The following is a 114,376-nucleotide window of genomic DNA, read 5'->3' on the forward strand; positions in this document are numbered from 1 at the left end:
ATGCGCGCCTACCTGCAGGCGCAGCCGTACGAGGTGATCACTTGCAGCGATCCGCAGGAGGCGCTTGAGTGCGTCGAGCGCGCGCCACCAGACCTGATCCTGTTGGACCTGATGATGCCGGTGCTCGACGGATTTGCCGTTCTCGATCGCCTCAAGGTGCTGGTGCCGCAAGTCCCCGTTTTGGTTGTCACAGGGGTGGATGATCGCGTCGACCGGTTGCGGGCGCTGGAATCCGGCGCGCGCGATTATCTGACCAAGCCCGTGGATCGGTCAGAAATTCTGATCCGGGTCCGAAACCTGGTCGCCCTCAAGCAGGCGGGCGATGCGCTGGCGCGAGCGCTGGCTCAGCTCGAGGCGGCGAACCACGGCCTCAACGCATTCGCGGGCGCGCTAGCACACGACCTGCAGCAGCCGATCACCAGCATAGGCGCGTTCGCGCAGGTCATTCAGCGCAACAGCGCGGAAGTGCTTTCGCCTGCTGACGCATCGCATCTGCAACGGATCGTCGCCGCTGCGGGGGACGCACATCGCATGATTCGCGGACTCCTGGAATTTGCCCGCCTGGGCGAGAGACAGATCGAGATGGTTCCTGTCGACCTGAGCGTGATTGTGCAATACGCGCGCTTCGCCCTGGGTCACGAAACCGGGAAGCCGGCGGTGTCCTGGACCGTAGCTGCGCTACCCATGGTGCGCGGGGACCCGGCTCTGCTCCAGTTGGCCTTCGTCAACCTGCTGTCCAACGCCTTGAAGTACAGCCGCACGCGAGAGCAACCGTCGATCACGATCGACAGCCAGATCGACCCGTCGACCGGCCCGATGATCCGGATCCGCGACAACGGCGTGGGGTTCGACATGGCGCATGCGCAACGCCTGTTCCATCCTTTCGAGCGATTGCACAGCAACACGCAGTTCGAGGGAACTGGCATGGGACTGGCGAACGTGCGCCGCATCATGGAGCGGCACGGCGGCAGCGTGCGGGCTGAATCGGTGGAGGGTGAGGGGGCGACCTTCACATTGATGTTTCGAGCATGAAGGTGCGGAGCGCCACACGGTGGGAGGGGAGGAAACGAAGCGCCGCGAGCGTATAACGGGCTCGCCCGTCTCGGGCCGTGTCACGAATCCTCGCTTGGCGCTCGTTAGAAACGTCCGGCAATTACCAAAGCGCTGAGTCGCGCATCTCCTCGAGCTTGTACCGCTTACGCCTGAGAATCACGGCTCGGCCTTTCGCAATGAGCGCTATGAATGCAAGCGTGCCCACCACCAGCTCGATGGCATTGAGCTCCCGCCCTAGGGCGGATCGACCAACAACGAAGACTGCCGCAGTTGCGGCTGCAAAGCAAACGAGATAGATGAGGAATTTCACGGGGTGCCAAGTTGCTAGTTACTGTGAGCTTAGCGGGAGCGACAGGCTTTTGCCAGAGCAGGGAGCAAGGTCCTCCCGCATGGAGCGTCAACTAAGGCCGATGGTGCGCAGTCCAGCCCGCAGACGGGTCACTACGTCAGCCAGGGCGACGGATTCCAAGCGGTTTTTTCTCAGGAACGCTTTCCATTGGGCATCTTTGGCGGCGTCCTTCACGAAGGCGTCGCTCAAACCTGTGGGCAGTTCCTTCGGAAGATTCGTGTTCCGGCGCGCGAAAGTTGCTTCGATCGCGCGTCTCAGTTCTGACGGATCCAGGGTGCCTTCGCCTAGCAGCACCCACAGGTCGAAGTAGTCCTTCAGCCGGGTGTTGGCCATGCCCAGCAGACTGATCGCATGGAACTTCTCCGCCACAACGGTGTATTTCGGATAAGCCCGCAGCTGTGCGGCGGGCATGTCGCCCAGAAGCAGTGGGTAGCTGATCGCTTCAGGCGCCGGCGTCACCGCGTCGCCAAAGCCGATGTCGACCTGCAGCGCGATGCGGGCGCCGTCGAGCTTGGCTTGGATGTCTATTCGCACACCGCCATAGCCGGCTTCTTTACGGATCTCTGCACCCTTCACCGAGTCAACGTCAAAAACGATCGCGTCTTCAACCGCGATCTGGCAAATTTCCCGGAAGGCCTTGATGGCGCTGTCGATATCTGGCGGTCCGAAGCCTAGGAGATCCACATCACGTGTGGGTCGGTGCGGATGGGCGTACCACAGCGAAAACAGCAGGGCACCCTTGAGCAGGAAATTCGGCGCGTGCGAGGAGACCGACAGCCGGTACAACAGCCGCTCGAGCCCATAGTACGTGAGTATGAGATTGAAATCCTGCTTCGAGGCGTCCGCGTGTTGCTTCAGGCGGGCCCGCACCGAGGCGGCCCGGGTTTAGGTTCATGCGTTGACGTTGTCGAGGTAGGGGCGCATCACGTTCGCCACCCGGTCGATGGTGGCATAACGCCACAGCGCATCCATGTCCACCTTGCGCTTAGACCAGCCATCGCGCAGCGCCTCTAGGGCGACGTCCAGTCCGATCTTGTTTCGATACTTGAAGCAGTCGGCCACAGTTTTGGAGGCGTTGAACACCGGGACCGTGACGCCATCGATCGACACCTGCTCGAGCCCTTCCGAAAGCGAGGGGCCGGACATGCGCACGGCTCGCAGCGCCGGCTGGTCCACTCGCGGCGTGGGCCAGTGATGGGGGATGGCGATCCAGACCTCGAACGGCGCTTGGGTGCCGATGCCGTGGACGCGCAGCGCCGACAGCAGGCAGATGACGCCCTGCGGGACTTGCAGCGCCGCCTCCGCCAGCGAACGATGCTCGTTGATGCGGCGCCTCGGCAGGCTGTAGATGCCGCGGCCGACGCGTTCGAGCTTGCCCGCATTGACCAGCCGGCTCAGCACTGCCGTGGGCAGGGATTGCTCGGCCACGTCGCGCGCGCGCAGAAGCGGGCGATGCTTCGCCAGCGCGAGCAGGGCTTGCTCTTGCGTGGGATGCGCGGTGGTCGTCATAGGGAGAGTGTGTTGCAATCTCTAGGCACTTGTCAATAAATGCCTAGAGATTGCAATACGCCGGACGAGGCCGTCAGGGAGCGCTGACCGTCGAGTTGTTACCCGGGGCCAACCATCGCCAACCCCGTCATTATACTGTATGCTCATACAGCATCGTTGAATTGGAGATGCGTATGGACAACAACTTCCCACTGCCGAACTTGGATTGGCAGAGCTGGATCAATGCACCCTATTTCGTGGAGCTTCTGGGCTGGCCCGGCCTGCCCGCCAAGGCGCGGGGAGAGGCGGAGATGCGTTTCGCGGCCGAGCTCGATCGCAACCTCGGTGGCCCTGCCGCCGTTGTTGAAATGTTCTGGCGCGACTACACCGTCAGGAAAGACAAAGAGGAGAGGGCGGTGCCGGACGTTCCGCCGGCCGCCGAATCCGACTGGGACCAGGCTTTGAAGAACGCGACGGCGGCCGCCTTTCACGGCATGTCGCCGCCGCCTTCAGCGATCATCTGGTGTTCCATGTGCGAAAGCGTCTACGAGCGCCCGGACGGCGCCTAGCCCGTGCAACTACTGCCTTTCCAGCCCGCGCCGTTCCCGCCGCGGCCGCTACTGCTGCCCTTGATGGGCGACACGGTGTGCGCGGGTTTTCCGTCGCCGGCCGAGGACATCCATGCGAAACGCATCGACCTCAACGAACAGCTGGTGAAGCATCCGCAGGCGACTTTCCTGCTGCGCGTGGCGGGCGACTCGATGCGCGAGGCGGGGATTTTCGATGGTGATGTCCTGGTCGTGGATCGCGCCGTTCGCCCCAGGCACCGGCACATCGTCGTGGCCACCATCGACAACGATTTCACCGTCAAGTACCTCCACAAGCGCCAGGGCCAGCTGCGCCTGGTGGCGGCGAACCCGACCTATCCCGACATCGTTCCGCGCGAGGGTCAGGTCATGCAGGTTTGGGGCGTCGTCACCGCCTGCATCAAGCAGTTCCCGGTGTAGCCATGTACGCGCTGGTCGACGGCAACAACTTCTACGTCTCATGCGAGCGCGTGTTCCGACCGAGCCTGATGGGACGGCCGGTGGTTGTCCTGAGCAACAACGACGGCTGCGCGATCGCCCGCAGCAACGAAGCCAAGGCCCTGGGCATCCGGATGGGAACGCCCTGGTTCGAGGTCCGCGACAAGCTGGCGCCCGGCTCCGTAGTCGCGCTCAGCGCCAACTTCGGCCTGTACGGCGACATGAGCAACAGGATGATGAGCCTTGCCGCGGGCTTGGGCCCCGAGCAGGAGATTTACAGCATCGACGAAAGCTTCATCGGTGTTGCCGGCGTGCGCGACGTGACGGCGCGAGCCTTCCAGGTTCGCGAGCGCATCCTGCAGTGGATTGGGATTCCCTGTGGCATCGGCATTGCCCCGACAAAAACACTCGCGAAGCTGGCGAACCACATTGCAAAAACAGCCGATCGCAGCCCGGGCACGTACGCGCCGGACCTGGGGCGCGTGTGCAATCTCGCTGCCCTGCCGGCGTCAGATCTGGACACCGTGCTGGCCGCAACTGCAGTCGACAAGGTCTGGGGCATCGGGCCCCGATTGTCCCAACAGCTCAATGGCGCGGGCATTGTGAACACTCTGCAATTGGCGCAGATGGATCCGGCCGTCGCGCGCCGCGGTTGGAGCGTGACGGTGGAGCGAACCGTGCGGGAATTGCAAGGCACATCCTGCGCGGCCTTAGAGGAGGTTGCACCGCGCAAGAAGGAAATCGCCAGCACGCGCAGTTTCGGGCGGCCGGTCACCTCGTTGGACGATCTCCTCGAGGCTGTCACCGAATTCGCCAGCCGCGCCGCCGTGAAGCTGCGCAGCCAGGACAGCCACGCCGGCCAGGTGCTTACGTTTGTCCATACCAGCCCGTTCAGGCGCCAGGACAAGCAGTACAGCCGCAGCATAGTGGTTCCGCTTCGGCGCCCGACGGCCGACACCAGCCTGATCGTGCGGGCTGCCGTCATGGGCATGCGGGACATCTTCCGTCAGGGATACAACATGTCCAAGGCAGGTGTGATGCTGCTCGACCTGCAGGACGCGAGCATCGAGCAGCACGAACTGGACCTTGGTGTCGCTCAGGAAAATCGCACCAAGCTCATGGCGGCCATGGACACCATCAACGACAAGCACGGCCGGGGCACTGTCGCCGTGGCGAGTGCCGGGACAGCGGGGCCGCGCCGCCGCTGGGTCATGAAGCAGCAGTGGAAAACACCGGACTACACGACGTCCTGGGAACAGCTGCCGTTGGCGCGGGCCTAGGGCCGTGCACATCGAGGTCGGTGCAGATTTTTCGTTGCCCTCCGCTGGTAGGTATTGCTCGAAATATGCCCGGCTTCGGGTTGAAAGTAGCCTTCTACCGGCCAGATATTCCGAAATTGAGAATGCCTGGTCGCGCCAATTCAGGCATTCTTGTGCGTTCTGCCCGAATCTCGGGCCCATGTCTTGACGGTGTAATCACAAGAGAATAAAAAGCCGCGTACATCAACATGGGGGAGGGTCCAAATGCGCTTCAAGTCTGCAAAGAAGGATGGCTTTCAAGTATTCGCTGTTGCCGGCGTCAACACCATATCTTTCGGCATCGTGGCCTCCGCCGCAGCGAGGAAGGGGCTTCTAGGGTTCGCCGTGGAGCGGGTTGATCCCAAGAGCGGGGAGAAGTACTTCGTCTATGGCATGAAGGTCTTTCCCTCGGTTATTCCCAACCCCGACGAATCGACGCGCGTTTCGACTTTCGATCATCCGATTCAGAGCTTTGTTTGGGATGATTTCACCGCCAAGGACGGTCGGGACTACGTCTATAACTTCTATCCGGTCAGGGGCAAGCCCAAGAATCTCGACCACTCGGCCGAGCCGGTGACGATCGATGTGAAGACCGAGAAGCTGTTCACGAAGGGCAAGCACGACATCTTCTTCAACCGCGGCGTGGCGAGCAGCCAAGCGTACGTGCGCGAGTTCCACAACCGCAAGCCCGACCAGATCGCGAATCCGAAGGAGCGCGCCCGCGCCCTTGAGTGGCTCAGTCGCAGCCTCGACGAGGCGCTGCTCGCCTTCATCGAGCAGGCCCGGCCCGGCGACGAGCTGTTTGGCTGTTTCTACGAATTCCGTTATGAGCCGGCTGCCCAAGCACTAGCCAAGGCCGCAAAAAACGGGGTAAAGGTGCGCCTGATCGTCGACGCCAAGGACAACTCGTACACGGACAAGAAGGGCACCTTTCACGAGGCGTTTCCTCGCAAGGAAAACCTCGCGATGCTCAAGACCATCAAGCTGCCCAAGAAGCACTATGTCCTGCGCGAGATGCGGGCGAACGACATCCAGCACAACAAGTTCATGGTGTTGCGCAGGAAAGGCGAGGCACTGGCCGCGGAGGTTTGGACCGGGTCGACCAACCTGTCCACCGGGGGTGTCCACGGCCAAACCAACGTAGGTCACTGGGTGCGCGACAAGGACGTCGCCGAGGCCTTCTGCGCCTATTGGACGATCCTGCAGGCCGATCCCGGTGCGGAAGACGGACAGACGTCCGACGGTCGAGCGGCCAACAAAGCGTTCACCAAGGCGGTCGAGGAGCTGAGTCCCACGCTCGCTGATGACGATGAAATTGCCGAAGGCATCACGCCGATTTTCAGCCCGCGAGCTGGCATCAAGATGCTGGACCGCTACGTCGGGATGTTGTCCGACGCAGATTCTCACGCCTGCATCACTTTGGCCTTTGGTGTCGGAGCGCAGTTCCGTGAATCGCTCCTGAAAAATGACAACAAGAGTGCCCTGACATTCCTGCTTCTCGAGAAGGAAGACAAGCCCAATCCAAACAGTAAAAAGAAAGACGAATGGCTGCCGATCAACTCGAAGAACAACGTCTATAAGGCTTTCGGCGCCTATCTGCAGGACGCGGCTTACCAGTTCGCGCGCGAAACGAATGCCCGAATGCTCGAATTCAACAGCCATGTGGCCTACATCCACTCAAAATTTATGCTGGTGGATCCTTTGGGCACTGACCCCGTGGTGGTGACGGGATCGGCCAACTTCTCAGAGCCGTCCACCCGTAGCAATGACGAAAACATGATCATTGTTCGGGGCGACCGACGCGTGGCCGACATTTACTTCACCGAGTTCAACCGGCTGTTTTTTCATTACTACTATCGATCGGTCGTGGAACTCACCTCCCGGATGCGCGATGACAAGCCAAGCACGCCGAAAGATGCACCGCAGTTCCTCAAAGAGGAACCAAAAGAGTGGCTGGCTAGTTACGCGCCGGGGAAATTCAAGGACAAGCGTGTCGTGATGTACGCCGGGATGACACTCTAGGCCGTTCCTCGAAGGTGAAAGGCATAGCCATTTGAGAATTTTCAAGAGACGGCTCACAAGCGGGTGGACGGACCCAGTTTTCCAATAGCACGTTGAGCTAGCATCGCGCCATTGGCGGCGGGGATGGGCCCTCCGCCAATGGCGATGACTTCTTGTCGACCTAGAGGGACTTCGCGGACGGCGCCATGAGGAAAAAGACGAGACACAAACAGCAGCGAGATCGCAAAGGGCAAGCCTCGCAACGAGGGCCTTTTCTCGCCCGTCACCCCCTCAACGACGTGCCGTTTGCGCAGCGCCGCGAGTACACACAGGAAGTTGCGTCGAACGCCCGGAAGACGTTCGACGTTGTGTTGCCTCGGGTCTTGTCGCTCGTGAAGAAGGTTGATCCACTTCACGCACTTGCCCTGATCGCTACGCATGGACTGATGGCGTCCTTCGACACGAGAGCCGAGGACAAGGCGAAAGGATGGAAGCCGCGAATTCAGCAAAGCCACGTCGAATACCTTCAGAGCTTGTTTCTGAGGGGTCCTTGGCTTCGGGGCATGACGTTCCCGGAGCCGGGCGAGATTCAAAACCTACTGGATTGGCTTCCCGACTTGTTCAACGCCTCGCAGCAAATGCGTCACATCGTTCAGGAGGTCGCTGCGAATCAAGAGGCCGAGGGCGCGTCGAAGATCGCGGGAGTGCAGGAGCTTCTGCGCTCGCACACGTCGGCTGTCCGGAACTGGGGATACTTTGGGACGGTCACACGTATTTCGAAAGAGCTGTTCAAGCGCGTCAATGAACCGTTCAAACAGATTTACGGAATCTCGCTGACGAGCCTGATCACCGTGTTCGAGGGTCTGGTTCGGCGCCACGAAGAGAAGGTCAACGAGCACCGGAAACGATTGTTCGACATCTCGCGTGAGCCGACAGTGGACAGCATGGTCACGAGATTCTTCGCTGAGTTTGAACCCAAGGGCGAACTCGCAGACTTCCGGCGCGAGCTGACGGCGCCCGGTGTTGGGCGCCGAGAGGCAGCCATGAGGATCTGGATGGTGGCTGACCGGTTTCTAGCCAGCGGGCTCATCGTGAACATTGAGCAGCTTGCGTTGGAAACTGAGACGGAGGCCACGGCCCTGTGGATCATCTTCAATCAATTGAGTGTGGGGTTCGGTGATCTTTCCGATCTTAATCCCGAAGGGCTACTGCTAGAAAATCCGGTCTGGCTGAGGCCGATGATCTATCTGGATCGATCACAGTACTTCTGCCCCTTGCCGCAGACACTGCTGAGCTTCATCTTCCCGATCGTGGACGAACTGGTCGCCCCGCACTCCAAGCTCCAGCAAAAGTTGAGCCAGGCACGGGCAAACTTCCTGGAAGACGAGGTCAGCGAATTGTTCGCCAAGGCGCTGCCGGGCGCGACGATGCATCGGGGGTTCAAGTGGCGTGAGGTGGATCGTCAGTACGAGAACGATCTGGCCGTCCGATTCGATACGACTTTGCTGTTGATCGAGTGCAAGTCAGGCCGCGTTTCCTGGCCCGCGCTACGTGGCGCGCCGGTCCGGCTGGTGGAGCACGTGAAGACGCTGATCGTGGAACCGTCGGATCAGTCCGGTCGCCTCGCGGAGCGCCTGAAAGCCGACGTTGCACTGGTGGATGGGGGTCAGGTGCCCACGCTGGGGTTCCCGCTGGCGCTGGAAGGCATCACCTGTGTCCTAAGGCTGTCGGTGACGCTCCACGACTTTGCAACGCTGCAAAGCGTCCCGGTGTTGCTGGAGGGTGCCGGCGCGTTGCAGAACAAGTACCCGCTGGCGCCGTGCTTGTCGCTTGCGGATTTGGAGGTCATGCTCGACCTGTTGGATACCGCGTGCTTGCGGGTGCACTACTTGCGGCGCCGCGCTGAGATGCTGATGCGGTTGAACGCCATCGGCGATGAACTGGACATGCTCGGGCTGTACTTGGACACCTCGTTGAACCTGGGTTTCATCGACTTAGAGTCCAGCCAGCTTCTCACGGTGGGCTATTCAAAGAAGATCGATCGCTACTACACGGCACGGGACGAAGGGCTGATCATTCCCAAGCCCAGGCCGGCGGCTTCCGAGTGGATTCTCCGACTCTGCCGGCAGCTTCAAGAGCGTGGAAAGGAGGGATGGAGCGAGATCGCTTGTGGCCTCTTGTCCGTTCAACCCAAAGACCAGACGAACATGGAGCGCCAGCTGCGGGCGCTGGCCAAGAGGTTGCAGGAGGACAAGCCACTCAAAGGAGGTTTAGACTCCATCGCATTGATCCCCCCTGAGTGGATGAATCAGGCGGTTGCTTTCCAAGTCAAGAGGCGGGACCAGGCAGGATCCTATGGCCGCGATTCCGTGAATGTCGCGCAACAGGCCATGCAAATGGATCACGTCACTCGCTGTGTCGTCTTCGTCGTGGACGCCCTCGACCCGGAATTGAAGTACCTGAGCGCAGGCCTTCTCTATGCGCAGGAGCGACAGCCCGGGAAAGCCGTATTCTACTGACCACGATGGTACCGATCCAGACGAGGCTGATCGGCACCGGTACGCTGGCAAACGCCAAGCCGTACCCGGTGCATCGACCGGATTCATGCGATGGCCTCCCAGCAGTTTGACGTTGTCCTGACCCTCGAAGCTAGAAGCAACGTCTTCCTGGAGGTTGTGACCGACCACTTCGGGCTTGACGACGAGCAGGTGTTTGGGGTCATCCAGTCGTCGGTACGCGAGCTCAGGGCATTGCTTCGGACAAAAGGCGTCGAGTACCTCGATCTCAAGCCGGCGCTCGTTCCCAGTACGGATCGCCATGAGCGGGCGTTCCTGTTCGACTGGAAGGGCTTTCAAGACTCCTGGTACGGCGGCGTTGTCATCCATCAGCTCCTGACCGTGCTGGATACGCGCTCCAGCCGCAGCGTGCTCGTTGGCGACTGGACCAGCAACATCCATCCAAGGGCAATCTTGCGCGAATCCGATCTGCCGCTTATGCCACCGGCTGGCGGCATGCGCGGAGATGGGGTGCCGGCCACGCTCTATGTGGTCTACCTCAACAACCTCACGCCCTCGATGGTCGCGGCAATTGACGCCGCCTTCAGCCGCCTGCCGGCGTATGCGGGTTCAGTGGACATGACCTACACCTCGCTGTTCAAGGCCTTGCTTTCGACCATGCTGGTTCGGGACTTCATTCAGCACAGAAAAGTTGTCGTGACCTCAAATGCCGATGGTGACGACGATGCTGAAGATCAGCCGCTTGCGATGTACGACTTTGCGGGGCACGGGTTCCTCGCGCGAAGCATGCCGTCGACGATGTACGGAATGCTACTGTCGTACAAGATCGAGCGGCCGGTGCTCGAATTCGACGAACGTGATTCCAGATTCTCGTTAACCGCGATGACGACGACACCGCATGCGCTATCAAATTTCCGCGTGGTGCTGGAAGAGTCGAAACTCGGCTATCTGCGTAGGGACAAGTCCGGCTCGCTCAAGCGAGCCGACATGGTTCACTTGGACGCCGCACAGATCGCCGATCGCCTGCAGCAGAAACTGTCGGCGAACTACATCTACAACCTGGCTCGCTCAGCGCAAGGCACGTTGAAGTTCAATATGATTCTCGAAAGCGGCCGGTCAGCCCGCCATCTCCTGGCGTTGGAATACCAACTTGAGAGGCGTGAGCTGCGCGTGATTACGTTTTACTGACACCTGGTGTCACCAGATCGCGAAGTGAAAGCTCGACATCGGCCGTTCTGCCAGGAAACGGCACCGGGGTCTTGTCCTTCAGTTCGTCAAAGGCGAAAAAACCCTTCAAGTAGATCTTCAGCACCGAGCCGTTGCGGACTGGTCCTTCGGGTGTAGGCTCCTGCGTGGCCACTTCTGCCAGTTGGACCTTCGATTCGTCGTGTCTCTTTGATGCGGTCGAGAGGACGTTTCTCACGCAGTCCTCCACAATCAAGGCGAACTCATAGGACTCGAAGCGATCGACCCTGAACGGCTTCTGGTCAATGCGAATGCCCAGGTCGTAAGTGAGCTCGTGAATGAGCAAGGCGCCGGCTGGCTGCGGCAGCATGATGGGCACTTGCGGCTTGATCACGACAGGTGCCAGCGCATAGGTCGTGCATTCCACCCCGCCATTGATCGTGAAGCCCTCCTTCGTGGCAGCGTTTAGCGATCGCGCGGCCGTTAGTTCGATGAGCTGCTCGAGCGAGAGGCCTGGTTGCCGGGTTGTGGTGTCGAACGTCGGTGTGACGCTCTGCTGCGGACCGCCCCCCAGGTTCAGGTTGAGTTGGGCTGAGGCGGCCCCGAGTCGTGACGCCTTGATCACTTTCAAGTTTCCGATGGATGCCTGGTAGAACTGCAGGTAGAACTCGACGACCTGCCCCGGCGCACCCCAATCCGCATCGGTGAGATCCCGGACCTTGAACAGTTCGATGTGCTCCTGCGCTGCGGCCTTGACAGCCCCTTCCTGGAATCCGGACGCCGAAAAGATCACGCCGCGAGAGGCGCCAAGGTCGCGAACCGCGGTCGCCAGGGCATCGACGTGGAGCCGTGAAACGTTCTCCTTCCAATACTTGCACTCGACAATGATCAGGTGCTGGTACAGCCCCTCCGTGTGCCGTACCACGACATCAATTTGCCGCGGGGTGCCGGAATTTCCGGTGAGCGTGACGTTGTGTTCGACGGTGACTGCACCTGTGTCATGAAGCCTGGCCACGAGCCGTTCGAAGCCGCCCCAGTCGGTTACGAGTTGCGAAAGCAGTTGTGGCACGGTGATACGGCAGCTTTAAAGCTTGCCCCAGTGCTGTTCGTAGTCAGGGCCGCGAGATACGGGCTCGTGCAGTGGCCGGCGCACCAGCACGGGAAGCGGCATGGGCGACTCGACGCCGATCAGGATGGCTTCTCCCTGGCCCAAGGTCGGCAGAAAGGAAGCTGCGGAGGCGTCGAGGTTGCCGCAAGCCTTTTCGACAACGGCCCGATCCCGTTCGTTGATGAGCCGATGCACGATGAACATCCCCATCTGGCTCAGGACGTCTTCGGGAATGTCGCGCGGGCGCTGGGTCGCGAGCACGCACGTCAGGCCGTACTTGCGCCCCTCCTTGGCGATGAGACCAAAGGAGTCCAGCGACGCGCGGTTGTTCTCGTCGCCGATGGTCTTGTCCAAGAACTGATGAGCTTCATCCAACAGGACAACCAGAGGCATCTTCTTGAATCGACCGAGCCGCGCGCGTCCCAGCAGGTACCGGCCCACCGCGTTCGAGACCAGCTCGCGGGTGTTGTGCTCGAATGGCAGGTGTTCAAGGCTCACGCGGAGCAGATGGGAGTCATCGTTCAAGAAAAACTCATCACAGATTTCCGGCAGGGTGCGCAGCGTTCCCGGCTGAAAGACACAGGCCATGGACTCCGAATTGATTTCCGCCTCAATGCGCGAGATGAGGGAGGTGCAGTACGCTTGGTCGCCGGGGTGGGCACCGCCCCAATGGGTCGCGGCGCGCGCGTCGAATCCCGTCGGATAGACGCACTCCTCCCAGATTTGCTGCGGCAGCCGGGCAATGTCATACCTTGTGCCGAACCTCAGGAGAGCGGCCTCGTGCAACCTCATCGCCGCTTCGAAGTTCTGGCGTGCCGCCCCGGCCTTCTTCACCGCGCCCGCGGTGGCGATCGTGGGCGCCAAGGCGGCGAGTTTGAGACTGCGCAGCGCTTCCTTGAGCTTCGGCGCCTGTGCGCCCATGCTGGGACGGAACAGTACGAACAGGTCGGTTTCGGTGAGGTAGTAATAGGGGAACGAGATGAACTCGCGGACGTCGTCGGGGCCGGTGGCCTTGCCGCCCAGGTGCACGTGCTTGACCGGCCCGGTCTGCGAATGGAATTCCCCCGTCGCATCCAGAAGGATGGCCTTTCCTTCGAGCCGGATGATTTCCTCCATCAGCTTGGCCAGCGTCCAGCTCTTGCCACCCCCCGTGGCACCCAGCACGGCGCAGTGGCGGCCGAAGACACTGCTTGGACTCAACGACACCGACGTGTTTTGTGCATGTGGGAAGACGGCAAGCTGAATTTTCAGCGCCTCCGCACCGCCACCGGCTTCGACAGCCTGTTTGACCACCAAGGGATGCGCGGAATAGACGTGCTGGCCGATGCGAGGGTGCGCGGGCACCCCGTTCAAGGCCCGCCCGGTGGTCAGATCAATCGCCGTCAAAATCTGAACAACGCCTATGGGACTGGGCTCCCCGTCCGAGGCCGAAGTGGGCTCGACGGTCAAGCGGTCGCGCTCTGGCAGGCGGACTTCCATCAGCCGGCCCAGGACGGCGTGGTCCTCGCCCTCCACCACGACAAACTCGCCGACCTGGCCCGCTGGGACCGAGTAGCCGGCATAGTGACCACCCCCGGTTGCAGCGGCTTTGGGAAGGTTGACCTCCAGCGTCGTGGGCCGGACATGGCAGACGGACCCGATGTATCTGCTGAAGTCGAAGGGCGCGACCGCCATCCCGCTCATGACTTCTCCAGGTTGCGAACGCGTTCCAGATGCTTTTCCAGATCGGATTCGGCGACGATGTCGGGCATCAGCGCGACCGCATCCTCGAAAGTGCCATTGAGCAGGGAAAGCCTGGCGTCGCCCGCCGATATCAATGACTTGATGGTCACGAGGTGCGTGTTGGTGCTGGCCTCGCCGGCATAGTCCGTGCCGTCATCGCGCTTGCCTGGCGCCAGCAGCGGGCTGACGATGCACGCCTTCAGGGCGAGGTTCGTGCGGATGGCCGACAGGATGGGGCCGGCCAGGTGGTTGTCATTGAATCCGAAGCCGACTACGAGCAGCCCCGTGTTCGGGTCCCGCAACGCGGCCTGAAGCGCCGACATCATCTCGAGATAGGGTTGCGCGAACGCCAGTTCGTACTTGGTGCTGCGCGGATAGATCAGCAACGGGTTCACCGGTTTTGCGACTTTCCTGATCTCCGCGGACGATGCGTCCTGCTCCCAGTCAATGGAGCCGTGTAGCTTGTACAGGTGGAAGACACTCTGGATGAAGTCGCTCGAGTCGGTTTCACGGTCGCGCCTGACGATGTCGTAGCTGAAGTAAACGGCATCGAAGGTGGGAGGCTGGGTCTGGGAAAATCCATCGACGATCACGTATCGCCCCTGCCGGCCCGCTTCCTCGAAGCACCTGTCGTAGTTGGTCGTGAACAGCTTTGTCCGCGAGCGGCGGTTGGAGCGTCTGGCCGCGCGGCGCAGAAATTCCAAGTGAGCGGGAACCGTTTGGCCGGGCTTGATGAAATCCACGGCGGCATAGATCAAGGTCTCGGCTGATTGGACAAAGCCCGTCACCAGATCCTTGTCCGCCCCATCCAGGAAGTCCTGGGCGATCTTGCAACGCGAAAGCAGTGCTTCAAGGTTCGTGTCGTTGTCTGGCTGCCGTACCAGACCCAGCAAGCGGACAAAAGTGCCGGCCCCGACGTAAGGCGCGCTGACACGCTGCCAGAGTTCCCACATCGTCGGGGCTAGGGTCTTTCCCGCGGCATCCTTGAGGCAGAGCGAGGTGCCGAGTCCTGCTAGGACTACCAGGTTGTTGCAGCGAAAAACGTCAGACAGCACGTGGCGTGCTTCCGCATCCGCCGGGTCGGGTTTATCGCCAGCCGGTGGCGCGGCCTTGAGCCATTTGGTGCCCGTCGCGGACGTCAGTATCTGCATAGCCCCCTCCTTGCTCATCATTGTGCATCCGGCGGCGCCCGGGGCATTTCAACTCGTCAGGTTCGTCGCGAACCCGCCCACACCTGGGTGCCGGTGTAGGTGTACAAAACCACAGGTGACGTAGGATGTGCGGCATTCACTTCAAACGTTGCATCGCGCCGCACGCACGTCTCCATGTCCAATACGTACTTGGTAGTTCCATACTCCGAGAAAGACCGGGTGAAAGCCCTGGGCGCGCGTTGGGACACCGGCGCCCGGCAGTGGTATGTACCAGCCGGCCTCGAAATCTCGATCTTTAGGGATTGGCTGCCCGCAGCCGATGATCGCGCGCAAAACTCGATGGATCTGACTCCCGCATATGGCAGCCAGGCGATCGGCCAACCGCGAGGCGTCAGCCTGTCGCAGCTGCTGGCGGGCGTTTCGAAAGCTGTCGCGGATTCGTTTGACCAAGGCGTGTGGACTCGCGCAGAAGTTCTTCGAGTGCAGGCCAGGGACGGCAATGTATACCTCGAGTTGAGCGAACGGGATTCGGAAGGCCGGGTGCTCGCGAAAGCGCCTGCCGCGATATGGGCCCGCACGGCGGGCAGAATCCTTCCTGACTTCGAGCGCGCGACCGGCGCTCACTTGGCGGCCGGAATCAAGCTGCTCGTCCTAGCCAAGCCGGTCTTCCGTGCCCAGTTCGGTTTCTCGTTGGAAGTGACGGGAGTTGACCCTTCATACACCGTCGGCGATCTCGAAGCCCAAAAGCGCAGGATCAGGGAACGGTTGCAAGGCGAGGGGCTGTTCGATCGAAACAAGCGCCTCCCGGCTCCATGGGACTTTACTTCTGTCCTCGTGGTGTCGCCCGAAGCCGCAGCAGGCCTCGGCGACTTCGCGAAAGAGGCGGGCCGGCTGCAAGAGGCGGGTGTTTGCGCGTTTACCTACGTCCACAGCCGCTTTCAGGGTCCAGGCGCGGTGAGCGAGATTTTGGCTGCCCTGAGGGAGGCAACGGACGCGGCGGGGGCCGAAGCCTTCGATGCCGTGATCATCATTCGCGGCGGTGGGCCCGTGAACGACCTTGCCTGGCTGAACGACTATGCACTCGCGAAGTTCGTGTGTGCCTGCCGCGTGCCGGTGCTAACCGGCATCGGGCACGAGCGTGACAGCACGCTGCTCGACGAGGTCGCGCACAAGAGCTTCGACACGCCCAGCAAGGTGATCGCTGGCATTGAGGCGCACATTGCGGGACGGGTTCGACAGGCCGGGGAAGCATTTGACCGGGTGCTGGCGGAATCGTTGCGCGTGATTGAGAAAGTTCGGATGCGCACCGGTAAGCTGGATTCGGAAGTCCGCGAGTCAGCACGGAACACCGTCGATGTGGCTCGGCGAACGTCGGAACGGGACGTCGGAGACCTGCGCGTGGAAGCCATGCGGCAGCTCCACGAGGCTTCCATGGCGAATCGGGAACTGATTCGTGAGGTGCAGGTGTCGGCACGTCAGCATGTCCGGCAGGCGAGGCAGCAGACACCGGCTGCCATGAGCAGCGTTCGTGAGCTCGCGATGGCGCGCGTCCGTGCTGTCCGGTCCCTGGTGGAATCTGGCTTCCCGGCGCTGCTGGCCCAAGTGAACGGAGCAGTCCATCGCGGCAGTCAAGAGTTCCGTCACGTGACGCGGGTGTTGATGGAGCGCGCCGAGCAAGCCATTGCAAGGGCGCAAGCAGGTACAAGGTCGTTGATGCGTGAGATTGCCTCTCAAGGACCGGAAAAAACCTTGTCGCGCGGCTTCGCGATCGTATCGACTTTGGACGGCAAGACGGTGACCAGCGCAGGAGCGACTGGGCGGACTGGCGACGTCAAGGTGCGGTTCGGCGATGGAACGGTGCCGATGACCGTGAAACAGAGTAATCCAAGGGAGAAAATCAATGGCGGAGAATAAGTCGTTTCGCGAGGCATTCGCCGTGCTGCAGGGGCATGCCGAAACCTTGCGCCAGCAAACTGAACCCAATATCGATGATCTACTGGAGATCGTGGTCGAGTCCGTTGAAGCGTACAAGGTGTGCAAGACGCGTATCGATGCGGTCGAAAAAGCGCTTCAACAGGCGCTGACGGACGTCGGCGTGGAGGGAGGCGCTCGTCAAGCGGAGGAGCCGCAGGAGCGAAACCCCGCCGCGACGGGGAGCTCCGCCCCGGAGCGTTCTGCGCGGAGCGCGCCGGCGCAGAGGCCCCCAAAGACCGGGTTCGACGACATGGATGACGACATACCGTTCTAATACACTCCGGTGCCGGTTCACGGTTCGGGTAAGACTACGGATACATCCCCCGATACGGTCAAGACTCGAGAGAGTAGGGGCCGCGAGTCCCGCATTGCGTCGACGATGGCTTGTGAATTAGCCCCTAAAAGTCGGCTGGAATATGCAGACGCCAGTTGGCGTCGTAGCGCGTGTCACCCATGTTGTGCGCGATGTAGAAGTCGTACTCCCGCGGCAACATGCGGATCGAGTCCAGCAGTGAGCTCTCGATTTCTGCGCGTTGCAGGTAGAGACCGATGGCCTGGTGGTAGGGATAGGCAAAGCCCAATCGGTCCAGCGTCGTGAGCAGCTTGTCGATCGACAGGCGATCCTTCGCAAGTTCGTAGGCCCGGGCGACCTTCAGCGGACCGCCGGCATATTCAGGCTTGACGGTGATGTCGATGAGCGTGCGCTCCAGGTTTGTCGCGCGCACCTGTGCTTCCGGCCCGCTCGCACCGGGGATCGTTGTAGTCTCGACACCCAGGTGTCCGGTAGCCGCGCCGTTGAGCAGGTAGACCTGCAGGCCTTCATGGGCGACCCAGTTGTTGGAGGTTCGGGCGGGCTTGCGAAATGCACCGTCAATGGCCTCCTGAGTGAAGGGCCCGGCTGTCATGGAGCCCGTAATGCGTTCTTCCGTGAGGTAGATGGCCTCTGGCCGGCTGCCAGCCAGGCCGTGGAGCTGCATCGCCGTGTGATGGCTGAAATGGAGATCTTTTTTCAGGCCCATCAGCACGGCTAGTAGCGGCACATCACCCCAGCCGTAGCACCAAGCCGTTCGCTGGGGAAAGGGGAAGTCGTAGACCCTGAGTTTTGAATGCTTAGCCAGAAATTCAACGAACTGATCAATCGCTGTGTTTTTGGCGAGGCGCCAGGAGCCGCGTTGCTCCGTAAGGATGTCCTGGATATCCTTCGTGCTGAAGACGTGACGTGGCAGCGCGTCGAAGTGGCGGACGATGTCTGCCTTGGCGATGTGCAACCGGGAGCGATTCATTTCACGCTTGGCTTGACTCTGCAGTTGTGCGTACTGGCCGAGTCGGCGGCCGCAACTATTGTGGTACGCGGCACATGTGCCGCGTACCATAGCACATCGAACTGACGCTCAGGCGCAACAAAAAGGTCAATCTTTAGTTGTAATTTAGGTCCTTGCCTGCTAAGCTGAAGCATATATGCTTCAGCTTAGCAGGCAAGGAGCCGACTTTGCGACAGTTAAGGCAATCTATTAGACTGCGAAGCGCATGCGCTTCGCAGTGATTTTATTTTGACCTCGAGGGCCTCTCGTGAGAACGCCAATCCTGGTATTTGCGCCATGGCTGGTTTGGCGCTAAAATGACCGCAAGACGAATCCGATAGCGAGTGAAACACGGACGTGCTGCCCTAACGGGTCTTGCGGACAGCAAGGGTAACAGAGGCTCGCGAGGTTGCTGTGAGGCAACCGAGAAAAGGCGCTAAGGCGCCTTTTTCTTTTGGGGCTTTGGTTTCTTTTGCTTTGGCGCGAACAGGCCGGTGATCTGGCCGGCCAGCGACCCAAAGCGCCAGGATTGGGAATTCGTCCCCACCACCAGAGGCGTCAAGTACGCGCTCTGCACAAACATCCGCAGCGCGGGTGCTTCCGGCGTACCGTCCCGCTTCAGGTCAAAGAACACCGAATACGGCTCGTGTTGCTCGGCGACCGCGATGTGGGCGACGTAGGTGTAGTTGTTGTTCTTGGCACGGTAGATCTTCCCCTTTAGCAGAGCGGCCATCACAGCCGGCAATTGCAGGCTGCATTGGAATCGGGTGACATCGAACGCCCGAAGCTCGCCCGCGTGGGTGTAGCGGTGGTGGTCCAGGTGCTTCGCGTCGTCAAAGGCCTCTGTGAAGCAATGGCTGCTGTAGCTGCCATGTAGGGGAACCGTCACGGTGCCGGCCGCGTTCAGGCTGGCCAGCAATGAAAAGGGCGCCAGGTGGCCGAAGGTGTAGACGACGCCTTCAAAATGTTTTTGCGCAAAACTCACACGCAATCATCGCAGACCGTGTGAAGGTTCCGCGGCCGCCTCAGTCATCCATGTCCCTTGATGGCCTGAAGCTGGCTGGTCGCGATGCCCGGGGCAGCCGAATGCCGTAGCACTCAAACTACGATTGGCAAAAGGGCGCACCGGGCCATCACGCGACGGCAGGAAGGTATGCTTGCACCGCATGGAGCACGAAGATCAACAGGTAAGAGTTCATCTCGTTCACGGAACATGGGCCACCGGACTGCTCAAGCCCCGGAATGCTTGGTTTGAGCAGGGCTCGGAAACCTACGAACGCCTTCGACGTCAACTACCGCAAAGCGCTCAGATCGAGTCGTTCTTGTGGTCTGGCCGAAACACAGTTGCTTCTCGGGCTGAGGCAGGGCAGGCATTTAGCAGACATTTGCAGCAGTCAGTGGCACGACATCCTGATAGCACGCACGTTGTCGTGGCCCATAGCCATGGCGGCACTGTCGCCGTTGAGGCTCTTTCGAATCTCGATGACCAACAGTGGCCGCGCACCAACGTGAAGGCGCTTGTCTGTCTCGCCACTCCCTTTGTCTACTTGACTAGACCCTCGCTGACCCAACATCAAACCGCCTTCCTGGCGATGACTTCATTGCTGTACGCGGTCTATTGGTCCGCATTGCTAGCAGCTTTTCCATTTATCCCTGCGGCTCTCTCACCGGCTGGCTTTGCCGCAGTATTGGCCATCAAAGGATTGATCGCATACATGGCTGTGGTTGTATTGGCTCTCGCTGTCAGCATGAGAAGTGCCTCTCAGGTTATGCAGATGCCGCCGACCAGCGTTCCCATCTACTTGTTGCGCGCGACGCGAGACGAAGCATCTTTGTCGCTTGGCCTCATGCAGGCTTTCGGTTGGCTCTCGGCCGCGTTTGCCCGTTACAACGATGTGTCACAAGGCACCGTGCGCAGGCCACTAACGTGGGTCGCATACGCTCTTGTCTACTCGGCATGTCTTGCCGTCGGTCTGTGGTTTTCTCAACTTGTCGGCGTTCGGATGCATGCGAATTGGCCGGGCGATGTCTTGGCTGTTTTGGGCTTATTCATCTATGCTCCGGCGGCAGCTGGCCTCGTGTACTTCGCCGGATACGGGCTGCTCGCATTGGCTGTCGGCCACACGAGAATTCACACGTGGTTGACGACCGCTATGGAGGTTGACGCGGCTCCACCCAACGTGTTTTGTCAAATGAAGATTTATGCGGCATTCAATGTCTCACCAAAGGGAGGTCTTCGCCACGGCCTCTATGAACGCGAAGATGTAGTCGAAGACATTGGGAAGATTGTGTTGAGTGTCGCGGGCTCGCACGGAACTTCGCCTGAGCCGCTCACTGCTACTTCGCATCCAGCGCCCCGCGTCTGATTGTCTTGATTGGCGCGTGACAGCCGTACACCTAACGCATCGCCCCGTCTTGCCACAACCTGGAGCTCGTTGAACCTAGCGTAAATTCGCGGACATCGCGTTGGCACGAATACTTGACGTTCTGCTGCAGGTTGCGTGCCACGGGTAGGGACGCTTAACGCTCGGTCACTTTTTGAGGGCAGATTAGGACTGCGTACTCTGTGACTGCTTTTGCCTTGTGGCGGCCCTGCGCCTTGTAGACATGATCCATAGCGAATAGCTCGACGCCAGGCGCCGGGGATTGAAGACGCCCGATCACTTGGCTAATGCTAGCTACGCCTGTGTTTGAGTAGCTCCAAAGGCATGACCATCCCAGGCTGAGGCATTGGTCAATCACGCGAGCGAGCAGAGATTCCACTTGATCAACGCTCCTCGTGCAAAAAGGCGACATGAATCGCCCAGCGTCACCCGGCTTGGGAATCGACGCTTTGCCGGACACCAGAGGATACTGATAGCGTACGAGTGTCTCCAACACGTGGTAGTAACGGCTGTATTCGTCTCGTGTATACGGCGGGTCAAAATACACGCAAACTGGCCTGCCGAGAAGGCGAATCGCCGCTTCTTGGAGCGCAATTTCCCAAGGCCCTTCGATCGCCTCGATCGCATTTGCGGCCTTTGAACTCTCTGCTCCAAGATTAGTCAATCGAACGAAAAATTCATGGGACACCGAGAGCCCCCGCTGGACCAGCATCTCGTTGGCGTGCTCGCCCAACTTACTCGGGTTTTTTGGATCGAGCTTGGGCTGAGCGAAATGACCTCCATAGGTAAACGCACAGCTACTAACGGCGCAGATCAAAGCGCCGAGCGCCCACGCTCGGTCAGTTTCGTTTTCCAGCTGATCGATCGAATATCGGAGGCTATCGATCTCGGCTGCCTGCCGAACGCCAATGAACAGGTTGCCGTAGTAGGCCGTGAACAGCAAATACGGCGCGAGACTCGGCGACTCCCTCCTGAAGGTTAGAAGACTGTCGAAAGGATTGCCGCTAACGGCCCCATCACCGGCGCGAGGGTATCCCGCAATCCAGGTAGAAAGGCTCTGCAAAGTGTCCGGAGTCAATTCGGCCGCGAGGAATCCTTGCTCCTTCTTAATCTCGGTGTGGACAAAATCCGGAAGCGACTCATAGTGCGACCTGGCCCGCACTAGTACCTCTTGCGCCGTTTCCCGGGCCCGTTCGTGCGTCATCCCACCGCCTTGTACTACCGCAAGCCGCTGCGAAAAGCTTTGGGCGTCGGACGCGACGGTTGACCAATATCTGCTGAACGCCCCCGCTGCGGCCCCAGACCCGCACATCAAATCGACCACAGCACTTTCAGGGGGCAAGTACGCATGCAAAATTTCATTCAAGAACGGCGCGAGAGACACCTTGGAGCCCATGTAATGTGCGGAGCGTGAGAACTGGCTCACATGCGACCCTGCCAGATTTTCCACACGCGTCTGCGCCGTGCGTATCTGATCAAGCAAAGCTGGCGACGAGCCAACGAGATCCAGATTTCCTAGCGACATGTAGTCGGATGGTTCTGCTTTCGAGTGCCCTGGTCCTCGCGACAGGGTTTCGGACCATTTAGGCAAGAGCTGTGCAAAAACGCTCGTGGCAGCCTCTTCCTCGATTGGGCTCCTCGGGCTTGAACTAACGGTCGTGACATCGTCAAGCGCAACTATGGTTTCCGGAGCAAACAGGCTCGTAGGATGGCTGAATTGACTGACAGGCGGCAGCGCCTTCGAAAGTAGTTGGAGACGCGCGTGTTGTCGCGCAGACACGTACAAGTCGTCGCCATCCGCAAGTGTGCAAAGCAACCCTAACGCCAACCACTTCGGCAGGTCCTCGTCATCCAGTTCGCTTATGCGGCGAATGGGTGGGCGCCCTTCATTCGCGGTCAAGCCAGTCTCCTAGCGAATACCAACTGGCCGTAAGGTGACGGGGCCCAGTCCAGTTGCCAATGACAGGCGCACTTGAGAAGCGAGCCTTTGAACCAATCCATCCCCCAATCCTTGTGAAAGTTGCCGGCCCAAATGCCACCCTTCTTTAGGACACGGCCGAGAGTCGCAATGTCGCTTGGAGATAGCGTCTCATAGTGCAAGACGAATGCACTGAGGATCGCGTCGAAAGAATCGTTCGGCAAGGCTTCGAGTTGCTCGGGCGTCAGAACTCCCAGCCCACGCTCTGACGCGAGAGCCCTATTGGACGACGCGAAGTCAAACCCCTTGAGATGTTGCACGAGGCGAGGAACCTCGCTTGAAAGGACTGTGCCGGGCCCACAACCGAAATCCAGAACATGCCTGGGCAAGTGCCCGGTCATGCGCGAGATACCCTGCAGGAGAGTGTCGTAGCATGTCGCATTGACAGACTTATTGATTTCACCGTCGTAGAAATTTGAGAGCCCTGCGAACAGGGTTCGGACGTACGTTCTACGTGCAACCACATCTTCCACGACAGGCAGATAGCAAGCCTCGAACATCCGCTCAAGCTTGTGGGCATGCAGCCAAGCATCGACTTCGGCAAAGTCGGTTTCAGCTATGTCCCCTTTGTAGAGACGCGCATCCTGTTCGACCGCAAGACAGTCAAAGTTTTCCGCCTGGCTCCATCCGACGAGCACGCGAGCATCGCTTCCGACCACAATGTAGATTCGCATCAGTCGCTGGCCAAATCTACGATCCGCTTGGCAACGCGCGAATGAAAGTGATCATCTCCCAAATGAAGACTCATGGCCATGTAGGTCAGCTCGCCGACTTGCGGCGGACGCGACTGCCCATGCGTGACTTGCGCAGCTACCAGTGAAACTAGTTCCGCGGCAAGTTGAATCGAACCGTAGAGACTATACGGCAACCCAATGAAGGCCTCGACGGTTCGCCACACAAAGGCGAAATCGATCATGCAGCGCCCATCGTCGAGGAATCTTGGCGTGGCCCAAACTGACAACAGTCCGAGCGGCCGTGGCTCGCCACTCTCAGTGAACTCGTTCGGCACCACTAGGCACGCGCGTCGAGTCGATCTGCGAGCCGGACCAACATAGGACGCAAGATGGTTGACAAACCCTTTGAGCTGACCTTGGGCCTCTATCTTGCTTCGAATCAGGCCTGAACTGGTCTGCAAGACGGTCTGGACGTATGCGTCGAGATCGGACTTCTGGGCGTACAGATATGCGGGAATGGTATCCAACAGGGGCGTTGTTAGCTTCAACTTGAAGCCGAGCAACTCTCGCAGTTCTTGATCTGCGTCGTCCCTTGATCTTCTGACGTGATCTGATTTTCGAAGCGTATCTATGATGATTGGATATGCAAGTGCCGCCGTTTCACAGACTACGGCCTCCTCTTGACCGATCGGCTTCGAACTCGCCATTGGCCGGCGCAGCTGTACCTTGGTCACGGGGTCCATGGAGAAGGTTTTCGGGGCCGATGCTCCACGTCCGACGAAAGCCAGATGTATCTCCTTCAGTAGATCGCCATCGCTCTCAGCGACGATCACTCGCTCGGAGAGGCCTTCACCAAGCGCTTGCACGGCTTGAATTGGCAGTCCAGCTAGCGCGGCGATTTCTTCGCGAGGCCAGGTGTCCGGCTTGCTCAGTCGCTTAAATGTCTCTGTGTTTCTTGGGTCAACACCCCAAAAAATCACCCTCGTCGTGTTTGAGCTTCGTCCAAGGGCGGCCACGATCTGCGCGACGGCGACCTGCCAAAAATCGGGTAGACCACCACCCGTTCGGGGCCTATTGTCCACCAGCACATGCGTCTCAAAGAAATTGAGGGGCAACGGAAACCCACCTGAGGTCTTTGCAGCGTTGCTAAAGCCAACCTGGACACCTACGGCGGCTCCGAAAGTTTGCGTTTGTCCGTCACCTTTCTGAAGCGGGCCGAGTTCGATATGCGTGTCGGACGAATTGCCCGAGCCTCCCCAAATCCGTTGAGCCTTATGAATGACAGTCACCTCGCCAGTTTGCCCGTCCCACACTATTCGGGCCGGGCTCGACGCAGTTTCGTTCTTGACACCTGGCAATGAAGCCTCGCCGTCCCTACTTGACACCGCCAAGTGGTGCGCCACCGCGAGAGCAATTGCACACCGAGGCAATTTTCCCCCTTGACCCGGCGCCTCCAGTAGGCAATGCTCGTCAAGTGCATCAGTGATTTCGATGCCGAGCCAGTCCAGACCGAGTATTTGATCTGCGAAGGGCGTGGAGACACCTTCGCCGATCGCTTGCCGTGTTCGGCTGCCAATGAAATTTAGTCGCTCATCACCGAACACATCCTGCAGCTGGCAGCGGCTGTAAGACAGACAAGCCCCCAGCTGCAAGTAGCCCTCGACGCTCGATGCTGGCTGCGGGCTTGTTGGACCGGTTAACCACTTCTCGAAGGTGACGGTTCCTCGCCGCTTTTCCCCGTGATCCCCTTTTGTGAGGGCCTCCGCGGCGTTTTTTACGGCTTGTGTGTTGTCGCATACTTCGTCCACCGATCTCCACACAACGCCTGCGGTGTACGAGACAGCAATTTCCTTCGGAGTGAAAGTCTGGCTGCCAATTGCGCTGCGCAGTTCCCATAGCGCAAAGAGAATATCGAGCCTACTCTCCGTGGGAATCACAATGACAAATTCATCTCCTCCGTCGAAAAAGGCTAGCCCCCGCGATCGCCGCGACATCTCATGCAAGCACAGGTATACGTGCCTCAAGGCTTGGTCACCATAGCCATGGTTGCCGTCATCGTTGACGTCCTTGAACTTGTCCAGGTCCAGGTAGATGAAGGCCAGATTTTCTGACCCGCCTTGGGCCGTAAGTCGCCTGACCGAGTGCGAAAAGGTGGCAAGGACTTCGTTGTGCTTCAGGAAAAGGCCGCCGTGCGAGTTGCGCCTTGAGTGACGCCATACGGCCGTCATCATCTCCAGAAGCTCAAGTCTCAGCTTTTGATGCTGCGGACTGGAAGCGGCTGCCGTGGACGCCTTGCACAACAGGAACAACGTCACGCCCCCTGCAGCGTCGATTGGATGCGACAAGACCGCATCGGCATCGTCGCCCCACAACTGCTCAACGTCGCGAATCTTGACTTTGGCGCCGAGCGCTTCCAGTTCGTTCAGTCGGGCAATTTCGCGAAGGCGCTGATCAACCTCCCACGGCGACAAAACAAAGTCCGTTGCGTCAGTCTTGAGGCTCGAAATTGCCTCTGACGATGCTTGTTGCGTTTTCTGCATTTCGCCTGTCCCCCCGGAATAGCCTTCTTGCACGTCTCACGATTTCCAGCACGTCAATTGCCGCTTCGCCTGCGCCGTGACTGGAAATGAATTTGCTTGCTCGTTGCGCTGCCGGCGATGCCCGATCAACGCAAACGCTTATCCCTGCCCACCGCAGCAGTTCAACATCATTGTCGTTGTCCCCCATCGCGAGGACCTGGTGAGCCTGGATTCCCATGTGATCAGTCAGATACCGGAGGCCTACGGCCTTGGATGATCCAGAAGGCCGAATTTCGATGTACCTGCCACCGCTGCTTGTCGCTGAGATTCCCGGGATTTGCATGAGGAACCCCAAGGCCGACTCTCTGAGGGCAGGATCGGTGACTTCGAACAAAATCGCCACTACCTTCGCGGTATCGAGATTCAGTTGAGACAACGGCAAGACCGCCATTCCATTGAAATCCGTCGCCGGCGCCTGATCCTTGCCCGAGAAGTGGACAGCCTCTGTCTGGGCGGCTCCGCCAATCAGCGAAGCATCGGTGTCGATTGTGTAAACGAATAGGGCCCCATCAGCGCACGATGCTCCAATACTAAGCGTCTGCTCCACCGACGCTCGTGAAATTGCGCTGTGGGCAATCAGCGCCTGATGATCGGGGCGCATGACAACGCTGCCGTTGTAGAGAACCAGCGGTACTCGATTGAGTTCTGCCATCTGACCGAGAATTGCCCGAACCCCGGTGAGCGTGCGACCGGTGGCTAGTGTCACAGCCACTTGGCTACGAGAGACAGTGGAAAACAGGTCGGCAAGTCGCGCACCCAGAATCGGCGACTGGTGCCCGATGAGAGTTCCATCGAGATCGAATGCGATCAGCCTTACGTTGGCAAAGGTGCGCAACTCCTCTGGGTCATCCATCGCATTGGGTAATGGCCTGGGTTCACCGGTCAACGATGAAGACATGATGTGTGTGGGCACGCGCACCGCTGGTGGTTCGATAGCCAAGTGCAGGAATTTTGTGTTCGGTCAGTGAGCCAAAAGCCTTCAAGGCCGGGCGTAGACGCGCCAAGGCGATGTGGGCTCCATCGGCGTACTGTACGACAAGCCGACTCCACCGGACAGAGGCAGTCAGTTCCTCAAGGTACGGCAGTCCCATCGCTTTCCGAATGAACGGGCCTTGAACGGACTTTCGCAGAGGCTGACCACACTTGCTACTGGGGTCGATTCGGACAGCTTTCAGGCCAGCCAGGGTCTCAGGCAAGTGATAGTAGCGAGAGTAGTCCCTATTGTTGTACGGAGGGTCGAGGTACAGCAGGTCGAATTGCTTGTCTCGAAGGCAAGTCAAAGCGTCTCCTTGGAAGGCGCGACCACGATTTCCGGCAACCTCAATAGGAAGCCATTGAAATTGAAAGGGCTTGAGCGCCTTGCGATGCCAATTCTTCAGGTACGCGTAGTACGTTCCAGCCGTGTTCGCGCACTTGTCAGCGCTGTTCAGCAGAGATGCTACAGCGTACTTCCTTTCTCGCTCCGACAACCAGCCCATGCGATGCCATCTTGAGATCGCTCCCCATGCCCCTGCGATGCGGCGCGCGTTGCTTTGAGTGAAGAACTGGCGAGTCTCGGAGTACTCGCGGACGAACCAACCTGACTGAACAGTTGCCTCACTCAGGACGTTTTCTAGCTCCAGACTTGTCGAAACGCCCAACGCCGATTTCACAGCATTGAAGCTCGGCGTGCGACTGCACTCAATTCGTGACGACTGAAATGCGTTGGGGAAACCTAGCAAGTCGCAAGTGGACACCTCGACCCCGCGAGCGCGGAATTCCACGCCGATATTGCCCAATCCGCCGAACGCATCTGCCGCTGTACGGACCTGAACGCCTTCCAAGGCAATGCCTGCGACAAACGATGCCGTAGACGACTTGGACCCAAAGTATCTGAACATGGAACCTCCTATGCACCGTCAATCGAAGCGGCGCTCACTGCACCGCACGCGCGTATCACCGCAGCGAGCGCCCTCGCTTGCTCGTCTGAGCCGTTCCATATCGACCGAAAAGCATTCATTACTTCGCGTTCCGCTTGCGCGTCGCGCTTCCGAAGGGGGGGCGCGCCAGGCTGGTCAGGTGGTGCGACGCCAAAATATGTACATAATTTCTGGACATTCGGAGATAGCTGCGTGAACTGCCCGGCAAGTATTCGAGACAGTTGTCCTTGACTCATCTCCATCGCAATTGCCACATCCTCCTGGGTTTCTTGGCGCGCCTCAGCTCGGCTTCGGAGCGCCGAGGCTAGTGTCGCCCTTTGTGCGCGGGTGAGTTTCATAGGTGTGAGTTTAAACTATTTATGTGCATAAGTTCAATTGACGCCTTTCTCAATGTGTCTGGCTCCCGGGGAAGACCGTGGGACCTCCATGGGCGGCATTGGCGCCGTCCCCCTGGACAATCAGGAGGGGGTGACTAGAATGTCCCCACCACTTTGCCGGGTCATTCATTGGCTCCGGCTTGGGACGAAAAGACCGCCCTCAGGCGGTTTTTTCTTGTCCGGACGGAGTTCAGGGAAGGCGCGCTGTGACCAAAGAAACCAAGAAAACAGCTGTTTACATAGACGGCTACAAGTCGAAGCGATCAAGCTTGCCACTCTTGGGCCAGGCGCAGGTTGCGCCGTGCGGTCTGCAGGCGTTGCACGAGCTCTGAGCAGCGCATGAACAGTACGCGCCGACCGACGTCGCAGCGCATGCCCGAGCCCGCTGATCAGGTGCGTCTTGCCCACCCCGGGCGGCCCGAACAGCAGCACGTTGGCTCCGCGCTCGAGCCACTCATGAGCCGTGTGGTCAGCGCCATCACCTGCGCCTTGGATACGCGCTCAGAGCCTGAGCACAAACTTTGGCCCCCGGCGCATAGGCAGCGGCGTTCATGGAAAGTGGTGCGCCCGTCTTGCCAGTAGACTGCCTGCATGCCTAAGCTAGTCTTCGCGTTGCACGAGAGCGGCCGCGTGCTGCACATCGCGGATGTCGCCAGCGGCCTTGCGTGTCAGTGCACCTGCCTAGACTGTAGGGAACCCTTGGTCGCTCGCAAGGGCGAGGTGAGGGAGCATCACTTTGGGCACACCTCCGGTCAGGAGCACGACTGGGCATGGGAGACGCACCTGCACGCCTACGCCAAACAGCTGATCATGGACGCGGGCGGCTTGGCCGTGCCGCTGCATGCGACCGTCGCGGAGCACCTGGGGCTGGCTGCAGAGACAAAAGACGCGCGCCTCCAGGCCGGCGGCACGCCGATTCAGCAGGAGATCTCCCGCGGCGCGGTTCGCCCGGATCTCGTCTTGCATCTGGCCGAGCGCGATGTCGAGATCGCGCTGGAGGTGCGGGTAACGCATGGCTGCGATCAGGCTAAGCGCAACGAGTTCAAGCGCCAGCGGCTGGCGGCGCTTGAGATCGATTTGAGGCGTTTTCCACCGGAGCGATTCGACCCCAAGAAGCTGGCGGACGCGGTGCTGCTCAGGACAGAGAACAAGACCTGGTTGTGGCCACTGCCGCCGCCGCCTGCTCGCGATTGGGTGTACCAACTCGTAGACGAACTGCCCCCTGAGGAGGCCGGGCAGCCTCTTGCGAAGCCGCAGCTGCCCAGAAAGCCGCTGCCTCCTCCTGTCAGCCTGCAGTTCCGTGTGCGTGCCTGGCGCGCGGCCGTTACCGTTTCAGTGCTGCAGGAAGGCGAAGAACACATTTGCGTCCGGGTGATGGAGATGGCGATCGGCCGCATGGCGACAACCAATGCGGAGCAGGCCGCCCCGCGCATCGCAGAACTGGTGGAATTCGTAGTTACCGGTCACAGCTCGTATGCCGAGAACCCGCGAGCAGGCACGTGGCTCGTGCCCAGCTGGGAGGCTACAGCCGTGGCCAATGCGCTCCAAGAGGCCGCCTCGCGCTACCTCATTCACGAAAACGAGCAGCGCCAGGCACAGGGTGCGACGCTAGAAGCGGATCTGCGATACCGGCGCCAGGCTTGGCCAGGACAGCGGCCGGAGCCTTCAACGCCTGAACGCCCGCGCGACAATCCGTACTCGCGTCGGCGAGGCTGAAACACGACGCAGGGCGGCTTCCGTCAGCGGTGCCGCCATTCCCAAGGTGCTACCGGATCTTTGTCGGCCCACAACCCCGTTCGAGCAGTGCGCGCCTCAGCTTGCACCTGGTGCAGCGGGCTCGCCCGCGGCGCGTACCGGTCATAGACCCACGCCATCCCGCGGCGTACCTGCTCTGCGTTTGCGTCATGTCCGCGACATTCGACGCGCGCCACGGTGCGCCCGTAGCGGTCCTGGGCCTCGGTGTAGATGCTGGCCCACGCACCGAAGCACAGTGTCGATAGCGACATTTTGGCCCGCTGACCGAACGGTTGCGCCTTCTCAGGCGCGTCGATTTGCGCGAGACGAACCTTCAACTGGCGGAAGCTGCTCGGCTCGCCACAGCGCACGGTCAAGGTATCCCCGTCAGACACCCCCACGACCAGACAGGACTCGGAAGCTAACCCGGAGCACGCGGCAAAGGCAAGTAGGAGAACGAAGGGAAGTCTGAGCATCACATCTGCACTGTAACGCGGCAGTGAGGCGGATTTGCTGGCGCGTGCCCTCCCAACTTGCTGCGACTTAGCCCCGACGCACAGGTCGGGCTCGGGAGAGCTCGGCGGGTCCGGCGTGTTCGGAGACTTACTGGAGTAGCTGCGAATTCCAGCAGCCTAGCGTCGTCCGCAAGGAAAAGGAAAAATCGCCCTTCGCGACCTTGCCACCCGCCGCAGTCTGCAAGGAAGACAAGGAAGTAGCCTAGCAAAGTTGCGGCGGCCAAGGCGATCTTCGACGCGGTTAGGAAGCGCGGCTGCAGACCCGCCAATCGTCGCTCGGGTAAGCTATGACAAGGTGGCGGATTCGAGCCATTCATATCTTTTTTGGCGCCGAGGACGGGCGTGTGTCAGCGAAAGCAGCTTGCCTTGAGGCTTCGCCTGATCCGAAGGCAAATTGCGCGACTTTTGCGCGACTTGCCCAAGCGCATAGGGGCACTTTCCTGCAATCTAGATTGGGTGGACGCCCGTAAGTCGTTGATTTCACAGACCCCTATTTACCTTTCGCAGGCTACGAACCAAGGGGTCGTGGGTTCGAATCCTGCCAGCCGCACCAATAAAATCAAGGACTTAGCTTGTTCACTCAGGGGCGCCCACGAGCCCCGGGTAACGCCGGGGAAACCGGACGCTCAGCAAAGCGTCTTCAGGGAGCCTCGGGCTGCAATCGAAATGCAGAGCTTCCCGTCCTTCAAGTGAGACAGCGAAACCCGGGCCATGTGTCCGGGTTTTTGCCTTCTGGTCCTCGCACGGGGAGGCTAAATTGAAGCCCCTTACGTCTCCGCTTCCTCCGCTCATGACGCCAAATGAAGTCTCCGCCTACATCGGCGTGCCGACCACTACCCTTTCTGTGTGGCGCAGCACAGGTCGTGTGCATCTGCCGTTCGTGAAGGCGGGTCGAGCTGTTCGCTACCGGCGCGAAGAAGTTGAGGCGCTTCTTGCCGGGCGCTCAAGCCAAGAGGCAAGCCCGACAAGGCGTTCGTCTAAAGCGCCGGTGAGGGCGGCAGTCCGCAGGCTTGAGGAGTTCATGGCCAACCACGACGCCCTAAAGTGCGAGCGCTGCAATCACCAGGTGGAAGAGGCAGAGGTCCGCATCGTGTCGCACCTTGAACTGCCTTCATTGGAGGGGCCGCGTGACCCTCACGACTGGCATTGCTTCTGCGCTGCCTGCCATCAGGAGCTCGCACGAGAGCCTGCCGCTTTATGGGCTCCGAAACTCCCGGCCAGCCATCCGGCATCGAAGCATCTCAGCCAGGTCGAACGGCAACGGGCAATTTAGCTCCTTCGGCGGAGAGGTACGCAATTTAGGGGTTGCGCTCCGGCTGAGCTTGCCCGACAGTGCTCCAAAACACAGGAGCCGCCGTGACCGCTGCCGCAAAAACATCACCATCCCCGACATCCACGCGTCTTTCGATACTCGGGGCAGGACTCATCGCTCTTGCCTTTATAGCCCCCTACGTCGGTGCGGCGATTGGGATTGGTGAAGCGAGTGCCTTCCAAGCGGGCCAGGATATCGCCCGCACCCTAGGCTCTCTTTTGTTCTTGGCCTTCATTGCTTGGGCAGTCACGAGAGGCCGCAGTGATTCAACCAAGGCAGCGGCCCGGGTGGTGGTGGGCGTGCTTCTCTGCGCCGTCGTAGCGTCCAACATCGCCAGCGCAGCGAGCGATGCAGCGGCGGTTAAGGCCTACGTTGTGGAAACCGTTCAATTCAGGGACGCCCAGGCTGCGAAGTTCTCGAAGCTGGGGGAACGCTTCGACAGCATTGACCTTACAAAAGTGCTGACGCCACAGTCCGTAGCCACTCCCCCAGGCCAAGCTATAGCCAGAGCTTTGCTTGCGAACTATCGTGCCCTTCTCGCCGAGCGCCGAGCGCTACTGCAAACTTACCTGCTGGAGTTTGAACGGTTCGTCAACGAGAGAGCGCCTTCGGGTAATGCACGCGCCGCAGCCATGGCGGCCATGAAAGAAAAGAAGGACCAGACCGTGACTCTCTACGCTGCGCTGGACGAGGCACAGGGCGGGCTAGCCGACAGCATGGAGCGTGTTCTGGACTGGGGCGCGGCCCAGGGCGGCCGGCTCGGGGTGCAGAACGGTCAACTGTTATTCACTGACGTTCGTCAGCAAGGTGAGCTCAGCGCGCTTGCAGCCCAAGTGACTGAGGCAGAAAAGAAGTTCAACGCAACGCTGCTGACCACCCAGGCCGCGCACAGCCAGGCGCAAGCCGACATGGTGGACCAGAACAGACGCGTCCAGGAGTTCCTCAAGAAGTGACAAGGAAATCTCGACGATGCTCTATGAAGAACAAGCGGCCGAGTTGCTCCGACGCTGCGAAGCAGTCGCAGATAGACGGCTTAATCAAGTCCGAGGCAATCTCCGGAAAGCATCTACAAGAGCCGAGGCTGTTTGGGAGCTTCTTGTACTTGAGGCAGCATCCCACTTGGGCAAGGTCGAGTGCGAGCCACCCGGTGGAGGTCCAGATGTCCGCCTTCAGATGCCTTCGGGCCGGTGGCTATCCCTGGAGGTCACCTACCTGCACCCTCGATTCGAAGACGAGGAGCGACGTTGCCGCTTGGTTAGTGACTGGATGGCAGAGGAGGAGAAGAAATTGGGTCCTCCGCGCGTCGCCATCGAATGCCGTTTTGACGGAGGCAGAGTTGAGGCGTCTGGAACTCGCCTGACCCTGCCTTTGGAGCACGAACGGAACCGCTTCCTAGCCTCCGCCGAAGTCGCAAACTTTCTCGCAGCAGTACGGCTAAGCCCGAAGGAACGCCATCGAGCAAAGCTGACGGACTACAGCATCACGCTCTTGTCACGCCCAAGGAGCTCGGACGCGGACACATTCATCTCTTCGTCCGGACCTGTGCTCGAGTCGCCCCAAACGGTCGCTGAGCATGCGGCATTTCGTGCGCTGCGCGCGAAAATCGAGCAACATAAAGTTGATGAGCCCTATATCGTCTGCATAGGGAGCGACGTAAGTAGGGTCTTGACCGATGGCCTGTCCGGCTTCTATGTCCGACTGCAGCAGGCGCTGGGCGCCGCAGTCAGACCATCGGGGCGGTTGTCGGCAGTCCTGGTCGTCTCGATAAAAACGCAATCCTTTCTCCCTGACACTTCCCGTCATGCGCAAGGCACGCTCTATCCAGTCGCTGGATGTCGGCACCCCTTGTTGTCCGAGGAAATCCAAGCGCTTGAAACGATGAACCTGAACAGGTGGAAGTACACCTTCCCGCTGGCGCGCCGAGAGTCACCCCCCAAGCACCGCCGTACGAAGGTTGGCGGACCGCTCACAACCACATACACCAGGAGCCACGCAGTGAAAAAACTGACCATCCCCGCATCCGTGCTTGTTGATATCCTCGCGGGTCGGACGAGCCTATCAGGCGTGTACGGAAGTGGCGACCAAGACGTTATAAATTCTCTTCGCCAGGGTTGGACCGTGGTCGGCTGCAAGTTCAAGAACGGCAACATTGAGCAAGCTCAAAGCGGGACGGTGGAGCTTGAACTATCGCCGCCGCATGAAGCGGTCTTTTGGGGTAAAGACGCAACTGGCACCAGTTGATTGGTTCGATGAAGGCGAGGGGTGCTGAATTCAGCGTTTCCAGAAGGAGGGAAGCCATGGGATATGGAGACAAGAAGGTCGTCATCGAGATGACCGAGCTAGAGGACGGTGCCATTGAGCACACCGGCCCCGACGGGCTGAAGCGGACTTACTACCCCGGCCGGCAAATCTGGCTCGACTTGCAAGACCTCCAGGTCTGGCAGCATCTGAGGCAGCATCAGAAAGAGTCCGAAGAAGGAGTCCCTAACCTCGTCACGCAGGTTAGAGGTGAAGCACGGCTCGAAGACTACGACTTGTCCATCATTGGAGAGTTAACAAACAAGACACGAAGCGTGAGGGTTGCCATCGAGGTAGGGGACGTCAGCCCTGCCTTGAAAGAAGTGGACAGCGTGCTCGGCGGCCTCTTGTTCAATAAGCCGATGGGCGTCGCGCAGTTAGGCTTCTCCCGAGCCGATTGGGAGATTGGGAACTCAGATGAGTGGTGGCTTTCCTGCTACGTGACGGAAGCCACTCTGCGAGCTCTGAGCGACGCGGTCGCCACAGGCGCTCTTCAGAGCCTGAAGCTGGGCCTGCGACTAAAAGACCTTTACACGACAGAGCATCCGATGGCTCCAATCTCTGGAAAGGCGAACCTTTTCTTGCGCCCCAATCGGAGCGACAACACCATTGAGTGCCCGGAGTGCGCCACGGGCTACATCATGCATCTGAGTATGAGTCTCGCACGCGTGGACATGCGACCGACGGAGGTTAAGGAGGATGACGAAGACCAGGAACACATGGAACTGCGAGAAGTGCCACTGGACCCGGTAGCAGTCGCAGTCGCAGGCCTTACCGCGTCCGTCGGCGCTCTTCGTCACACCATCAAGTGGGTGGGAGGCATAGCAGCTGTCTGCCTCGTTATCCTGGCTCTCAAGTGAGCCTCATTGCCCCTTGCGCCAGAGCCAAGGCTCAATCGGAGCCGCATCGCTCCATAGGCCCACACCGGCAGCGCGGGCCGCGACCTCAAGCCGCTTGATTTCGGGGTCCGTGAGGTACTTAGTGAACGCCCATGCCATGCCTGCGCGCACTTGCTCGGCACTGGCATCCGCACCCTGGCACTCCACGCGCGCAACGGTGCGGCCATAGCGGTCCCGTGCCGTCTCCCTGATGGCGGCCCACTGCTGGAAGCATAGGCTAGATAGGGCCTGCTTGCTGCGGCTGCCAAAGGCCTGCTTCTTCTCAGGTGCGTCGATTTCAGCCAGGCGAACCTTCACTTGGTCATAGTGGCCCGGCTCGCCGCATCGGGCCGTGAGGGTATCCCCATCAGTGATGCCGACGACCAGGCAAAGCAGCACACCAATCATTACCGCATCCCAATAGCTAAACGCCCGGCTGTCATTGCCGGTCAGCTCGTTGGGTTTATCAGCAGGCGTCCTTCCGAGACTTCCACGCTGTATGTGGCCACAATCTGCTCTCCCAAAGCGTTGATGCAGCGCACCAGCAGAGTGCCCGGGGCAGACGTGTCGCGGGCGGGGTCTTTCATCCTGAACGCCATTCCCATGGCCCCCTGCGGCCCTAGGTGAGGGGTGCCAACGTTGCCATGAAGCTCTAGCTCGTTGGTGTGTGTGAGGTCCACCAGCACTTGCTGGCAATCGCGGCCGTAGTTCTTGAGCTCGTAGGCCCAATATGTCGCCCCTTCTATATCATTTCGGCTACTCGCGCCTCCTTCAAAGCTGAATCGTGGATTGTTGGCTTGCTTTAGCGCTGCATGGTCGGCCTTTAGCTTTTCCCGCTCAAGGTCAAGCTGCTGGAAGGCCGCTTGGACGAGCTCCTTCTGCTGCGCCACTGAGTTTTTGAGTTCTTCCGCTTGCAGGTGCAACGCCTGGCTGTTTTGCTTCAGCTCTTGGCCCTGCTGAATGTAGCCAAGAATCAACCAGAAGAGAGTCAGGGGGCCAAAGACACCCGCGAGAAAGTCGCCTGTCTCATTCAAGGAAAGCGACTCATAGTCCCCGAGCTTCTGCCCGAGCAACACCCACACGGCGACACCGTATGCAATCGTGACCAAGGCCCCGAACGAAATCAGCTTGTTTTCAGTAAACCACTTCACGATGCAATCTCTGCGGGCTCTGCCCTTATGGACTCCGAAAACCTGCCCGCTGAGCGGCAGCGAAGGGTCTCTGCCATGTCGAAGGCCACTGACGGGACATTTACGCCGTCTTGGACCATTTGCCGCAGACGCTCCAGCGCACCAGCCCCCGTTACGCCCACCCAATCGTTCAATTGGAAGCGCGTCCAGTGACCATAGGCCAGCTCGAAGCCGTCCTTCTTCTTTGCCCCAATACCGGCCGTGCTCAAGATTGCCAGCACACCGAACCCCACTAGATAGAAGGCCAAAGCTGCGCCGCCGACATCCTGTCGGACAGAAGCCACCAGACCAGCGGCCAGGGCAACCGGCATGGCCAGCATTAGAGCGGCCTTGAACAAGGCTCCAATCCATCCCCAGGCCGGGGCAAACGTGCTCTCGGGCCTGTACATGCAGAGCGCATTGGCCTGCTGGTGCTTGATGACCGCCCTTAGCGCCAACCTCAAGAAGACGGGGTCTTGCCAGTCTCGGACGAGGAGCAGTGCGTCAGCGCCGTGCATGACTTCGTCGGTGTGAGCTTCGTGGGGGATAGGTGACCCCTTCTCCGGGTCCTTGGCCGTGGCGAGAGGCAATGTTGCAGCCAGGCATAGCTTGAAGCGGCCGACAGCTTGTTCCAGCCGGTCAGCGTCATGCTGCGGAAGGCTTGTTGCTGGGCTGTCCAGGTCGCGCCGCTCTCCACTTAGCGAGTAGAAGCCGCTGTCCACAAGTGCAGTTCGGGTCTCCTCGGCCAGCATTCTCCACCGGCCGCGAATGACACTCTGACCCTCGATTTTCGCCGCGACGTAGCGGGCGGCACTGTCTTCGTCTTCCAGCCATTCCTCGAATCGCGCGTCCATCAGGCCTCCCATGCGTTGGGGAGGGACTCGGCCGGCGGTTCGTGCAGCTTGGCGCAGTTCTCTTTGCCCTTCGCAACGAGTTCGTCAATCGCGCCGCCGATGACGAACAGCGACAGCCACAAGGGCGAAGAAGCCCACCAGGGGAGGACGGTGAACATCCAGGCAATGAGGAAGACGCCCGCCGAATACAGCAGCCACTGCCCGAATGTGAGCTTGGGAAAGGGAATCTTAATTTCCTCGCCTCTCATCATCCAGGACAGCCCGCACCAGATAACAACCCACCACACCCAGTTCGGCACGTCATCGCCGAACCAGGACTTAGCAGCTCCGGCGCCCAGCACGCCAGCAGCACCCGCGACCATGAAGAACACGCTCAGGAAGACCCAGACGTAAAACTGAGTTTTGGTGATGTCCCATGCCTCGCGCAGGGTCACGTACGCGATGTATGACAGGTAAGACGGCTCTTCTGCTTTCATGCTCTGGCCCCTCCGCCGCTTTGTTACGGCTGAGCCATCTTATACGCGGCAGCGTCAGCGTCAAACCCGTGGCACCTCATTGACTCAACGCCAAGTGATTGCCAGCCGCCATAGCCTGTTTCTGAGGCTATTGATGCCTGAACGCCAAGTGACTGCCGCTCCTGTTATTTCGCTGTTCTCAGGCTAAGCCTCCAGCGTCTCACGCTGCTCTTTGAGCGCCCCCGACAGCTCTCGGAGCATCTTCCGAGTCCCACCCTTCCAGCCATTACGGCTAACCCTGCCTTTGCCTGCTGTGCTCTTCGGCCCGGTGGACTGCTCCCACGGCTTCCAGCTTTGAATGGCCTCCCGTTGCCGTTGCCGCTGCTCCTGTGTCCAAGACCGTGCCGCCATGCTGTATCCCTTCTAAAAGTTTGGTTTGCTCGTTTCCTGTTTCTCCGTGTGCGTGTGCGTGTGCGTGTGCGTGCGTACTGGTCGCGGAATCGGTTTTAGGGCCTGACATAACCCCGTTGTTCACCTGCTGCGGGCCGTTCGAGATGTTGGCTTGCTTAGCGAACACCACCGGGGGGTTCTTAATGGCCGCCAGGGTCTCCAGGGTGGCGCGGCACTGTCCTTGGGCCTTCAGCGCCAGACGCATGTAGCGCTCCGTCGCGTCCATGTACTCGCCCATGTTCACGGCTGCACGTCGGGCCAGTTCGGCAAAGATGGAGTTCAGGGACACGGCCTGGGCGCTGAGCATCTGCTCCGCTGCCTTGAGGTCGCCGCCGTTCACTGCGTTTCCAGTCTCCCGGAGGCTGGTCACCATGTCGTTCAGAGAAAGCTCGCCGTGTTCGGCCTGTGAGAACTTCACCACCAAACCGGCATTTGCAGCAAGCCCGGCGGCGGCCATGTCAGTGACTGCCTTGTCCATAGTGACACCGGGCGCGGTCACCACCTCAAGGCGTCTGCTCTTGGGCGTTTCCGGCTTCACGACGGCAGCAGTGGTGCCGGCTTTGGCCTTAGCCTTGGTTTGATTTCCTTTGATTGTTTTCATGTCGGCTCCTGGGCCATCAGCCAATGAAGACCCAAATTGCGTTCGCGGCATCGCGCCTGTAGAGGCCCTCACCGCTTCCAGGATTCCAACCCACGCCGTTGGCATAAACGACCATGCCCGGCCTGAAACGAGCAGGCGGCACCGTAAGGACCTGGAGCTCCAGAAAGGACTTTGCGTCCAACATGCCTCTCTCAATTTCGAGGAGTTCACTCCGCAAAAAGGGCGGCAACTGTTCTGGCCTGTCGGGAACCATGCTGGTGGACTGATAAGTCATTTGTTTGTCCTTAAAGATGTTTGGTGGTGGGGAGGGTGGGAGCGGTCGATTGCTTAGGAAACGGTTCCGCTGGAATCAACCCAGACCGTCGGATTGACGTTCGACACGAACACCGGCTTTCCCAGCGTTGCGTCGTAGTACCTGCGGCCAATCCAGAGCGCTTTGGCGGGTCGGTTTGCTGTCGCTCCGGACTGCCGCCCAGCGTTGACAAAAGCATTGACGCGACTGAACCACTCAAGCCACCAACCGGTGACCTTCTCGCTACCAGCAATGGGTGAGCTATCGGGAGTGAAGAGAGGATTCATGTTTATTCCACAGGTGGTTGGTTAGAAAACGAATTGGGGGCCTGGAATTGACCGACCGAAACCTCCCGGCCCCCTATAGGGGGACCGGTGAAGTTCGGTTACCGCAAATGACCGAAACCGGCTATTTCGGTTGATTTCGGTTATCAGCATTGCCATAGCCATCCCTCATGACAGCCAAGAACTCCACGGCTCACAAGACCAGTAATGGCCTCTCTGGCGCGAGTGTTCCTGCGGTGCGTTTCGCAGGTGAGGTGCACGGCGGCCTTGGCGATGGCAGCCTCAAGCTCGATGCACGGGCGTAGCGGTGGCGCTCCAGACTTGCCGGTCTGGCCGTCCTTGAACATCGGCCGGAGTGCATCAAGCACCAGGCGTTGGTTGCCGCCCGTGGGCAACTTCGCCCGCTGCACCTCTTCAGCCGCTTTGTCTGGGACCACCACGCAGGAAGTGATGGCGTCGCCGTAGTCGTCGGTGCCCAAAGTCTCAACCTGAAGACGGAAGGCCTTCACGTCGCCGTCAGCTCCATCCTTGGACTTGGCCACTCGCCACTCCCTCCGGTCTCCTTCTCGGGACACCTCCACGGCGGCATCCATTGCGGCGAACAGGGAGCTATGCCCGCGCAACCCGCGTGTGCTGTCTTTGCCCGTGTGGTGCACGAGCACGACCAGCCCGACCGTGAGCGCCTGTAGGTGCTTGGCAGCCTCGAGGATTTCGCCCATGTCCTTGGAACTGTTCTCGTCGGAGGTCGGGGCGGCTCGGTTCAGCGTGTCCAGGAACACCACTGCACCCGCTGGAATGACCGCCGCCAGGTCATGCACGTCCCTTGGCTCGGTCAGCTTGAAGGGTTGCAGCACCATGTGCAGGGTCTTTGGCAGACTCCTTCCCCTGTGTGCCTCCCAAGCCGCCACACGCACCCTGAACCCGGACTCTCCCTCCAACGCGGCGTAGACCACGGGAGCGCCTTCCGTGCGGCAGTCAAACCACCGTGCGCCTTCAGCGATGGCGGCGGCCATGTCTAGTGCAAGGAACGACTTGCCCGAAGCACTCGGCCCATACAGGCCGGCCAATCCCGCAGCAGGCAGAACACCACGAACACGCCAGGCCAGCGGGGGGAGGGCCGCGAGGTCGGATGCGCTCAGGAGCTTGTAGCGCTGCTCGGGTGCCTTGGGGCTGGAGAGAAGCGCCTCCACCGTGTCCAAGCCATCCCGTTGCGCCAGGTCGTTGATGTCCGCGTTGTGCGGCCAGTCGTCAGGCATCCGGATGAACTGCACTTGCAGCTCTCGGGCAACGGCGTCCGCGTCCTGCTCCTTGCCCACGTCCGGCACGATGACCAGGCGCGCGGACGGGTCCGCCTCGCGCAGTTCCATCGCTACGGCGCGGACTCGCCCCCATCCAAAGCAGACCACTGCCGGGCGCCCAGTAGCCTTCCAAGCTGCCCATGCCTGCCCGATGCCCTCGCACAGGTAAACAGTCGAACCCTGCGACTGCTCGCCGACCATGAACCAGCCTTGCATGGTGCAGCCCGGGAGGTTCAGCTTTCCCGGTCGTCCCTCGGCCTTCAGTCGTGCTGCTGTCTCCGGCGGTGCGATGAGCTGCAAGCTGGAAACGGAGCCGTCCGGCCGCCGCACCGGGATGACCAAGGCGCCCACCATGCTCTCGCCCGCGACCTTCAGCGCGTCTCCAGACGGGATGACGCGCAAACCATCCGTAAGCCCCTGCTTCTGCTGGATGTAGGGGTGCTCCGCCGTAGCGGGCAGGCAGCGCTCCCAGACTTCGGCGGGGTCTACCCCTTGCCCGGTCGGTTTCGCACGCTCCTGCGGCTTCCTGGGGCTTGGGACGGGACTATTCGTCGCCGACCGACCATCCGGACGCCAGCCGTTCTGCGCGGCAGTCTTGAACAGGGTTCCGGCACCCACCCCTTTGCCGGGCTTAAAGCTGCGCCAGGTGTCCCGCGCGTCCCGCTCGCTGTAGTTGCTCGCCTGGACGCTCCAGTCATTGAACGCGTCGAAATCCAGACCGGCGGCGTGGGCAGCCATTCCAACTCGGACCCACTCATCGCGGGGGATGTCGGCCGGGATGGCGTTGAGGGCGTCCCGAGCTCGCTCGTTGTTAGCCATTGTTAGCAAGGGCCCTCCCGCTCATCGCCAGAGCCTGCGCCGTGAACTTCCCATCCAACCGATACAGGGCAATCGTTCGGTCTGGGCAGTCGTCGGTGGGGCTCGGAATCTCGATGGTCTCGATGGGCCAGCCCAGGGTGCGCAAGGTGAACACCACGGCCCCGAGCCGCCAGCTCTGGGTGCGGCCCTCAAAGTCTGGATGGTCGAACACCTGTCCGTCCATGAACATGCCGAGCGCTTTGTCTGCCAAGGTGCCGCGCGTCGGCCATTGAGGCGCGAACGGCGGCGGCTCCAAGAAGGACAGTTGTTCGGGGTGCTGAACGCTCGCAGGGAGCTTTCTCATGCAACCTCCGCAGCGGTGGACATTGCCTTCAGCGCCCGCTGGCGGCCCGTGGAGGTTAGGCGGTAGCGACCGGGCTTGCAGGTTTTGCCGTCACGGTCGGTGGCGTCGGACTTCAGCATCTCAATGCCGTCATGACCGGTCACCTTGCGGCGCAGCTCCAGAATGATTTGCGGGCCGTTGGATGCTCCGGCGATGCGGTCAACAGACTCGCGGGAAATCCAGCCGTCCGTCTGGAGCAGGGCGTCCATTACGCGCGACTGACGCGGCGTAAAAGCTACCGTCTTGTTTGCTTCTGCCGTAGAATTCGCGCTGTTCGGGGCGCTCGGTTCTGCTTTGGTGGGGCCGGGCGTTTTCATTTACGCGGCCTCCGGAGCGTTTCGCAGGTGGCGCTCTATGAACCGCTCAAGGTCTGAGCGCCGATAGCGGACATGATGTCCCAGCTTGAAGAACGGCAGGACCACACGGTTCGTACTGCGCCAGACGGCCAAAGTGGCCTCCGGTACGTTCAGCAGGGCAGCAGTCTGCCTGGGCGTGAGGTTGTCGCCGGTGATGCGCTGGATTGCGGTTTGCGTTTCCATGACTCAGAACCTTTCGGTTGTTTGCATGGAACGCATTGCATTTCGGCACCTTCGTTTTCCAGAGAGGAACGGGCGCCACCCGCCGCGAACGGGCGCAAGCGGGCACGAGCGGGCAAGGAGAGGGGCCGCGCCCTACCGGCCTCGCGCGTCCGGATTCATGCGCTTGCGGAGGGCATTCTTGGTGAAGAACTTCACCCCGTCGATGGTGTCGGTTCTGTACTTCACTCCCTCTTCCTCAGCATACCCAAGCAGCGGCGCTGGGCGGCCAGACGACTGTGCCAGTTCCACGAGGGCTGCCCACACACTCTGATAGTCGTTCGAATTCGCGGCGAACTCCTTGGCCTTTTCGATGACGGCGGCCAACGGGTCGGCACGATTTTTCACCTTGTGTTCAAGGACGGACGGAGCGGGAGCCGCTCCCTCGCTGGCGGGCTGCGCCTCCGGACTCGCAGCCCGAACCTGAGCCACTGCGTCAGCGAGCGCATGAACGTCGTAGCCCGTCACTCTGCAATCCGCGAGCGTTGTCTCGAAGTCCGGCTCGCCGTGCGCCAGTTCCCAGCGCTCGTACCGGTGCGGCAGGCCACCAATGTCCGTCTGGGACTCGAACGTCCTCCAGTTCGCCCGACCGACGTTTGCAAGGGCCTTGCACGCGTCAAGCGGCAGGGTCGGTATGGAATCCTTCGGCACGGGCTTGCCGCCGTTCAGAGGTTCATCTTCGGGAGAGCATGGCTGTGTCTGCGCCGTGCGATGGACCACCGCGCGCAGCACAATCTGTCCGCGCGCGGCGGCCCGAAGAAAATCTCCGGAAGTGACTTCTTGCGCCGCTTGACGACTTGCGAAGCGGGCGGCCTCTTCAAGCGTCACCGTGTCTGTGTCAGCCAGCAAGCCTGCCTTCCAAGTCGATTGCGGCACAAGACGCGGGTACATGACTATGGTGCGCTGGTAAACCTTGCGGCCGCCAGTTTGGTCGCCCAACACTGCGGCATTGAGCTCCGCGAGTCGCGCCTTCAAGGTGAGGACCCTTTCCTCCTTCGCCTGCAGCTCCATCACTGACCCCGCGTGGGCTTTCTCCCATGTGTTCAGTTCGGCCTTAACGCGGTCGATTTCCTCCCACGTTTCCCACCCTTTGGCGTACTCCGCTTCGTACTCAGGAGAGCGGGAGTCACCGGCCTGGGCCAGAGTTGGCGGCTCGTCCGGGTACGGGTACTCAAGCCGGAGCTCATTTCCGATGGCCTCGGCTGCCAGCCAGGCGTTCACGTCCTCTTGGAACAGGTCTCGATGCCAGAGATGCTGCTGCGGGATGAATCGGGGCTCCACTCTGATGTTGTTCAGACGATAGGTGAGCTTGCCCGCGTGGATTGCCGCGTCCATCTGTTCGGACATCAGCTTGGCGTCCAGGTCGGCCCGACGGTCCGCGATGACATGCGCTGCTTCGATGAGGGTGTACCGGCCTCTCCGCCACCGTGCAAGCCGCTCCTCGACCTCTGCGCAGAAGTCGGGGAAGGTCTGAGAGACCGTGCTCACATGCTTGGCGAAGGTGACGGAAACTTGCCGCTGCTCGCCAGATACGGGATGTGCCTCCTCCCAGCGGCGCGCTTCCGCACGCGGCATGGCTGCAAGAACTGCTTCTTCGTTCTCCTTGAGATACCTGCCGTACCCGGCCAGAAAGAAACCCCGGTGCACGGTGAAGCCTCTCTCCATAGCCCACTGAAACCACTCCTCTGGCGAGAGGCGGCCGATGCCTTCAGTCTCTGCAAGTCGCTCCATCCGCTTGGCTTCGTTGCACGGCTTCGTGGCGTCGTACTTCGGCAGGGGGCGCGAGCTGAGGTCTTCGTATAGGTCGGGGTCCAAGCCCTGCATCAGCCGGCCCGCCTCTGCGGGGCTCAGCGTCTTCATGTTCTCGACCCAGTAACGCCAGTCGATGGGCCTCCCGTTCTGGAGAAACTCAACCAGTCCCGCGTGTGAGTCGTCCGATACGTGAGTCGCCAGAGGCTGCCTGCGCTCGAACCCTTCGAGCGTCATGTTCAGTGTTTGGTCTTCCAAGAAGGGCGAGAAATTTAGCTCTCGGTCGCCTTCGCGCTCCCCCATGATGGACAACCGTTCCGGGCCATAGTCCCGTTCGAAGTCCGCAGCGAATTCATCGAGCCAGACGAACACGCCTGCCGGCAGCTTGGCGACCGATTGCGACACCCAGGCCGCATAGCCACGGTCGTCATTCGCGAACTTCTCCCGTAGTTCGGCTTCCAACCCCTGCAATGCGGCGACGTACCTGTCCCACTCTTTGGGCAGCAGCTTAACCGGCGCGCCGCCAACTAAGTGATACGTGTCGGTGTGCTCCAGCTTTTCAAATGGTGCCGCCTCGTCGCGAGCGAAGTTTTTCGCAACCACGTCCGGCGAGATGGTCCACCCGGTGACGTAGGGGATGGCGCGCACGGGCAGGGCATCGCGGTCGCCAACCTTGATGACCAATGACGCGTACTGTCGCTCGGCTTCTGCCCGTTTTTCTGACCTGTCCATTTGCACCCCTTCGTGGTGCCCTTCAAAGGAAGCCCCAGCAGGCGGGTGAAGGTGTCCCGCTTTTCAGCCGCTAAGCCTATCTGGGGCCAATCTGCAATTCTCGTCAGCTTGCTCTGTTCCCCTCGCCGGCCTTGGCCACGAGGGTCTCTATAGCGGTTAGCTCCATCTCAAGGCCATGCTGGAACAAGTCTTTGAGAAGGTGCTCAGAGTTCTGCAACATGACCTCCTCAAAATCCGGCTCCGTCTGCACTCGCCTCCAGAATGCATTGAAGCACCAGATGCTGATGGTCTTGATGTGCCCGACATCGAGCAGGAGATAGTCTGAGTATCCCTTGCTATCGAGCACCGCACGAACGGCCTCCGAGGTCTCTGGCCACGCGAAATAGAAAATGGGGCGTGCGGCTCCTGATTCCGTATTCCTCCCAAGAGGTGAGAAGGAATGGAGAAGCGTGGAGCGGGCAGCCCACAAGTCTTCTACGGTGACTGCGCCGCTTGTGTGTCCGTAACGATTCACGTAAGACTTGAACCGCGTGCCATTGTTGACGGTGGGCTGCTCACACGCGAGTGAGGCGCAGATATCAATAAACGAGTAAAGAAGCAGCAGCGCTGGATACCTGTGCTTGCGCTCCAAGGCCTCATAGGCTGCATGCCGTAGGTCATTCAAGACCGATAGGGCGGTGAGTGTCCGGGCCTTCATCGCGCTGCATTCTTCCATCGGGTTTCGGGTACTTGGCTCACGGGCTGGTGGGCGTGCATAGTCTAGTTGGCCCGACCCGCACGCGTGACGAACTCAATGGCGGTGCTGTCGCTCTTTGTCAGGTTGCAGGGAACGCAGGCAGCAACGAGATTCAGCGTGTCATCTCCGCCGCCGAGTGCACGCGGTAGCTGGTGCTCTACGTGCCATTTACCCGTTAGGTCCAGGGGCGTTCCGCAGTAGTGGCAGTGTCCGTGGGAATGCTCGTATATGGCGCGCCGTCTCCTGGAGATGTAGGGTGCTGGCGCAGGCGTTGCGGTGAGCAGGGGCTGGTCGGGCCAAAGCTCGGCCTGTTCCGCGGCTATAGGCTCGCCTTGGTGCTTGTCGTTTGCAGCGTGCAGACGCAGGCGGGCGAGCGCGAGGGCCTGCACCTTGTCTTCCGAGACACTCAGGACAACGCCTGCTTGTGGCTGAACCACCATGTATCGCGTGGCATATAGCCCCCGGGAGACGCAGGGCATGCTCGCCAGCGCATACCGGCCGTCTTCGCCAAATACGCCGCCGTAAATAGGGCGGTGAAGCAGGCGCTCTTCCGACATCGCTTGGCCTTACTGCCCGTCCGGGGCTGAGTGCACCAGACGCAGGTGCTTGGTGCTGTGCAGCAGGGATTGCAAGCCCTTGTCGTTTTGGGCAGCGGTAAGCTTCAGGCGCTTGTGCACCTCGGCCTCTAGCTTCTTGTCGTGCGTCACGTCGGCAGTTTGCACTGCCTCACGGATAGTCTGGAACGCTTCAGCAAGTTCGTCGGACAGCTCCGAGTCTTCGGGGATGTCGAAGCGTAGTACACCGTCCGCCTTAGCAAAAACCCGCCGCAGTTCACCTATCCAAACTTCGGTAGCCCATGCGCAATTTTCGCGGAACTTCTCGACGCTCATCTCCGTCCCGTTGGCGAGTTGCCGCAGCTTCCGGCGTTCGTCCGCGATTGCTCGCTCCTTCTGCTGGTTCTCGTCGTCGCGGGATTTCCTAAGTGAACGACGGCGCTGCTCCTCCTCTTGGCTAACGGGCACCTCGACACTGTACTGCCCGCCCTTGCCGCGTTTGCAAATAGTGGCGCCCCATTCCTGCCCATTGGAGGTGGTTGCTGGGGTCCAGTCCTTGCGATAGGACGCTTGCACCTTGTTCCGCCCGGGCTGGCCAGGGAAGAGGTCGAAGTCTGGCACGAGCCCCGCCGCAATCAGCGCGTTAGCCGTTCCATAGTAAAGGTCCGAGCTGAGCCACCCAGCAGCTGTCGAGACCTCGCGCATCACGCCGGGAGCATGGGCGACGTACTGCTTTGGCTCTTTGCACCGGGGCAGGTAGAAGCTCTGCGCGATGTAGATGCCGGCAGCCGTCTTGGCGCGGTCGCAAGAGGAGCGGAAGACCCGGACGGCGAACCCGAGCGGGCACTTGCATTGCAGTTCTTCGGGCGCGCCTGGCTCGCCGGGAAACTTGAGGCCCACACCGATGCCATGCGCCTGCAATTGCGCCTTGGTCCCCTCCCACGTCTCAGCGTAGCCGCCGAAGTCATGGCGCAGGGCCCAGTTCCGGTATTTGTGTCCCTCCTCCGCAACTTCCTTGTTGATGCGGTCCTGTTCGGCCTCGTGCTCGGCTGCCGCTGCCTGCTTGCGCCGCCAGGCCTGCACTTCCTTGGAGACGGTCACCTCTAGGCGGTACGTCCCATCATCAAGCAGCCGAATGGCCCTGTAGCCCGGCTCCCGCCAAGCGCGGCGAGAAGGCGGGCAGGGCTCACCGCCAGCGAGGAAAGCCGTGCATCCGTCTGGTCGGCCCTTCTGGGGCTTCAGTTCGCCTGGGGTGATTAGGCCGGCTGCAACCAGGGCATCGGCGGTGCCGGTGAATACGTCGCGCGCCCGGCTGGATGTCTTGGTCACGTTCGGATGACCTTCTGAAGGTGAAGCCGGCTGGAGGTGTTGTGCTCTTCCCATGCTCACTCTCCCCTGGCAAACAATGCCAGCGCATCGACTTCTAAGTTGTGTCGGGCCGCGAGGCGCCGGAGCGAGTACATCGGGGCGCGTGCGCCAATGACGATTGCGGTCGGACCGCCGTCTTCGGGGGTAAAGGTGCCGCACGCCTCGCTGTCACCCGCGTGCTGGAGCATTCGAGCGGGGATGCAGGGGCGGTATCCCCTGGTGCGGGCATGTCTTAGAACCCGGCGGGCTCCTGACGCGAGAGCGGCAAGCTTCGCGAGGACGGAACTCTTCTCGGCGAGAATCACGGTAGCCATGTTGACCTCCAATACAGGTTGGCTGGTTAGGGCTGCATCGGTGTTCCACCACCTTTGCGGCCCGCCTTATCTGGTGTGCGCCCCAGCGGCGATAACGGACCTTAGTCCACGTAGATGATTGCGTTCGACTCACCCACCCGCCGCTGCAAGACCTTCAGGGCGGTTCTCGCGTGGTCATGCCGATACAGCCACGGGGAGCCCTTCTCCTTGCCCCCTTCGAGGTACAGGACGCGATAACGCGGGGCTGCAATGGGGGCTTGCAAGGCGTGTCGCAGTTGGTCGGCTCTCGTGTGCATCTCTCAACTCCTTGGTTGGTAGTCTCGCTCCGGATGGGCGCGCCGGGTGCTTCGCGTTATTCCTTCGGTGGCTCCAGGTACTGCGCGTGCAGCCGTTTAATCTCCAGCAAGAGGGCTAAGTGCTTGGGCACCCACTCAGGGATTTCCACTCCTTCCTCGTTGCGCCAGCGGCTCGGTGTGTTCCTGTGAAGGCCGGTCGCCCGGCAGAAGTCGCTCACCTTCCAGCCCAGTTCTGCCAGCGCCCCATCGAATTCATCAATCGTCATCCAGCCCCCAGCATGTGTGCAGTGTAGAGAGATTCCCGAAATTGTGCAATGCTACGTATAAGTGACGCACAGTATTAGACATAACGCCCGTTGTGTGAAATGTGCCTGTGGATAGGCGATATGCACAATTCTGGGATTGTGCAATGGTGACAGCCACTTAGCGCTTGAGCCGCTGGTGCTCAAAAACTGTGCAAATCAAATGGCCCGAGGTTGTCCACAGGCGCCGTGGCATGAGTCGGCAGCCTGGGCGGCCTACTTCTTCCCGGCTTTCGCAGGCGCCTTCGATGAGGCTGTCGCGGTGTTGCGAGCTTTCTTGTTGACGGGCAGGGGAATAACCTTGGCCGGCTCCTTCAGGCCCGCCGCTTCGAACATTGCCGCCGTGGCTTGCTCCACGGATGCGCGAACCGGCTCAATGTCCAAGCGTGCATAAATGGCTGTAGACGCTGGGTGCTTGTGGTTCAGGCTCTTGCCAATCAGCAGCAGTGTGGCGCCTTGTCGTGCCTGCCAGCTACCAAGAGTGCGCCGAAGGTCATGCTGGCGAAGGTTGCTCAACCCGCTGCGGACCATGACTCTGTGCCACGCCTTCTTCAGGTTGCCGATGTGTCCGTTCTTGCTGTCCGAACGGTCAGCGGGAAAGACCCAAACGTCAGAGGTGCGCGTTTCGTATCGCTGCTTGAGGAGGGCGATGGCCTCCGGGACGAGGGGGACGTACTGAGGTGTGCCGTTCTTCGTTGTCGGGATGTGCCACACCTGCTCGCCGAAATCCACCTGGTCCCATCGCATCGCATGCACGTTGCCGCGTCTACCTCCGGTGAGGAGCTTCATCATCATGCAGTCACGGGCGGTGACGTTCGGTTCGTCGGCCAGAGCCTGAAAGAAGGAACTCGCCTCGCCAGGGCGCAGGAACCGTTCACGTTCAACCTTCGGATACTTGGTGTGTCCAGTGGCAGGGTTCGTGGCGGTGAAGTACGAGCGCACCGGCTTGGCGCCCCAATTGAACATGGCCCGTAGCGCCTCCAGGGCGCGATTGGCCGCGATTCTTCCGGTGACCACCACGGTGGAGGTGCTCACCTGCTGCTCCTGTTCCAGCCTCGGCTTCGGAACAGGCCCGTGCTTCCTGCCTTTTATGGCGTGACGCGCCTCAATTTCCCGACGGCGCTGGGCCGCCCGCGCTGCGCGTTCTGCGGCCTGCTCCTGACGCAGTTTTAGAACGATGCTGGGCAGCTTTTGGTGCCACTCTCCGACCTTCTCCGCTTCGATGTCGGACAGCCGAAGCTTGCCGAAATAGGGCTGTATGTGCCTCTCGTAGAGCTCCTCGAAGGCCTGCACGCCCCTCGCCTTCCGCTTCTGCATGTCAGCGACGTACTTCTCCTTGAGGGTGTCCAAGGTCATCTCACCCCGCCGGTCGCGGGCCGCCTTGGTGACGCTCGTTCCTTTCGCCTGCTCGCCGGCCAGCTTCCAAGCCTCCTGGCGAGCCTGTTCCGGTTTGACGATGGGGAAGCGGCCGATGGTGAAGCGCTCCGCTTTCCGCGCGCCTTTAGCCCGCCCGAAGAAGGAGAACGTCCTTACGCCGTTCTTGGTGACCCGCAGGTAGAGCCCAGGGGCTTCCGTGTCGAGGTACTCCACGCGTCCGCTCTTGCTATCGGCTGGAGCTGGCGGCAAGGCTTCGATGGTGCGGATAGTGAAGTTTAGGCGGGGAGTAGGGGTGCGCGTCTTGTCTTCCAAAGCAGGCTCCAAGGCTTGGGGTAACGTCAGGGTAACACGATGCCGGAAATCAGCGGAATGTCCCGCAAAGCCTAAGTGCCTGTCGCTAGAGGGAAAAAGAGTGAGCCGGAATCTCCCGAAATGCCCCGAATGGTGCTGACTCCGTGGCTACGAACCAAGGGGTCGTGGGTTCGAATCCTGCCAGCCGCACCAAAATCAAGCACTTGGATCGCAAGATCCAAGTGCTTTGTGTTTCCGTGAGACCGCTGTGGGACCGCTTGTCCACAAGTCTTGCTAGGAAGACGTCATGATCCAGCAAAGGATCGCCCCGCCATACCCAGTGTGGCGAACGCGGGCGTAGAGCTGGAGGTCGTGGCACCAGATGGGCTGTTGCTGCCACCGAACTCGCTCGGCGGTAAAAACCGGCCAGCCACCACCCGCAGCACCGTGCGCGTTTCCGCACGGTTGAGTACAAGGTTCGCCTCTTTCAGTAGCCGCCCCAGACAGCCGAAGGGTGGAGATCCAAGCTGGCGCGGGCGGTCAGCCAAGCCGGCGTTGGTGCTCCGCCTGGTGGGTCGCTGCCACTTGGCAGGCCCGTCGGTGTCTCTTCGTGTCTTGTATCAGCCCAGGCTGATGACCTCTGCTTGATAGATCGCCATCTCCAGCTTTCCATCGGAAAGCTGGGCCATGGACTTGGCAAACTGCTGCGATGCCTCGACGCGAAAATGGGCTTGCAGCGCGGCCATGTCCTGCCAGCGCTCAACGAAGACGAATCGTTCCGGCTGCTGCACGTCGCGGCTCACTTCATGCGAAACGCATCCCGGCTCGGCGCGAGACCGCAGCACGTGTTCAACGGCAAGCTTCTGCATCGCCTCGCCGGCGCCTTCGCGCGCAATCGCATGGCCTGTCACGATGATCATCGTACGTACTCCGTATGGTGGTTGGGCAAAGAAAGCAGTCGGAAGTCAGCGGGCGCTGGCGCCCCCGTCGATGGGGATGACGGCACCCGTCATGTAGCTCGACGCCGGTGACGCCAGCAGAAGCGCGAGCCCTTGGATCTCCTGCGGTTGCGCGATGCGCCCCAACGGGATGTAGCTGCGCATGCGCTCCGCGCTTTCCGGCAGGCGCAGGCGCCCGCCGTTGATGCCGGTGGCGAAGGGACCGGGCGCAATCGCATTGACCAGCACGTTGAAGGGCGCCAGTTCCACGGCAGCCTGGCGCACGAGGTTGTTGACTGCCGCCTTCGAGGCGACGTACGCATAGCCGGAAAGCGCTTCGGCGCGCAAGCCGGCGATCGACGAGGTCACGACGATCCGGCCCCGCCCGCGCGGCTTCATGTGGCGGCTGGCCGCACGCATAGTCGCCAGGACACCATCGAGATTCACCCGAAGGACTCTGTCCCATGCGGCCATTTCGACGTTCTCCAGGCGGCCTGCATCCACCATGAAACCGCGGCCGGCGCTCATGCCCGCATTGGCAAACACGCAGTCGATGCCGCCAGACTGCGCCGCCAGCGCATCCACCAAGCCATCCACCGCAGCGGTATCGCTGACATCCAGGGGCGTACCTTTGACCTTCGGGTAGTGGGTCTGCAATCGGTTCAGCTCGACTCCGAGCAGTTCGGCGTCCGAGTCGGACATGACGACCTCGGCGCCGGCTTCGAGCATGGCCTCGGAAATCGCCAGCCCGATGCCGCTCGCAGCTCCGGTGACGAGGATCCGTTGGGCACTCAGATCGAATAGCGAAGGCAAGCTCATGGGTGCTCCGGTTCAGTTCTTCTTGAGGGGGATGAGATCGTCCCAGCGCTCGGCCGCTTCGATCATGTAGTGCACGCTGAGCACCACGCGCTGGAACATCCACTGGCCGTCGATGCGGATGTACTCGTCGTCGAATCGGCCCACCACGTAGTAGCTCTTGCCGTCGCGCACGGGACGACCATCTAGGTAGCTGAATCCGGTGCCATGATTTCCCTCTACGTCCACAACGTGGTTGTGAATGAACTGCCGCGCCGACTGAACGGGGAAAGAGGCAAAAAAAGCCCGGATGTTCTCGCGTCCCCGAACCTCGGGGCGGCCTCCGTAGACGATCGCCGCATCCGGTGCGAAGAGTTCGTACAGCCGTGGGCCGGCGTCCTCGTTGACCAGCTCGTGGTAACGCGCTCGCAGCGAGCGGATGGCTTCGATGCTGTCGAACCGTTCGACCTGAGCCTTCAGGGCGTGGACCTGCTGCTGGAGTGCCGCGAATGCCGCGGCGTCGGGTGCTGTCATTGCGTACTTTCTTGATGGATGGCGCGGAAGTCGCCGAGGATCTGTTGCATGCGGCGCTCGACCGAAGCGCCGGTCTGCGCATGTGGAATGACGTAAAAGCGGCGCGCGTGAATGGCTTCCAGTGTCATTCGCGCGACGTCGCTGGCGTCGACAGGGGATGCCGCCATGCCAGCGCGCACCCGGTCTTCGTAGGCCGCGGCGGTCGGACCCGAGGCCGCCAGAGAAACCGGCCGGTTGCGCTGCGACCGAAGGATGCCTGTGGGCAGCAGCGAGGGGCACAGCACCGAAACGCCGATGGGGGCGCCAGTCTGTTCCAGGTCCTTCGCCAAACACTCGGAGAACGCCACCACGGCGTGTTTGGTAGCGCTGTAGACGGCGGAGCCGGGTAGCGTCGCAAGCCCCGCGGCCGAAGACGTATTGACGACGTGTGCCGGCGTGCCGCGCTCAAGCATGCGAGGGACGAAAGCGCGGACGCCGTTCGCCACGCCCATCACATTCACGCCAAGTACCCATTGCCAGTCCGCCTCGGTGGCGCTCCAGGCCGGTCCGAGGACGGCGACGCCGGCGTTGTTGAAGAGCCAATCCACCCCGCCCCATGCGCGCCAACTTGCTTGCGCGAGCCGCTCGACGTCGGCCGCATTCGACACGTCGCAGACTTGTACGAAGCAGGGAGCCCCGAGTGCTTCGACCAAGGCCTGCGTATGCGCGAGCGGGCCGGCTTCGATATCGGAAATCACCAGTGCCATCTGTTCGCGCGCACACGCCAGTGCAAGTTCCCTTCCGATGCCGCTGCCCGCGCCCGTGACAACGGCAACCCGCGGCGCCGTCATTCGAGACTGGCTCCGGACTTGCGGATCACTTCAGTCCACTTCCCCGCCTCGCTGGCGACATAGGCCTGGAACGCCTCGTGCGGCATACCGATTGTGAAGCTGGCGGCCGAATCGAGCGCGGCCTTGACGACCGGCGAGATCATGACCTGATTCATTTCGTCCGAGAGCCGCTTCACGATGGCGGCCGGGGTGTTGGCCGGCGCGAACAGGCCACCCCAGCTGAGCGCTTCCACACCGGCGAAGCCCGCTTCGGCCATAGTGGGTACGTTCGGCAGGACCGCGATGCGGCTCGCGCTGGTGACCGCAAGGGCATTGATCTTGCCGGTGCGGATATGCGGTGCAGACGTCTGGACGAAATCGAACATCACATCCACATTGCCGGCCATCAAATCGACCAGTGCCGCGGAACTGGCCTTGTACGGAATGTGGGTGAAGCGCGCTCCCGTGCGGGTTTGCAGCAACTCCAGACACAGATGGCCCGAGGTACCGTTGCCTCCCGATCCAAAGTTGAGCTTGCCCGGTTGCTTCTTGCCGAACTCGACCACTTCGGCGACGTTGGTGAATTTTCGTGCGGGGTTCGCCACGAGCACGTTGGCGTTGCCCGTGAGACCGTGGATGGCAACGAAATCCTTGACCGGGTCATAGCGTATCGTCTTGTACAGCGCGCTGTTGGTGCCTTGCGTGCCCTGGGTGCCGATCAGCAGTGTGTACCCGTCGGGCGCGGCCCGCGCCACGTATTCCGCCCCAATGGAGCCGCTCACACCGACCCGGTTGTCGATGACGATGGGCTGGCCGAGGCGATCGCTGAGCACGCGCGCGATCACACGGGCTTGCGCATCGACGACGCTTCCCGCGGAAAACGGCACGACCAAGGTTATGGGTCGCTGTGGATAGACGCCCTGTGCGAACGAGGGCGGCGATAGCGGCAGCGCGCTAATGGAAAGCGCGAAGATGCGACGATTGATCATGGGTGTGTCTTCCTGTTTGTCAATTCAAATCATGGTGAAGCCGCCTGAGGCACCAATCGTCTGTCCCGTGATGAACAGCGCTCGGTCCGAGGCAAGGAAGGCCACCAATCCAGACACATCGGTCGGGCGCGAGAGCCGGCCGACTCCCTTGGAGATCGGGTAGGCGCCGAGCATCTTGCCCAGCAGTTCGTTGTTCTCCACCGTAGCGTTGACGTTCAGGGGGCCGTCCTTGATGCCTTCGTGCGATACCGCGCCCAGTGCCACCGAATTGACCGTGATCGCATGGCGTCCGTGCTCGCGCGCCAGTGCTTTGGCGAAGCCGGCGATGGCTGCCTTCGCGCCCGAATACACCGCCATATTGGCTTCGCCGATGCGTCCGGCTTCGGAGATGATATTGACGATGCGGCCGCTCTTGCGTTCGACCATGCCGGGCAACACGGCACGACAGCAATGCATGGTGCCGTAGACATTGAGATCCACGATCTTGGTCCAGTCAGCGACCGGCATATCAATGAACGGCGGCGTGCGGCCGCCTTTTTCGCGGCGCTCGGGGATGATGCCGGCGTTGTTGACCAGCACGGTGACCGGTGTCCCGAAATGGCTGGCAGCGCGAGCCACCATGGCCTCGACCTCGTCCTGCTTCGTGATGTCCGCGGGCGCGGCCCAGGCGCGGCCGCCGGCCGCCGTGATCTCGGTCGCAACGGCCTCGGCACGCTCGGCGAACAGGTCGTTGACGACGACCTGGGCCCCTTCGGCCGCGAGCTCGATGCAGATTTGCCGGCCGACGCCTTGGCCTCCGCCGGTGACGAGTGCCACTTGTCCATTCAATCCGAGTTGCATGTCATTTCCTTCTTGAGGTGTGGGTAGAGGATCAGCGTCCCTTGAAGCGGGGCTCGCGCTTCTCGACGAATGCGCGCATGCCCTCGACGCGGTCCTCGCTGTCGACGATCATGGCGGCGGCGTAGCGTTCGTACTCGAGGCCTGAATCCAGGTCTGTTTGCATCCCGCGGTTGATCGCACGTTTGGCGAAACGCACCGCGAGCGGCGGGTGCCGCGCGATGCGCTGGGCCAGCTCCAGTGCGGCCGGCATCAGTTCGGCGGGCGGCAGCACGCGGCTCACGAGGCCGTAGCGATGTGCGGTTTCGGCGTCGATGAGGTCGGCCGTGAGGATCAGTTCCTTGGCGCGAGCCTCTCCGATGAGCCGCGGCAACCGTTGGGTGCCACCGGCAGCAGGGATCACACCGAGCTTGATCTCGGGCAGGCCGAAGCGCGCGCTGGACGCGGCCAGGCGGATGTCGCAGCACAGCGCAATCTCCAGGCCACCCCCCAGGGCGACGCCATTGATGGCCGCAACGACCGGCTTTTCGAATTCTTCGATGTTGCGAAACAGATCGTGCGTGGCCTTCTGGCGCACGAAGTACTCGGTGCCTCGTACCACGTCGGTGGCGCGTTCCTTGATGTCGGCGCCGGCGCAGAAGGCGCGGTCACCGCTGCCGGTGATCAGCACCGCACGCACGCGCTCGTCTCCTCTCGCCAGCTCGAAGAACGCGCGCGCCAGGTCGGGCTTCATCGTGCCGCCCAGGGTGTTCATGCGGTCAGGGCGATTTAGCGTGATCACGGCGACCTGGTCGCGCACTTCGTAGAGCAGCGTGCCCAGGTCTTGAATGTCGGTGGAAGTCATGGAGGTGTTCCTATTGTTGAAACGCGTCGGCGCTCAGGTGGATGCGGAGAGCACATGCGCGATCGATACAGACCCCAAGCCGATCATGTGCGCCATGCCCCAACGGGCTTGCGGGTGTTGTCGGCCTTCCGCCTCGCCGCGCAGTTGGCGCGTCAGTTCCGCCAACTGACCGATGCCCGTGGGGCCCAGCGGATGACCCATACCGATCAAGCCGCCCGAGGCGTTGATGGCGCAGCGTCCGCCGATCTGCGAGTCGCCGCGTGCCAGAAACCGTGCCCCTTCGCCGGCTTCGCAGACGCCGATGGCCTCGCTGTACAGCAGTTCCTCCACCGAGAATGCGTCGTGCAGTTCGAGCAGGTCGAGCTCCGTTGGAGCGATGCCCGCCTGTTCGAAGGCGGCCCGGGCACTGGAGCGCACGAGTTCGATGGCGGCGTCGCCATAGCGGCTCTCGTCGCGCTCGCTGCCGGCCACCGAGGCGCGCACGCGCACACAGCGCCGTGCATCGAGGCCCATCCGCTGGATTGCCCGGCCGGACACGAGCAGCACCGCAGCCGCACCCTCGCCGCGGGGGCAGCACTGCTGCACGGTGAGGTCTCCCGCCACGCGTGGCGAGGCCAGCACCTGCGCGAGCGTGCGCGGCTTGCGGAACTGGGCGAAGGGATTGCGTGCCGCATTGCCGTGGTTCTTGACGGCGACCCCCGCCATTTCTTCCACGCTCGCTCCCCGCTCGCGCAAATAGGTGCGCGCCATCATTGCGAACTTGACGGCAGGGATGGTGGCCGTGTCGCTCAACCGCTCCAAACCGTCCTTGTTCGCGGCGCGGCGCCCGTCCCCGTGCTTGTCCACGCCCACGGCAAGGACCGCGTCGCTCGTGCCGGCCGCAATCTCCATGCAGGCCTGGCGGAATGCGAACGAGCCCGAGGCGGAAGCGTTCTCTACCTGCGTGACGCCCAGGCCGGTCGAGCCCAGGTGGCGCAGCATCACGCGCCCGGCGGCCATGCCGATCGAGGTCGTGCCGACATAGGCGCTCTGGACCTGGTTCCAGCGCAGACCCGCGTCGGCCAGTGCTGCGCGTACCGCCGTCAGGCCCAACTGGGTGTAGGGCGTCTCGCTAGGGAACTGATACGGGTGCAAGCCGATGCCGGCGATGTAGACGCCGCCGGTGGCGTCAATCCAGTTGGCACTCATGGCGTCACCTTGGGGTCGGCTGGCATGAAGCGGCAGGCATACACACCCTGGGCTTCCCGCACCTCGGCAACCGCTCGAACAATCATGCCTGGGCGCAGCACGGTCTCGTCACTGGCCGAGATCACGCCTTCCTCGACGATCCCGTCTGCAATGCGTACATCCCCTGCGATGCTGGGCGCGGCCATGCCCGGTGCCAGTGGAACGTGGAGCGTGACGTACTCCAGCAACTCACCACCGCCTGGGCGGCTCAGCTTCTGCGCGTCGACCAGCGGATCACCGCAATGCGCGCAGCCCGGCACGTTGGCCGGAAAGCTCAAGCCGCTGCACGCACGGCACTGCACGAAGAAGAAATCGAGTGAATGGCCATCCTCTGCCAACTGGTAGAGCGTGGGATGCAGCGGCTTCAAGGGAGTCTGTGGTTCGGTCATGGGGAATCGAAGGGATGACAAGGAAGTGGGTCGAGCGGCGGAGCGAACTCAGTCGCCGCCGGGCCGCCCCAAGGCGACTGAAGCCCCCTCGGGGGGCAGCGCAGTACACGCAGTGACAAGCGTGGGGGTCATGGTCTCAGTCGAGCTTGGCGCCGGACTGCAGCACGACCTCACGCCAGCGCGTCATCTCCGACTTCACGAAGGCACCGAGCTTCTCGTCGCGCAGGCCTGTGAGCGGGACGCTGCCGAATTTCTCGGTGCTCTGCATCATCTCGGGATGGACGATGGCTTTCGCGATTTCATCGCCGAGGCGCTTCACGATCTCAGGGGGTGTCTTCGCCGGAACGAACACTGCGCCCCAGGCAGTCGATTCGGCGTTGGAAAAGCCAGATTCACTGAGCGCCGGAACGTCCGGGGCACTGGTAAGCCGCTTCTTGGCGGTGACCGCCAATGCCTTGAGCTTTTGTGCCTGGATGAAGGGCAGCATCACCGCCGGGTAGTCGAACATCACATCGATGTTCCCAGCCATCAAATCGGTCAAAGCAGGACTGCTTCCCTTGTAAGGAATGTGCGTCATCTTGATGCCTGCTGCGGTCTGGAACAGCTCGGCCGTCAAGTGCGTCCCCGTTCCCGACCCGGCCGAACCGAAGGTCACTTTGCCGGGATTGGCTTTGGCAAACGCGATCAGTTCGGAAACGCTCTTGTAGGGCCGCGCGGGATGGGTCACCAGCATCAACGGCGTTTCCGACAGTGCGTGCACGGGCACGAAATCTTTCACAGGGTCGTAGCCCACGTTCTTGTAGAGCGCGAGATTGGCGCCATGCGTGCCCTGGGTACCGTAGATCAGCGTGTAACCGTCCGGTGCCTGGCGCGCGGCGGTTGCCACGCCGATCGATCCACCCGCACCAGGCCGGTTGTCCACGAGCACCGTCTGGCCCAGCTGGGCTCCGAGCAGTTTGGCCAGCAAGCGCGAGGTGCTGTCGGTGATGCCGCCTGGGGTGAAAGGCACGACGAAGGTGATGGGCTTGGTCGGCCATGCCTCGCCAGCGGCGTGGAGTGTCCCGAGGGCCAGGGACCCGACTAGAAGAACCACCAGTTTCTGTAGACCACTTCGCATGCTTGTCTCCATTTATTGTTGCCAGTAATTCACGATTACTCGTAGAATACTTCAATATCTCGTATAAACGCAAGTAGAAAAAATGGCCGGCCTATCAATTTGAATTGCAATCCACCCTCTGTTTTTGTCTGAGTTATTTAGATTTCCTTCGCTATCATTCGTACTTATCTACGAAATACCGGAGGCCATATGCCAACCCTTGTTCCTGCTGCCGCCCGCACCATGTCTTTGCTCGAAGTCTTTGCCCGTGAGCGCCGCGAACTGTCCAACTCGGACCTCGCGCGCCTCATGGACCTGCCCGAGAGCAGTTGCTCCGATCTGCTGCACACGCTGCACGAGCTGGGCTACCTGATGCGCACGGCGCGCAGCCGGCGGTTCTATCCAACGGCGCGGCTGCTGACGATTGCGAAAGAGATCTCGGCGGGCGATCCGCTCTATGCGGTCGCTTCGGAGGCCTGCGAACTGCTGCGCGACAAGACCGGCGAGACCGGTATGTGCGGTCGCCTGGAAGCCGGGGTGGTGAAGGTGCTGGCCTTTGCCGAAGGCACGCATCCGCTTCGCTACGTGGGGAACGTCGGCAACAAGATCGCACTGCACGTGTCGGCGCTCGGCAAGGCCGAGTTATCTCTCGGCACGCCCGAGGAGGCTGCGCGCCAGCTGCGGCTCAAGCCCCTGAAGCAGATCGCCGCGGGCACCATCACCGACCTCGCGGTCCTGGAAGCGCAGGTCGAAAAGGCGCGCCAGCAAGGCTGGATGTGGGTCGAGAACGAAGGCTTCGATGGCCTGGCGGCACTCGCGGTGGCCGGCTACGTCGGAGATGAGCCGCTGGCCCTGTCCATTGCCGGACCTACTGACCGCATGCGCCAGCACCGCGACGCCTGTCTGCAGGCGCTGAAGGAGGTGCAGGCATTGGTCTTCCATCCCCGCAGCACGTCACTTCCGCCGCGCACCGCACCAACCCGGCGTGGTGCCGCATCCAAGGAATTCGGCCCCGCGTAGTCAGGGGGCTTTTTTACACCATCTCCAGGAGACAGATCCCATGTATTTCGTACCCGATGCCGAACAGGAACTGCTGCGTGACAGCGTGCGCCGCTTCATGAAAAGTGAAGTGGCACCGGTGGTCGCCCGGCACGACAGGGAAAAGACCTTTCCCTTCGAGCTCCTCAAGGATCTGTCCCAGTTCGGCTACATCGGCGGCCGGTTGCCCGAGTCGCTGGGCGGCATGGACATGGACCAGATGACCTGGGCCCTGCTCATGGAGGAGGCCGGCTATACATGGTTGTCGTTGCGGACCATGGTGAACATCACCAACGCCGCCATCAACAAACTGGCCGCGGAAGCAACCGAGGCACAGAAGGAGCGCTTCCTGAAGCCCTTGCTGGCTTCCGAGCGACGCGTCTTCAATGCCATCAGCGAGCCGGGTTGCGGTTCGAACATCGCGCAGGTGCAGACACGGGCCGACCTGCAGGGCGATCACTACGTGCTCAACGGACGCAAGTTGTGGATCACCAACGGCGCATTCGCCGACTTCGGTATCGTTGTTGCGCGCACCTTCAGCCCGGATTGCCAGGGGCAACTCTCCACGTTCCTGGTCGAGCGCGAGGTGTCGCCGTATGAGATGCGCAGTGTCGACACTATGGTCCTGCGCAGTACCGGCACTGCCGAACTCGGCTTCGACAACGTGAAGGTTCCGCGCGAGAACCTGCTCGGTGAGGAAGGCAATGCGCTGAAGAAGATGCTGATCGGACTGGACAGCGCGCGCGTGAACATCGCCATGGGCGCGGTGGGCGCGGCCCAATCGGCGCTCGATCTGTCCATCGACTACGCCCGCACAAGGACGCAGTTCGGCAAACCCATCGGCAGCTTCCAACTGGTGCAGAAGCTCATCGTCGACATGACGATACGGGTCGAGGCGGCCCGCGCCCTCGGCCTGCGCGCCGCGGCGGCGCTCGACGCGAACAAGGATGCGCGCACGGCCTGCTCGATCGCCAAGCTCTACGCCACGGAGGCCGCGCACGAGGTGGCCAGCATGGCGCTGCAGGTGCACGGCGGCTTGGGCTATGCGACGGACTACCCGATCGAGCGCATCTTCCGCGACACGCGCGGCGGCACGATTCCCGAGGGCACGACGGAAGTGCAGACATTAATTGCCGGCCGCGAGATCCTGGGTATCTCGGCCATGGTCTGACCATGGAGACAAAGTTGACCGATCTATCCAGGCTTATCCGTCCGCGCTCCATCGCGCTGGTTGGCGCTTCGGACCGCATGCACAGCATCGGCGAGCGAACCCTGACCAATCTGCTGGACCACTCCGATTTCGACGGCGACGTCTACCTCGTCAATCCCAGCAAAGCCGAAATCCGCGGGCAACGCTGCTGGCCCAGCGTTGCCGCATTGCCCGCCACGCCAGATCTCGCGGTGATCGTCGTGCCGGCGGCCGGTGTGCTGGCGGTGGCTGAGGAATGCGCTGCCCGCGGTGTGCTCTTCGCCATCGTCCTGACGTCCGGTTTCGGCGAGGCCGGGGAGGAAGGCGAGCGCGCCCAGGTGCGCCTGAAGGAAATTGCCGACGCCGGCGGGATGCGCGTGTACGGCCCGAACTGCCCGGGGCTGACCAACGTCAACCAGCGTCTGGGCCTGACCTTCTCCCCCTCGTTCCCGCACGACCTGGTCAAAGGCCCCATCGGCCTGGCCACCCAAGGCGGCGGCCTGGGCCGCAACGTGATGCAGGCAATGGACCGCGGCATCGGCATTGGCCTGTGGGCTTCGACCGGCAATGAGGTCGACCTGCAGGTGGCCGACTTCATCCACTACATGGCCGATGCCCCCGACATCAAGGTGATCGTCACTTTGCTCGAAGGCATCAAGGACGGCGCCAAATTCGTCGCGGCAGTCCAGCGCGCAGCGGTCAACGGGAAGCCCGTCATCGCGCTGAAAGTGGGCAAGTCGGAGTATGGACAGCGGGCGGCGCAGTCGCACACCGCGTCCTTGACCGGTTCGGCAGAGGTCAACAGTGCGGTGTTCCGGCAGTTCGGCGTGATCGAGGTCGACGACATCGACGAGTTGGCGGACACGGCCTGGCTGTTCGCGCGTGCCCAACCCGACGCCAGCGAGGGCATCGCCATCTATACCTCTTCCGGCGGAACGGCCGCCCTGACGGCGGACGCCGTGGGCTCCTCAGGCCTGACGCTGGCGCAGTTCGCCCCGCACACCCGCGAGCTGCTGCGCAACCGCCTGCCGGACTACGCCGCCATCGACAACCCGGTTGACACCACCGCGGCGGTGCTCAGCGACGCGGCCCTGATCGAGAAGACCCTCGGCGCGGTGGCCAGCGACCCCAACCTCGGCTGTGTGATCGTGCCCATCGCGCTGGACTACGGCGACACCACCATCCAGATGGCTCGCACCATCATCGCGGCGCAGAAGGGGTGTGCGACGCCTATCGTGCCGATCTGGATGAGCGACCGCATGGGCGAGGGCTATCGCATGCTGGTCGAGCATGGCTTTGCGCCGCCGCGCTCGGTCGGCAAGGGGGTCAAGGCGATCCGGCGCTGGGTGGAGTACGGGCGCTGGAAGCGCGCGCACCGCTTGGCGGACACCGCGACGCCGACCGCGGCGCTGCCTGTGGCGCTTTCCACGCGCTCCCTGTCCGAGGCGCAGGCCAAGCAGCAGCTTCTTGCCGCGGGCGTGCGGCTGCTGCCGAACGCGTTGGCCAGGACGCCGGAGGAAGCGACTTCGTTGGCCGACGGCATGGGCTACCCCGTCGTCGCCAAGATCGCGAGCGAGCAGATCGTGCACAAGTCCGACATCGGCGGCGTGCAGGTGGGCCTGCAAGATGCAGGACAGGTTCGCGAGGCGTGGCGGGACATCATGGCCTCGGTTGCGCAGCACCGGCCCGACGCCGCTATCGATGGGCTGCTCATCGAGAAAATGGCGCCGGGAGGCGGCCTGGAGTTGATGGTCGGCGTCACCCGCGACCCGGTGTTCGGACATGTCATGACGTTCGGCCTCGGAGGCATCTATGTGGAAATCCTGCGCGACGTGACGCGCCGGCTGCTGCCACTGGGCGCGGACGATGCCGCCGAAATGATCCGCGAAATGCGCTGTTTTCCGCTGCTCGCCGGTGCGCGAGGTCGCCCGCCTTCGGATGTCGAAGCGCTCGAAGCGCTGCTGCTGCGCATCTCGGCATTCGTGGTCCGGAACGCGGACAGGATCGAGGAAATGGACCTGAACCCGGTGTGGGTGGGTGCCGTCGGCGAAGGCGCACTGCCGCTGGATGCCGTCATCATCGAACGCACTGTGCAAGAGGTGACGGCATGACGGCGCCATCCGCGCGCCCGCCGCTGGATGGCATCACCGTTATCGACTTCAGCGAACTGCTGCCTGGTCCGTTCTTCACGCAAAGCCTGGCCGAACTGGGCGCTCGCGTCATCAAGATCGAGCGGCCGCCTCTTGGGGACAATGCGCGCAGCCTGGGGATGGGCGCGTTCGAGGCCGTGAACCGCGGCAAGCACAGCCTGCTGGTCGATCTGAAGGACGAGGCCCAGCGCGAGAAGGTGCGCGACCTTCTTGCGACGGCCGACGTTCTGGTCGAGTCCTACCGGCCCGGCGTGATGGCGCGCCTGGGCCTGGATGCCGCTTCGCTGCGCGAAACATGCCCCCGGCTGGTGTACGTGTCGCTCAGCGGCTATGGACAAACCGGCCCGTGGGCCGATCTGCCGGGACACGACATCAACTACCTGGCGGCGGCTGGTGTGCTGGCCGTGTCCGGTGCACCCGGCGGCGGACCGGCGCAAAGCTTCGGGCTGCCGGTGGCGGATCTGTGTGGTGCCATGTATGCGCTGTCGTCTACCCTGGCCGCACTGTTTCAACGCCAGGGCACGGGCCGTGGCCAGCACCTGGATGTCTCCCTCGCCGACTGCGCACTCCACTGGATGAACCCGCGTCTCGGTGCCTATCGCGAAGCCGGGGCGAGCACGCTGGAGGCGCAGCGCGAGACCACGCTGGTCAAGGCGGGCTACGGTGCGTTCCGCTGTCGCGACGGGCGCTATCTGTCGGTCGCGGCACTGGAAGATCATTTCTGGAGGCGCCTTTGCGCCGCGCTCGATTTGGCGCCATTCGACGGTGAGGCCCATGGTTCGCACAAGGCGCGCAAGCCGGTCGCCGAGGCCATCAACCGCCGCATCGCCGAAGTGCTCGAAGGCATGGATGCGGACGATGCCTTCGAGCTGCTGCGCCGGAACGACGTGCCCGTCGCACCGGTGGTGGAGCCGGCTCAGCTCGCGGCGTTGCCCCAGTTCGCGCTGCGCGGCAAGTTCGAGCAAGGAACGGTGATGCCCGCGGTGCGCTATCCCGTTCCGATGACCGGCGTGGTGGCGGGCGGCTTGGGCGTAGCACCCGCGCTCGGCAGCGCCCTGGTTTGAATCCGTGGCTCCACCGTTGCGCACGCGGATCACCCGGCTGCTGGGAATCGAGCATCCGATCCTGGGCGGGGGGCTTATGTGGCTGTCGGACGCACGCTATGTGGCCGCGCTGGTCAATGCGGGCTGCATGGGCTTCATCACGCCCCGCACCTTTCACAGCGACAAAGCTTTCGGTGACGAATTGGTGCTCTGCTCCGAGTTGACTGGGGGCAGGCCGTTCGGCGTCAACCTGACGCTGTCGAGCCGTCCCGAGGCCAACGCAGCTGTGCAATGCTGGCTGGACATGGCGTTGGCCCATGGCGTTCGGTTCTTCGAGACAGCCGGGCATGCCCCAGTCGAACTGATCGGCACACTCCACAAGGCCGGTGCCATCGTGGTCCACAAGGCCTCGAGCATCCGCCATGCGTTGTCGGCCGAGCGCGCAGGTGCCGATGCCATCGCCCTGGTGGGGATGGAAGAGGGCGGCCACCCAGGAACCAACGAGTTGCCCACCATGCTGATGGGAGCACTGGCTGTCGATCGGTTTCGCGTACCCGTCGTGCTCGGCGGCGGGATTGGCCGAGGACGGCAACTCGCGGCGGTGCTCGCACAAGGGCTCGACGGCGTGCTGATCGGTAGCCGCTTCCTGGTGTGCGAAGAGATCGGCGCGCACCGCCGCTACAAGGAGCACCTGCTGAACTGCGATGAGCACTCGACCGTGCGCCTGCTGCAATCACTGGGCAACACCTGGCGCGTGCTGCGCAACGATACGGCCCGCCAGATCGATGAGATCGAACGCGCGGGTGCGACCGACCATGCGGCGTTCGGCGAACTGATCAGCGGCCGGGCGGCGCGCGACTATTGTTACGCCAATGGCGACTGGCAGCGCGGGATGCTATCGCTCGGTCCGTCGATCGCGTTCGCGAAACGCATAGAACCACTGAAATCCATCGTCGCCGATTTGCTCGAGGAGGCGCGGGCGTCGATCTCCGGCCTTTCTTCACGGGAACAAGAATGAAACGACTACCTTTCATGGACCGCCTCGTGGTGCCCGTGATCGCGGCGCCGATGCTGCGCGTCTCTGGCATTGAACTCGTATCGGCGGCTTGCGCGGCGGGCGTCATTGGCGCTTTCCCTACGGCGAACTGCGCGTCACTTGAAGAGTTCGAGGCTTGGCTCCAGCGGCTGAACCGGGAAACCGCTGGCGACCGCCGCAGCGCACCTTACTGCCCGAACCTCATCATGCGGCGGGACCCGGCACGGCTGAAGGCGGAGGTCGAATTGATCGTTCGGCATCGAACTGAGTTGGTCATCACCAGCGTGGGTTCGCCTGCCTCGGTGATACCGACCCTGCACGATGGTGGTTGCCTGGTGTTCGCCGACGTGGCATCGGTACATCACGCGGAACGCGCGCTTGAGGCGGGGGCCGACGGGCTGGTGCTGCTCACGGCAGGCGCGGGCGGCCATACGGGCTGGGCCAACCCGTTCGCGTTCGTCCGTGCGGTGCGCGCCCTGTTCGACGGTCCCATCGTACTGGCGGGTGGACTGTCGGACGGGTTTGCGCTCAAAGCTGCCTCGGTGCTGGGCTGCGATCTGGGCTCCATGGGGACCCGCTTCATCGCGACCCGGGAAAGCCTGGGGTCGGTTCCCTACAAACAGATGCTCGAGCGAAGTTCGCTGGACGATGTCATGGCCACGCGCGCCTTCACGGGCCTGCCGGCCAACTTTCTGAAGCCGTCCATCGTTCAAGTTGGATTGGATCCCGCCGCGCTTGATGAAACTGTGTCCGTGCAGGAAGCCCGAAACAGGTTTGGCGGAGGCTCTGAAAGTGCAGTGATCCAGCGATGGGCCGACCTTTGGAGCGCGGGGCATTCCGTATCAGGGGTCACATCGGTCCCGGCTGTCGCTGAACTGGTACGAACCCTGCGCCATGAATTCAACGGTTCGGCCTAAGCCCTCTGGCGCTCTTCGCGAAAACTTCTGCACTCCCTACTAGTCATCTAAGGCCATCGCATGCAGGCCAGCGCGCGGCAGCGCAGCCTATCGCAGGGAGGATAATGACCTTCGCGGTCCGTCCAGGGGGTTCGCCCGGCGAGGCTGGGCCGATTTGCGCGACTTTTGCGCGACTCTTCTCAGCGCCTATGGACACCGCGCGACATTTCAACGATGGGAGGACGCCCTAAGTCGTTGATTTCATAGACCCCTGTTCAACTTTCGCAGGCTACGAACCAAGGGGTCGTGGGTTCGAATCCTGCCAGCTGCACCATATGAATCAAGGACTTAGGTCAGAAATGGCCTGAGTCCTTTTTCTTTGCTGGGGACTTTCCATCGCGCCCTTCCTACTTAGCCATTTGCCACCCGCAATAGGATCGCGATGGAAGTCGAGCGGTTGGCGACTCCGCTCGTTCGCAAGCATGTCGGCTGCCGCGGTGTACATACCCTAACGTGTACCCCGGACTGTCAACGCGACAACACTCCAATCCGCAGGGCGGATGAAAACTGCAATTGCGTGGCCAGATCATCGGCCCGGGCTATTCCGCGCTGGACCTGAACGCATTGAGCAGCTGCAGGAAGTCGGCGTCGCGCGCGGACGGACGCGATCCTCATCAAACGGGGTCGAACTGAAAGACTGCGACAGGAAGGGCGCCACCTACTCCGATAGGGACATGTGCATTGCGTTGCGCACGACGATAGTCCGTGCTGCGCACAGGAGTCCCTTATGAAACGCACTTGCTGGCGCCATTGCGGATCGCGCATGGCAGCCTTCCTGTCGGCCCTGGTTCTGAGCGCCTGTGGCTCATTGCCGCCCAAGCCTCCCCACTCGGGCGGCCGTGCCCCTCTTTCGGCTGGAGATACCCGACTGGGCAGCATCGCGCGGGACTCGCTGTCGCCGGCGCAATCGTCGGGATTCAGGCTGCTGCCACAGGCCGACCATGCGCTTGAGGCGCGTATGCAGCTCATTGCTCGCGCCGAGCGTACGCTGGATGTGCAGTACTACTTGATCGCCGGCGATGCAACGGGAAGAGCCTTCCTCACGGCGCTGTCGCATGCCGCCGCGCGGGGCGTTCAGGTTCGCCTGCTGATTGACGATCTGCACACCGCGCAGATAGACCCCATCCTGCGCGCTCTAGCACCACAAGGGAATGTCGAGGTTCGGCTTTTCAACCCCTTCTGCTGCGCGCGGTCCGGACTGGTGAGTAGGTTTTTATCCTCGCCGGGCGAAGTGCGCAGGCTGAACCACCGTATGCACAACAAGCTGATGGTCGCGGATCAAGCCATTGCCGTTGCGGGGGGGCGCAACATTGCCGACGAGTATTTCGCTAGCAGCCCGGAACAGGAGTTCGTTGACATGGATGCACTGATGGTGGGGGCGATCGTGGATCAGTTGACCTCCATCTTTGCCCGCTATTGGGACAGTGGTCCTGTTTGGCCGGCGCTGGCCGTTCTGGGCCAGGCCGGCACAGGTGTTCTTGAGCCTGAGCCATCCACAATTCCAACTCTTGGGTCTATCGGATCGGAGGAGGTGACCGAGGATGTGTTGGGCCAGGCGTCGCCGTCGGCCGAGTTCGCGCAAGGCCGGCTGACTCTTGTGGCGGGCTCGGCATACGCCTTCGCCGATTCGCCCTCCAAGGTGCTGCTGCACGACGAGGACTACCTTCTGGCATCAAGCGCGATCAGTCGCGTCAGTGAAGCAATGGCAGGAGCCCAACGTGAACTCACCGTGGCAACGCCATACCTGATACCGCGCGAGCGAGGCATGGCGCTGATTCGTCAACTTGCTGACAATGGGGTGAGAGTCAATGTGCTCACCAACTCGATGGCGGCCAATGATTCGATCTTCGCGCACGCTGCCTATGCCCGGTATCGGCGGGGGATGCTAAGGGCAGGCGTGCAGCTCTACGAACTCAGTCCCGCTCGGGCGGGAGCCGCCAAGCGAGTCCGCAGTGGCATGCGGGCGGTCCGGTCGCTGGGACGACTTCACACCAAGGCCGTTGTGATCGACCGCACGTCGGTCTACATCGGCTCGGTGAATATGGATCCGCGCTCGGCTGACAAGAACACCGAGCTGGGCATGTGGATCGAAAGCCCCGAGCTCGCGCAGCAGATGTTGGAAGTGCTGGAGGCCACTCGCCGTTTGGGTGCGTACCGCGTTCAGCTGGCACCCGACACGGAAGCGCTTCGATGGATCGCTTGGGATGAGCACGGGGCCGAATCCGCACTTTTCGCGGAACCTGAGTCGACGCCGTTGATGCGCCTGCAGAACCTGCTCGTCGCACCCCTGGTTCCCGAGAGCCTGTTGTGACTCGAATGACCCGCTCTCTCCCATTCGGAGGAGGTCGCGCAGGCCCATGCGGCGGTTTTGCGCGAACCGGGGCTAGACCAAGATGGCTACGGCTCGCCGGAGTTCCGTCGGGCCACGGTCCATCAACATCGCAGGAAATTCCACTATGAAACTGAGTACCCTTTCCCTTTCATTCGCCCTGGCGCAGCTGTTTGCAGTGAGCGCGTTCGCACAGCAGCCGCCGACCGCGGAATCCTATCCGCCTGGTTCTGCGGCGCCTGCGGTCCAGCCGAAGGCAACCAGCGTCGAAAAGGCGGAGGGCAAGGTTCTGCGCAAGCGCGCCGGCTCGGATGCGGCCAAGAAGTCGATGCCCGGCGAGGGCACGCCCATTCCCGAAGCCGCGGCAAGGGTGCCAAAGACCGAGCGGCAGGCCGCTCGATCCGCCCGAAAGGCAGAAAGCGCCCGGGCCAACAAGGCAGGCGAAATTACCTCACGCGGGGAAATCGGCCTCGCGAAGTGAACCCTACCGCTTGACCTACGAGGCTGCAATGCCCGGATTGTTCGCTGACTGAGTCTCTTTGCTCAGCGATGCCGGCAATATCCCGGCAGCCCGTTCGATGGCGCAAGCATTGACGGGGCAACGGATCACGCTCGACGCCGTGTTCATCAATGCCGGTGTTGCCAGGTTCGCGCCCATGGGGGATGCCGACGAGGCACTGTGGGACGGACTTCGAGGTGAACGCAAGGGCCTAGTTCACCGTCGAAGCGCTGGCGCCATCGTCCTCAACGGCTCGATCAACGCACGCATCGGGAATGCCGTCATCGAGCGTGTACGCCGCCAGCAAGGCAGGAGTGCCTGCGTGGGCGCGCACGCCCACGCAGGCGGGCTGCCCTGACACTAGCTTCTGACAAACGCGAGAAGGTCCGCGTTAAGCATCTCTTTGTGCGTCTCGTTCAAGCCATGCGGCGCCCCCGCATACACGATCAGCTTGCTGCCTCGAGCCAGGTTTGCCGCGGCGCGTGCCGAGGTATCGATGGGAACGATCTGATCGTCATCCCCGTGGATGATGAGCGTGGGGATATCGACCTTCTTGAGATCGGCTGTGAAGTCCGTCTCGGAAAACGCCTTGATGCAATCGTAGGTGTTCTTGTGGCCGGCTTGCATGCCGCGCGCCCAGAAGGCATCCACGGCACCCTGCGACGCTTTGGCGCCCGGTCGGTTGTATCCGAAAAATGGACCGCTCGCGATGTCCCGGTACAACTGTGAGCGGTCCGCGATAGAGGCACTGCGCAGGCCGTTGAAGTGTTCGATCGGAATGCCACCCGGGTTTGCCGCTGTCTTCAGCATCAGGGGCGGTACCGCCGCCACCAGCACCAGCTTGGCCAGCCGTTTGGTGCCATGACGGCCGACATAGCGGGTCACCTCGCCGCCACCCATCGAAAAACCCACCAGGACTACATTCTTGAGCTCGAGCTTCGCCATGAGCGTCTCGAGATCATCCGCAAACGTGTCCATGTCGTTGCCGCCCCACGTCTGGGTAGACCGGCCGTGCCCACGACGATCATGGGCGATGCAGCGGTAGCCGCGCGATGCCAGGTGCAACATCTGGTCTTCCCAGCTGTCGGCGTTGAGCGGCCAGCCGTGACTGAACACGACAGGCTGGCCGGCGCCCCAATCCTTGTAGTAAATCTCGGTGCCGTCCTTGGTGATGACAGTGCTCATGGCTTGGTTTCCTTGTGTGGGTTTGTTTCTGGCCGCGAAGGCCATGGTGGGGAGGGCGGCGCCGGCACTGATGCCTGCGGCGCCGATCAGGACCGTGCGCCGCAAGGCGCTGAAATGGGGATCTTCGTTGTGCTTGGGCATGGCCCTCGCTCCTTTCGATTGACTAATGGAATGGCCGCGCGCTCCTGAGCGCCCGGCGAACCAAGACTAGAGAGGCGCCGCGCTTTTCAAAACACCACGAAGGCGCAGGAGAGCCTCCTCCTGTCGGGGGGGGCGACGCCGGCGCGTCACTTCAATTCACGCTGATTCACTACCAATTAACGCGGTGGTCGACCACTATCTGCGTGCGCGGGATCCCCGTATCGCCTCAACTCAAGGTCATCGACACATCATGTTTTTCAGCGAATCGATCAAAGTACTTGTCCTTCACCGGGACGCCCTGATCTCAGCGGGGGTGGCCAGTGCGCTTGGCAAGCATCCGGACCTGGTCGTCCGGGAGCCCGACGCCCTGCAGGCGGTCGATGCGCCTGCCAGGGCATTGCAGCACGAGCGGATGGATGTGATCGTTGCCGACTACGACACGGCGCTCGAGATCATGTCCAAGGAGCGGCTCGAGCCCGCGCCCCGAGGTGCAACGCCGCCGAACGTGCTGATCGTCACGCGGTGCGAAACGCAGTGGCAGATACGTCATGCGCTCGAGCAGGGAGTCCGCGGTTACCTGCTTCTGGGCTGCAGCCGGCACGAACTTGCCGAAGCTGTGCGTGGTTTGCACAGGGGCGAGCGTTACCTTGGCGCCGTCGTGGCTCAACGGATCGCCGAAAGCCTGGCCTGTGAGATGCCGACGGGGCGGGAGCTTGACGTACTTCGGCTGCTGGCCCGCGGGCATGGGAACAAAGCCATCGCCCTCAAGCTGAATATCGCGGTGGGAACCGTCAAGTCCCACGTAAAAGCCATCTTGCAGAAGCTCGACGCGGCCACCCGAACCGAGGCTGCGGCCGTGGCGGACCGCCGCGGATTGCTCACGGTGCAGCTCGGCAGCCACGACCAGCCGGCGCACGCCCGCAGTGACTGCCAACCGCGCGTTCTGCATCAGTCCACGCGCATCCGCGGCCCCCACTTTTCCGCCGCTTCATGAAACAGCTCACACACGCCGCAGGCGCGCCGGTCGCCGACAACCACAACATTCAAACGGCAGGACCTCGAGGCCCCGCGCTGCTGCAGGACGTCTGGCTCATGGAGAAAATGGCGCACTTCAATCGTGAGGTGATCCCGGAACGGCGCATGCATGCGAAGGGGTCAGGCGCCTTCGGCAGTTTCACGGTAACTCACGACATTTCGCAATGGACCAAGGCGTCCCTGTTTGGCGCGGTGGGCCTGGCCACTCCTGTTTTTGCCCGGTTCTCGACGGTTGCGGGTGAGCGCGGCGCGGCCGATGCGGAGCGCGACATCCGCGGCTTCGCGCTCAAGTTCTATACCGCACAAGGCAACTGGGACCTTGTCGGAAATAACACGCCCGTATTCTTCATGCGTGATCCATTGCGGTTTCCGGACCTGAACCACGCGATCAAGCGCGACCCGCGCACCGGCATGCGCAACGCTCACAGCAATTGGGAGTTCTGGACCTTGCTGCCGGAGGCGCTTCACCAGGTGACGATCGTCATGAGTGATCGCGGGCTGCCGAGAACATACCGGAACATGCACGGCTTCGGAAGCCACACGTACAGCTTCATCAATGCGCAGAACGAGCGCAGTTGGGTCAAGTTCACCTTCAAGTCCATGCAGGGCATAGAGAACTGGACCGACGCGGAGGCTCGCAGTCTGGTCGGGGAGGACCGTGAAAGCTCGCAGCGAGATCTCTTTCAGAGCATCGAGCGTGGCGACTTTCCGCGTTGGAAGCTCTTCGTTCAGATCATGAGCGAGCGGCAAGCCGCGGCGCATCCGACCAACCCCTTTGACCTGACAAAGGTATGGCCCCATCGCGACTTTCCCTTGATTGAAGTGGGCCTGTTGGAGCTCAACCGCAATCCCCAGAACTGCTTTGCGGAGGTCGAGCAAGCAGCTTTCTCGCCTGCCAATGTGGTCCCTGGAATTGGTTTCTCGCCGGACAAGATGCTGCAGGCGCGTTTGTTCGCATACGCAGACGCGCAGCGCTATCGGCTCGGCGCCAACTTCAATCACATACCGGTCAATGCGCCCAAGTGCCCGTTCAACAGCTACCACCGCGACGGCGCAATGCGCACCGACGGCAACCTCGGCGCCCGAATCGGCTATGTGCCGAACAGCGCCGGGGAATGGACGGATCAGCCCGACCTGCACGAGGACCGATCCGCGCTGCAAGGAGCCGCAGGGCATTGGGATCACCGGGTCGATGAAGACTACTACTCCCAGCCGGGCGCACTGTTTCGGCTGATGTCCGCCCAAGAGCGGCAGCGCCTGTTCGACAACACGGCTCGCGCAATGCGGGGCGCCGGGCAGGACGTCCTGGACCGCCACATCGCCAATTGCGGCAGGGCGGATCCGGCCTATGGCAAGGGTGTCGCCGAGGCGCTGCTTCGGCTTGCTCGCTCCTAGCCGCTCAGCTCTTCGAGGAGGCGCCTTGCCCTGCACAAGTCCGCCGTCTCCAGGCCCTCGGTAAATCGCTCCAATGTCGATGAGACCAGCTGGCGAGCCTCGCCCCGGCGCTGTCCACTCCAAAGACACCCCAGGCTGGTCGCGGTTCGCAGCTCCCACGCGAGTGCGCCCTGCCGGCGGGCCAGGGCCAAAGACTCCATCAAGACGGTCTCGGCCAGCGAGCTGGATTGACCGGTGTTCTGCTCCAGCGCCGCCTCGGCTTGCCGGCGCAGGATCTCGGGAGCCGACCAGCCCACCGTCCCTCGCGCCGCGCGCAGCAAGACGTCTTGCGGTGCCAGTCCGTCGGCCAACGTTGCCAGGCAGTCGAGCTCCATGACATTGCCGGTCTGGAAGAACGGGCGGGCGTGCCGCACTGTGCCGGATTCCCTGGATTCGCGAATGGCAAGCACGGCGTCGTAGCTTCGTCCCCAGGATTGCCAGTAGGCGGACGGGTGCCGATCGGAGTGTTCCATCAGCTTGTTCACCAGGGCGCGCGCGGCGCCGGTGTCGCCCCGCCAGAGGGCGATCGGGCAAGCCGCGAGCGCCAGGGCCTGCGTCAAGGCAAACGGGTGATCCGCTGCCATTCTCACGGACTCCGCGGCGACCTCGACCGCGCGATCCGCCCGTCCCTGTATCCACAGGACGCGTGCGAGCACGATGCGCATCGCCACGCTGTAAGGAACCGGGCTGGTGTACTCCAGCGGCATCCGCAGGGGCCGGTCGAGCACGCGTTCGGCCAGAACGCTCGCCGCCGCATGGTTGCCCATGAAATGGTGCGACTGCGCAAGCAATCGATCGGACAGCAGCATCGCCCGGGAATCGGCCGATGCTTGCGCAAGCCTGCTCACTTCCACGGCGTTGTCCAGGGCTGGTGGATACTCGCCGTCCCGAAAGTCCTTGCCCCACAGGCCGTACAGCGCGGCGATCCGGTACCTCGGCTCTTTCAGGCGATCCGCCAATTCAAGCATGCGCGCAATCACCTCAGACTGCGCACGCGCCTGTTGCCGCGGCTGGCCACTGGGAAATATCAGCGCTGCGTTCAGCCGCATCTCGATCACGGGCTGGGCAGGCGACAGCGTCTGAACGGCGTTGAGGGCTTGCTGGATGCGGGCGTGATGCTGGTCCAGCAGGCCGAGCTCGTAAACCGGCAACAGGGCGGCCGCCGTGACTGCGACGCCGAGGGCAGGATCTCCCGCGCTTGAGAAACACCAGTCCAGGCAGGCCCAGACGTCGTCCATCCACCGCCCGCAGTTTGCCAACCACTGTTCACGCGTCGTCGCATCCCGGTCCGCCTCGGCTTGTGCCAGCAGATTCCACATGCAGTTGGCATGCCGCCTGGCGATGATTGCGCCATCCCCGGCCTCAAGCAGTTTTTCAAGCGCGTAGGCGCGAGTCGTATTCAGCAGCCGATATCGCACGAAACTATCGCGTGAATCGGCGGAGACCAGTGACTTGACGGTAAGGTCCATCACGCAAGCAATTGCGTCCGCCGGGGCGGCATCGTCGTCCGATGCGACGGCGCTGGCCGCTTCCAGAGTGAACCCCGCCTTGAATACCGCCAGCCTGCACAGCGTAGACCGCTCGGCGGCCGACAACAATTGGTAACTCCAATCCAGCATCGCCTTGAGCGCCTGATGCCGCGGCGACGCCGTGCGGCAGCCGCGTGCCAGCAGCCGCAAACGATCGGTCAAGCCATCGGCCAGTTCGCGCACACCCAGGCTGTCCACCCGGCCCGCCGCCAGTTCGATCGCCAGCGGCATTCCGTCCAGTTGCCGGCAGACACTGCAAACAACTGGCGCATCCGCGTCAGACAGGGTGAAGCCTTCCGAGACCTGCATTGCCCGCTCCACGAAGAGTTGGACCGCCGGGTAGGTGAGAGCCTGCGTCGAGGTCAACTGCGCGGCGTCGGGCGGCATGTCCAGCGACGCAAGCCGATAGACCCACTCGCCCTGGGCATTCAAACGCTGGCGGCTGGTCGTCAATATGGAAACGGAGTCACAGGCTTTCAGCAGGCCTTCGGCGAGAGCCGCCGCCGCGTCCAGGACGTGCTCGCATGTGTCCAGCACGATCAGCATGTTCTTGCCGCTCACGAACGCGCTCAAGTCGGCCATTGGGTGGTCCACCGATACGGACATCTGGAGCGAGGATGCAACGGCGCCGGGGACCCGCGCAGGGTCGGTGATGGGCGCGAGTTCGACCAGCCACACCCCATCCACGAATGAGCCGAGCAGTTTCTCCGCCACCGCGAGGGCCACAGTCGTCTTTCCCATTCCGCCCGGACCCGAGATGGTCACCAAGCGCTGTTTCGCCACCAATGCGCTCAGCGCATCGATCGCGTCCGAGCGGCCGATGACGCGAGTCAAGCGGAACGGAAGGTTGTGAAAAGCTCCAGGAGAGCGTGGGGCCCGCGGGGTGGCCCTCGCGGCGGATGGCTGTGCCACCGCCGCAACAAAGCAGTAGCCGCGCCCGGGATCGTTCACGATGAAGCGGGCTCCGTCACGGCCGTCGCCAAGCGCCTTGCGCAACGCGCAGACGTGCGCCCGCAGACTGGTTTCCTCGACCACTGTGCTGGGCCATATCCGGGCCTCCAGTTCATCACGCGTGATCACTTCGCCCGCTCGCTCCACCAGTGCTGCCAGGAGTTCAAACGCGCGGCTGCCCAGTCGCACGGGTTTGTCGCCCTCGAGCAATCGCTTCTGTCGCCTGAACAGCCGAAAGCGGCCGAAGGTCAAGGCCTGTTCCGAAAGATCGTCTGAGAGACGTGACATGCGCGTTAACCCTTCGTGATTGCTGCCGCCCGCGAGCATGCAGCAGTTTTAGCGCCTGACCATGGCATTCCAATTCGTTAAGTCAGTCATAAGCCTCGTTGGATTGGCGGTAGCGGCATGTCTCCATAGACTGCATGAAGGCGCGGTTTCTGCGTTGAAGGAGACGGGTGTGTTTAGAAGGCAATTTCATCGATCTGTGTTGGCGGCCGCTGTCGCCTTGTCCGCGTTGTCCGCCATGGCGCAGACGTATCCGAATCGGCCCATCAAGCTGTACCTGGGGCAGGCGGCCGGCGGCGCCGTGGATACCGTGGCCCGTGCATTGGCGGAGCGGCTGTCATCCCCGCTAGGCCAACCGGTGATTGTCGAGCCGCGCCCCGGGGCCGGTGGCATGCTCGCGGCTGAAGCAGTGGCGCGCGCTGCCCCGGACGGCTACACGATCGGTCTGCTCGATGCGGGGGCCTTGGCAGTGAACCCGGTGCTGCAGAAGAAGGTAAGTTACAACGTAGCGAAGGACTTCGCGCATATTGGGCTGGTCGCGAAAATTCCACTCGTCTTGATCGCCAATCCCCAGCTTGCTGCGTCGAATCTCCCCGAACTCACGACCTACCTCCGGCAGAACCCCGGCAAGGTCACCTATGCCTCTTCCGGCATGGGCGGGCCCTTGCACATGGCGATGGAAGCGTACAAACAGCGTGCCGGCGTGGGTGCGGTTCACATCCCCTACAAGGGTGGCGCTCCGGGCTTGGCCGATGTCGTGGCAGGGCACGTCCCGCTGATGTTTGTCGATACCAACCTGGGCAGCCAGTACGCCAAGTCTGGCAAGGTCAAGGCGTTGGCAGTCGCGACCCTTGAACGAAATCCTCAGCTTCCGGACGTTCCGACGTTCAACGAATCCGGTCTCAAGGGCTTTGATTTCGCGCCTTGGGTCGGACTGGTTGCACCCGCGGGGCTGCCCCGCGACGTTGCGGCCAAGCTTGAGCAGGCTCTGCGGCAGGTCTCGGCCAGTCCTGAGATGGCTGCAAAAGTCCAATCTCTAGGCTTCATTCCTTTGAAATCGGACGGCGCACAGTTCAGTGACTTCGCCGGCAAGGAGGTGGCCTATTACCGCCACCTGATCCACGAACAGAAAATTCAGGTGGATGAATGAGCGAGAAGACTCTTGAAATGGCGGCCTTTCATGACGCAGGGAGCAAGGGCGCGAAGGACTTCTTCCTGGACGCTTGTGCCATCCTGGCCGCACATGGGCACGCATCGGGTCTGGCCGGCCAGGTGACGCTCAGGGACGGGGATAGCACCCGCATGTTGACGCTGCGTCTGGGGGCTGGACTGGAGGAGGCCAGCGCGGATAGCCTCCTTCTCGTGGACCAGGAGCTGCAAACCCTCGAGGGGAAGGGCCGCCCCAATCCAGGGACACGCTTTCATTCGTGGATCTACCAACGCCATCCGAAGGTCCGCGCGATCGTGCACACGCATCCGCCGGCGGCGTCCGCCCTGTCGATGCTCGGCATTCCGCTGCCGGTGGCGCACATGGACTCCTGCATGTTCTACGAGGACTGCGGATTTCTCGCGCACTGGCCAGGTGTTCCCACGGGGGATGAAGAAGGAGCGCTGATCTCTGAAGCCCTTGGAGGCCGTCGCTCCGCATTCCTTGCCAATCATGGTTTTGTCTGCACCGGCCAAAGCCTGCAGGAGGCCACCTACCTGAACGTTTTTGGCGAGCGTGCCGCAAGAATGGCATTGGACGCCCTGTCAGTGGGTGCTATCCATCCCGTCGAGCCGGGGGCGGCGCGGGAAGCGCACGATTTCCTGATGCAGCCCTCCATCGTGAACGCCACATTCGACTATTGGGCTCGCCAGGCGCGGGCCTAGGGAAGGTCTGAACATGTCGCGAATCCGATCCGGAAGTCGGCAATGCATATTCATCTGACTAGCAGATGGTTTTGCCCCAGCCAGATGTCGAACTAGCCAACTACTTGCCAGGGAATGACATGTCAGTGATCCTCGAATCTCTCCTCGACGATGAGCGCCGTGCCGACTGCCGCGCCAACGATGGAGCCATGGCCATGGGCCGACCCATCATCGCGAGCCAGCCCACCATCCACCCCGTGCAGCGCACCAGCAGGCTGCATCCTGCACGGAGCGAACGTTCTAACGCGGCGCAGGTCGCCACGAACGAACTCAGTTAGCCCAAGGAGTGCATTTGGTCAGACTTTCCCTAGCCGGAGCCGGGCGCATATGATGGGCCGCAAGGCCCGTCATGCACATCTCATTGGTCCGACTCAAATCCTTCCTCACGGTCGCCCGCGCCCAATCGCTGCGGGAGGCCAGTGATATTCTGGGCGTCACTCAACCTGCGTTGAGCAAGCAGATCGCTCAGCTGGAAGAGGAAATTGGGCGGCCGCTTTTCCAACGACATGGCCGTGGCATGTCGCTCACCTCGGCCGGTCAGGCTCTTCTTGACGGTATCGGCGGAAGCGTCGGCCACCTCGAAGCCGCAGTCCACATGGCGCGTGACCATGATGAGCTCGAAGCAGGCCAACTGCGGCTCACGTCGCTCAGCACGCTGGCCGCATATCTCATCCCGGCAGCCGCGGCGCTGCTGCACGCGAAGTTTCCCCGGCTTCGCCTGTTGCTCTTGGTCAACAACTCAGTCGAGGTGGTTGAGATGATTGAGCGTGGCAAGGCGGATATTGGCGTCGTGTACGACGTGGCAGTGGATACTGACGCGTTCGTCGTTCACCCCCTTCACGACGAACGCATAGCCGTGTTCGCCAAGGAAGGGGCATTTGGGCTCGAGGCAAACGGCGTGGATGTGCAAGAGCTGTCACGCCTGCCGCTCCTCTTGCCGCCGCGGCCCTACGCTCTGCGCCGCGTTCTGGAACGGGAATGTGGACGTGAACTGCATCCAGTCGCAGAGTGCAGCACCGCGGACCTCGTTCTTCGCCTGGCGAGCTTGGGAGTGGGTGTGGGCGTGCTGCCGGAGCTGATGCCCCGTGAGATGGTGGAAGGATGTGGGTTGCGTCGACTGAGTCTTCTCGGCGGCAAGACCTCCAGGCGGGTAGTCGCGATCACCCGTATCGGCGACGACAAGAGTCCCCTGATAGGAGAGGCGCTCGATGCTCTGCGGCAAACCATGCGTCCCAACTCAATGCCCGAACACGAGTGACCGATGAACGGCCGCGCCGGCAAGCGCGCCATCGCCGACGGCCAGAGCCACGTTACCCATGGGGCGGGCCAGGTCGCCGCAGGCGAACACCCCGGGCACTGTCGTTTCCTTCATCGCACCGGTTTTCACAAAGCGGCCCAGTGGCCCCTCTTCGTGCTCGCACCCCAGCTGCTCGGCGAGATTCGATGCTGGTTCAGTGCGGCTCGCGACGAAGATGCCCTCCAAGTCGAACCGCTGATCGTCGTCGAGGTGAACCATGGCAAGGCCGCTGACCCGCGTTACCCGTCCGGGCTGCACTCGAACGCCCCGACCTTGAAGCTCACCTGCCTCTTCGGCGGAGATTCCGAGGACGTCGTTGGGAAACAACGTGACCGAGCCCCACTCGGGCAGCAGCATTGCCTGATGCAGCGACGCCGGGCCAGTGGCGATCACGCCAATCCGACCCCGCTGCAGTTCGTAACCGTGGCAGTAAGGGCAGTGGAAAACACTCTTGCCCCAGCGCTCCTGCAGTCCCGGAATTTCCGGCAGATGGTCGACCACGCCCGTCGCCAGCAGCAGGCGCTGTGCCCAGAGACGTCCGCGCGGCGTCTGTACCTGGAAAAAACCGCCATCGTATGGGGCTGCCGCATCGACCCCGCAATCGACCCACTCAACGGTTGGGTACGCCATAAGCTGCTCGCGAGCATCGTCGAGGATGTCACCTGGCGGCCGGCCATCCTGCGCCATCAGGCCGTGCGCGCGCGCGGCGAACCGGTTGCGCCTGCGGCCACTGTCGAAGACGACGACGCGCCGCCGCGCGCGAGCCAGCGGCAGCGCGGCAGAGATCCCGGCGTAGCTGCCGCCCACGATGGCGACGTCGATGCGTGCGTCAATGACCATGGTGCACCTCTTCGCCAAGGCGACTCCGTTCCTGGAGCAGCCCATGGAAGTCCCGGGCAAGCCGAGCGAGGCTCACCCTCTCCAGGTGCTCAAGGAGCATTCGCTCCGCGTCGCGGAACGCGGTGCCGAGCGCGGCGTTCACGGCCTGTTCGACCAGGCAGGTGGGCTGGTCGTCGCGGTGGCCCACACTCAGCAGTTGTGGGCCTCCGATCGCCTCATGAATGTCGCGCAACGTGATCCGCTCCAACGGGCACGAGATCACCCAGCCTCCACCGTGTCCTTTGCCTGAAGTGACGAAGCCTGCGTCGCGCAGGCCGCCCATGACGCGGCGAACGACGACGGGGTTCGTTCCCATCGCCGCAGCCAACATTTCGGACGTGGCGGGACGGCCGAGTTCCGCCATGTGCAGCAAGCAGTGCAAGACGCCTGACAACCGGGAGTCTCTTTTCATGCAACTATGATGGTTGCATGACTTGTCCCGCACGCGCGCAGGGGCATTGAGTCATCACCGGCGCGCGTCCATTCGGGGAGTTGAGATGACGCTCACGGAGTCAGGGGATGGGCGGCCATGAATTCGATCAGGGCACGAACAGCCGGAAGCATGCCGCGCCGCGTCGGGAATGCGGCTTGAATCTCGCTGATCGGGCAGCTCCACTGCGGCAGCACCACCCTTAGCAAACCCCTTTTGATTTCGTCGCGGCAGACGACCTCGGCCAGCAAGCTCACGCCAACCCCGTCCATTGCCGCTTGCTTGAGGGCGAACATGTCTTCAGTGACGAGCCGCGGTTCATGGGCGACTTCGGCGACAGTGCCGCCGTTCCGCAAGGTCCACGTATGCCGATCGCCATCGCTCGGAAGCGACAACGTAGGCCAGCCACTGAGCGCTTGGGGTTCCGTGGGCTCGCCCCGGTCCGCAAGGAAGGCGGGACTGGCGACCAGCACATCGGTGGTCTGGCCCAGGCGACGGACCACCAGGCTGGAGTCCTCGAAGGGCTGCCTGCGCACGCGCAACACCAGGTCCATGTGCTCGTCGACGGGATCGACCCGGCGGTTGGTGACCAGCATGGTCACGCGCACCTTCGGGTAAGCGAGAAGAAATTTCGCCAACAGCTGGTTCAGCCAGCATTGCGCCAGCGTGATCGGGCAGCTGATGCGCAGCGGTCCCTTTGGCTCGGCCACTGCCTGCTGAATGACATCCCGGGCCGATTCGCTCAGTGACGCCACGGCCTGGCATCGCTCGTAAAACAGCTGCCCCGTTGGGGTCACCACGAGCTGGCGCGAAGTCCGGTGCAGCAACCTGACGCCCATGCGTTCCTCGAGAAGCGAGATGCGCCGGCTCAGCCGCGATTTCGGAATGCCCAGCTGGCGGCTCGCCGCGCTGAAACCGTTGAACTCCACCACCTTGGCAAAGAAAACCAGGTCGTTGAGATCGTCCATTTCGGGTCACCTCGAGTTCTTGTTCGACGGGTTGTCGTTCACGACATGGAACGTTGCGTTCATTTTGACCTACTTGTTCGGCAATCGTTCCGTCAGCATCATCGAACACACAAACTTCGTGCTGGAAAGGCGCAAAAAATGAAACTACTGCATGTCGATGCCAGCGTGACCGGGGCGCAATCCGTCTCACGCGAACTGTCGTCCGCCGTGGTCGAGGCTTGGCGCGCGTCGGAACCGGGGCTTCAATTGGTCTATCGCGATCTCGCCCGCACGGTGCCGCCGCAGTTGACCGAAGCCGCATTGAAGGTCATCAAATTCGGTGCCGAGCCTTCGGCGGATACGCCCGCGCGCGATCTGGCATTCATGGAAGAACTGCTTGTCGAGTTCCTGACTGCCGATGCGGTCGTGATCGGCGCGCCGATGTACAACTTCACTGTCCCCACCCAGCTCAAGGGTTGGCTTGATGCGCTTGCCCAGCCGGGACGCACCTTTGCCTACACACCGCAAGGCCCCAAAGGGCTGGCCACCGGCAAGCGGGTCATCATCGCCTCAGCGCGAGGGGGCAGCTACAGCCAACCGCCGATGAACGCGAGGGACTTCCAGGAGCCCTATTTGATCGCGGTGCTCAATTTCATGGGCATTACCGACATCGAGGTGGTACGGGCCGAAGGGGTCAACATGCCCGGGCGCCGCGACGGTTCTATCGAACAGGCGCGCCGCGATATTTCCGTCCTGTTCGGGGTCGCGCAGGCCGCGCCGGTCGCAGCATGAAACTGGCCACCTTTCGCCATCAGGGCACGCAAAAGTTCGGCGCCGTTGAAGGTGGGGAGGTCGTCGATGTCCACGGGCAGCAAGGGGCTCCCGCCGGGCTGCGTGAACTTCTTGCCCTCGGGCCGGAAGGGATGGCTTGGATACGCGATGCCATCGGCGGCAGCCCGCGCATACCGTTGCGCCACGTTCAGTTGTGCGCGCCCATCCCGAGCCCACAAAAATTCCTCGGTCTGGGCGGCAACTACGCATCCCATCTGGTTGAGGCGGCCAAGGTCGGCGTGGTCCGCAGCAGCGGCCAGATTTGGTTCAACAAGCAGGTCTCGTGCATCGTCGGGCCCTACGACGCGGTCCACAAGCCGCGCGTCTCGGACCAATTCGACTATGAAGCGGAGTTGGGTGTGGTCATCGGCCGGCGCTGCCGGCATGTGCGCAAGGAAGATGCCGATGCGGTGATCGCCGGCTATGTTGTTGTCAACGACATGAGCGTGCGCGACTGGCAACTGCGCGCACCGACGCACACGCTAGGCAAGTCCTTCGATACGCATGGGCCGTTCGGGCCTTGGCTTGTGACGCGCGATGAAGTACCCGATCCGCATGCGCTGCGCATTCGCACCTGGGTGAACGGCGACTTGCGCCAAGACGCCAACACGTCCCAGATGATTCATCGCATTGGCGCCATGGTGGAGGAGCTGTCCACCGCCTTCACGCTCGAACCCGGCGACGTGTTGTCGACCGGAAGCCCCGCCGGCGTCGGCGGGCTGATGGACCCGCCCCGCTATCTGTGCGCCGGCGATGTGGTGCGGGTGGAGATCGAATTCATTGGGGCGATAGAAAACCATGTGATTCCAGAGCCGGCCTGACATCAGGGGCCCCGACTTCCAGCAACAAGGAGACTTTCATGACGAATACACCTCGGACGCTGCCCGACGCAGCGGGGAACAAGGCCATCAGCCCAGTCAAGCTCGCGCATGTCGTGCTGCGCGCTTCCAATCTGAAGCGATCGCGCGACTGGTATCTGAGGGTGTTGGAGGCGCGGCCCGCTTTCGAGAACGAGATGGTCTGCTTTATGACCTATGACGATGAGCACCACCGCATCGGTCTGATAGGCCGGCCCGATGTCTCGGGGTCGGCCGACATGTGCCCGGGCCTGGAGCACATCGCTTTCACGTACGCCTCGCTGGGCGAATTGCTTGCCAGCTACCGGCGCCTGGCACGCCACGACATCCTGCCCTACTGGACGATCAATCACGGTCCGACGATCTCGCTGTACTACAAGGATCCCGACGGAAACCGGCTCGAACTGCAATACGACGTGTTCGAGCAGCCGGCCGACCTGGATGCGTTCTTCGCCAGTGGCGCATACACAGAAAACTTCATGGGCGTCCGGTTCGACCCTGAGCAGATGATTGCCCGTTTTGAAGCCGGCGAGCCTTTGCCCGCGATCACTGCGCGCCCGAAGCTGCCGGAGGGCGCGACACCCTGGGACATGTTCATTCCCTGAGCCAAAAAAAATATAACAGGAGACATTCATGAGCACACTACCCCTTGCACGCGCCTCCAGCGGCCGCGCACTCAGCATGCCGCAGGTGCGCGTGCTGGCGATCTGCTTCCTGGTGGCCATGGTCGACGGCTTTGACACCTTGATGCTGTCCTTCATTGCACCCCTGGTCGGCAAGCAGTTCGGTTTGGCGCCGGTCGAGATCGGCAAACTCTTCGCCGCCGGGTTTGTCGGCGCCGTGGCCGGTGCGCTGTGCGTCGGGCCGCTCGCGGACCGGTTCGGCCGCCGCGTCATGTTGCTGATCTGTCTGGCCGATGTCACGATCTTCACCCTGCTGTGCGCACAGGCGCAGTCGCCTGCCTCTCTCATGGCTTTGCGCTTCGCCGCCGGCCTGGGCCTGGGTGGCGCCATGCCCACAGTGATCGCCCTCACGGCCGAGAACATGCCGCCGGCGCACCGGGCATCCGCCGTCACCTGGATGTTCCTGGGGTTTCCGCTCGGCGCGGTGGTAGGCGGAGGCATTACCGCCGCCAATCTGTCGCATGGATGGCAGGCGATTTTCCTGGGCGGAGGCCTAGCGGCCTTGGCCATGATTCCGCTGGCGCTATGGGGCCTGCCGGAGTCGCGACCGAGCCCGGACAACGCGCGCGCCCGCGCGCCCGCCTTCGCATCGCTCACCGCGCAGTTCGGGCAGGGCCGCGCAGCCTCGGCCCTGCTGTTGTGGCTGGGTGTGTTCTTTGTGATGCTGGTCAGCTACTTCCTTGTCAGCTGGATGCCCACCGTGCTGACGCGCGCCGGGTTCTCGCCAGAGCGTGCGGCGATCGCGGCAGTGCTGCTGAATCTGGGCGGTATCGTCGGAGCCTTGCTGCTGTCGTTTGCCATCAAGCTGTTCGGCCCCTGGCGTCCGGTGGCAGCGGCGTTCGCATTGGGCAGCTGCATGGTCTGGCTGTTGGGCCAGCAGATCAATTCTCCGCAAGCCATGATCATCGTGGTCTTCATCACGGGCATGTGCATATTCGGCGGTCAGCTGAGCACGCCGGCGATCGCGGTTCATCTTTTTCCCGCTCCCGTGCGCGGCGCCGGCACGGGCTGGACCATGGGGGTAGGGCGCATGGGATCGATTGCCGGCCCCGTGATCGGAGGCGCCCTTGTGGCGGCCAACTTGGGATGGCCGGTTCTCTTCCTGATCGTCGCCGTGCCGACGCTGCTGGCAGCGCTCGCCATCGCGTTTTCGGACCGGGCTCAACCGCGGGCGGATGTCGAATGACGTCCCTGGGCGTTCGAACCAGGCTGGGCGCAGACGGCTCGCAATGGCTGCAATCGTCCCAGCCGCTGGGTGACTATCCAGCGCGGATGAGCCAGCGGCTGCAGCAATGGGCCGAGACCGCGCCGGAGCGGGTCTTCGTCGCCCAGCGCGATCATCAGGGCGCGTGGCGTAGCGTGACCTACGCGCAGATGTTCGAGCGCGCGCTTGCGGTGGGCCAGGCGCTGGTGGAACGTGGTCTGAATGCGGAGCGCCCGGTCGCCATCATGTCGGGCAACGATATTGAGCACATGACCATGGTGCTCGGGGCCATGTGGGCGGGCATTCCATCGGCCGCGGTCTCTACTTCCTACTCGTTGCTGGCCAATGACCATGAGCGGCTGCGCCAGATATTAGCGTCTATCACACCGGGGCTGCTGTTCGCCTCAGGGCCTGCCTACCGCCGCGCCCTCGATGCTGTCGCGTCCGACGGCGTCGAAGTCGTTCTGGCGGAGCCGAAGTCCGGCGACGGGTCAACCGCGTTTGCGACGTTGCTTGCCACGGTGCCGGGCGACGCGGTGGACAAGGCGCATGCGGCGACCGGGCCGGACACGGTGGTGAAGTTCCTTTTTACCTCGGGCTCGACCCGGCAGCCCAAGGCGGTGGTCAATACGCACCGCATGTGGTGCAGCAACCAACAAATGGTTCGCCAATGCCTGGACCTGGGCGAGCCACCCGTACTCGTGGACTGGCTGCCGTGGAGCCACACCTTCGGCGGCAACCACAACGTGGGCATTGCGCTCTACAACGGCGGAACGCTCTACATCGACGAGGGCTCGCCCACGGTGCAGGGCATGGCCACCACGTTGCGCAACCTGCGTGAAGTTGCGCCTACGCACTACTTCAATGTGCCCAAGGGGTTCGAGGAACTCGCCCTGGCGCTGGAGCAGGATGCCCTCCTGGGCCAATCGCTTTTCAGCCGGTTGCAGCGGTTCATGTACGCGGGCGCCGGCTTGTCGCAGGCCGTATGGGACAAGCTGGACGCAGCTGCAACGCGATACCGCGGCCGGCCCGTCCCCATGTTGACCAGCCTGGGCATGACCGAAACCGCGCCGGCTTGCACTTTCGCGTTGGCGCAAGACTTGAAAGCCGGCCACATCGGATTGCCCTGCCCCGGCGTGGATGTCAAGCTTGTGCCTGCGCAAGGCAAGCTCGAAATACGATTTCGTGGACCCAACGTGATGCCGGGTTACTGGCGCCAGCCCCAACTCACCGCCGATGCCTTCGACGACGAAGGGTTCCTGCGCACCGGCGACGCGGTGCGCTGGGTGGACGCAGCCCAGCCGCTGCGCGGGCTGCTGTTCGACGGCCGAATCGCGGAAGATTTCAAACTGTCCAGCGGGACCTTCGTCAGCGTCGGCCCGTTGCGCTCGCGGGTGATTGCAGCGGGGGCGCCCTGCGTGCAGGACGTCGCGGTCGCCGGCCTGAACCGTAACGAGGTGGGCTTGCTGGTGTTTCCGCAGTTGCAGGCGTGCCGGCAGCTGTCGAACCTCGCGCCCGATACGCCCGCCGCGGACGTGCTGCAGCATGAGGCGGTGCAGTCGTTTTTCCGCGCACTGGCCCAACGGCTTTGGGACCAGGGCGGCGGCAGCGCCGGCCGCGTCGCACGCTTCATGCTGATGCTGGACCAACCCTCCAGCGCCACCGGGGAGCTCACCGACAAGGGCTCGCTCAATCAAGCCAATGTGCTGCGTAACCGCAGCGCGAAAGTGGATGCCCTGTATAGCGCTCAAGAAGGCACTGACGCACTCGTGATCATGCCCGTACGCCTGCGAGCCGGGAACCTGGAAGCGCCGGTCGTCCCGACCGCAGCCCTTTTTCCAAGGAGCCTCCCCGACGCATCCGCAAAGCGCGGATAACGCCAAAGGCATGGCGCTGGGATTCAACACCTTTTTTGCCAAGGTGAACGCAACCGGCGGTGTGCATGGCAACAAGGTCGTGCTGCGTGTGCACGACGATCGATTCGACCCGGCCGAAACCGTCAAGGTCCTCAAGGAAGTGGCCGCCGATCCAGAAGTACTGGCGATTTTTGGCGTCGTCGGCACGCCCAGCGTCGGCGCAGTCGCCAAGTCGGGCGTTCTGGCCGCCGAAGGACTGGCGCTGATCGGCCCCGGGACCGGAATCCCCGCATTGCAGTCATCACCCAACATGGCCGCCAAGTTGCCGGCCAGGCACGCATCGTCCCGGCGGCCGACCGCCAGCTGATCGCCCAACGAACGAAGGATGCGGTCGATTCAGCCCTGGCAGGCGAGCCGGACATGCTGGTCGTGTTGGCGCCCGGCAGCATGGGCACCGACATTGTGAACGTGGTGCGCGCCAAGCGCGGCTCCGGCATCGCAATCTATATGCTGTCCATCATCAGCGGCGACGACCTGCTGCGCGGTGCCGGGCTCGCCAATTCGTTGGGCGTCGTGATCTCCCAGGCCTTGCCGTTTCCGGGCAACATCAACATGGCCATCATGCGAGCCTACATGGCGGACTTGAAGAAATATGCGCCTGAGGCAACGCCCGCCTACACCAGCCTGGAAGGCTACATCGGCGCGCGGGTGCTTTACGAGGCCCTGCGCAAGGCCGGTGCCAAGCCCACCCGGCAGGACGTACTGGCCAAACTCAACGCCTTGGGTAAGCTCGATGTGGGCGACCTGCAGGTGAACTATTCGCGCGACCAGAAAGCCGGCAACAAGGCCGTTGATATCACCATGGTCAGCCGCGGCGGCAAGCTCATCCGGTGATAGCGCCGGTAAAAAGCACAGAGACTGGCAAAGGGTTCTTACATGACGCCGGGGAATGCGCGGATGTCGAACATTCATTTGCCACCTCGACACCTCCGCCCGACACTTCGCTCTTTGGCTATCGTCTTTCATTCTTCCATCCATCAGGAGGTTGCCTTGTTCCATCTCTCCAAGCTGCGTGCGCTGGGAACCATTGCATTGCTGGTTTCCCTGGCCACGCAGGCGAACGCCGCCTGGCCTGACCGGCCCATCAAACTGATCGTTCCCAGCGCGGCTGGCGGCTCGCCGGACATCGTCAGCCGGCTCGTCGCAAATGAACTGAGCAAGCGGCTGGGGCAGCCCGTGGTGATCGACAACCGCCCCGGCGCGGGCGGCAACATCGGCATGCAGGCCTTGATGGTTGCCGCGCCTGACGGCTACACGCTGGCTTACGGCAACAACGCCACGCTGGCCACCAACGAAAGCCTGTACAGCAAGCTGTCCTACGAGCCGGGAAAGCTGGTGCCCGTGGTGGCATTGGTCAGCACCAGCAATCTCCTCGTGGTGAACAAGGGCCTGCCGGTCTCCACGGTTTCGGAGTTGATAGCCTATGCGAAAAAGCATCCCGACCGGCTCTCCATGGGCTCGGCGGGCACGGGCACCACCAGTCATCTCGGGGGGGAACTCTTCAAGTCGATGTCGGGCGTGTCGATCCAGCATGTGGCCTACAAGGGCAGCCCCCAGGCCATCCAGGACCTGATGGGCAACAGCATCCAGCTGATGTTCGACAACGTCCCCTCCATCGGCTCGAGCGTGTCGGCCGACAAGGTGCGCGCGCTTGCGGTCACCTCCAAAAGGCGGTCCCCACTGTTTCCCCAAGTTCCCACCATGGATGAGGCTGGCGTCCTGGGCTACGAGATGACCGCCTGGGGCGGGCTCGTGGCGATGCAGGGCGTCCCTGCGGAGGTCATCGAGCGCGTCAACAAGGAGGTCAACGCCATCTTGGATGACGAGCGCATCAAGGCGCAGCTGGCGAAGATGGGCTTTGAAGCCCTGGGAGGCACAGCCCAGCAATTTCAGACACTTGTAGCGAGCGAACGGACCAAGTGGAGCGCCGTCATCCAAAAGAGTGGCGCCAAGGTTGACTGAACGCCCAACGCCGGCCGGCTCCCAGGGGGGTCACGCCTATCTCGACGCCGCCCGCGGCAGGCGAAAGGGGAGCGTAGGCGGACGTCACGTCACTATCATCGGCTCCGGCATCGTGGGGCTGAGCACGGCGGCTGCGTTGTTGCGCGCCGGCATGCAGGTGCGCGTCATCGACGCGGGGCCGGCCCCGGGCTCGGGTGCCAGTGGCGGAAATGGCTGCCAGTTGAGCTATGCCTATGTCGCGCCACTCGCAGCGCCTGGCCTGTTACCCGAGATCCCCCGGCTGCTGATGGATCCGGCCTCGCCCCTGAGCCTGAAGCTCAGGCCCGACAAACACCAATGGCAATGGATGCTGCGCTTCCTGGCGGCATGCCGGTATAGCCTCGCGCGGCGGTCTACTCTCGATCTGATCGCGCTTGCCGCGTTGAGCCGGGCGGAGACCGAGCTGTGGGCTGCTTCCTGCGACCCGGAGGAACTGGGCTTTAAGCGTTCTGGCAAGCTGGTACTTCATGCGGATGCAGCAGGACTGCAGGCCGCCCGCGCGCAGATGCAAATGCAGGCCGCCGTTGGCCCAGCACAGCACGAACTTACCGAGGCGCAATGCCTGCGCGTCGAGCCGGCGCTGGACGCCTTCAGGGGGAAGATCGCCGGCGCTATCCACACACCCAGCGAATGCGTCGTGGATGGCCTGGCTCTGTGCCGGAATCTGCACCGCGCCCTGTCCAGCCGCGGCGTGTCTTTTCACTATGGGGTGTCTGCCGAGCACTTCGTTCACCGCAAGGGTCGGGTCTTGGCTGTCGCGACCCGCGGTGAAACGCTGGACGTCGATGAGCTCGTACTGGCTAACGGAACGGGTTGTGCGTCGCTGGCACGCAAGCTCGGCATTTACCTGCCGGTTTATCCACTCAAGGGCTACAGCATTACGGCGAAGGTGCGTGATGCTCGCGGGGCGCCCCGAGTCAGCGTGACTGATGCGCGGCGCAAGGTCGTTTACGCGCGGATAGGCGAACGCGTCCGTGTTGCGGGCGTGGCGGAAATCGGTGCCCACCACACTGGCCTGGACGCGCGCCGCATCGAGCAGTTGGTGGCCTATGCGAATGAATCGTTCGGCTCGGCGATCGACCTGGAAGAGCCGCAGCCTTGGGCGGGGCTTCGACCTGCCACACCAAGCTCGGTGCCGGTGATCGGCCGCACCGCCTACTCCAACACCCACCTGAACGTCGGCCACGGCGCGCTGGGGTTGACTTTGGCGTTCGGATCGGCGCGCCTGCTGGCGGATATGCTCGCGGGCCTGGCGCCAGCGCTGGATCCTTCCGTCTACGCCTTGGGCAGCCGTTGAGGGCAGGCCGCACCGAACCGTGCGCACTGAAGCGCCGACCGACTATGGACTCTGCCGTTGCAGCCACTCCACGAACGGTGCGATGACGGGGGCCTCGATGGATTCCTGTGGGCAAACAAAATAGTAGGCCTTCTGCGCAATGTAGGTCACCTCGGACAGCCTTACCAGACGCCCGCTTTGCAGCGCGTCCGAAGCGACGTAGTCCGGCATCAGGGCGACACCCAGCCCGCTGAGCGCGGATTGCAGCCCCATCGTCAACAACGCATAGCGCGGGCCCTTGAGAACGCGAGGCGGATCCAACCCCGCGGCCTTGTAGAACGAAGGCCAGGCCTCCAGGGCCGCCGCTTGATGCAGCAAGGGCAGGCGGGCAAGCGTACCCTCCAGCGACTCGCCTGGATGCACCAGTTCAGGCGCACAAACCGGAAACAATTCCAGCGGCATCACCTTCAGCCCGAAGTGACCTTCGGGTGGGCCCGTGCAATACATGATGGCCGCATCGAGCCCGGACAGCCGAAGGTCGACCGGACCCACCTTGGTGCTCAGGTTGATCTGGATGTCCGGATGCTGCTTGGCAAATTGCAGCAGCCTGGGGAGAAGCCAGATGTTGCCAAGGGAAATCGGAACGGAGAGATTGAGCCTGCCGCCCTTGCCTTGCCCATTCAACACTTCCAGCGTCGCGTCTTCGATTTCGGCGATGGCCTTTCGCACCCGCATCAGGTACTGCGTGCCGGCGGGCGTCGCAACGACGGCGCCCTTGCGGCGCGACAGCAGGGCCACACCGACAAAGTCCTCCAGCTCGTTGAGCTGCTTGGTGATCGCGCTCTGCGTCAGGCACAGTTCATGCGCGGCCTCAGTGACGCTGGCGAGCCGCACCGTGGCTTCCAGCGCCAGCAAGTTGGCCAGGGCAGGGAGTTGGCGACCCGTAGCGTTTCTCATGGAACGCATCCATCATACTCAGCGCGCGACACAGCGCGGGCCTACGATTCCCGCTGCGTCCTCGACACGACCTGACCCGCGCGGGCGCCCTGGTGCATGCCATTCAGCCATGTCGGAACACCGTTGACGATCACCGCCTCGATGCCTTGCGCGGCCTCGGTAGGGGTCTGGTAGTCGGCCCTGTCGCAGATCGTGTCGGCGTCGAACACCACCACGTCGGCATGGTTCCCGACCTCGAGCACGCCGCGTTCGGGCAGCCCGAAAGTCCGCGCGGTCAATCCGGTCATCTTCCAGACAGCGGTTTCCAGCGGAAACAGACGGAGGTCGCGGCTGTAGCGGCCCAGCACTCGGGGAAAGGTGCCCCACAGCCGCGGGTGCGGCCTGTCGCCGGTGGGGATGCCGTCGGAACCAATCATGGTGTGTTCGAAGGCGAGAATGCGGCGCACATCCTGTTCGTCCATGCTGAAGTAGATGGCGCTGGCCGGCTGCAGCCGGCTGGCTGCTTCGGCCTTGCTCACACCCCAGTCAACGGCAATGTCATCGAGGTCGCGTCCCTGAAGCTCCGGGTGGGGAACGCTGGACGCGACCAGGACACGGCCTTCCAGCTTCAGGGGGTCGCTATGCAGCATGGTGGAGCTTGCGTTGTAGGGATAGCAATCCAGCGACACGCACTGGCACTGCATGGCTTTCTCTATGAGCGGCAAGGTGATGGTGGATTTGCCGAAGTTGCCCTGGCGCATGAGCTTGTGATGGGAGATGACGACGTGGACGTCCAGCTCGCGGCCAATGCGGAACGTCTCTTCCAGCGACTCCATCGACTGATCGCCTTCATTGCGCATGTGCGTGACGTACAGGGCGCCGGTTCCGGTGAGGGGGCGCCCCACTTCTATCAGCTCCTCCGTCGGCGCCGCGGCCGCGGGTGGATAGTACGTGCCGGTGGACATGCCGATCGCGCCGGCTTCCAGGGCTTCCTCCAGCAGCTCGCGCATGGCCGACATTTCGCCGACGCTGGCAGGCCGTTCCAACTCCGGCATCGTCATCACCCGCAAGGTTGAATGTCCTACCATCGCGGCCACGTTGACCGCCGACGGGTTGCTGCGCAAGGCATCGAGGTAGGCGGCGAAGGTCGGAAACCGCGCGCTGTTGTCGGGATCGAGAAGGTTGAGCGGCGCCGGCATTGGCGCCCCTTCGCGCAACGGCGCAATGCTGATACCGCAGTTCCCCGTGACGACCGTGGTCACGCCCTGGGAAATCTTGAAGGTCATGTCCGGCTGCGAAAGCACGGCCTGGTCGTCATGAGTATGTGAATCGATGAAACCCGGCGCCACGATCTTCCCCGCGGCATCGAGCGTGATTCGGGCTGATTGCCCGCTCAGGTCGCCCATGGCTGCGATGCGGCCGTTCAGAATGCCCACATCCGCCTCGAAGCGCGGCTTCTTGCTGCCGTCGATGACAGTACCGTTTTCTATGAGCAGGTCGAAGGTGAAGGACTTTGTGGCCATGAAAGCTTTGCAGTGTTGTGACGATTGAGCTCGCGGCCCATAAGGCATTCTCTTTCGGCCGGAACGCGGGTTCAAATGAAATCACCTCCCGCCCGCATTCCTGGCGGGAATGAGGGTCATTTCAAGTCGCTGACCTTGATGTTCTTTTCCTTGATGATCTTTCCCCACAAGGCGATGTCGTCGCGCTGGTGCCCGGCAAGTTGCGCGGGCGATCCACCAGAAGGCTCGATGCCGCCCGCAGCCAGCTGTGAACGGGCCTCCGGCGTTGCGAGCCAGGCGTTCACGTGCGCGTTGAGGAGCTCGACGATATGGGGCGGAGTTCCCTTGGGGGCGAACAGCGCGAGCCACTGTTCCGCGGCATAGCCGGCGAATCCAATTTCCGACAAGGTCGGCACGTCGGGTGCCAGGGCGCTGCGCCGCGGCGACGTCACGCCCAGCATCTGGACGCTTCCGTCGCGGGCCGTCGCTACGGCCCAGCTCACCTGGGCCAGCGCCAGGTCGACGTGACCGCCCAGGACCGCGGCGTACGTCGGCGCGCCACCCTGGAAGGGAACGTGGTTCAGTTCGATGCCCGCCTGCTTTTCCAGCATCGCAAAGGCCAGGTGCGCAACGCTGCCGATCCCCCAGGTGCCGTAGGTGATCTTGCCCGGCGCCGCACGCGCGGTGTTGGTCAACTCGGATGCCGACTTCACCTGCAGGCCTTTGCGCGCAACCAGCACCATCGGCAAGCGCCCAATCTCCACCACAGGCTCGAAGTTCTCCGTCGGCCGGTAGCGGATGTGCGCCATCACCTGCGGGTTCACCACGTTGGTGTCCACGTTGGCCAGGAACAGCGTGTACCCGTCCGCGGCGCTCGATGCGGCCGCCATCGCACCGATCGCGCCGCTGGCGCCCGGCTTGTTCTCCACCACCACCGGCTGCCGCAAGCGGACACTGAGCGCTGCCGCCGCCGCTCGCGCGGCAGCATCGGCGCCGCCACCAGGCGCCCATGGCACGATGATCCGGATCGGCTTGTCCGGAAAGACGCCCTGCGCGCCGGCGGCGACCGCGCCGAGGCTGAGGACAACGGCCGCAACGGCCTTCAGGAATGTTCGGGTGCTCGTCATGGTTGGCTCCAGTTGGATGCTGTGCGTGATGTGAATTCGTCCTGGAACGGGTTACCAGTCGCAATCTTGCGCCAGGTGCCCCAGGCAGTCGCCGGGCTCGACACGCGCCAGGGCGCGGATGCATATCGCCAGGCCGGCTCCGGCGAATCGAATGACCGCCGGAGCTTGCGCCGGCTGTCTCGGGTCATGGATGTATCCCGCAACTTGACCGGCCGTGATTTCATCCCCCAGCGCGAAGGCGGGCTCGAATATCCCGCCGGTGGGAGCGAAGATGTAGTGCTTATTGCCATCGACCCGCAGCAGTCGCGCAGGCGGAGGCGGTTGCTGCCCGGCGGTCGCGTCGCAAAGGCCGATCGCGGCAAAGACGCGTTCGATCCCCTGCTCCAACACCGCGAGTCCCTCCGGGTTGCACACTGCGTGTCCACCGAACTCGCCGCACAGGAAGTGCGTGCCATGCCGCTCGACTGCGGCCCCGTAGGTCCGGTCTTCTCCGAGCAAGTCCATGATCATCACGCGCGGGGCGCCGAAAGCTTCGACGATCCTGCGATAGCTCTTGCCCTTGACGACATCCGCGGGCGGCGCCGCCAGCAGCGTGGGCAAGTAGTTCGTGGAAGCGCCTCCCGCGTGAATGTCGAACACAAGATCGGCCCGCGGGAAAAGCTCTGTATCCGCGTAATGCGCGATCATTTCGGTCAGGCTGCCGTTGCGCGTACCGGGGAATACCCGGTTGAGGTTCGCACCGTCGATCGGAGAAGTGCGCGAGCCATTGAGCAGGGCGGGCATGTTCAGGCCCGGCACCACGATGAGCCGGCCACGGATCTCCATCTCCCGCATGCGGCGCATCAGCTTCATGAGCGCGATGGGACCTTCGTACTCGTCGCCATGGTTGCCACCGGTCAGCAGCACCGTGGGACCTTCGCCGCGCTTGAGCACCGACAGCGGGATCGGAATGTAGCCATACCCGGAGCGGTCATGCGAGTAGGGCAGGCGCAGGAAGCCCTGCTGGAAGCCTTCCCTGTCGTAGTCGATGTCGGTCGTGAGAAGTGAGCGCTTGGAGTTCATGCCCTTACTTTGTCAGCTGCGCACCTGCACCGCCAATACCGTTTGCTGGCGCCAGCAATGCCTTGCGCGCATCGATGCGTTGAGGTCATCCGCCCTGGCCTTGAAAGTGATTGGACGGCGCTTCTCCGGTCACCGATTCTTCGGCTCCCTACACAGGAGCTTTCTCATGCAATTCAACAAACTGCTGCTACCCCTGGCGGCCAGCGCCATCCTCACCGCATCCCTGCTGGGCCTGGGCGGGTGTTCTTCATCGGAAGCCGCCGGCCCGACCGGCGCGGCCCGCGGCGCGCTGAAGACCCAAGCGCCGGCCTACTACCGCATGCAGCTCGGCGATTTCGAGATCACCGCGCTGTCCGATGGAACCGTTCCACTACCACTGGACCAGATGATGTCCAACATTTCGCCGGACGAAGTCCGGCAACTGCTGGCCGCGTCATTCGAGACACTGCCGGTCGAAACCGCCATCAATGCGTACCTGGTCAATACAGGGAGCAAGCTGCTCCTGATCGATGCCGGCGCGGGCAAGCTCTTCGGCCCGTATGGCAACCGGCTGCTGGCCAACCTCAGGGCCGCCGGCTACGGACCGGAGGAAATCGACGCGGTGCTGCTCACCCACTTGCACGGCGACCACTCCGGCGGCCTCACTGTCGACGGCCAGCGGATGTTCCCTAACGCAACCGTCTACCTGGACAAGGCGGACCGCGACTACCGATTCAGCGCGCAAGCGGAAGCGGCAGCGCCCGCCAACCAGAAGTCCATGTTCTCCCAATCACGCGAATCGCTCGCCCCGTACGAAGCCGTGAACAAGGTGTCCCTGTTCCAGGGAGCCGCGCAGTTGTTTCCGGGTATCAGCACAGTTGCGGCGCACGGGCACACGCCGGGGCACACCCTTTATTCGATCGAGAGCCAGGGCCAGAAAATGGTGTTCTTCGGCGATCTGGTGCATGCCGCCGCCGTCCAGCTGCCTCAGCCCCAGGCCACGATCAGCTTCGACGCCGACGAGCCCGCGGCGGCTGCCGATCGGATCGCGATGTTCGGCAACTTCGCGGCGCAACGCACCCTCATTGCCGCAGCTCACATTTCATTCCCCGGCCTGGGCTACCTGCGCACTTCCGGTGCGGGCTACCAGTGGGTGCCCGTGCCCTACAGCCTGCGCGGAATGACGAACTGATCGCAGGCCGCAAACATGAAGCCACCTCATCTCACTTCTTCCATCGCGCTCGGTGGCGTGGTGTATACCTCCGGGCTGCTCGCGCGCGCCGGCGACGGTCAGATCACCGGCGACGCCCGCCGGCAGACGCGGCAGGCGCTGCTGAACCTCGAGCGGATCCTGGCCGACCACGAACTGGGCTTGCAGCATGTCGTGAAGACCACCGTTTGGCTGCGCGATGCGGCCGATGCACCGGCCTTCAACGACGTATATGCATTGGCCTTCGGCACGCATCGGCCTTGCCGGTCGACGGTGGTGAGCGGCCTGCTGGCGCCAGAGGCACTGATCGAGATCGAAGCCATCGCCGTGTCGCCGACGCGGCTCGCCTGAATCGGGCTACGGCCGCTGCCGCGCGCCGCGCGCGAGCCCCTGCTTCGCCGATGCTGCTCGCAAATGGGCGAGCATGGGCTCCAGCGCGGGGTTCGCACCGTCTTCCGGAAAGACGAAGCTGAGGGAAAGGGGGACCTTCAGGTCGCGGATCTCGGCGAACTCCACTTGCGAAGGCGGGCGGTAGCGGTTCCTGTCGTTGACGATCGCCACGCCGATTCCGGCGGAAACCAGGCTGAGCACCGCGGCTTCGTTCTGTCCCGCCTGCACTACGTTGGGCACGAGGCCGCCTGCTGCGCAGGCAGTGAGCAGGTAGTCGTGATAGGCCGGATAGGTCGCGCGATGGAAGAACACGAATGGCGCGTCGGTCAGATGGCGCAGTGAGATGGCACCACGGGGTCGCCCCTTCCAACCAACAGGCATCGCCAGCACCACGCCGTGCTTTTGCAGCGGCAGCGACGAGAGACCCCTCGGCAGTGGACCGACCTGGTAGATGAAGCCGCCGTCCAGCGCGCCATCCAGAAGGCGGGCCAGCTGCTCCGGTGTTCCCAAGGGCGTCGGCTCCAGCCGGACCTTGGGCGCCGCTTCCCTGAATGCGTGGAAAGAGTCGGGGACGATTCCTTCCCACCCGGCCACTTCGACATAGCCGACCCGCACCATCCCGACCTCGCCGCTGGCGACCCGGCGCGCGCGGTCACAGGCGCTGCCAAGCGACGTCATGAGCTGGATCACATCTTCGCGGAATGCGGTGCCGCTTCGGCTCAGGCGCAGGCCGCGCGGCAACCGTTCGAACAGCTGCACGCCGAGCTCGTCTTCCAGGTCCTGGATTTGCCGCGACACCGCCGGCTGCGTGACGTGCAGGTGCTCCGAGGCCACACGGACGTTCTCGGTTTCCGCTACCGCCAGGAAATACCGCAAGTGACGCAATTCCATGGATCGATGCCTCCTGGGCATCAGTATATCGAGCCGAAACCATTGGCGACAACGCCTCGCGGTCACCAGAATTCAACGCACCCACTCACACCACAGGTCAAGTCATGTTGATACGGCGAACATTCATCCGGGCAGGCGCTGCGGCGCTGGCCCTGCCTCTCGCGCCCTTTGCACGGGCCCAGGCTTTTCCCTCCAAGCCCATCCGCCTGCTGGTGCCCTTCGCACCGGGCGGGACCACCGACCTGCTCGCGCGCATCCTGGCCGAGCGGATGGCGCCGCTGCTCGGCCAGCCCGTCATCGTGGAGAACAAGTCGGGCGGCGGTGGCACCGTGGGCGCCGCGGAGGTGGCTCGCGCCGCCCCCGATGGGTACTTGCTGTGCATGGTCACGGCGTCGACGGCCGCCGCCGGCCCCGCTCTCAATCCGAAGATCCCCTACCACCCGGTCACGGATTTCACGCCCATCATCAACGTGGCGGCCACCCCCAACGTGATAGCGGCGCACACCGGATTTCCCGCCAGGAACTTCGAGGCCTTCCTTGGAGAGTTGAAGCGCAGGCCGGGGCGGTACTCCTACGCGAGCGCCGGCACCGGCAGCCTGGCCCACTTGCAAATGGAGTTGTTCAAGAGTCTCTCGGGGACGTTCATCGCCCACATTCCCTATCGTGGCGGCGCACCCGCGCTCAATGACACCGTGGCGGGGCAGACCGCAATGATCCTCGACAACCTGCCCACGGCGCTGCCTTTCATAACCGCAGGCCGGCTGAACCCGATCGTGGTTTCCGCTCCGGCCCGGACGGCCCAATTGCCGGAAGTTCCCACGTTCAAGGAAGTCGGCATGGAGCCCATGAATCGGATGGGCTTTTTCGGCATCGAGGGGCCTCGAGGAATGCGCAAGGACGTCGTTGACCGCATCAGCGACGCGGCGGGGCGTGCCTTGCTGGACCCCGCCACCCGCAAGCGCATCGAAGCCACCGGCTCAGTCGTCGTGTCCGGCACGCCGGAGCAGTTCGGCGAGCAGATCCGCACAGAGTACGAGTTGTACCGCCAGGTCGTCGCGAAGCAGAAGCTGTCTCCCGACTAACGCTCCATCCCCCATCCCTTCATCCCACGGAGACCACTCATGTCATTTCTTCTTCGCTTCGTATCGAGCGCGCTCTGGGCCGGCTGCACCTGCAGCTGGGCCGCCGCGCAAGGCGCTACCTTCGACGTCACCGAGAAATCGATCTCGGAGCTACAGTCCGCCCAGGCGGAAGGCCGTACCACGGCCCGGGTTCTGGTGGAGCAGTACCTCGCTCGCATCCGTGCTTATGACCAGGCCGGTCCGGCGCTGAACGCGATCATCACCTTGAACCCCAACGCGGTGCGGGAAGCCGAAGCGCTCGACCGCGAGCGCAGGGTCAAGGGACCGCGTGGTCCGCTGCATGGCATTCCCATCCTGGTCAAGGACAACTTCGCAACCAAGGACATGCCGACGAGCGGCGGCACGCTGGCGTTGGCCACCATGCAGACCACGCGCGACGCCTTCCAGATCGACAAGCTGCGCCAGGCCGGCGCCATCGTGCTCGGGAAAACAGCGTTGCACGAACTGGCGGCGGGGATCACGACCATTTCTTCCCTCAGCGGCGCGACGCGCAATCCCTACGACCTCAACAGGGTGCCGGGCGGCTCCAGCGGCGGCACGGCAGCAGCGGTGGCCGCCAGCTTCGCCGCCGCCGGAATGGGCACGGACACCTGTGGCTCGATCCGCATTCCCGCCGGCAACCAGAACCTCGTCGGATTGCGCGTGACGCGCGGTCTCTCGAGCCGCCACGGCGTGATTCCCCTCTCGAACACACAAGACGAAGCCGGCCCGCTGGCACGTTCGGTCACCGACCTGGCACTCCTGCTCGATGCCACGGTTGGCCCTGACGCGAACGATCCGGTAACCGCCGACGCAGCGCGACACGTGGGCAGCGGCTATGCGCGGCTGCTAGGCGAAGGATCCCTCAAGGGCAAGCGCATCGGCGTGCTCAAGAGCCTTTTTGGGCAAGCTCCTGAGGATGCCGAAGTGGCTACGCTGGTGCGCAAGGCCCTCGATGCGATGAAGGCCCAGGGCGCGGAGCTGGTGGAGATATCCGTGCCGGAATTGGATGAGCTCATGCGTGACGGCAACGTGATCGCGCACGAGTTCAAGTTCGACTTGGCGCGGTACCTGGCCGGCGAACCGTCGGCGCCGGTGAAAACGCTGCAGGAGATCATCGAGAAGGGCCTGGACCACGACCAGTTGAATGCAGTTTTTCGCCTGCGCAATGGGGCCAAGGGGCGCGACACCGAGGCCTACCGCACGGCCCTGGAAAAACAGGGCGTGCTGCGCACGCGAATGACCACGGCATTCCAGACTGACAAGCTTGACGCCGTGGCCTACCCCGTGCTCAGGCGCAAGGCCGTCCAGATCGGCGAGGCCCAGACCGGCTTCACATGCCAGCTCAGTGGTAATACGGGGCTGCCGGCGATCTCCGTGCCAGCGGGCTTCACCGATGACGGCGTTCCGGTTGGGATGGAGCTGCTCGGGCAGCCCTACCAGGAGGCGGAGCTGCTCAAACTGGCCTATGCATGGGAGCAAGCGGCCAAGCCGCGCCGCTCGCCTTTCAGCACGCCGCCGCTGGTGGCGGGACAGGCGCCGCGCCCACTCGCCCTGACCGTGGTTACGCCAGTGGAAGGCGCCAGGGACCCGGCCACAACAGTGTCGTTCGAGTACATTCCGACCACGGGCAAGCTGCGCTACTCGGCATCGGTACAACGGCTGCCGGCATCCGACGTCGTGGCCGTGACGCTCCAGCGCGGACAGGAGCAGCAATCTGGCTCCGTGCTCGCCCACCTGGTGCGCGGGGGCCAACTTTCGGGAGCTGCGGAAATCACCTTGCGCGCCAAGGATCGTGAAGCACTTGCGAACGGGCAACTCTATGTTCACCTGTACACACGGCAAAAGCCGCTCGGAGTCAACCGCGTAAGGATCGAGCTGACTCCCGGATCGGCAAGCGTCGAGCCAACTCTTGCCCTCATGCCGAGATGAGTTACGCAGAGTTCTACCGCCGCTCCATCGATGACCGCGATGCGTTCTGGGCCGAGCAGGCGAAGTTGATCGACTGGCGGCAGCCGCCGGTCACGATTTGCGACCACAGCCGCCCACCGTTCACGCGCTGGTTCGCCGGTGGCACCACCAATCTCTGCCACAACGCGGTCGACCGGCACTTGTTGGACCGGCCCGATCAGCCCGCGCTCATCTATGTCTCGACCGAAACAGGCGAAGAGCGGACCTACACCTTTCGCGAGCTGCACGGCGAGGTGCAGCGGGCTGCGGCGGCGCTCCAGGGCCTGGGCGTGCAAAAGGGCGATCGCGTCCTCATCTACATGCCGATGATTGCGCAGGCGGCGTTTGCCATGCTGGCATGCGCGCGCATCGGTGCGATCCACTCGGTGGTGTTCGGCGGCTTCGCATCGGTCTCGCTGGCGTCGCGGATCGAAGACGCATCGCCCAAGGTGATCGTCAGCGCCGATGCGGGCTCGCGCGCCGGCAAGGTGTTGGCGTACAAGCCGTTGCTGGACGAGGCGATTCGTTTGTCCCGCCACAAACCCGAATCCGTGCTGTTGGTGGACCGGGGCCTGGCGCCGATGGCGCGCGTGGCCGGCCGCGATCACGACTGGTCGGACTTGGCCCAGCGCCACGCCGGCGCGCAAGTCGAGTGCGAGTGGCTGGATTCGACCGACATCAGCTACACGATCTACACCAGCGGCACCACCGGGCAGCCGAAGGGCGTGCAACGCGACGTGGGTGGCTACGCCGTGGCGCTGGCGGCGAGCATGAAGCACATCTTCCTGGGCCAGCCGGGCGAAACCTACTTTTCCACCAGCGACATCGGCTGGGTGGTGGGCCACAGCTACATCGTCTACGGGCCGCTGATCGCGGGCATGGCCACCATCATGTACGAAGGCTTGCCGATTCGCCCGGACGCCGGTATCTGGTGGAGCCTGGTGGAAAAGTACAAGGTGAGCGCCATGTTCAGCGCACCCACGGCCGTGCGGGTGCTCAAGAAACAGGACCCGGCCTTCCTGAAGAAGTACGACCTGTCCAGCCTGAAGGCCTTGTTCCTGGCGGGCGAGCCGCTGGACGAGCCGACGGCCCGCTGGATCAGCGACGGCCTGGGCGTGCCGATCATCGACAACTACTGGCAGACCGAAAGCGGCTGGCCGATCCTCACCATCGCCAATGGCGTCGAGAGGAAGCCCAGCAAGTTCGGTAGCCCCGGCGTCCCGATGTATGGCTACGACGTGCGGCTGGTGCACGAAAGCACGGGCCAGGAGCTCACCGCCCCCAATGAGAAGGGCGTCGTGGTGATCGAGGGGCCGACGCCACCGGGGTTCATGCAAACCGTCTGGGGCGACGATCAGCGCTATGTGAAGACCTACTGGGAAACCGTCCCGGGGCGCATGGTTTACAGCACCTTCGACTGGGGCATCCGCGACGAGGAGGGCTACTACTACATCCTGGGCCGAACGGACGACGTGATCAATGTGGCCGGCCACCGCCTGGGCACCCGCGAGATCGAGGAAAGCATTTCCAGCCACCCGAACGTCGCCGAGGTGGCAGTGGTGGGTGTGGCCGACGCCTTGAAAGGCCAGGTGGCAATGGCATTCGTCGTTCCGCGCGACGTGACCGCCCTCACGGGCACTCAGTCCCGGCTCAAACTCGAGGGCGACATCATGAAAGTGGTGGACGAGCAGCTCGGCGCCGTGGCCCGGCCGTCGCGCGTGCACTTCGTCAACCTGCTGCCCAAGACGCGCAGCGGCAAGCTCCTGCGCCGCGCCATCCAGGCCGTGGCCGAAGGCCGCGACCCGGGTGACCTGACGACGATCGAAGACCCCACCGCCTTGCAGCAGATCCGCGAGCCAATGGCGCCGTAGATCACTTTCAAGGAGCGTGCTGCAATAAGCCTTCCGAGGCGCCAATCGCCCGCAAGAAAAAAAGAGTTGCGTGTGAGGTGATATGCGATGGGGCATAGGCCCCATCGGTTCGATACCAGCCTGACATTCCTTCGGCCATGCTGAAGAGTTGAAGGCAGGCCAACTTGATGTCCTGTGGCGGGATCAACTTGGCCTCGATGGCCTGCTCCAACCCGTTGCGCACCATGCGCTCGACGGCATCGCGGCGCTCGATGACGTGCTCGCGGTTTTCCGGCTGGAGCGAGCGGATCATGTCCGCCATCAGGCGCCAGGAGGCACGCCGGACGATCGCCTGCTCGAACGTGCAGGTCACCAGCCCTGCCAGCCGGGCCGCAGGCTGACCATCCGTGGCAAGCACCACGGACTGGTAGACCTCCAGCATTTGAGTCATCTCGCGCTCTTCGATGGCAAGGATGACGGCCTCTTTGGAGGGGAAGTAGTTGTACATCGCCGAGGGCACGATGTTCAAGTCGGCGCAGATTTCACGCGTAGAAGTCGCGGAATAGCCGGAACGAGAGAAGCGCGCCAGAGCGGCATTCAGGAACTCTTCGCGGCGAGGGAATTCGGGCTTCTTGGGCATATGCGGTGGTGGGCAACGCGATTATAGAGCGATCGCTCTGTCTTTACAGAGCGATCGCTCTTTTGTCGTTGACAGAGCGAGCGCTCTGTCATACATTCGATCCGAATCGACCTCTCCAGTATTTCCATGAGCACTGTCACCACCCAGACCCGCGAGGCCACGGCCGTCATCACCGTCTCGAACCCGCCTCATGGGTACATGACGGACGTCTTGGTGGGCCAGCTGCACCGGGCTTTCCGCGCCGCGGAGCGAGCGCCGGAAGTGCGTGTCATCGTCTTCACTGGTGGCGGCGCGGGGGTGTTCATTCAGCATTACGACCTGCAGGAGCTGAAACAATTGTGCAGCAAGCTCAACGACCGCGGTGTTCGGTATGGCGCCACGGATCACACGCCCGAGCGCGACATGGACCTGTGTTTTCGCAGCATCGAGAATTCGCGCAAACCGGTGATAGCGGCCCTCAACGGCAACGCGATGGGGTTCGGCTGCGAGCTGGCCCTGGCCTGCGACTTCAGGGTCATGCAGGACGGCCCGTTCACGATCGGACAACCGGAGATCAGGGTGGGACTCGTCCCGGGCGCCGGTGGCACGCAGCGCCTGGCCCGGATCGTCGGGATGGCCCGTGCACTCGACCTGGTTTTGCACGGGCGCAGACTCTCACCCGCCCAGGCGCTGGCGCAGGGTCTGATACACGACCTGGCGCAGGTAGACGTGCCGGTGCTGGATATGGCGCTGGAACGGGCGCGCGAACTCTCCGCACTGTCGCCGACAGCTGTGGCGCATGGAAAAAGACTGGTGCGCCATGCGAGCGAGGCTTCGCTATATGACGGGCTGGACATCGAGCGCTCGCTCTTCGTGGACACGTTGGCCTCGCCTGAAGCCTTGCAACTGGTGGGTGCTGCCATCAGCAGCGGCCAAGACTTCCGCCACCTCTGACACCTCGCAACATGCTTTTGATCGACTACTTCGAGCAGAGTGCCCGCAACCGGCCCAACCATCCCTTCGTCCACTACGTGGATGATGACCCGGCGCAGGACCTGGTGCTGAGTTACCAGGCGGCGGATATCGAGGCCAGTGCCTGCGCTACCCGGCTGCGCGACCTCGGCGTCGGTCGGGGCACGGTCGTCGGCTTGCTTATGGAAAACTCTCCGCAATGGCTGGTCTGGTATTTCGCTTGCCAGAAGATCGGTGCCATTTGCGTCGGGCTGAATCCCCAACTCACGCTAGGTGAGCTGGAGCAATCCCTGCGGTGCCTTGGAACCGGGCACCTGGTCTACAGCGCTGACTGCGCCGCAGAGGCGCAAGAAGTGGCGCGTCGCGTCCCTCAGCTGCAGGTCTTGTTCGGACTCGCGAAAGGTGCTGAGGCCGTACACCGAGGCAGGGACGCGGAGCTGTCGGTCACCGACGGTCTCTCCGCCATTTTTACCTCGGGCACCACTGGCTCGGCTCCGAAGGCCGCGCTCCAGACACACGCAGCGGTCGTCGCGGCCATCGGCAGCTACATCAGGCATCTGAGGCTGGGTTCGCAGGACCGCATCATGCTGGTCACTCCCCTCAGCCACAGCGCGGCGCTCAACTGGGGCGTGAGCCTGGCGGTCATGTCCGGCTCCACACTGGTGCTGGCGCGCAAGTTCAGCGCCTCGCGCTTCTGGGAGCAGGCGGACCGCGGTCGACCCAGCGTCTTGTGGACAATGGGCACGATCCTTTTCATCCTGCATGCGCAGCCGCCGAGTGCCGTGGAGGCGCGCGCATCGCAGCACCTGCAATTCATCTTCGGCGCCGGCTCTGCAACCCGCTGGCGGCAGCTGACCGAGCGCTGGCAGCGCCCGGTCATCGATGGCTACGGGATGACCGAAACCTTCGGCACCTTGACGGACGTGGACTGCCATGGGCTGGGCGGCTCGCACGCATGCATCGGCCGACCGGTGGCGGGCGTGGACATGCGCATCGTCGATCCACACTCCGGGGTCGAATGCGCGGCGCGGGAGATCGGAGAAATCGTCACGCGCTTCGGCCAAGGCTTTGCCGGCTATCTTGGCAACTTCGTGGCCTTCACCGAAGCCGTGCGCGAAGGCTGGTTCCACACCGGCGACCTGGCCTACAAGGACGAAGAGGGTCGCTACTTTTTTGTCGATCGGCTCAAGGCCATCATCCGCCGCGGTGGAGAGAACATATCCAGCATCGAGGTCGAGGAGTGCCTGGCGCGACACCCGGATGTCCTGGAGGCGATTGTCCTGCCGCAGCCCGACGACATTCTGGGCGAAACCGTGCTGGCCGCACTCGTTCCACGTGATCCGCAGCGCACCTTCACGATTGAGGAAGTCCGGACTTTTTGCGAAGGCCGGCTGGCGCGTTTCAAGTGGCCGGAGCATGTGCGTACCATTGCGCCAAGCATCGTGCCCCGCACGGGCGCTGGCAAGGTGCGCAAGTCCCTGCTGGCAAGGAGCCTCAGTGATGCGCGCTGACACGGTCACGAGCGTCGCGCAACGCTGGAACTCGCTGGCCGGCGGCCGCGCGCAAGGCCCGCGCTTCATGGAACTGGCGGATGCCGTGCGTGAGGCAGTCCGCGACGGGGACACGCTGTACTTTGGCGGTTCCATGGCGCGACCAAATGCCGCCATGTTTGAGATCGTCCGCGCGTTTTGGGGCCGATCGCCTGGATTCACGCTGGTTGCGCCCGCAGTGGCGAACCAGCACGCACCCATGGTGGCGGGTGGCCTGGTCAATCGAGTCATCAGTTCCATTCAGGCGATGACCTATCCGACGCCCGCGCCGCATCCGGTCTACGTTCAGGCGGCGCGCGAACACAGCGTGGTGTTTGAAAATTGGTCGCTGCTCACGCTCTCGCAAAGGCTGATGGCCGCTGCCATGGGATTGCCGTTCCTTCCCACCCGCTCCCTCGCTGGGAGCGATATGGCCACGGCGCTCGCCACCGAAACCGGGGACACGGCAGAGGTGGCCAGCCCGTTTGACGGAACGCCAACCCAAGTGGTGGCACCCCTCGCGCCGGACGTGACCTTCGTTCATGGCCTGGCTGCGGACGAAGACGGCAACATCCTCATCTGTCCGCCGCTCTATGACGGGATCTGGGCCGCCTTCTGCGCCACGCGCACGGTAGTGGTGACGGTGGACCATGTGATCAGCAATGAGGCCATGCGCCGGCACGCCGACCACGTGCGCATTCCGGCTCACGCCGTGGGCATCGTCTGCCATGTGCCGCTGGGCGGCCACCCCAATTCCCTGCCGAGCGCAGCTGTCCCCGAACTGGCGGGGTATCCCGACGACTACGCTTTCTTGGTCGACCTGCGCAACGCCGGGAAGTCAAAAGAGACCCTGCTGGCTTGGACCCGGGAGTGGATCCTGGACTGCAAGGACCACAACGCCTATCTCACCAAGCTGGGGAGTGAGCGCATTCACGCGCTGCGCGGCAGGGCGCTGGCAGACGGTTGGCGCTTCGAACCTTGCGCGCTAGAACCGACACCTTCGCATCCCGCCAATGAAGCCGAAACCCATGTGTGCCTGGCCGCGCGGGTCATCCGTCGCCGGCTTGAGCGGGGGCTGACTTCAGCCATGCTCGCCGGGCTCGGCATTTCCTCACTGGCGGCCTGGATGGCATCGATCCAGCGCGGGCAAGACGGCGTGCACTTGCCGTTGATGGTCGAGTCCGGCATGTACGGCTACCTGCCTTCGCCCGGCGACCCGTTTCTTTTCAACTATCGCAACATGGCGGGCAGTGCGATGCTGAGCGACACACTGCTCACCCTCGGCCTGCTGACAGCCGGTTCATCGAATCGTGCGCTCGGCGTGCTGGGTGCGGCCCAGGTCGACGCGGCAGGCAATCTTAATACCAGCCAATTGCCCAAGATGCTGCTCACCGGCTCGGGCGGCGCGAACGACATCGGCAGCGGCGCCGCTGATGTGCTGGTGACCATTGCGCATTCGCCCGAGCGCCTGGTGCGCCAAGTCGACTTCATCACAACGCCGGGCCGCGCCGTGAAGGCCGTGGTTACGCCCCTGGCCGTGTTCGAGCGCGAGCAAGCGGATCAGACTTTCACATTGACCGCTGTGATCTCCAGGGATGGCCTGTCACTGAACACGCTGATCGAACAGGCATTGGCCCGCTGCGCCTGGGAGGTCTGCGCCGCGCCGACGGTGCTCTTGGAGCCATCGCCCACGCCCGATGAACTCGCGCTGGCCCGGCAGCTCGACCCGAACGGCCTGTTCCTCGGCTGAGTTTCTCCCTCACCTCCTTTAGAAAAGTCTCCCTTCAAAAAGAATCCTCATGGACTACCAGTACATCCTCTATAGCGTCCGCGGCCCAGTGGCCCGGATCTCGCACAACCGGCCCGATGCACGCAACGCCGAAAGCCAGGCGCTCCTCGACGAGATGGACGACGCCTTGCGCCGCGCCACTGAGGACGCGGCAGTCCGAACAATCGTCCTGACCGGAGAGGGCGATCACTTCTCTGCCGGTCACGACCTCAAGGAAGCCGCGCAGAAGCGCTCGAACTTCACGGTCGAAGAGCGCTGGGCCTACGAGACACGCTACTACTTCGACTATGCGATGCGCATCTGGGATTGCCCCAAGCCGACCATCGCCGAAGTCAGCGGCGCCTGTGTAGCCGGGGGCTTCATGGTCGCCAACATGTGCGATCTGGTCGTGGCATCGCCGGATGCCTTCTTCTCCGACCCCGTGTGCCAGAGCCTCGGTACCGCGGCCGTGGAAGTGCTGGTTCACCCGTGGGTGATGGGCGCGCGCAAGGCCAAGGAGTTTCTTTTCACCGGCGGTCGCATGACAGCCGAACAGGCGCTTGCCGTCGGCATGGTGAATCGCGTCGTTCCTCGCGACGAGCTTCGAGCCGCGGTGGATGCGCTGGCGCTGCAGATTGCAGGCGGTGACAGCTTCGCCGTGATGCTGGCCAAGCGCTCCATCAACCGTGGGCTCGACATACAGGGTATGCGTAGCGCGATGAGCGCCCACTTCGACGCCCACCAGCTCAGCCACCTGTCCGAATCCTTCCAGGCGCGGCGCCGCGAGGGACTGGGACAGTCCATCCAGAGGGGTAAGGCCGCGCTCGCCTGACCCGCCTTTCCATCAAGACACCCACCGGAGACAACCATGACGCTTCTCTACAAACTGGCCCGAACGGCCGCCGCCGTCACCATGGCATTGATTGCGGGCACCGCCTCGGCACAGGCCGCATCCAACGCCGAGCCCATCAAGATCGGATTCACCTCTGCCACCAAGACCTTGCTGGGGTCGCAAATGCTCAAGGGCGCGCAGTATGCGACGACGCAGCTCAACGCCGCCGGCGGTGTGCTGGGCCGAAAGGTCGAACTGGTCGTATATGACACCGCGCTGAACCCGGCCGAGGGTTCCAACGTAGCGCAGCGCCTGGTCACGGAGAACAAGGTGAAGTTCGTCGCGGGTGAAGTGAGCAGCACGGTGGCTTTCGCGATGATCCCCACGTTCAAGCGGGCCGGCGTGCTGTACATGGCCGGCATCCCCAAGCATCCGGATGTCACCACCAAGGGCTACGACAGGCTGTTTCGCCTCAACTCCACCACCGAAATGGATGCCCGGGCGCTCAAGCCGGTGCTGATCGCCAGATTCCCCGGCAAGAAAGTCGCGTTGTTCAACGAGAACACGGACTTCGGCCTGGATGGGCGCAAGCACTTGAAGGCGATTTTCAACGAGCCGGGGCAAATTGTCTTCGATGAAACGTACGACATCAGCCAGTCCGACTTCAACGCGGTCGTGACGAACATGCGCCGCAGCAAGGCCGACGTGCTGTGCATCACCGGCACCAATCCCGAGCACTACGGGAACGTGATCCGCATGGCGGCCGAGATCGGCTTCAAGCCCTCCATCTGCCTGATGCCGGGCATCCTTTACCCCGGCGCGCTCAAGATCACAGGCCCCGCGGCCGAGGGTGCCGTGAGCGCCGATATCTACGTGCCCTCGCTGGACAACCCCGTCAACAAGGCTTTTGTCGAAGGCTACAAGAAGGCTCACGGCGACGAGCCGGACAAGAGCGTGGCCATCGGCTACGAGAGCATCACCTTGCTGGCCGCGGCCATGATCGCTGCAAAGACCGCGGAGGATCCAGGCAAGGTGGCTGAAGTGCTGAAAGCTGGCACCTGGCAGACACCTCGGGGCGGGGTGCGCTTCGCGCAAGACGGCCAGGCCAATGGCGCGTATGCCCTGCTCACCGTCCGTGACGGCCGCATAGCAGTCAGCAAATAAGGCACCTCGGCCGTCGCAGCAAGGCCTGCCCGCGGCTGCCGGCAGGCACCCATGCCGCCGCCGCCAAGTGCGCGCGGTGTCCCCACACGTTCCTGGCTCGCAAGATGGATACCTTCTTTCTCCAACAAGTCCTCAATGGGCTTAGCACCGGCATGACCTATGTGGTGCTGGCCCTGGGTCTCACGCTGGTGTTTGGCGTGCTCCACGTGATGAACTTCGCGCATGGCGACCTGTACATGGTCGGCGCCCTGATTGCGTTCATTGCGGCGGCGCAGCACCAACTTCCGTACGGCTGGGCAGTTTTGCTAGCCGTTGGCGCCTGCGGCCTGCTGGCCGTAGCTATCGACAAATTGGCGGTCCGCCCGCTGGTCGCGCGCAAGCAGGGTTCGGCCGATACGCTCCTGAGCACCTACGCGTTGAGCTTGCTTGTCTCAGAGGCGGTACTGGCCGTCTGGGGGCCTACTCCACAGGCGGTCCCTGGACTCGTTGGCAGCGTCGACTTCATCGGCATCACGCTGACCTACCAGCGAACGCTGGTGTTGGCAGCCGGCCTGCTGATGGTCGCCAGCGTGCACCTGGTCCTGCGCCACACCCTGTTCGGCAAACAGATTCGTGCCCTCGCCGAAGACCGCTTCGCCGCCGCCGTCGTGGGAATCCCCGTGCGCCGGATAGGATCACAGACCTTCGTTCTGGCCGGTGTGCTGGCTGGCGCGGCCGGCGCGCTGATGGTGCCGGTACTGACGTTTTCGCCGCTGATGGGCCACAACGTGTTAACCAAGATCTTTGCCGTCGTGGTGATCGGCGGCATGGGAAGCGTGCGCGGCACGCTTGTCTGCGGCTTGGCCCTGGGCGTTCTCGAAACCTTCGGCAGCATGTATTTCAGCGCCACGGTCAACCTGGCGCTTGTGTATGTGCTTTTGTTGCTGGTGCTGTTGTTCAAGCCTGCCGGCCTGTTCGGAAAGAAGGGCTGAGGCCATGCGCAAGAGCACGATTCTTCTTGTCGGCGTCATCGCGATCGCAGCGGCCTCGACGCTGCTGACGCCCTACCTGAGCGGCCTGGCGCTCACTGCCATTGCTTTTGCCATCCTGGGCCTGAGCGTCAACCTTGTCTACGGCTATCTGGGTTACCTCTCGTTTGGTCATGCCGCGTTCTCGGGCCTGGGCGCGTACGGCGCAGGGCTGCTGTATGTGCAGCTGGGCATCCCGTTCAGCGTGGCTGCTCCGTTAGCACTGGTACTGCCTGTGGTGCTGGGCGCGCTCGTCGGCTTTGCTTCACTGCGGGTGGGTGGTGCCTACTTCGCCATTGCCACGTTGGCCAGTGCGGAAATCCTGCGCCTGACATCGACCAGTTGGGTATCGCTGACCCGTGGCCCGCTTGGCGTGGTGGTGCCGCTGCCCGCCATCGATTGGTTGGACGGTCTCGGTCTCCAATTCCATCAATATCACCTGTGGATAGCGATCGTCCTGCTTGCCTCGGTGCTTCTGGGCATGCGCCGGCTCATGGCAAGCCCGATCGGCCGCTCCTGGTTGGCCATCCGCGAATCCATCGCGCTGGCGGAGTCCGTGGGCATTCCCACGTTGCGGGTGCGGGTGGTCAACATCGCGCTATCTGGCGGGCTGGCGGGACTGGCAGGTGTGTTGCTCGTGCCAAAGGTGCTCGTACTTTCACCCGACCTCTTCAGTCCCTCGTACTCTGCCATCGGTCTGCTGATCGTGATCCTGGGGGGGCGGGGCACGATGGTGGGGCCTCTCATCGGCGGACTGGTGTTTGCTGTGTTGCCAGAGACACTGCGCACCATCGACGAGTACCGGATGATCGCCTTCGCAGGCTTACTGTTGCTGGCCGTGCGCACCCAATCCAACGGCATCGTGAAATTGCTGGAGCCGCTCTGGAAGCGCCAGCCGCCAGTGATGCCGATCGGATCTGTCGAGGTTGCAGCGCCTTCGACGAATTCTTCAGTAGCCGTATACAGGGAGGCAGTAGCGTCTGATGGGCCGGTGCTGCAGGTGCGCAAGTTGGAAAAGCGCTACGCCGGGGTGCGCGCAGTCGATGGCAGTCACTTCGATGTGCAGCGGCGGGAAATCTTCGGCGTCATGGGTCCCAACGGTGCCGGCAAGACCACGTTGCTGAAGTTGGTGAGCGGGTTCGAGTTGCCAACTGCCGGCGAGATCCACGCCTTCGGCCGTCCGGTGGCAGCCCTCGCGCCGCACCAGCTGGCGGCGTTGGGTGTGGTGCGCACCTTTCAACACACGGAGTTGTACAGGGGGCTCAGCGTAGCCGAGAACGTCATGACCGGCACCTACCTGGTCGGGAAGGTATCGCTGTGGCGCGCATTGATCGGTGGAGAGGAGTTTCGCCGTTCGGAGGCGCAGCGGTCATCGGTGGCACGCCATGCCATGCACATGGTGGGTTTGCTCGACAAGCAGCACATGCGCGCCGACGAGTTGTCCTACGGTGAGCAGAAGCTGCTGTCGATTGCCTTGGCTTTGGCGGCCGGCCCGCGACTGCTGCTGCTGGATGAACCGGCTGCCGGCTTGAACCACTCGGAGGCCGACCAGTTGCAGTGCACGCTGCAGCGCCTGCGCGACGAGGGCCTGACCATCGTGCTGGTGGATCACAACTTGAAGCTGATGATGTCTGTATGCGACCGGATGCTGGTCGTCAATCACGGAGTCCCGATCACGGTGGGCACACCAAAACAAGTTTCGGACAACCCTCAGGTCCGGGAGGCCTATCTTGGATAAGCAAGCCAGCACAAACCCCATCCTGGCCGTACAGGCGGCCACCGTAAGTTACGGCAAGACCGTGGCCACGCGCGGTGTCGAATTGCATGTCAACGAAGGCGAAGTGGTGGCCCTGGTGGGTGCCAACGGCGCGGGCAAGTCATCGCTGCTCAAGGCAGTTCTGGGCGTTGGCGGCAGCCTGCAGGGACGCATCACCTTCGGGGGTCAAGACGTGACTGAGCTGTCGGCCGAGCGCAAGGTGGCGCTTGGAATGGCGCTGGTACCCGAGGGGCGCCACGTGTTTCCCACGCTGACCGTGCTGGAGAACCTGGAGCTGGGTTTCAGTCGCGGCACCCGTCACGAAAAACCGCGCCGGATCGAGCAGATGTACACGTTGTTTCCCAAGCTGCGGGAGCGCCGCCAGCAGGCGGCCGGCACGCTGTCGGGCGGCGAGCAGCAGATGCTGGCCATTGGGCGCGCGCTGATGTCCGCGCCCCGTCTGCTGATGCTCGACGAGCCGACGCTGGGCCTGGCACCGATGATCGTGGCCGACGTTTCTGAATTGCTCTCCTCGCTGCGCGCCCAGGGGTTGTCCATCCTGTTGGCCGAGCAGAACGCTCGAATGTCTTTGGGCGTATCGAATCGGGCCTATGTGCTTGCGCAGGGTGAGGTGGTGCAACAGGGCGAGTCGGCCGTGCTTGCGGCGTCGGACCACATACGCAGGGCCTACCTGGGGCTCTAAGGTGAAACATGGGACAAAACTCATCACTGGCAACGCCCGCGGCCGCCACTGCGACGGTCGAACTCGACCTGCCGAGTCTGGCTTGGGCAGATCAATACAAAATCCTGTCCAGCACCGTCATACCCCGGCCGATTGCGCTCGTGTCCACCGCCGGCCCGGCAGGCACCAATGCGGCCCCCTTCAGCTTCTTCAATGCGGTGGCGTTCTGCCCACCGATGCTGATGATTTCCATTGGTACGCCTGCTGGCGGCGAGGGAGAAAAGCATACCCTGACCAACCTCCGGGCCAACGGGGAATGTGTCGTTCACATCGTGGACGATGCCAACAAGGAGCGCATGAACCGCTGTGCGCCCGAGTACCCCATCGGAGTCAATGAAATTGCGATCGCGGGGTTCACCACCATCGCCTCCACCATGGTGCAGCCGCCACGCATCGCGGAACTGCCGGTGCAATACGAATGCAGGGTCCACAGCATCCAGCCGCTGGGTTCGCCGCCTTGCCATCTTGTACTGCTGGAGGTGGTCGTTGCACACATCCGTCGAGATGTGATCGACGAGCGCCATCGGATTGACTTGTTGCGTCTCAACCCTATCGGCCGGCTTTCGAGTCCGGGCATGTACTCGCGTATTACGGACAACTTTCGAATGGACGTGCCGCCAGCCTGATTTCTTGGCAGCAGCTTCAGTCTCTCGCTTTCACTCGCGGACCCGGTGCGCGGCGAGGAAGCCGCGGTCGACCTCGATCCCCAGGTTGGGCCCGTCGGGCACCGGCATCTGGCCGTCGACGAGCTGCCCCGTCAGGCCGACCGGCACCTTCAGCATCTGCTCGCGCAGCGGGTTCGCGAACACCATGCATTCCGCGGTGATGCAGTTCTCCGCGGCGGCAGCGAGCTGCAGGCTCGCTGCCAGGCAGATCGCGCCCGACCAGCCGACGTGCGGCGCATAGGCCACGCCGAAACACTGTGCCAGTTCGGCGATTCGCCAGGTCTCGGTGATGCCGCCCGAGCGCGCCACGTCGGGCTGGATCAGGCCGACCGAGCGGTCCTCGATCAGCTCGAGCGCATCGACCGCGGCGTAGTCGCTTTCGCCGGCGGCGAGCCGGATCGGCAGCTGGTCGCGCAGCAGGCGGTAGCCACGCCGGTCCTCGGGGCGCAGCGGCTCCTCGAACCAGACGTAGCCGCAGTCGGCCATCACGCGACCGACGGCGATGGCGTCGTGCAGGTCGTAGGCCCAGTTCGCATCCGCGCTCAGCTCGATTGCGTCGCCGGCGAGCTGGCGCACCAGGCGCACGCGGTGCTGGGCCGCGCCGACCGGCCGGCCGACCTTGACCTTGATGCTGCGAAAGCCCGCGGCGACGGCGCTCGCCACCTCGCGCTCGACCGCCGCGTCGTCGAACCAGTTGATCGACGAGGCATAGACGGGCGTCGTGCGTCTGCCCATGCCGCCCAGCAACTGCGCGACCGACTGGCCGGCGGAGTGGCCGGCCAGGTCCCACAGAGCGATGTCGACCCCGGCGATCGCCTCGACCAGCATGCCGCCGGTCCGGCCCGTGAGCACGCTTCGCATGCGCCGCCACAGGCGCCGGCGGTCGAGCAGGTCCTCGCCGAGCAGCAGCGGGCGCAGCACCGTCTCGATGAATCCGGCGTAGGCGGTCGAGCCGCGCCGGGCCAGGCATTCTCCGAAGCCGATCCAGCCTCCGGCGACCTCGACCTCGACGACCACGATCTCGATCGCCGACCAGTCGCCTTGCGCGGTTCGCTGCACCGCCGGCAGCGTCACGCGCAAGGGGTGGGCGCTCACCCGCACGATGCGGCGTGCGGCGGCATCGATGCCCGCTGCGGTGACGAGCCGAACGAGGTTTCGAGCCAGGTCAGCGAGCCCTCCAAGCCGTCGATGACGAACGGGTGGCGGCGCACGAAGCTCCAAAACGCCGCCGGCGATGTCTTTCACGCACACGCAAGCCGTACCAGGCAGAGGTCCATGTAATGGCACTCCCAAGCAAGGGTGGCGCCCCGGTGCAATCATCAACGGCGACGTTCCGGGAGACTGAGGGCCTCAGTAACCTATCTTCACGGAGACACAACATGCCCGTCATTGTTTGCGAATGCAAGGTCGGAATCCAACCCGGCGTCAAGGCCAGGATCGCCAGCGAGCTCACGAGCGCGATCAGGGAGATCATCCTTTCTCCGCTCGACCTGATCAGCGTCGTATTTCATGAAGCCACGTCCGAGAACACCTACCGCTCGGGAGAGTCCACTTCGGAAACGCTGATCTTCTGCCACATACGTGATGGGCGCAGCGACGGCGCCGTGCTATCGCTGGCCAAAAAGGTGAGCTCGATTTGGAGCGCGTGCACCGGGGCATCGGAGGACGAAATCGAGGTGCTGGTCACTCTCTATCCCGCCAAATACGTCGTGCGCGGCGGTGAACGCCTACCCGAAGCCCCTCGCGTGTGAGGGTGGTGCAGCCTGCGCTCCGTACCTGAACCACGTGTCGAAAATATAAGCAACCATCTTGAATGAATAAGTCAGACGACCGTGGCGATCTCGTTGCTCCAAGGCGACTTGGAGCGGGCGATGGCATTCAGGATGACAAGCAGCTTGTGCATGCAGGCCACCAATGCCACCTTTTTGGGCTTGCCTGCTGCCAGCAGGCGAGCGTAGAAGGCCTTGAGAACGGGATTGAACCGTGTGCCCACCAGGGCGGCCACGAACAGCACACGGCGCACGTCTGCGCGCCCGCCGAAGATGTGGCGCTGGCCGCGCAAGGTGCCCGAGTCGCGGTTCATCGGCGCCAGCCCGA

The 114,376-nt window shown here is 62.7% G+C and carries 111 protein-coding genes (1 of these 111 running past the window's edge); 54 read left to right on the forward strand and 57 right to left on the reverse strand.

The genetic code is table 11. The features are described from left to right. Positions 1-1,032, forward strand: partial view of a sensor histidine kinase gene (locus HNE04_RS19490; protein ID WP_172222851.1) — the 3' portion only. The gene continues 33 nt to the left of window position 1, outside the view; only the last 1,032 of its 1,065 coding nucleotides appear in the window; its start codon lies off the left edge, out of view; its stop codon occupies positions 1,030-1,032. Between the two features lie 121 nt (positions 1,033-1,153). Here HNE04_RS19490 and HNE04_RS19495 read toward each other — a convergent pair whose 3' ends face one another. The 3 genes from HNE04_RS19495 to HNE04_RS19505 form a co-directional block, all read right to left on the reverse strand. Beyond that, a complete protein-coding gene (locus HNE04_RS19495; RefSeq protein WP_172222854.1) occupies positions 1,154-1,363 on the reverse strand; it encodes a hypothetical protein in 210 nt (69 codons plus the stop codon). A gap of 87 nt (positions 1,364-1,450) precedes the next feature. Beyond that, complete coding sequence (locus HNE04_RS19500; protein WP_172222857.1) at positions 1,451-2,272, reverse strand: nucleotidyl transferase AbiEii/AbiGii toxin family protein; 822 nt, start codon at positions 2,270-2,272, stop codon at positions 1,451-1,453. 21 nt (positions 2,273-2,293) lie between these two features. After that, the gene (locus tag HNE04_RS19505) at positions 2,294-2,911 is read right to left on the reverse strand and encodes a type IV toxin-antitoxin system AbiEi family antitoxin domain-containing protein (RefSeq protein WP_172222859.1); all 618 of its coding nucleotides are present in this window, start codon (positions 2,909-2,911) and stop codon (positions 2,294-2,296) included. Positions 2,912-3,084: 173 nt separating this feature from the next. Here HNE04_RS19505 and HNE04_RS19510 point away from each other — a divergent pair, with 173 nt between their 5' ends. From HNE04_RS19510 to HNE04_RS19535, 6 genes are all read left to right on the forward strand, one after another. Next, positions 3,085-3,459 (forward strand): hypothetical protein, encoded by a 375-nt coding sequence (locus tag HNE04_RS19510; RefSeq protein ID WP_172222861.1) that lies wholly within the window; start codon positions 3,085-3,087, stop codon positions 3,457-3,459. A 63-nt stretch (positions 3,460-3,522) separates the two neighbouring features. After that, a complete protein-coding gene (locus HNE04_RS19515) occupies positions 3,523-3,897 on the forward strand; it encodes a LexA family protein (RefSeq protein WP_172223138.1) in 375 nt (124 codons plus the stop codon). 2 nt (positions 3,898-3,899) lie between these two features. Further along, positions 3,900-5,195: a Y-family DNA polymerase gene (locus HNE04_RS19520; protein ID WP_172222863.1), complete on the forward strand. Its 1,296-nt coding sequence runs from the start codon at positions 3,900-3,902 to the stop codon at positions 5,193-5,195. Between the two features lie 243 nt (positions 5,196-5,438). Further along, on the forward strand, positions 5,439-7,235 hold the full coding sequence (locus tag HNE04_RS19525) for a phospholipase D-like domain-containing protein (protein WP_172222865.1): 1,797 nt from the start codon (positions 5,439-5,441) through the stop codon (positions 7,233-7,235). Between the two features lie 185 nt (positions 7,236-7,420). Continuing rightward, positions 7,421-9,733: a hypothetical protein gene (locus HNE04_RS19530; RefSeq protein WP_172222867.1), complete on the forward strand. Its 2,313-nt coding sequence runs from the start codon at positions 7,421-7,423 to the stop codon at positions 9,731-9,733. Between the two features lie 90 nt (positions 9,734-9,823). Continuing rightward, entirely contained in the window at positions 9,824-10,918 is a 1,095-nt protein-coding gene (locus HNE04_RS19535; protein WP_172222869.1) for a hypothetical protein, read from the forward strand. Here HNE04_RS19535 and HNE04_RS19540 read toward each other — a convergent pair. Genes HNE04_RS19540 through HNE04_RS19550 form a run of 3 tightly spaced genes read right to left on the reverse strand, consistent with a single transcriptional unit; the run spans position 10,905 to position 14,896 of the window. Continuing rightward, on the reverse strand, positions 10,905-11,984 hold the full coding sequence (locus tag HNE04_RS19540) for a restriction endonuclease (protein WP_172222871.1): 1,080 nt from the start codon (positions 11,982-11,984) through the stop codon (positions 10,905-10,907). The genes HNE04_RS19535 and HNE04_RS19540 overlap by 14 nt on opposite strands. A gap of 15 nt (positions 11,985-11,999) precedes the next feature. Further along, positions 12,000-13,706 (reverse strand): ATP-binding protein, encoded by a 1,707-nt coding sequence (locus tag HNE04_RS19545; RefSeq protein ID WP_172222873.1) that lies wholly within the window; start codon positions 13,704-13,706, stop codon positions 12,000-12,002. Further along, positions 13,703-14,896 (reverse strand): SIR2 family protein, encoded by a 1,194-nt coding sequence (locus tag HNE04_RS19550; protein ID WP_172222875.1) that lies wholly within the window; start codon positions 14,894-14,896, stop codon positions 13,703-13,705. The genes HNE04_RS19545 and HNE04_RS19550 overlap by 4 nt, the downstream gene beginning before the upstream one ends. A gap of 174 nt (positions 14,897-15,070) precedes the next feature. On the opposite strand from HNE04_RS19550, the gene xseA reads away from it, so the two are divergent. Both xseA and xseB read left to right on the forward strand, forming a co-directional pair. Further along, positions 15,071-16,810: an exodeoxyribonuclease VII large subunit gene (gene xseA, locus HNE04_RS19555; RefSeq protein ID WP_268904923.1), complete on the forward strand. Its 1,740-nt coding sequence runs from the start codon at positions 15,071-15,073 to the stop codon at positions 16,808-16,810. Beyond that, positions 16,797-17,144: an exodeoxyribonuclease VII small subunit gene (xseB, locus tag HNE04_RS28150; RefSeq protein WP_235965195.1), complete on the forward strand. Its 348-nt coding sequence runs from the start codon at positions 16,797-16,799 to the stop codon at positions 17,142-17,144. The genes xseA and xseB overlap by 14 nt, the downstream gene beginning before the upstream one ends. A 124-nt stretch (positions 17,145-17,268) precedes the next feature. Here xseB and HNE04_RS19570 read toward each other — a convergent pair whose 3' ends face one another. Both HNE04_RS19570 and HNE04_RS19575 read right to left on the reverse strand, forming a co-directional pair. Then, entirely contained in the window at positions 17,269-18,153 is an 885-nt protein-coding gene (locus HNE04_RS19570; protein ID WP_172222880.1) for a hypothetical protein, read from the reverse strand. Positions 18,154-18,607: 454 nt separating this feature from the next. Then, entirely contained in the window at positions 18,608-19,156 is a 549-nt protein-coding gene (locus tag HNE04_RS19575; protein ID WP_172222881.1) for a hypothetical protein, read from the reverse strand. Between the two features lie 181 nt (positions 19,157-19,337). Between HNE04_RS19575 and HNE04_RS19580 the strand changes: the two genes are divergently transcribed. After that, positions 19,338-20,537: an esterase/lipase family protein gene (locus HNE04_RS19580; RefSeq protein WP_172222884.1), complete on the forward strand. Its 1,200-nt coding sequence runs from the start codon at positions 19,338-19,340 to the stop codon at positions 20,535-20,537. A 154-nt stretch (positions 20,538-20,691) separates the two neighbouring features. Here the strand turns inward: HNE04_RS19580 and HNE04_RS19585 are convergent, their stop codons facing one another. From HNE04_RS19585 to HNE04_RS28570, 6 genes are all read right to left on the reverse strand, one after another. Then, complete coding sequence (locus tag HNE04_RS19585) at positions 20,692-22,455, reverse strand: hypothetical protein (protein WP_172222887.1); 1,764 nt, start codon at positions 22,453-22,455, stop codon at positions 20,692-20,694. Continuing rightward, positions 22,452-23,207, reverse strand: a complete 756-nt coding sequence (locus tag HNE04_RS19590) for a class I SAM-dependent methyltransferase (RefSeq protein ID WP_172222890.1) — start codon at positions 23,205-23,207, stop codon at positions 22,452-22,454. Before HNE04_RS19590 ends, HNE04_RS19585 begins: the two co-directional genes overlap by 4 nt. Continuing rightward, entirely contained in the window at positions 23,207-25,747 is a 2,541-nt protein-coding gene (locus tag HNE04_RS19595; RefSeq protein WP_172222892.1) for a diguanylate cyclase, read from the reverse strand. Before HNE04_RS19595 ends, HNE04_RS19590 begins: the two co-directional genes overlap by 1 nt. Next, positions 25,695-26,726: an HAD-IIB family hydrolase gene (locus HNE04_RS19600; protein WP_172222895.1), complete on the reverse strand. Its 1,032-nt coding sequence runs from the start codon at positions 26,724-26,726 to the stop codon at positions 25,695-25,697. Before HNE04_RS19600 ends, HNE04_RS19595 begins: the two co-directional genes overlap by 53 nt. Next, positions 26,662-27,666: a DNA adenine methylase gene (locus HNE04_RS19605; RefSeq protein WP_172222898.1), complete on the reverse strand. Its 1,005-nt coding sequence runs from the start codon at positions 27,664-27,666 to the stop codon at positions 26,662-26,664. The genes HNE04_RS19600 and HNE04_RS19605 overlap by 65 nt, the downstream gene beginning before the upstream one ends. A 542-nt stretch (positions 27,667-28,208) precedes the next feature. Next, positions 28,209-28,514, reverse strand: coding sequence for a hypothetical protein (locus HNE04_RS28570; RefSeq protein ID WP_407926612.1), 306 nt, complete (start codon positions 28,512-28,514; stop codon positions 28,209-28,211). Positions 28,515-28,781: 267 nt separating this feature from the next. Between HNE04_RS28570 and HNE04_RS19620 the strand changes: the two genes are divergently transcribed. Continuing rightward, entirely contained in the window at positions 28,782-29,798 is a 1,017-nt protein-coding gene (locus HNE04_RS19620; RefSeq protein WP_172222904.1) for a hypothetical protein, read from the forward strand. A gap of 23 nt (positions 29,799-29,821) precedes the next feature. Here the strand turns inward: HNE04_RS19620 and HNE04_RS19625 are convergent, their stop codons facing one another. After that, positions 29,822-30,187 (reverse strand): thermonuclease family protein, encoded by a 366-nt coding sequence (locus tag HNE04_RS19625; RefSeq protein WP_328700368.1) that lies wholly within the window; start codon positions 30,185-30,187, stop codon positions 29,822-29,824. A gap of 934 nt (positions 30,188-31,121) precedes the next feature. On the opposite strand from HNE04_RS19625, the gene HNE04_RS19630 reads away from it, so the two are divergent. From HNE04_RS19630 to HNE04_RS19645, 4 genes are all read left to right on the forward strand, one after another. Next, positions 31,122-31,604, forward strand: a complete 483-nt coding sequence (locus tag HNE04_RS19630) for a helix-turn-helix transcriptional regulator (protein ID WP_172222910.1) — start codon at positions 31,122-31,124, stop codon at positions 31,602-31,604. 83 nt (positions 31,605-31,687) lie between these two features. Next, positions 31,688-32,596, forward strand: coding sequence for a hypothetical protein (locus tag HNE04_RS19635; protein WP_172222913.1), 909 nt, complete (start codon positions 31,688-31,690; stop codon positions 32,594-32,596). Between the two features lie 313 nt (positions 32,597-32,909). Beyond that, positions 32,910-33,884 carry a hypothetical protein gene (locus HNE04_RS19640; protein ID WP_172222916.1) on the forward strand — a complete coding sequence of 325 codons (975 nt, stop codon included), beginning with the start codon at positions 32,910-32,912 and terminating at the stop codon, positions 33,882-33,884. Positions 33,885-33,940: 56 nt separating this feature from the next. Further along, positions 33,941-34,801: a hypothetical protein gene (locus HNE04_RS19645; RefSeq protein WP_172222918.1), complete on the forward strand. Its 861-nt coding sequence runs from the start codon at positions 33,941-33,943 to the stop codon at positions 34,799-34,801. Positions 34,802-34,804: 3 nt separating this feature from the next. Here HNE04_RS19645 and HNE04_RS19650 read toward each other — a convergent pair whose 3' ends face one another. The 29 genes from HNE04_RS19650 to HNE04_RS19790 all read right to left on the reverse strand — a co-directional run bounded on the left by HNE04_RS19650 (position 34,805) and on the right by HNE04_RS19790 (position 58,196). Continuing rightward, positions 34,805-35,227: a thermonuclease family protein gene (locus tag HNE04_RS19650; protein ID WP_172222921.1), complete on the reverse strand. Its 423-nt coding sequence runs from the start codon at positions 35,225-35,227 to the stop codon at positions 34,805-34,807. Positions 35,228-35,268: 41 nt separating this feature from the next. Continuing rightward, positions 35,269-35,970, reverse strand: coding sequence for a hypothetical protein (locus HNE04_RS19655; RefSeq protein WP_172222923.1), 702 nt, complete (start codon positions 35,968-35,970; stop codon positions 35,269-35,271). Next, positions 35,967-36,842: a hypothetical protein gene (locus HNE04_RS19660; protein WP_172222926.1), complete on the reverse strand. Its 876-nt coding sequence runs from the start codon at positions 36,840-36,842 to the stop codon at positions 35,967-35,969. Before HNE04_RS19660 ends, HNE04_RS19655 begins: the two co-directional genes overlap by 4 nt. Then, positions 36,842-37,318 (reverse strand): hypothetical protein, encoded by a 477-nt coding sequence (locus tag HNE04_RS19665; RefSeq protein ID WP_172222929.1) that lies wholly within the window; start codon positions 37,316-37,318, stop codon positions 36,842-36,844. Before HNE04_RS19665 ends, HNE04_RS19660 begins: the two co-directional genes overlap by 1 nt. A gap of 271 nt (positions 37,319-37,589) precedes the next feature. After that, a complete protein-coding gene (locus HNE04_RS19670; protein WP_172222932.1) occupies positions 37,590-38,348 on the reverse strand; it encodes a hypothetical protein in 759 nt (252 codons plus the stop codon). Positions 38,349-38,364: 16 nt separating this feature from the next. Then, entirely contained in the window at positions 38,365-38,622 is a 258-nt protein-coding gene (locus tag HNE04_RS19675; protein WP_172222935.1) for a hypothetical protein, read from the reverse strand. A gap of 53 nt (positions 38,623-38,675) precedes the next feature. Beyond that, positions 38,676-38,927 (reverse strand): hypothetical protein, encoded by a 252-nt coding sequence (locus tag HNE04_RS19680; protein WP_172222938.1) that lies wholly within the window; start codon positions 38,925-38,927, stop codon positions 38,676-38,678. 143 nt (positions 38,928-39,070) lie between these two features. Further along, entirely contained in the window at positions 39,071-41,041 is a 1,971-nt protein-coding gene (locus tag HNE04_RS19685; protein ID WP_172222941.1) for an AAA family ATPase, read from the reverse strand. Then, a complete protein-coding gene (locus HNE04_RS19690) occupies positions 41,034-41,384 on the reverse strand; it encodes a hypothetical protein (RefSeq protein WP_172222944.1) in 351 nt (116 codons plus the stop codon). Before HNE04_RS19690 ends, HNE04_RS19685 begins: the two co-directional genes overlap by 8 nt. After that, positions 41,381-41,740 (reverse strand): hypothetical protein, encoded by a 360-nt coding sequence (locus tag HNE04_RS19695; protein ID WP_172222946.1) that lies wholly within the window; start codon positions 41,738-41,740, stop codon positions 41,381-41,383. Before HNE04_RS19695 ends, HNE04_RS19690 begins: the two co-directional genes overlap by 4 nt. Then, positions 41,741-41,962 (reverse strand): helix-turn-helix domain-containing protein, encoded by a 222-nt coding sequence (locus HNE04_RS19700; RefSeq protein WP_172222949.1) that lies wholly within the window; start codon positions 41,960-41,962, stop codon positions 41,741-41,743. 132 nt (positions 41,963-42,094) lie between these two features. Further along, positions 42,095-44,479, reverse strand: coding sequence for a hypothetical protein (locus tag HNE04_RS19705; protein WP_172222952.1), 2,385 nt, complete (start codon positions 44,477-44,479; stop codon positions 42,095-42,097). A 103-nt stretch (positions 44,480-44,582) separates the two neighbouring features. Further along, the gene (locus HNE04_RS19710) at positions 44,583-45,176 is read right to left on the reverse strand and encodes a hypothetical protein (protein ID WP_172222955.1); all 594 of its coding nucleotides are present in this window, start codon (positions 45,174-45,176) and stop codon (positions 44,583-44,585) included. Between the two features lie 62 nt (positions 45,177-45,238). Then, positions 45,239-45,772: an HNH endonuclease gene (locus tag HNE04_RS28575; RefSeq protein WP_172222958.1), complete on the reverse strand. Its 534-nt coding sequence runs from the start codon at positions 45,770-45,772 to the stop codon at positions 45,239-45,241. Between the two features lie 9 nt (positions 45,773-45,781). Beyond that, on the reverse strand, positions 45,782-47,098 hold the full coding sequence (locus HNE04_RS19720; protein WP_172222960.1) for a hypothetical protein: 1,317 nt from the start codon (positions 47,096-47,098) through the stop codon (positions 45,782-45,784). Positions 47,099-47,154: 56 nt separating this feature from the next. Beyond that, positions 47,155-47,451, reverse strand: a complete 297-nt coding sequence (locus tag HNE04_RS19725; RefSeq protein WP_172222963.1) for a hypothetical protein — start codon at positions 47,449-47,451, stop codon at positions 47,155-47,157. A gap of 101 nt (positions 47,452-47,552) precedes the next feature. Further along, complete coding sequence (locus HNE04_RS19730; RefSeq protein ID WP_172222965.1) at positions 47,553-47,747, reverse strand: hypothetical protein; 195 nt, start codon at positions 47,745-47,747, stop codon at positions 47,553-47,555. A 56-nt stretch (positions 47,748-47,803) separates the two neighbouring features. After that, entirely contained in the window at positions 47,804-48,013 is a 210-nt protein-coding gene (locus HNE04_RS19735; protein WP_172222968.1) for a helix-turn-helix domain-containing protein, read from the reverse strand. Positions 48,014-48,265: 252 nt separating this feature from the next. Then, positions 48,266-49,738, reverse strand: coding sequence for a tyrosine-type recombinase/integrase (locus tag HNE04_RS19740; protein ID WP_172222971.1), 1,473 nt, complete (start codon positions 49,736-49,738; stop codon positions 48,266-48,268). A gap of 599 nt (positions 49,739-50,337) precedes the next feature. Next, on the reverse strand, positions 50,338-50,637 hold the full coding sequence (locus tag HNE04_RS19745) for a putative quinol monooxygenase (RefSeq protein ID WP_172222974.1): 300 nt from the start codon (positions 50,635-50,637) through the stop codon (positions 50,338-50,340). A 45-nt stretch (positions 50,638-50,682) separates the two neighbouring features. Continuing rightward, positions 50,683-51,474, reverse strand: coding sequence for an SDR family NAD(P)-dependent oxidoreductase (locus HNE04_RS19750; protein ID WP_172222977.1), 792 nt, complete (start codon positions 51,472-51,474; stop codon positions 50,683-50,685). Positions 51,475-51,486: 12 nt separating this feature from the next. Continuing rightward, positions 51,487-51,984: a nuclear transport factor 2 family protein gene (locus HNE04_RS19755; RefSeq protein ID WP_172222980.1), complete on the reverse strand. Its 498-nt coding sequence runs from the start codon at positions 51,982-51,984 to the stop codon at positions 51,487-51,489. Further along, the gene (locus HNE04_RS19760) at positions 51,981-52,814 is read right to left on the reverse strand and encodes an SDR family NAD(P)-dependent oxidoreductase (RefSeq protein ID WP_172222983.1); all 834 of its coding nucleotides are present in this window, start codon (positions 52,812-52,814) and stop codon (positions 51,981-51,983) included. Before HNE04_RS19760 ends, HNE04_RS19755 begins: the two co-directional genes overlap by 4 nt. After that, positions 52,811-53,782, reverse strand: a complete 972-nt coding sequence (locus tag HNE04_RS19765) for a Bug family tripartite tricarboxylate transporter substrate binding protein (protein WP_172222986.1) — start codon at positions 53,780-53,782, stop codon at positions 52,811-52,813. The genes HNE04_RS19760 and HNE04_RS19765 overlap by 4 nt, the downstream gene beginning before the upstream one ends. A 24-nt stretch (positions 53,783-53,806) precedes the next feature. After that, a complete protein-coding gene (locus HNE04_RS19770) occupies positions 53,807-54,622 on the reverse strand; it encodes an SDR family NAD(P)-dependent oxidoreductase (protein WP_172222988.1) in 816 nt (271 codons plus the stop codon). A gap of 31 nt (positions 54,623-54,653) precedes the next feature. Further along, positions 54,654-55,463: an enoyl-CoA hydratase/isomerase family protein gene (locus HNE04_RS19775; protein WP_172222990.1), complete on the reverse strand. Its 810-nt coding sequence runs from the start codon at positions 55,461-55,463 to the stop codon at positions 54,654-54,656. A gap of 33 nt (positions 55,464-55,496) precedes the next feature. Then, entirely contained in the window at positions 55,497-56,651 is a 1,155-nt protein-coding gene (locus HNE04_RS19780; RefSeq protein ID WP_172222992.1) for a thiolase family protein, read from the reverse strand. After that, positions 56,648-57,079 carry an OB-fold domain-containing protein gene (locus HNE04_RS19785; protein ID WP_235965200.1) on the reverse strand — a complete coding sequence of 144 codons (432 nt, stop codon included), beginning with the start codon at positions 57,077-57,079 and terminating at the stop codon, positions 56,648-56,650. Before HNE04_RS19785 ends, HNE04_RS19780 begins: the two co-directional genes overlap by 4 nt. A 136-nt stretch (positions 57,080-57,215) precedes the next feature. Next, complete coding sequence (locus tag HNE04_RS19790; RefSeq protein WP_172222994.1) at positions 57,216-58,196, reverse strand: Bug family tripartite tricarboxylate transporter substrate binding protein; 981 nt, start codon at positions 58,194-58,196, stop codon at positions 57,216-57,218. 189 nt (positions 58,197-58,385) lie between these two features. On the opposite strand from HNE04_RS19790, the gene HNE04_RS19795 reads away from it, so the two are divergent. The 9 genes from HNE04_RS19795 (at position 58,386) to HNE04_RS19835 (ending at position 68,773) form a co-directional block, all read left to right on the forward strand. Further along, positions 58,386-59,195, forward strand: coding sequence for an IclR family transcriptional regulator (locus HNE04_RS19795; RefSeq protein WP_172222996.1), 810 nt, complete (start codon positions 58,386-58,388; stop codon positions 59,193-59,195). Between the two features lie 40 nt (positions 59,196-59,235). Next, a complete protein-coding gene (locus tag HNE04_RS19800) occupies positions 59,236-60,384 on the forward strand; it encodes an acyl-CoA dehydrogenase family protein (RefSeq protein ID WP_172222998.1) in 1,149 nt (382 codons plus the stop codon). Between the two features lie 2 nt (positions 60,385-60,386). Further along, complete coding sequence (locus HNE04_RS19805) at positions 60,387-62,513, forward strand: acetate--CoA ligase family protein (protein WP_172223000.1); 2,127 nt, start codon at positions 60,387-60,389, stop codon at positions 62,511-62,513. Then, positions 62,510-63,616, forward strand: coding sequence for a CaiB/BaiF CoA transferase family protein (locus HNE04_RS19810; RefSeq protein WP_172223002.1), 1,107 nt, complete (start codon positions 62,510-62,512; stop codon positions 63,614-63,616). Before HNE04_RS19805 ends, HNE04_RS19810 begins: the two co-directional genes overlap by 4 nt. 16 nt (positions 63,617-63,632) lie before the next feature. Beyond that, positions 63,633-64,613, forward strand: coding sequence for an NAD(P)H-dependent flavin oxidoreductase (locus HNE04_RS19815; protein ID WP_207717646.1), 981 nt, complete (start codon positions 63,633-63,635; stop codon positions 64,611-64,613). 14 nt (positions 64,614-64,627) lie between these two features. Next, a complete protein-coding gene (locus HNE04_RS19820) occupies positions 64,628-65,548 on the forward strand; it encodes an NAD(P)H-dependent flavin oxidoreductase (RefSeq protein ID WP_235965202.1) in 921 nt (306 codons plus the stop codon). 802 nt (positions 65,549-66,350) lie between these two features. Next, positions 66,351-67,898 (forward strand): phospholipase D-like domain-containing protein, encoded by a 1,548-nt coding sequence (locus HNE04_RS19825; RefSeq protein WP_172223010.1) that lies wholly within the window; start codon positions 66,351-66,353, stop codon positions 67,896-67,898. Positions 67,899-68,043: 145 nt separating this feature from the next. Then, positions 68,044-68,397, forward strand: a complete 354-nt coding sequence (locus HNE04_RS19830; protein WP_172223013.1) for a hypothetical protein — start codon at positions 68,044-68,046, stop codon at positions 68,395-68,397. A 97-nt stretch (positions 68,398-68,494) separates the two neighbouring features. Further along, positions 68,495-68,773, forward strand: coding sequence for an SDR family oxidoreductase (locus tag HNE04_RS19835; RefSeq protein ID WP_172223015.1), 279 nt, complete (start codon positions 68,495-68,497; stop codon positions 68,771-68,773). A 2-nt stretch (positions 68,774-68,775) separates the two neighbouring features. Here HNE04_RS19835 and HNE04_RS19840 read toward each other — a convergent pair whose 3' ends face one another. Beyond that, positions 68,776-69,741 (reverse strand): alpha/beta fold hydrolase, encoded by a 966-nt coding sequence (locus HNE04_RS19840; RefSeq protein ID WP_207717647.1) that lies wholly within the window; start codon positions 69,739-69,741, stop codon positions 68,776-68,778. A gap of 250 nt (positions 69,742-69,991) precedes the next feature. On the opposite strand from HNE04_RS19840, the gene HNE04_RS19845 reads away from it, so the two are divergent. Further along, positions 69,992-70,735 (forward strand): response regulator transcription factor, encoded by a 744-nt coding sequence (locus HNE04_RS19845; RefSeq protein ID WP_172223018.1) that lies wholly within the window; start codon positions 69,992-69,994, stop codon positions 70,733-70,735. Next, positions 70,732-72,171: a catalase gene (locus tag HNE04_RS19850; protein WP_172223021.1), complete on the forward strand. Its 1,440-nt coding sequence runs from the start codon at positions 70,732-70,734 to the stop codon at positions 72,169-72,171. Before HNE04_RS19845 ends, HNE04_RS19850 begins: the two co-directional genes overlap by 4 nt. Here HNE04_RS19850 and HNE04_RS19855 read toward each other — a convergent pair. Further along, positions 72,168-74,978, reverse strand: a complete 2,811-nt coding sequence (locus tag HNE04_RS19855; protein WP_172223023.1) for an ATP-binding protein — start codon at positions 74,976-74,978, stop codon at positions 72,168-72,170. The genes HNE04_RS19850 and HNE04_RS19855 overlap by 4 nt on opposite strands. Before the next feature lie 217 nt (positions 74,979-75,195). On the opposite strand from HNE04_RS19855, the gene HNE04_RS19860 reads away from it, so the two are divergent. The 4 genes from HNE04_RS19860 to HNE04_RS19875 all read left to right on the forward strand — a co-directional run bounded on the left by HNE04_RS19860 (position 75,196) and on the right by HNE04_RS19875 (position 78,144). Further along, positions 75,196-76,125: a Bug family tripartite tricarboxylate transporter substrate binding protein gene (locus tag HNE04_RS19860; protein ID WP_235965204.1), complete on the forward strand. Its 930-nt coding sequence runs from the start codon at positions 75,196-75,198 to the stop codon at positions 76,123-76,125. Then, on the forward strand, positions 76,122-76,847 hold the full coding sequence (locus HNE04_RS19865; RefSeq protein ID WP_172223027.1) for an aldolase: 726 nt from the start codon (positions 76,122-76,124) through the stop codon (positions 76,845-76,847). The genes HNE04_RS19860 and HNE04_RS19865 overlap by 4 nt, the downstream gene beginning before the upstream one ends. A 119-nt stretch (positions 76,848-76,966) precedes the next feature. Further along, complete coding sequence (locus HNE04_RS19870; RefSeq protein WP_172223029.1) at positions 76,967-77,164, forward strand: hypothetical protein; 198 nt, start codon at positions 76,967-76,969, stop codon at positions 77,162-77,164. Positions 77,165-77,235: 71 nt separating this feature from the next. After that, the gene (locus HNE04_RS19875) at positions 77,236-78,144 is read left to right on the forward strand and encodes a LysR family transcriptional regulator (protein ID WP_172223031.1); all 909 of its coding nucleotides are present in this window, start codon (positions 77,236-77,238) and stop codon (positions 78,142-78,144) included. Here the strand turns inward: HNE04_RS19875 and HNE04_RS19880 are convergent. The 3 genes from HNE04_RS19880 to HNE04_RS19890 form a co-directional block, all read right to left on the reverse strand. Continuing rightward, on the reverse strand, positions 78,124-79,023 hold the full coding sequence (locus tag HNE04_RS19880) for an NAD(P)/FAD-dependent oxidoreductase (RefSeq protein WP_172223033.1): 900 nt from the start codon (positions 79,021-79,023) through the stop codon (positions 78,124-78,126). The two genes, HNE04_RS19875 and HNE04_RS19880, sit on opposite strands and share 21 nt — an antisense overlap. After that, a complete protein-coding gene (locus tag HNE04_RS19885; RefSeq protein WP_172223035.1) occupies positions 79,013-79,474 on the reverse strand; it encodes an Rrf2 family transcriptional regulator in 462 nt (153 codons plus the stop codon). Before HNE04_RS19885 ends, HNE04_RS19880 begins: the two co-directional genes overlap by 11 nt. A gap of 92 nt (positions 79,475-79,566) precedes the next feature. Next, positions 79,567-80,460, reverse strand: coding sequence for a LysR substrate-binding domain-containing protein (locus HNE04_RS19890; protein ID WP_172223037.1), 894 nt, complete (start codon positions 80,458-80,460; stop codon positions 79,567-79,569). A gap of 45 nt (positions 80,461-80,505) precedes the next feature. Here HNE04_RS19890 and HNE04_RS19895 point away from each other — a divergent pair, with 45 nt between their 5' ends. From HNE04_RS19895 to HNE04_RS19935, 9 genes are all read left to right on the forward strand, one after another. Beyond that, positions 80,506-81,231, forward strand: a complete 726-nt coding sequence (locus tag HNE04_RS19895; protein WP_235965206.1) for an FMN-dependent NADH-azoreductase — start codon at positions 80,506-80,508, stop codon at positions 81,229-81,231. Next, on the forward strand, positions 81,228-82,091 hold the full coding sequence (locus HNE04_RS19900) for a fumarylacetoacetate hydrolase family protein (protein WP_172223040.1): 864 nt from the start codon (positions 81,228-81,230) through the stop codon (positions 82,089-82,091). Before HNE04_RS19895 ends, HNE04_RS19900 begins: the two co-directional genes overlap by 4 nt. Before the next feature lie 38 nt (positions 82,092-82,129). Beyond that, positions 82,130-82,732 carry a VOC family protein gene (locus tag HNE04_RS19905; protein ID WP_172223042.1) on the forward strand — a complete coding sequence of 201 codons (603 nt, stop codon included), beginning with the start codon at positions 82,130-82,132 and terminating at the stop codon, positions 82,730-82,732. A gap of 28 nt (positions 82,733-82,760) precedes the next feature. Further along, complete coding sequence (locus HNE04_RS19910; RefSeq protein ID WP_172223045.1) at positions 82,761-83,996, forward strand: MFS transporter; 1,236 nt, start codon at positions 82,761-82,763, stop codon at positions 83,994-83,996. After that, complete coding sequence (locus tag HNE04_RS19915; RefSeq protein WP_172223048.1) at positions 83,993-85,891, forward strand: feruloyl-CoA synthase; 1,899 nt, start codon at positions 83,993-83,995, stop codon at positions 85,889-85,891. The genes HNE04_RS19910 and HNE04_RS19915 overlap by 4 nt, the downstream gene beginning before the upstream one ends. A 10-nt stretch (positions 85,892-85,901) precedes the next feature. After that, positions 85,902-86,237, forward strand: a complete 336-nt coding sequence (locus tag HNE04_RS19920) for an ABC transporter substrate-binding protein (protein ID WP_172223051.1) — start codon at positions 85,902-85,904, stop codon at positions 86,235-86,237. Further along, positions 86,237-86,764, forward strand: a complete 528-nt coding sequence (locus HNE04_RS19925) for an ABC transporter substrate-binding protein (RefSeq protein ID WP_407926613.1) — start codon at positions 86,237-86,239, stop codon at positions 86,762-86,764. The genes HNE04_RS19920 and HNE04_RS19925 overlap by 1 nt, the downstream gene beginning before the upstream one ends. A 156-nt stretch (positions 86,765-86,920) precedes the next feature. Continuing rightward, a complete protein-coding gene (locus HNE04_RS19930; protein ID WP_235965208.1) occupies positions 86,921-87,892 on the forward strand; it encodes a Bug family tripartite tricarboxylate transporter substrate binding protein in 972 nt (323 codons plus the stop codon). A 97-nt stretch (positions 87,893-87,989) separates the two neighbouring features. Then, positions 87,990-89,228 (forward strand): D-amino acid dehydrogenase, encoded by a 1,239-nt coding sequence (locus tag HNE04_RS19935; protein ID WP_172223150.1) that lies wholly within the window; start codon positions 87,990-87,992, stop codon positions 89,226-89,228. 42 nt (positions 89,229-89,270) lie between these two features. Here the strand turns inward: HNE04_RS19935 and HNE04_RS19940 are convergent, their stop codons facing one another. The 4 genes from HNE04_RS19940 to HNE04_RS19955 all read right to left on the reverse strand — a co-directional run bounded on the left by HNE04_RS19940 (position 89,271) and on the right by HNE04_RS19955 (position 93,834). Next, positions 89,271-90,164, reverse strand: a complete 894-nt coding sequence (locus tag HNE04_RS19940) for a LysR substrate-binding domain-containing protein (RefSeq protein ID WP_172223057.1) — start codon at positions 90,162-90,164, stop codon at positions 89,271-89,273. Between the two features lie 41 nt (positions 90,165-90,205). Next, entirely contained in the window at positions 90,206-91,666 is a 1,461-nt protein-coding gene (locus tag HNE04_RS19945) for an N-acyl-D-amino-acid deacylase family protein (protein ID WP_172223060.1), read from the reverse strand. Positions 91,667-91,782: 116 nt separating this feature from the next. Then, positions 91,783-92,772 carry a Bug family tripartite tricarboxylate transporter substrate binding protein gene (locus tag HNE04_RS19950; RefSeq protein ID WP_172223063.1) on the reverse strand — a complete coding sequence of 330 codons (990 nt, stop codon included), beginning with the start codon at positions 92,770-92,772 and terminating at the stop codon, positions 91,783-91,785. A gap of 51 nt (positions 92,773-92,823) precedes the next feature. Further along, entirely contained in the window at positions 92,824-93,834 is a 1,011-nt protein-coding gene (locus HNE04_RS19955) for a succinylglutamate desuccinylase/aspartoacylase family protein (RefSeq protein WP_172223065.1), read from the reverse strand. 166 nt (positions 93,835-94,000) lie between these two features. On the opposite strand from HNE04_RS19955, the gene HNE04_RS19960 reads away from it, so the two are divergent. Together HNE04_RS19960 and HNE04_RS19965 are read left to right on the forward strand one after the other, a co-directional pair. Next, positions 94,001-95,005, forward strand: coding sequence for an MBL fold metallo-hydrolase (locus tag HNE04_RS19960; RefSeq protein WP_172223068.1), 1,005 nt, complete (start codon positions 94,001-94,003; stop codon positions 95,003-95,005). 15 nt (positions 95,006-95,020) lie between these two features. Continuing rightward, positions 95,021-95,374, forward strand: a complete 354-nt coding sequence (locus HNE04_RS19965) for a RidA family protein (protein ID WP_172223071.1) — start codon at positions 95,021-95,023, stop codon at positions 95,372-95,374. Positions 95,375-95,380: 6 nt separating this feature from the next. Here HNE04_RS19965 and HNE04_RS19970 read toward each other — a convergent pair whose 3' ends face one another. After that, the gene (locus HNE04_RS19970; RefSeq protein ID WP_172223074.1) at positions 95,381-96,304 is read right to left on the reverse strand and encodes a LysR family transcriptional regulator; all 924 of its coding nucleotides are present in this window, start codon (positions 96,302-96,304) and stop codon (positions 95,381-95,383) included. A 104-nt stretch (positions 96,305-96,408) separates the two neighbouring features. On the opposite strand from HNE04_RS19970, the gene HNE04_RS19975 reads away from it, so the two are divergent. Genes HNE04_RS19975 through HNE04_RS19985 form a run of 3 tightly spaced genes read left to right on the forward strand, consistent with a single transcriptional unit; the run spans position 96,409 to position 101,246 of the window. Further along, complete coding sequence (locus HNE04_RS19975) at positions 96,409-97,386, forward strand: tripartite tricarboxylate transporter substrate binding protein BugE (RefSeq protein ID WP_172223077.1); 978 nt, start codon at positions 96,409-96,411, stop codon at positions 97,384-97,386. A gap of 39 nt (positions 97,387-97,425) precedes the next feature. Further along, complete coding sequence (locus HNE04_RS19980; RefSeq protein WP_172223079.1) at positions 97,426-99,357, forward strand: amidase; 1,932 nt, start codon at positions 97,426-97,428, stop codon at positions 99,355-99,357. Further along, the gene (locus HNE04_RS19985; protein ID WP_172223082.1) at positions 99,354-101,246 is read left to right on the forward strand and encodes a propionate--CoA ligase; all 1,893 of its coding nucleotides are present in this window, start codon (positions 99,354-99,356) and stop codon (positions 101,244-101,246) included. Before HNE04_RS19980 ends, HNE04_RS19985 begins: the two co-directional genes overlap by 4 nt. 7 nt (positions 101,247-101,253) lie before the next feature. Here the strand turns inward: HNE04_RS19985 and HNE04_RS19990 are convergent, their stop codons facing one another. Then, the gene (locus tag HNE04_RS19990) at positions 101,254-101,865 is read right to left on the reverse strand and encodes a TetR/AcrR family transcriptional regulator (protein WP_172223085.1); all 612 of its coding nucleotides are present in this window, start codon (positions 101,863-101,865) and stop codon (positions 101,254-101,256) included. 126 nt (positions 101,866-101,991) lie between these two features. On the opposite strand from HNE04_RS19990, the gene HNE04_RS19995 reads away from it, so the two are divergent. The 9 genes from HNE04_RS19995 to HNE04_RS20035 all read left to right on the forward strand — a co-directional run bounded on the left by HNE04_RS19995 (position 101,992) and on the right by HNE04_RS20035 (position 112,240). Further along, a complete protein-coding gene (locus tag HNE04_RS19995) occupies positions 101,992-102,798 on the forward strand; it encodes an enoyl-CoA hydratase/isomerase family protein (protein ID WP_172223087.1) in 807 nt (268 codons plus the stop codon). Positions 102,799-102,809: 11 nt separating this feature from the next. Continuing rightward, positions 102,810-104,327 (forward strand): class I adenylate-forming enzyme family protein, encoded by a 1,518-nt coding sequence (locus HNE04_RS20000; RefSeq protein WP_172223090.1) that lies wholly within the window; start codon positions 102,810-102,812, stop codon positions 104,325-104,327. Next, the gene (locus tag HNE04_RS20005; protein ID WP_172223093.1) at positions 104,317-106,095 is read left to right on the forward strand and encodes a CoA-transferase; all 1,779 of its coding nucleotides are present in this window, start codon (positions 104,317-104,319) and stop codon (positions 106,093-106,095) included. The genes HNE04_RS20000 and HNE04_RS20005 overlap by 11 nt, the downstream gene beginning before the upstream one ends. 49 nt (positions 106,096-106,144) lie before the next feature. Beyond that, the gene (locus HNE04_RS20010; RefSeq protein WP_172223095.1) at positions 106,145-106,945 is read left to right on the forward strand and encodes an enoyl-CoA hydratase; all 801 of its coding nucleotides are present in this window, start codon (positions 106,145-106,147) and stop codon (positions 106,943-106,945) included. A gap of 36 nt (positions 106,946-106,981) precedes the next feature. Continuing rightward, positions 106,982-108,109, forward strand: coding sequence for an ABC transporter substrate-binding protein (locus tag HNE04_RS20015; protein WP_172223098.1), 1,128 nt, complete (start codon positions 106,982-106,984; stop codon positions 108,107-108,109). Positions 108,110-108,213: 104 nt separating this feature from the next. Further along, complete coding sequence (locus HNE04_RS20020; protein WP_172223101.1) at positions 108,214-109,080, forward strand: branched-chain amino acid ABC transporter permease; 867 nt, start codon at positions 108,214-108,216, stop codon at positions 109,078-109,080. A 4-nt stretch (positions 109,081-109,084) separates the two neighbouring features. Continuing rightward, a complete protein-coding gene (locus tag HNE04_RS20025) occupies positions 109,085-110,854 on the forward strand; it encodes a branched-chain amino acid ABC transporter ATP-binding protein/permease (protein WP_172223103.1) in 1,770 nt (589 codons plus the stop codon). 19 nt (positions 110,855-110,873) lie between these two features. Beyond that, positions 110,874-111,575, forward strand: coding sequence for an ABC transporter ATP-binding protein (locus HNE04_RS20030; protein ID WP_328700371.1), 702 nt, complete (start codon positions 110,874-110,876; stop codon positions 111,573-111,575). Between the two features lie 8 nt (positions 111,576-111,583). Next, positions 111,584-112,240, forward strand: a complete 657-nt coding sequence (locus HNE04_RS20035; protein ID WP_172223108.1) for a flavin reductase family protein — start codon at positions 111,584-111,586, stop codon at positions 112,238-112,240. A 30-nt stretch (positions 112,241-112,270) separates the two neighbouring features. Here HNE04_RS20035 and HNE04_RS20040 read toward each other — a convergent pair whose 3' ends face one another. Continuing rightward, positions 112,271-113,524, reverse strand: a complete 1,254-nt coding sequence (locus HNE04_RS20040; protein WP_207717649.1) for a mandelate racemase/muconate lactonizing enzyme family protein — start codon at positions 113,522-113,524, stop codon at positions 112,271-112,273. Between the two features lie 134 nt (positions 113,525-113,658). Between HNE04_RS20040 and HNE04_RS20045 the strand changes: the two genes are divergently transcribed. After that, positions 113,659-114,030, forward strand: coding sequence for a tautomerase family protein (locus tag HNE04_RS20045; protein ID WP_172223111.1), 372 nt, complete (start codon positions 113,659-113,661; stop codon positions 114,028-114,030). A 71-nt stretch (positions 114,031-114,101) separates the two neighbouring features. Here HNE04_RS20045 and HNE04_RS20050 read toward each other — a convergent pair. Next, on the reverse strand, positions 114,102-114,376 hold a 275-nt coding region (locus tag HNE04_RS20050), incomplete at its 5' end, for a transposase (RefSeq protein WP_172223113.1).

This window comes from Caenimonas soli (assembly GCF_013155545.1).
GTDB lineage: Bacteria > Pseudomonadota > Gammaproteobacteria > Burkholderiales > Burkholderiaceae_C > Ramlibacter > Ramlibacter soli.

Coding starts and splice junctions, on each gene's coding strand:
- HNE04_RS19505 (WP_172222859.1), bottom strand. CDS start 2,911: ATGACGACCACCGCGCATCCCACGCAAGAGCAAGCCCTGCTCGCGCTG.
- HNE04_RS19510 (WP_172222861.1), top strand. CDS start 3,085: ATGGACAACAACTTCCCACTGCCGAACTTGGATTGGCAGAGCTGGATC.
- HNE04_RS19515 (WP_172223138.1), top strand. CDS start 3,523: ATGGGCGACACGGTGTGCGCGGGTTTTCCGTCGCCGGCCGAGGACATC.
- HNE04_RS19520 (WP_172222863.1), top strand. CDS start 3,900: ATGTACGCGCTGGTCGACGGCAACAACTTCTACGTCTCATGCGAGCGC.
- HNE04_RS19525 (WP_172222865.1), top strand. CDS start 5,439: ATGCGCTTCAAGTCTGCAAAGAAGGATGGCTTTCAAGTATTCGCTGTT.
- HNE04_RS19530 (WP_172222867.1), top strand. CDS start 7,421: ATGAGGAAAAAGACGAGACACAAACAGCAGCGAGATCGCAAAGGGCAA.
- HNE04_RS19535 (WP_172222869.1), top strand. CDS start 9,824: ATGGCCTCCCAGCAGTTTGACGTTGTCCTGACCCTCGAAGCTAGAAGC.
- HNE04_RS19545 (WP_172222873.1), bottom strand. CDS start 13,706: ATGAGCGGGATGGCGGTCGCGCCCTTCGACTTCAGCAGATACATCGGG.
- HNE04_RS19550 (WP_172222875.1), bottom strand. CDS start 14,896: ATGCAGATACTGACGTCCGCGACGGGCACCAAATGGCTCAAGGCCGCG.
- xseA (WP_268904923.1), top strand. CDS start 15,071: ATGTCCAATACGTACTTGGTAGTTCCATACTCCGAGAAAGACCGGGTG.
- xseB (WP_235965195.1), top strand. CDS start 16,797: ATGGCGGAGAATAAGTCGTTTCGCGAGGCATTCGCCGTGCTGCAGGGG.
- HNE04_RS19570 (WP_172222880.1), bottom strand. CDS start 18,153: ATGAATCGCTCCCGGTTGCACATCGCCAAGGCAGACATCGTCCGCCAC.
- HNE04_RS19580 (WP_172222884.1), top strand. CDS start 19,338: ATGGAGCACGAAGATCAACAGGTAAGAGTTCATCTCGTTCACGGAACA.
- HNE04_RS19590 (WP_172222890.1), bottom strand. CDS start 23,207: ATGCGAATCTACATTGTGGTCGGAAGCGATGCTCGCGTGCTCGTCGGA.
- HNE04_RS19595 (WP_172222892.1), bottom strand. CDS start 25,747: ATGCAGAAAACGCAACAAGCATCGTCAGAGGCAATTTCGAGCCTCAAG.
- HNE04_RS19605 (WP_172222898.1), bottom strand. CDS start 27,666: ATGTTCAGATACTTTGGGTCCAAGTCGTCTACGGCATCGTTTGTCGCA.
- HNE04_RS19630 (WP_172222910.1), top strand. CDS start 31,122: ATGACGCCAAATGAAGTCTCCGCCTACATCGGCGTGCCGACCACTACC.
- HNE04_RS19640 (WP_172222916.1), top strand. CDS start 32,910: ATGGCAGAGGAGGAGAAGAAATTGGGTCCTCCGCGCGTCGCCATCGAA.
- HNE04_RS19645 (WP_172222918.1), top strand. CDS start 33,941: ATGGGATATGGAGACAAGAAGGTCGTCATCGAGATGACCGAGCTAGAG.
- HNE04_RS19650 (WP_172222921.1), bottom strand. CDS start 35,227: ATGATTGGTGTGCTGCTTTGCCTGGTCGTCGGCATCACTGATGGGGAT.
- HNE04_RS19660 (WP_172222926.1), bottom strand. CDS start 36,842: ATGGACGCGCGATTCGAGGAATGGCTGGAAGACGAAGACAGTGCCGCC.
- HNE04_RS19665 (WP_172222929.1), bottom strand. CDS start 37,318: ATGAAAGCAGAAGAGCCGTCTTACCTGTCATACATCGCGTACGTGACC.
- HNE04_RS19670 (WP_172222932.1), bottom strand. CDS start 38,348: ATGAAAACAATCAAAGGAAATCAAACCAAGGCTAAGGCCAAAGCCGGC.
- HNE04_RS19675 (WP_172222935.1), bottom strand. CDS start 38,622: ATGACTTATCAGTCCACCAGCATGGTTCCCGACAGGCCAGAACAGTTG.
- HNE04_RS19680 (WP_172222938.1), bottom strand. CDS start 38,927: ATGAATCCTCTCTTCACTCCCGATAGCTCACCCATTGCTGGTAGCGAG.
- HNE04_RS19685 (WP_172222941.1), bottom strand. CDS start 41,041: ATGGCTAACAACGAGCGAGCTCGGGACGCCCTCAACGCCATCCCGGCC.
- HNE04_RS19690 (WP_172222944.1), bottom strand. CDS start 41,384: ATGAGAAAGCTCCCTGCGAGCGTTCAGCACCCCGAACAACTGTCCTTC.
- HNE04_RS19695 (WP_172222946.1), bottom strand. CDS start 41,740: ATGAAAACGCCCGGCCCCACCAAAGCAGAACCGAGCGCCCCGAACAGC.
- HNE04_RS19700 (WP_172222949.1), bottom strand. CDS start 41,962: ATGGAAACGCAAACCGCAATCCAGCGCATCACCGGCGACAACCTCACG.
- HNE04_RS19705 (WP_172222952.1), bottom strand. CDS start 44,479: ATGGACAGGTCAGAAAAACGGGCAGAAGCCGAGCGACAGTACGCGTCA.
- HNE04_RS19710 (WP_172222955.1), bottom strand. CDS start 45,176: ATGAAGGCCCGGACACTCACCGCCCTATCGGTCTTGAATGACCTACGG.
- HNE04_RS28575 (WP_172222958.1), bottom strand. CDS start 45,772: ATGTCGGAAGAGCGCCTGCTTCACCGCCCTATTTACGGCGGCGTATTT.
- HNE04_RS19725 (WP_172222963.1), bottom strand. CDS start 47,451: ATGGCTACCGTGATTCTCGCCGAGAAGAGTTCCGTCCTCGCGAAGCTT.
- HNE04_RS19730 (WP_172222965.1), bottom strand. CDS start 47,747: ATGCACACGAGAGCCGACCAACTGCGACACGCCTTGCAAGCCCCCATT.
- HNE04_RS19735 (WP_172222968.1), bottom strand. CDS start 48,013: ATGACGATTGATGAATTCGATGGGGCGCTGGCAGAACTGGGCTGGAAG.
- HNE04_RS19745 (WP_172222974.1), bottom strand. CDS start 50,637: ATGATCATCGTGACAGGCCATGCGATTGCGCGCGAAGGCGCCGGCGAG.
- HNE04_RS19750 (WP_172222977.1), bottom strand. CDS start 51,474: ATGAGCTTGCCTTCGCTATTCGATCTGAGTGCCCAACGGATCCTCGTC.
- HNE04_RS19755 (WP_172222980.1), bottom strand. CDS start 51,984: ATGACAGCACCCGACGCCGCGGCATTCGCGGCACTCCAGCAGCAGGTC.
- HNE04_RS19760 (WP_172222983.1), bottom strand. CDS start 52,814: ATGACGGCGCCGCGGGTTGCCGTTGTCACGGGCGCGGGCAGCGGCATC.
- HNE04_RS19765 (WP_172222986.1), bottom strand. CDS start 53,782: ATGATCAATCGTCGCATCTTCGCGCTTTCCATTAGCGCGCTGCCGCTA.
- HNE04_RS19770 (WP_172222988.1), bottom strand. CDS start 54,622: ATGCAACTCGGATTGAATGGACAAGTGGCACTCGTCACCGGCGGAGGC.
- HNE04_RS19775 (WP_172222990.1), bottom strand. CDS start 55,463: ATGACTTCCACCGACATTCAAGACCTGGGCACGCTGCTCTACGAAGTG.
- HNE04_RS19780 (WP_172222992.1), bottom strand. CDS start 56,651: ATGAGTGCCAACTGGATTGACGCCACCGGCGGCGTCTACATCGCCGGC.
- HNE04_RS19785 (WP_235965200.1), bottom strand. CDS start 57,079: ATGACCGAACCACAGACTCCCTTGAAGCCGCTGCATCCCACGCTCTAC.
- HNE04_RS19790 (WP_172222994.1), bottom strand. CDS start 58,196: ATGCGAAGTGGTCTACAGAAACTGGTGGTTCTTCTAGTCGGGTCCCTG.
- HNE04_RS19795 (WP_172222996.1), top strand. CDS start 58,386: ATGCCAACCCTTGTTCCTGCTGCCGCCCGCACCATGTCTTTGCTCGAA.
- HNE04_RS19800 (WP_172222998.1), top strand. CDS start 59,236: ATGTATTTCGTACCCGATGCCGAACAGGAACTGCTGCGTGACAGCGTG.
- HNE04_RS19805 (WP_172223000.1), top strand. CDS start 60,387: ATGGAGACAAAGTTGACCGATCTATCCAGGCTTATCCGTCCGCGCTCC.
- HNE04_RS19810 (WP_172223002.1), top strand. CDS start 62,510: ATGACGGCGCCATCCGCGCGCCCGCCGCTGGATGGCATCACCGTTATC.
- HNE04_RS19820 (WP_235965202.1), top strand. CDS start 64,628: ATGGACCGCCTCGTGGTGCCCGTGATCGCGGCGCCGATGCTGCGCGTC.
- HNE04_RS19825 (WP_172223010.1), top strand. CDS start 66,351: ATGGCAGCCTTCCTGTCGGCCCTGGTTCTGAGCGCCTGTGGCTCATTG.
- HNE04_RS19830 (WP_172223013.1), top strand. CDS start 68,044: ATGAAACTGAGTACCCTTTCCCTTTCATTCGCCCTGGCGCAGCTGTTT.
- HNE04_RS19835 (WP_172223015.1), top strand. CDS start 68,495: ATGGCGCAAGCATTGACGGGGCAACGGATCACGCTCGACGCCGTGTTC.
- HNE04_RS19840 (WP_207717647.1), bottom strand. CDS start 69,741: ATGCCCAAGCACAACGAAGATCCCCATTTCAGCGCCTTGCGGCGCACG.
- HNE04_RS19845 (WP_172223018.1), top strand. CDS start 69,992: ATGTTTTTCAGCGAATCGATCAAAGTACTTGTCCTTCACCGGGACGCC.
- HNE04_RS19850 (WP_172223021.1), top strand. CDS start 70,732: ATGAAACAGCTCACACACGCCGCAGGCGCGCCGGTCGCCGACAACCAC.
- HNE04_RS19855 (WP_172223023.1), bottom strand. CDS start 74,978: ATGTCACGTCTCTCAGACGATCTTTCGGAACAGGCCTTGACCTTCGGC.
- HNE04_RS19865 (WP_172223027.1), top strand. CDS start 76,122: ATGAGCGAGAAGACTCTTGAAATGGCGGCCTTTCATGACGCAGGGAGC.
- HNE04_RS19870 (WP_172223029.1), top strand. CDS start 76,967: ATGTCAGTGATCCTCGAATCTCTCCTCGACGATGAGCGCCGTGCCGAC.
- HNE04_RS19875 (WP_172223031.1), top strand. CDS start 77,236: ATGCACATCTCATTGGTCCGACTCAAATCCTTCCTCACGGTCGCCCGC.
- HNE04_RS19880 (WP_172223033.1), bottom strand. CDS start 79,023: ATGGTCATTGACGCACGCATCGACGTCGCCATCGTGGGCGGCAGCTAC.
- HNE04_RS19885 (WP_172223035.1), bottom strand. CDS start 79,474: ATGAAAAGAGACTCCCGGTTGTCAGGCGTCTTGCACTGCTTGCTGCAC.
- HNE04_RS19890 (WP_172223037.1), bottom strand. CDS start 80,460: ATGGACGATCTCAACGACCTGGTTTTCTTTGCCAAGGTGGTGGAGTTC.
- HNE04_RS19895 (WP_235965206.1), top strand. CDS start 80,506: ATGGAACGTTGCGTTCATTTTGACCTACTTGTTCGGCAATCGTTCCGT.
- HNE04_RS19900 (WP_172223040.1), top strand. CDS start 81,228: ATGAAACTGGCCACCTTTCGCCATCAGGGCACGCAAAAGTTCGGCGCC.
- HNE04_RS19905 (WP_172223042.1), top strand. CDS start 82,130: ATGACGAATACACCTCGGACGCTGCCCGACGCAGCGGGGAACAAGGCC.
- HNE04_RS19910 (WP_172223045.1), top strand. CDS start 82,761: ATGAGCACACTACCCCTTGCACGCGCCTCCAGCGGCCGCGCACTCAGC.
- HNE04_RS19915 (WP_172223048.1), top strand. CDS start 83,993: ATGACGTCCCTGGGCGTTCGAACCAGGCTGGGCGCAGACGGCTCGCAA.
- HNE04_RS19920 (WP_172223051.1), top strand. CDS start 85,902: ATGGCGCTGGGATTCAACACCTTTTTTGCCAAGGTGAACGCAACCGGC.
- HNE04_RS19940 (WP_172223057.1), bottom strand. CDS start 90,164: ATGAGAAACGCTACGGGTCGCCAACTCCCTGCCCTGGCCAACTTGCTG.
- HNE04_RS19945 (WP_172223060.1), bottom strand. CDS start 91,666: ATGGCCACAAAGTCCTTCACCTTCGACCTGCTCATAGAAAACGGTACT.
- HNE04_RS19950 (WP_172223063.1), bottom strand. CDS start 92,772: ATGACGAGCACCCGAACATTCCTGAAGGCCGTTGCGGCCGTTGTCCTC.
- HNE04_RS19955 (WP_172223065.1), bottom strand. CDS start 93,834: ATGAACTCCAAGCGCTCACTTCTCACGACCGACATCGACTACGACAGG.
- HNE04_RS19960 (WP_172223068.1), top strand. CDS start 94,001: ATGCAATTCAACAAACTGCTGCTACCCCTGGCGGCCAGCGCCATCCTC.
- HNE04_RS19965 (WP_172223071.1), top strand. CDS start 95,021: ATGAAGCCACCTCATCTCACTTCTTCCATCGCGCTCGGTGGCGTGGTG.
- HNE04_RS19970 (WP_172223074.1), bottom strand. CDS start 96,304: ATGGAATTGCGTCACTTGCGGTATTTCCTGGCGGTAGCGGAAACCGAG.
- HNE04_RS19975 (WP_172223077.1), top strand. CDS start 96,409: ATGTTGATACGGCGAACATTCATCCGGGCAGGCGCTGCGGCGCTGGCC.
- HNE04_RS19980 (WP_172223079.1), top strand. CDS start 97,426: ATGTCATTTCTTCTTCGCTTCGTATCGAGCGCGCTCTGGGCCGGCTGC.
- HNE04_RS19985 (WP_172223082.1), top strand. CDS start 99,354: ATGAGTTACGCAGAGTTCTACCGCCGCTCCATCGATGACCGCGATGCG.
- HNE04_RS19990 (WP_172223085.1), bottom strand. CDS start 101,865: ATGCCCAAGAAGCCCGAATTCCCTCGCCGCGAAGAGTTCCTGAATGCC.
- HNE04_RS19995 (WP_172223087.1), top strand. CDS start 101,992: ATGAGCACTGTCACCACCCAGACCCGCGAGGCCACGGCCGTCATCACC.
- HNE04_RS20000 (WP_172223090.1), top strand. CDS start 102,810: ATGCTTTTGATCGACTACTTCGAGCAGAGTGCCCGCAACCGGCCCAAC.
- HNE04_RS20005 (WP_172223093.1), top strand. CDS start 104,317: ATGCGCGCTGACACGGTCACGAGCGTCGCGCAACGCTGGAACTCGCTG.
- HNE04_RS20010 (WP_172223095.1), top strand. CDS start 106,145: ATGGACTACCAGTACATCCTCTATAGCGTCCGCGGCCCAGTGGCCCGG.
- HNE04_RS20015 (WP_172223098.1), top strand. CDS start 106,982: ATGACGCTTCTCTACAAACTGGCCCGAACGGCCGCCGCCGTCACCATG.
- HNE04_RS20020 (WP_172223101.1), top strand. CDS start 108,214: ATGGATACCTTCTTTCTCCAACAAGTCCTCAATGGGCTTAGCACCGGC.
- HNE04_RS20025 (WP_172223103.1), top strand. CDS start 109,085: ATGCGCAAGAGCACGATTCTTCTTGTCGGCGTCATCGCGATCGCAGCG.
- HNE04_RS20035 (WP_172223108.1), top strand. CDS start 111,584: ATGGGACAAAACTCATCACTGGCAACGCCCGCGGCCGCCACTGCGACG.
- HNE04_RS20045 (WP_172223111.1), top strand. CDS start 113,659: ATGCCCGTCATTGTTTGCGAATGCAAGGTCGGAATCCAACCCGGCGTC.